General features: G+C 68.1%; 85 protein-coding genes, 1 tRNA gene and 1 pseudogene. 31 read left to right on the forward strand and 56 right to left on the reverse strand.

Features of this window, described 5'->3' with window-relative positions:
• Positions 1–614: NnrS family protein (locus tag SM757_RS16985; protein WP_322466400.1), on the forward strand; the 614-nt coding region annotated here is incomplete at its 5' end.
• A gap of 514 nt (positions 615–1128) precedes the next feature.
• Here the strand turns inward: SM757_RS16985 and SM757_RS16990 are convergent.
• The 6 genes and pseudogenes from SM757_RS16990 to nosZ form a co-directional block, all read right to left on the reverse strand.
• Positions 1129–1596 carry a nitrous oxide reductase accessory protein NosL gene (locus SM757_RS16990; RefSeq protein WP_157119028.1) on the reverse strand — a complete coding sequence of 156 codons (468 nt, stop codon included), beginning with the start codon at positions 1594–1596 and terminating at the stop codon, positions 1129–1131.
• Positions 1597–1649: 53 nt separating this feature from the next.
• Positions 1650–2465, reverse strand: a complete 816-nt coding sequence (locus tag SM757_RS16995) for an ABC transporter permease (protein ID WP_066337665.1) — start codon at positions 2463–2465, stop codon at positions 1650–1652.
• A 16-nt stretch (positions 2466–2481) separates the two neighbouring features.
• Positions 2482–3471, reverse strand: a complete 990-nt coding sequence (locus tag SM757_RS17000) for an ABC transporter ATP-binding protein (RefSeq protein WP_084267584.1) — start codon at positions 3469–3471, stop codon at positions 2482–2484.
• Entirely contained in the window at positions 3443–4714 is a 1272-nt protein-coding gene (locus tag SM757_RS17005; protein WP_322466452.1) for a nitrous oxide reductase family maturation protein NosD, read from the reverse strand. Before SM757_RS17005 ends, SM757_RS17000 begins: the two co-directional genes overlap by 29 nt.
• 5 nt (positions 4715–4719) lie before the next feature.
• A pseudogene (locus tag SM757_RS17010) lies at positions 4720–7352 on the reverse strand (4Fe-4S binding protein).
• A 67-nt stretch (positions 7353–7419) separates the two neighbouring features.
• Positions 7420–9354, reverse strand: a complete 1935-nt coding sequence (gene nosZ / locus SM757_RS17015; RefSeq protein ID WP_322466453.1) for a TAT-dependent nitrous-oxide reductase — start codon at positions 9352–9354, stop codon at positions 7420–7422.
• A 279-nt stretch (positions 9355–9633) separates the two neighbouring features.
• On the opposite strand from nosZ, the gene SM757_RS17020 reads away from it, so the two are divergent.
• A complete protein-coding gene (locus tag SM757_RS17020; protein ID WP_322466401.1) occupies positions 9634–10023 on the forward strand; it encodes a c-type cytochrome in 390 nt (129 codons plus the stop codon).
• Positions 10024–10084: 61 nt separating this feature from the next.
• Positions 10085–11128, forward strand: coding sequence for an FAD:protein FMN transferase (locus SM757_RS17025; RefSeq protein WP_322466402.1), 1044 nt, complete (start codon positions 10085–10087; stop codon positions 11126–11128).
• A 42-nt stretch (positions 11129–11170) separates the two neighbouring features.
• Here SM757_RS17025 and SM757_RS17030 read toward each other — a convergent pair whose 3' ends face one another.
• The 7 genes from SM757_RS17030 to SM757_RS17060 all read right to left on the reverse strand — a co-directional run bounded on the left by SM757_RS17030 (position 11171) and on the right by SM757_RS17060 (position 18188).
• On the reverse strand, positions 11171–11902 hold the full coding sequence (locus tag SM757_RS17030) for an ABC transporter ATP-binding protein (protein ID WP_322466403.1): 732 nt from the start codon (positions 11900–11902) through the stop codon (positions 11171–11173).
• The gene (locus SM757_RS17035) at positions 11902–12678 is read right to left on the reverse strand and encodes an ABC transporter ATP-binding protein (RefSeq protein ID WP_322466404.1); all 777 of its coding nucleotides are present in this window, start codon (positions 12676–12678) and stop codon (positions 11902–11904) included. Before SM757_RS17035 ends, SM757_RS17030 begins: the two co-directional genes overlap by 1 nt.
• Positions 12678–13697, reverse strand: coding sequence for a branched-chain amino acid ABC transporter permease (locus tag SM757_RS17040; RefSeq protein WP_322466405.1), 1020 nt, complete (start codon positions 13695–13697; stop codon positions 12678–12680). The genes SM757_RS17035 and SM757_RS17040 overlap by 1 nt, the downstream gene beginning before the upstream one ends.
• 13 nt (positions 13698–13710) lie before the next feature.
• Entirely contained in the window at positions 13711–14592 is an 882-nt protein-coding gene (locus SM757_RS17045) for a branched-chain amino acid ABC transporter permease (protein WP_322466406.1), read from the reverse strand.
• A gap of 87 nt (positions 14593–14679) precedes the next feature.
• Positions 14680–15846 (reverse strand): ABC transporter substrate-binding protein, encoded by a 1167-nt coding sequence (locus tag SM757_RS17050; RefSeq protein ID WP_066337688.1) that lies wholly within the window; start codon positions 15844–15846, stop codon positions 14680–14682.
• Between the two features lie 158 nt (positions 15847–16004).
• Positions 16005–17561, reverse strand: coding sequence for a benzoate-CoA ligase family protein (locus SM757_RS17055; protein ID WP_322466454.1), 1557 nt, complete (start codon positions 17559–17561; stop codon positions 16005–16007).
• A gap of 135 nt (positions 17562–17696) precedes the next feature.
• Positions 17697–18188, reverse strand: coding sequence for a 4-hydroxylaminobenzoate lyase (locus tag SM757_RS17060; protein ID WP_322466407.1), 492 nt, complete (start codon positions 18186–18188; stop codon positions 17697–17699).
• Between the two features lie 141 nt (positions 18189–18329).
• Between SM757_RS17060 and SM757_RS17065 the strand changes: the two genes are divergently transcribed.
• From SM757_RS17065 to SM757_RS17100, 8 genes are all read left to right on the forward strand, one after another.
• Entirely contained in the window at positions 18330–19247 is a 918-nt protein-coding gene (locus SM757_RS17065; protein WP_066337692.1) for a helix-turn-helix transcriptional regulator, read from the forward strand.
• 167 nt (positions 19248–19414) lie between these two features.
• Positions 19415–21094 carry a 2,3-epoxybenzoyl-CoA dihydrolase gene (boxC, locus tag SM757_RS17070; RefSeq protein WP_322466408.1) on the forward strand — a complete coding sequence of 560 codons (1680 nt, stop codon included), beginning with the start codon at positions 19415–19417 and terminating at the stop codon, positions 21092–21094.
• Positions 21095–21140: 46 nt separating this feature from the next.
• Positions 21141–22580 (forward strand): benzoyl-CoA 2,3-epoxidase subunit BoxB, encoded by a 1440-nt coding sequence (boxB, locus tag SM757_RS17075; RefSeq protein ID WP_322466409.1) that lies wholly within the window; start codon positions 21141–21143, stop codon positions 22578–22580.
• Positions 22581–22667: 87 nt separating this feature from the next.
• Positions 22668–23912: a benzoyl-CoA 2,3-epoxidase subunit BoxA gene (gene boxA / locus SM757_RS17080; protein WP_322466410.1), complete on the forward strand. Its 1245-nt coding sequence runs from the start codon at positions 22668–22670 to the stop codon at positions 23910–23912.
• A gap of 12 nt (positions 23913–23924) precedes the next feature.
• Positions 23925–24704 (forward strand): enoyl-CoA hydratase-related protein, encoded by a 780-nt coding sequence (locus tag SM757_RS17085; RefSeq protein ID WP_322466411.1) that lies wholly within the window; start codon positions 23925–23927, stop codon positions 24702–24704.
• Positions 24701–26251, forward strand: a complete 1551-nt coding sequence (locus SM757_RS17090; protein WP_322466412.1) for a 3-hydroxyacyl-CoA dehydrogenase — start codon at positions 24701–24703, stop codon at positions 26249–26251. Before SM757_RS17085 ends, SM757_RS17090 begins: the two co-directional genes overlap by 4 nt.
• Positions 26248–26706: a MaoC family dehydratase gene (locus SM757_RS17095; protein ID WP_322466413.1), complete on the forward strand. Its 459-nt coding sequence runs from the start codon at positions 26248–26250 to the stop codon at positions 26704–26706. Before SM757_RS17090 ends, SM757_RS17095 begins: the two co-directional genes overlap by 4 nt.
• Positions 26707–26724: 18 nt before the next feature.
• A complete protein-coding gene (locus SM757_RS17100; protein WP_066337700.1) occupies positions 26725–27339 on the forward strand; it encodes a LysE family translocator in 615 nt (204 codons plus the stop codon).
• Between the two features lie 344 nt (positions 27340–27683).
• Here SM757_RS17100 and SM757_RS17105 read toward each other — a convergent pair whose 3' ends face one another.
• From SM757_RS17105 to SM757_RS17115, 3 genes are all read right to left on the reverse strand, one after another.
• A complete protein-coding gene (locus tag SM757_RS17105) occupies positions 27684–28421 on the reverse strand; it encodes an arginyltransferase (protein WP_066337744.1) in 738 nt (245 codons plus the stop codon).
• 11 nt (positions 28422–28432) lie between these two features.
• Positions 28433–29188 (reverse strand): leucyl/phenylalanyl-tRNA--protein transferase, encoded by a 756-nt coding sequence (gene aat / locus SM757_RS17110; protein ID WP_066337745.1) that lies wholly within the window; start codon positions 29186–29188, stop codon positions 28433–28435.
• 151 nt (positions 29189–29339) lie between these two features.
• Positions 29340–29582, reverse strand: coding sequence for a cold-shock protein (locus SM757_RS17115; RefSeq protein WP_084267588.1), 243 nt, complete (start codon positions 29580–29582; stop codon positions 29340–29342).
• A gap of 193 nt (positions 29583–29775) precedes the next feature.
• Between SM757_RS17115 and clpS the strand changes: the two genes are divergently transcribed.
• The gene (clpS, locus tag SM757_RS17120) at positions 29776–30126 is read left to right on the forward strand and encodes an ATP-dependent Clp protease adapter ClpS (RefSeq protein ID WP_066337703.1); all 351 of its coding nucleotides are present in this window, start codon (positions 29776–29778) and stop codon (positions 30124–30126) included.
• Entirely contained in the window at positions 30123–32429 is a 2307-nt protein-coding gene (gene clpA / locus SM757_RS17125; protein WP_322466414.1) for an ATP-dependent Clp protease ATP-binding subunit ClpA, read from the forward strand. Before clpS ends, clpA begins: the two co-directional genes overlap by 4 nt.
• A gap of 28 nt (positions 32430–32457) precedes the next feature.
• Here clpA and SM757_RS17130 read toward each other — a convergent pair whose 3' ends face one another.
• From SM757_RS17130 to SM757_RS17145, 4 genes are read right to left on the reverse strand one after another with little or no spacing between them, the layout of a single operon-like run.
• On the reverse strand, positions 32458–33276 hold the full coding sequence (locus SM757_RS17130) for a M90 family metallopeptidase (RefSeq protein ID WP_322466415.1): 819 nt from the start codon (positions 33274–33276) through the stop codon (positions 32458–32460).
• Complete coding sequence (locus SM757_RS17135) at positions 33242–34042, reverse strand: UDP-2,3-diacylglucosamine diphosphatase (protein WP_322466455.1); 801 nt, start codon at positions 34040–34042, stop codon at positions 33242–33244. The genes SM757_RS17130 and SM757_RS17135 overlap by 35 nt, the downstream gene beginning before the upstream one ends.
• Positions 34039–34539 carry a peptidylprolyl isomerase gene (locus tag SM757_RS17140; protein WP_066337710.1) on the reverse strand — a complete coding sequence of 167 codons (501 nt, stop codon included), beginning with the start codon at positions 34537–34539 and terminating at the stop codon, positions 34039–34041. Before SM757_RS17140 ends, SM757_RS17135 begins: the two co-directional genes overlap by 4 nt.
• Before the next feature lie 2 nt (positions 34540–34541).
• Positions 34542–35111, reverse strand: coding sequence for a peptidylprolyl isomerase (locus tag SM757_RS17145; protein ID WP_322466416.1), 570 nt, complete (start codon positions 35109–35111; stop codon positions 34542–34544).
• 128 nt (positions 35112–35239) lie between these two features.
• On the opposite strand from SM757_RS17145, the gene cysS reads away from it, so the two are divergent.
• The 6 genes from cysS to SM757_RS17175 all read left to right on the forward strand — a co-directional run bounded on the left by cysS (position 35240) and on the right by SM757_RS17175 (position 41054).
• Positions 35240–36619 (forward strand): cysteine--tRNA ligase, encoded by a 1380-nt coding sequence (gene cysS / locus SM757_RS17150; RefSeq protein WP_322466417.1) that lies wholly within the window; start codon positions 35240–35242, stop codon positions 36617–36619.
• Positions 36620–37270 carry a DNA-3-methyladenine glycosylase family protein gene (locus tag SM757_RS17155; RefSeq protein WP_066337716.1) on the forward strand — a complete coding sequence of 217 codons (651 nt, stop codon included), beginning with the start codon at positions 36620–36622 and terminating at the stop codon, positions 37268–37270.
• A 24-nt stretch (positions 37271–37294) separates the two neighbouring features.
• Positions 37295–38266, forward strand: coding sequence for an acetyl-CoA carboxylase carboxyltransferase subunit alpha (locus SM757_RS17160; RefSeq protein ID WP_066337718.1), 972 nt, complete (start codon positions 37295–37297; stop codon positions 38264–38266).
• Complete coding sequence (tilS, locus tag SM757_RS17165) at positions 38235–39566, forward strand: tRNA lysidine(34) synthetase TilS (protein ID WP_238455811.1); 1332 nt, start codon at positions 38235–38237, stop codon at positions 39564–39566. Before SM757_RS17160 ends, tilS begins: the two co-directional genes overlap by 32 nt.
• Positions 39567–39626: 60 nt before the next feature.
• A complete protein-coding gene (locus SM757_RS17170) occupies positions 39627–40901 on the forward strand; it encodes an aspartate kinase (RefSeq protein WP_066337722.1) in 1275 nt (424 codons plus the stop codon).
• 60 nt (positions 40902–40961) lie between these two features.
• Positions 40962–41054 (forward strand) — tRNA-Ser (locus SM757_RS17175).
• A gap of 124 nt (positions 41055–41178) precedes the next feature.
• Here SM757_RS17175 and SM757_RS17180 read toward each other — a convergent pair.
• From SM757_RS17180 to mltG, 7 genes are all read right to left on the reverse strand, one after another.
• On the reverse strand, positions 41179–42198 hold the full coding sequence (locus SM757_RS17180; protein ID WP_322466418.1) for a DUF72 domain-containing protein: 1020 nt from the start codon (positions 42196–42198) through the stop codon (positions 41179–41181).
• Between the two features lie 172 nt (positions 42199–42370).
• Positions 42371–43024 (reverse strand): ankyrin repeat domain-containing protein, encoded by a 654-nt coding sequence (locus tag SM757_RS17185; RefSeq protein ID WP_322466419.1) that lies wholly within the window; start codon positions 43022–43024, stop codon positions 42371–42373.
• The gene (locus SM757_RS17190) at positions 43021–43806 is read right to left on the reverse strand and encodes a TatD family hydrolase (RefSeq protein ID WP_322466420.1); all 786 of its coding nucleotides are present in this window, start codon (positions 43804–43806) and stop codon (positions 43021–43023) included. The genes SM757_RS17185 and SM757_RS17190 overlap by 4 nt, the downstream gene beginning before the upstream one ends.
• A gap of 49 nt (positions 43807–43855) precedes the next feature.
• Positions 43856–44227: a PilZ domain-containing protein gene (locus SM757_RS17195; RefSeq protein ID WP_066337748.1), complete on the reverse strand. Its 372-nt coding sequence runs from the start codon at positions 44225–44227 to the stop codon at positions 43856–43858.
• Entirely contained in the window at positions 44227–45249 is a 1023-nt protein-coding gene (gene holB / locus SM757_RS17200) for a DNA polymerase III subunit delta' (protein ID WP_322466421.1), read from the reverse strand. The genes SM757_RS17195 and holB overlap by 1 nt, the downstream gene beginning before the upstream one ends.
• Positions 45246–45863: a dTMP kinase gene (tmk, locus tag SM757_RS17205; RefSeq protein ID WP_066337727.1), complete on the reverse strand. Its 618-nt coding sequence runs from the start codon at positions 45861–45863 to the stop codon at positions 45246–45248. The genes holB and tmk overlap by 4 nt, the downstream gene beginning before the upstream one ends.
• A gap of 10 nt (positions 45864–45873) precedes the next feature.
• Positions 45874–46887: an endolytic transglycosylase MltG gene (gene mltG, locus SM757_RS17210; RefSeq protein ID WP_322466422.1), complete on the reverse strand. Its 1014-nt coding sequence runs from the start codon at positions 46885–46887 to the stop codon at positions 45874–45876.
• A 48-nt stretch (positions 46888–46935) separates the two neighbouring features.
• Between mltG and ygfZ the strand changes: the two genes are divergently transcribed.
• The 4 genes from ygfZ to SM757_RS17230 all read left to right on the forward strand — a co-directional run bounded on the left by ygfZ (position 46936) and on the right by SM757_RS17230 (position 50079).
• Positions 46936–47868: a CAF17-like 4Fe-4S cluster assembly/insertion protein YgfZ gene (gene ygfZ, locus SM757_RS17215; protein ID WP_322466423.1), complete on the forward strand. Its 933-nt coding sequence runs from the start codon at positions 46936–46938 to the stop codon at positions 47866–47868.
• On the forward strand, positions 47858–48187 hold the full coding sequence (locus SM757_RS17220) for a DUF4936 family protein (RefSeq protein ID WP_322466424.1): 330 nt from the start codon (positions 47858–47860) through the stop codon (positions 48185–48187). Before ygfZ ends, SM757_RS17220 begins: the two co-directional genes overlap by 11 nt.
• On the forward strand, positions 48175–48948 hold the full coding sequence (locus SM757_RS17225; RefSeq protein WP_322466425.1) for an NRDE family protein: 774 nt from the start codon (positions 48175–48177) through the stop codon (positions 48946–48948). Before SM757_RS17220 ends, SM757_RS17225 begins: the two co-directional genes overlap by 13 nt.
• 114 nt (positions 48949–49062) lie before the next feature.
• The gene (locus tag SM757_RS17230; protein ID WP_322466426.1) at positions 49063–50079 is read left to right on the forward strand and encodes a TRAP transporter substrate-binding protein; all 1017 of its coding nucleotides are present in this window, start codon (positions 49063–49065) and stop codon (positions 50077–50079) included.
• Positions 50080–50107: 28 nt separating this feature from the next.
• Here the strand turns inward: SM757_RS17230 and SM757_RS17235 are convergent, their stop codons facing one another.
• The 8 genes from SM757_RS17235 to SM757_RS17270 form a co-directional block, all read right to left on the reverse strand.
• Complete coding sequence (locus SM757_RS17235; RefSeq protein ID WP_322466427.1) at positions 50108–50914, reverse strand: sugar phosphate isomerase/epimerase family protein; 807 nt, start codon at positions 50912–50914, stop codon at positions 50108–50110.
• Between the two features lie 47 nt (positions 50915–50961).
• A complete protein-coding gene (locus SM757_RS17240; RefSeq protein WP_322466428.1) occupies positions 50962–52242 on the reverse strand; it encodes a TRAP transporter large permease subunit in 1281 nt (426 codons plus the stop codon).
• 14 nt (positions 52243–52256) lie between these two features.
• Positions 52257–52808, reverse strand: coding sequence for a TRAP transporter small permease (locus SM757_RS17245; RefSeq protein ID WP_322466429.1), 552 nt, complete (start codon positions 52806–52808; stop codon positions 52257–52259).
• Between the two features lie 113 nt (positions 52809–52921).
• Positions 52922–53536 (reverse strand): NIPSNAP family protein, encoded by a 615-nt coding sequence (locus SM757_RS17250; protein ID WP_322466430.1) that lies wholly within the window; start codon positions 53534–53536, stop codon positions 52922–52924.
• Positions 53537–53612: 76 nt separating this feature from the next.
• On the reverse strand, positions 53613–55382 hold the full coding sequence (locus SM757_RS17255) for an FAD-dependent oxidoreductase (protein WP_322466456.1): 1770 nt from the start codon (positions 55380–55382) through the stop codon (positions 53613–53615).
• A 47-nt stretch (positions 55383–55429) separates the two neighbouring features.
• On the reverse strand, positions 55430–56242 hold the full coding sequence (locus tag SM757_RS17260; protein ID WP_322466431.1) for a shikimate dehydrogenase family protein: 813 nt from the start codon (positions 56240–56242) through the stop codon (positions 55430–55432).
• Between the two features lie 30 nt (positions 56243–56272).
• Entirely contained in the window at positions 56273–58039 is a 1767-nt protein-coding gene (locus SM757_RS17265) for an FAD-dependent oxidoreductase (protein WP_322466432.1), read from the reverse strand.
• Between the two features lie 10 nt (positions 58040–58049).
• Positions 58050–59066: a TRAP transporter substrate-binding protein gene (locus SM757_RS17270; protein WP_066335396.1), complete on the reverse strand. Its 1017-nt coding sequence runs from the start codon at positions 59064–59066 to the stop codon at positions 58050–58052.
• 219 nt (positions 59067–59285) lie between these two features.
• On the opposite strand from SM757_RS17270, the gene SM757_RS17275 reads away from it, so the two are divergent.
• Positions 59286–59936, forward strand: a complete 651-nt coding sequence (locus SM757_RS17275) for a TetR/AcrR family transcriptional regulator (RefSeq protein WP_066335393.1) — start codon at positions 59286–59288, stop codon at positions 59934–59936.
• A 6-nt stretch (positions 59937–59942) separates the two neighbouring features.
• Here SM757_RS17275 and SM757_RS17280 read toward each other — a convergent pair whose 3' ends face one another.
• The 9 genes from SM757_RS17280 to SM757_RS17320 all read right to left on the reverse strand — a co-directional run bounded on the left by SM757_RS17280 (position 59943) and on the right by SM757_RS17320 (position 68709).
• Complete coding sequence (locus tag SM757_RS17280; RefSeq protein WP_322466433.1) at positions 59943–60338, reverse strand: GNAT family N-acetyltransferase; 396 nt, start codon at positions 60336–60338, stop codon at positions 59943–59945.
• Between the two features lie 134 nt (positions 60339–60472).
• Positions 60473–61384, reverse strand: coding sequence for an alpha/beta hydrolase (locus SM757_RS17285; protein WP_322466457.1), 912 nt, complete (start codon positions 61382–61384; stop codon positions 60473–60475).
• A 215-nt stretch (positions 61385–61599) separates the two neighbouring features.
• Positions 61600–62916 (reverse strand): isocitrate lyase, encoded by a 1317-nt coding sequence (gene aceA / locus SM757_RS17290; RefSeq protein WP_066335389.1) that lies wholly within the window; start codon positions 62914–62916, stop codon positions 61600–61602.
• Positions 62917–63212: 296 nt separating this feature from the next.
• Entirely contained in the window at positions 63213–64208 is a 996-nt protein-coding gene (locus tag SM757_RS17295; RefSeq protein WP_322466434.1) for a vWA domain-containing protein, read from the reverse strand.
• Positions 64205–64807, reverse strand: a complete 603-nt coding sequence (locus tag SM757_RS17300) for a hypothetical protein (protein WP_322466435.1) — start codon at positions 64805–64807, stop codon at positions 64205–64207. The genes SM757_RS17295 and SM757_RS17300 overlap by 4 nt, the downstream gene beginning before the upstream one ends.
• The gene (locus SM757_RS17305) at positions 64780–65811 is read right to left on the reverse strand and encodes a vWA domain-containing protein (RefSeq protein WP_322466436.1); all 1032 of its coding nucleotides are present in this window, start codon (positions 65809–65811) and stop codon (positions 64780–64782) included. The genes SM757_RS17300 and SM757_RS17305 overlap by 28 nt, the downstream gene beginning before the upstream one ends.
• On the reverse strand, positions 65808–66755 hold the full coding sequence (locus SM757_RS17310) for a hypothetical protein (RefSeq protein WP_322466437.1): 948 nt from the start codon (positions 66753–66755) through the stop codon (positions 65808–65810). The genes SM757_RS17305 and SM757_RS17310 overlap by 4 nt, the downstream gene beginning before the upstream one ends.
• A 43-nt stretch (positions 66756–66798) precedes the next feature.
• Positions 66799–67656: a DUF58 domain-containing protein gene (locus tag SM757_RS17315; RefSeq protein ID WP_322466438.1), complete on the reverse strand. Its 858-nt coding sequence runs from the start codon at positions 67654–67656 to the stop codon at positions 66799–66801.
• Between the two features lie 21 nt (positions 67657–67677).
• Positions 67678–68709: an AAA family ATPase gene (locus tag SM757_RS17320; RefSeq protein WP_322466439.1), complete on the reverse strand. Its 1032-nt coding sequence runs from the start codon at positions 68707–68709 to the stop codon at positions 67678–67680.
• Between the two features lie 300 nt (positions 68710–69009).
• Here SM757_RS17320 and SM757_RS17325 point away from each other — a divergent pair, with 300 nt between their 5' ends.
• The 6 genes from SM757_RS17325 to SM757_RS17350 all read left to right on the forward strand — a co-directional run bounded on the left by SM757_RS17325 (position 69010) and on the right by SM757_RS17350 (position 76968).
• Positions 69010–70338: an aspartate aminotransferase family protein gene (locus SM757_RS17325; RefSeq protein WP_322466440.1), complete on the forward strand. Its 1329-nt coding sequence runs from the start codon at positions 69010–69012 to the stop codon at positions 70336–70338.
• A gap of 73 nt (positions 70339–70411) precedes the next feature.
• Complete coding sequence (locus SM757_RS17330; RefSeq protein ID WP_322466441.1) at positions 70412–71182, forward strand: gamma-glutamyl-gamma-aminobutyrate hydrolase family protein; 771 nt, start codon at positions 70412–70414, stop codon at positions 71180–71182.
• A gap of 4 nt (positions 71183–71186) precedes the next feature.
• On the forward strand, positions 71187–72554 hold the full coding sequence (locus tag SM757_RS17335; RefSeq protein ID WP_066335367.1) for a glutamine synthetase family protein: 1368 nt from the start codon (positions 71187–71189) through the stop codon (positions 72552–72554).
• Between the two features lie 22 nt (positions 72555–72576).
• Complete coding sequence (locus SM757_RS17340; protein ID WP_322466442.1) at positions 72577–74088, forward strand: aspartate aminotransferase family protein; 1512 nt, start codon at positions 72577–72579, stop codon at positions 74086–74088.
• A 19-nt stretch (positions 74089–74107) separates the two neighbouring features.
• Positions 74108–75625, forward strand: a complete 1518-nt coding sequence (locus SM757_RS17345; protein WP_322466443.1) for an aldehyde dehydrogenase — start codon at positions 74108–74110, stop codon at positions 75623–75625.
• The gene (locus SM757_RS17350) at positions 75622–76968 is read left to right on the forward strand and encodes a glutamine synthetase family protein (RefSeq protein ID WP_322466444.1); all 1347 of its coding nucleotides are present in this window, start codon (positions 75622–75624) and stop codon (positions 76966–76968) included. Before SM757_RS17345 ends, SM757_RS17350 begins: the two co-directional genes overlap by 4 nt.
• Position 76969: 1 nt before the next feature.
• On the opposite strand, the gene SM757_RS17355 is transcribed toward SM757_RS17350, so the two are convergent.
• From SM757_RS17355 to SM757_RS17370, 4 genes are all read right to left on the reverse strand, one after another.
• Complete coding sequence (locus SM757_RS17355; RefSeq protein ID WP_322466445.1) at positions 76970–77185, reverse strand: hypothetical protein; 216 nt, start codon at positions 77183–77185, stop codon at positions 76970–76972.
• Positions 77186–77516: 331 nt separating this feature from the next.
• Positions 77517–78515, reverse strand: a complete 999-nt coding sequence (locus SM757_RS17360; protein ID WP_322466446.1) for an FAD:protein FMN transferase — start codon at positions 78513–78515, stop codon at positions 77517–77519.
• 5 nt (positions 78516–78520) lie between these two features.
• Positions 78521–80728 (reverse strand): 4Fe-4S binding protein, encoded by a 2208-nt coding sequence (locus SM757_RS17365; protein ID WP_322466447.1) that lies wholly within the window; start codon positions 80726–80728, stop codon positions 78521–78523.
• Positions 80728–81141: a carboxymuconolactone decarboxylase family protein gene (locus tag SM757_RS17370; protein ID WP_322466448.1), complete on the reverse strand. Its 414-nt coding sequence runs from the start codon at positions 81139–81141 to the stop codon at positions 80728–80730. The genes SM757_RS17365 and SM757_RS17370 overlap by 1 nt, the downstream gene beginning before the upstream one ends.
• Positions 81142–81682: 541 nt before the next feature.
• On the opposite strand from SM757_RS17370, the gene SM757_RS17375 reads away from it, so the two are divergent.
• The gene (locus SM757_RS17375; RefSeq protein ID WP_322466449.1) at positions 81683–82660 is read left to right on the forward strand and encodes a DMT family transporter; all 978 of its coding nucleotides are present in this window, start codon (positions 81683–81685) and stop codon (positions 82658–82660) included.
• A gap of 41 nt (positions 82661–82701) precedes the next feature.
• On the opposite strand, the gene SM757_RS17380 is transcribed toward SM757_RS17375, so the two are convergent.
• The 8 genes from SM757_RS17380 to infB all read right to left on the reverse strand — a co-directional run.
• Positions 82702–83286: a hypothetical protein gene (locus SM757_RS17380; protein ID WP_322466450.1), complete on the reverse strand. Its 585-nt coding sequence runs from the start codon at positions 83284–83286 to the stop codon at positions 82702–82704.
• 162 nt (positions 83287–83448) lie between these two features.
• A complete protein-coding gene (locus SM757_RS17385) occupies positions 83449–84711 on the reverse strand; it encodes a phospholipase D-like domain-containing protein (protein ID WP_066335353.1) in 1263 nt (420 codons plus the stop codon).
• Between the two features lie 278 nt (positions 84712–84989).
• Positions 84990–85946, reverse strand: coding sequence for a tRNA dihydrouridine(20/20a) synthase DusA (gene dusA, locus SM757_RS17390; protein ID WP_322466458.1), 957 nt, complete (start codon positions 85944–85946; stop codon positions 84990–84992).
• Between the two features lie 240 nt (positions 85947–86186).
• Positions 86187–87104, reverse strand: a complete 918-nt coding sequence (locus SM757_RS17395; RefSeq protein ID WP_066335347.1) for a DMT family transporter — start codon at positions 87102–87104, stop codon at positions 86187–86189.
• 199 nt (positions 87105–87303) lie between these two features.
• Positions 87304–89133, reverse strand: coding sequence for a translational GTPase TypA (gene typA, locus SM757_RS17400; protein ID WP_066335346.1), 1830 nt, complete (start codon positions 89131–89133; stop codon positions 87304–87306).
• Positions 89134–89146: 13 nt separating this feature from the next.
• The gene (truB, locus tag SM757_RS17405) at positions 89147–90133 is read right to left on the reverse strand and encodes a tRNA pseudouridine(55) synthase TruB (RefSeq protein WP_066335345.1); all 987 of its coding nucleotides are present in this window, start codon (positions 90131–90133) and stop codon (positions 89147–89149) included.
• A gap of 4 nt (positions 90134–90137) precedes the next feature.
• Positions 90138–90503 (reverse strand): 30S ribosome-binding factor RbfA, encoded by a 366-nt coding sequence (rbfA, locus tag SM757_RS17410; RefSeq protein ID WP_066335341.1) that lies wholly within the window; start codon positions 90501–90503, stop codon positions 90138–90140.
• A gap of 71 nt (positions 90504–90574) precedes the next feature.
• A partial coding sequence (gene infB, locus SM757_RS17415; RefSeq protein ID WP_322466451.1) for a translation initiation factor IF-2 occupies positions 90575–92866 on the reverse strand: 2292 nt, incomplete at its 5' end.

The following is a 92866-nucleotide window of genomic DNA, read 5'->3' on the forward strand; positions in this document are numbered from 1 at the left end:
TGCCGTTCATGGGCGACGCCGCGCCGCGGCTGGATGCGCGCTGGCCCGCCTGGCTGCTGTGGTCGCTGGCGGGCGTGATGGCGCTGCAGGGCGTGCTGCGGGCGGTGGCGCTGCTGCTTGGGCCGCTGCCGGGCGTGCTGGACGCCGCGGCCTCGGTGGCGCTGGGCGGGGCCGGCGTGCTGCTGCTGGGGTTGTGGACGCGCTGGCGCCGCCTGCCGGCGGTGCGCCAGCGCTTGCCGGCCATGCTGCTGCGCGGGGTGTTCTGGCTGGCGGTGGCGCTGCTGCTGTCGGCCCTGGGCGCGGCGGACGCGGCGCTGCATGCCTACACGCTGGGCTTCCTGGGCACGCTGCTGCTGGCCATGGCTTCACGCGTGGCCTGCGCGCAGATCGGGCGCGCGGTGGTGGCCGACGAGGTGCTGTGGGCGCTGTTCCACCTGCTGCAGGCCGCCGTGCTGGCGCGCGTGGCCTGGGGGCTGTGGCCCGCGGGGGCGGCCTGGCTGCTGCCGGTGGCCGCGGGGGCCTGGGCCCTCGTGAGCCTGGTCTGGCTGCTGCGCTATGGGTGGTGGCTGGGGAGGGCGGCGCGTGAAACAGGCCGCCCAGGCGCCGGGTTGTAGGAGGCCCGCTGGCGGGCCGAACCGGCATCTGAACCAGATGGGCTGCCGAGAGAGGCCCACGGCGCGGCGAGGCCGTTCGGCCCGCCAGCGGGCCTCCTACAAGGCCGGCGCATGGGGGTGGCTGCAAAGGGCCGTGATTGAAAGGCCGGTGCGCGAGGCCTGAGCGGAAGCGTGAAAGCAGCCGTCAGCCGTCAGTTGCTCAATCTCCGCCTACTACTTCGTCATCCCCGCGAAGGCGGGGACCCAGGCGGTCCCACGCTTCAACGCAAGCAGAGAAGCAGGAAGCGCGGAGCCGAAAACGGTGCCATGCGCAACCACGTCGCTTGCGATCAGCTTGGGGACCGCCTGGGTTCCCGCCTTCGCGGGAATGACGAAATGGAGTGCGACGCCCCTTTGCTGACGGGATGCAAGTTCTTTCCAGTTTTCCCCGGACAGCAGTGCGCATTCGCGGGCATGACGAAGCGAGGCGCAAGGCGGGTGTTAGACGGTCTAACACCGTGTTTGCGGGGGGCAACTACATCTGCCGGTCGTGCTTCGCACCGCCGCACAGGTCCGCCATGTCGGGCGTCACTTCGGCGAACGCGTGCACCTTGCCGCCGAACTCGGCGGCGAATTTCCCCGCGTCGGCCTGGGCCGCGAAGCTGGCGAAGGTCGGCCCCATGGAGCCGTGGCGCTTGCTGCCGATCACGTAAAAGCCCTTGCGCGCGTCGAACCAGTGGCCGCGCGGCTCCTGCCAGTCGGCGCGGGCCATGTCCTGCGTGAACACGGCGCGCACCGCGCGCACCTGTTCCGGGCGCAACAGCGCGGAGAACATTTCGACGGTGTCGCAGAAGAAGACGGGCGCCGCGGCGTCGGCGTAGAACACCTGCGCCTTGGGGCCGGGGTAGTCGGACAGCAGCATGCCGTCGAAGTCGCAGGTGGTGCCGGGCACGATGTCCTGCGCCACCAGCGCGGGGGCGGAGTCGGCGCGGCTGCAGCCCATCAGGACCAGGGGCAGGCCGCAGGCGGCCAGGAGCAGGCTTCGGCGGGGGTACTTCACGGACGGAATCTCCAGGTAGCGATGGACAGCGGCGCGGCGATCCAGCCCAGCATCACCAGCGCCATCAGCCAGGGCTTGGCCAGCGCGGGCGGGACGATGCTGGAGAGGCCGTAGAGCGTGCGCACGTCGTCCAGGGAAAACACGTTGAGGATGCGGAACACGTCCGCCGGGTTGAGCAGCAGCGCCCAGGCGAACCAGTCGCCGCCGGCCTGCCCGCCGGTGAGCACCAGCAGGCCCAGCAGCACCAGGTCGAACACCAGGACGAAGAAGAACCACAGCGCGATGGCCAGGCCCGACGCGCGGGTGCGGTCGGCGGCGACCACGGAGAGCATCACGGCCAGGCTCAGGAAGGCCAGGCCCAGCAGCACCGAGCTGCCCATGAAGCCCAGGTACGGCCCAAGCGCCGCGCGCCCGGCCTGCGCGCCCAGCAGCAGCGCCGCCGCGCCGAAGCCGGCGATGGTGGACAGGCTCAGCGCCGCGGCCAGCCCCAGGTACTTGCCCAGCAGCAGCTCCAGCCGCGTGATGGGCAGCGCCAGCAGCAGGTCCAGCGAGCCGCGCTCGCGCTCGCCCACGATGGCGTCGAAGCCCAGCAGCAGCGCGATCAGCGGGATCAGGTAGATCACCAGGCTCACCAGGCTGGCGATGGTGAACTCGATGTTGCGCAGGCCGACGGCGCCTTGCTGCGCGCCGCCGAAGTAGGCGATGACCAGCGCGAAGGCCGTGAACACCAGCGCGATGGCCAGCACCCAGCGGTTGCGCAGCCGGTCGCGCAGCTCCTTGTGCGCGATGGTCAGGACTTGTGCGAATTCCATGGCGGCGCTCCTCGCTTCAGTGCGCCAGGCCGAAGAACACGTCTTCCAGCGAGGGCTCGTGCAACTGCAGGTCCAGCACCGCGCCGCGCAGGCCGGCCAGCGCCGCCAGCACGGCCATCTTGGCCTCGCGCGCGCAGCGGGCCGTGGCTTGCAAGCCCTGCCAGGACAGGCCCTCCAGCGGCAGCGCGCACAGCGCCTGGCGCACCGCCTCGCGGCCGGACTCGGCCACGCGCAGCTCCAGCCGCAGCGGCAGCGCCAGGCCCTCGCGCAGGCTTTGCACGCTGCCCTGCGCCGTGATGCGGCCGCTGGTGAGGATGGCCAGGCGGTCCACCCGGTCCTGCAGCTCGGCCAGGATGTGGGAGGTGATGACCAGGGTCACGCCCTCGTCGCTGAGCTCGCGCAGCGTGGCGTGGAAGGCGCGTATGGCCTCCGGGTCCAGCCCCGTGGTGGGCTCGTCCAGGAACAGCACCTGGGGCTTGCCCAAGAGCGCCTGCGCGAAGCCCAGGCGCTGGCGCATGCCCTTGCTGTAGCCGCGCACCGCGCGCTGCCCGGCGTGTCCCAGGCCCACGCGGGCCAGCGCGGCGCTGCACTCGCTCTGGGCCACGCCCTTGAGGCGGGCCATGAAGCGCAGCGTCTCCAGGCCGCTCAGGTTGTCGTAGAGCACCACGTTTTCCGGCAGGTAGCCGATGCCGCGGCGCACGGCGCGAAAGCCGCGCCCGCTCACCGGCGCGCCCTGCACCAGGATCTCGCCGGCCGTGGGCGCGAGCAGGCCCAGCATCATCTTGAAGAGGGTGCTCTTGCCCGCGCCGTTGTGGCCTATGAGGCCCAGCACCTCGCCGCGGCGCACGTCCAGATCGACGCCGTCCACGGCGCGCACGGCGCCGTACTGCTTGACCACGCCGCGCAGGGTGATGGCGCTGTCGCCGGCCAGCGACGGGCGTGATGCCGCAACCGGGGCCGCGCCGGCCAAGCCGGCCTCAGGGTTCGAGAGGGGACTGCTTGCCATTCCATTCATTCCAGTTCGGGTGCGCGGGGTGCATGCGGGGCTTGGGGTCCACCACGCCGGGCACGCGCAGCAGCGGGAACTGCTGGCCCACCAGGCGCAGCGCCTGCACCGCAGGGCTGGCCAGCAGCAGCCGCGCCGCGGGGTGGCGCCACACCAGGCGGTCCACCAGGTCGTTGGCCTCGTAGCGCACGTCGCCCAGGCCGTCGCCGTCGCGGTCCCAGCCCAGGTAGTTGCTCCAGTGGTTGCCGCTTTGCGCGCCCCAGATCTCGTCCTTGGCGCCGACGTAGCGCACCTGCTCGCGGTTGCCCACGAAATCGTTGCCCTCGACGCGGTTGCGGGTGGAACCGGCCGAGAGGTGCACGCCCACCTGGTTGTCCACCACGAGGTTGCCCTTGAGCTGGGCGTACTCCACGTCGTAGATGAAGAAGCCGCGGGCGTTGCCGGCCACGACGTTGTTCTCGATCACCGAGTCCTGCAGCGTGCGCAGCATGATCCCGTGGTCGGTGTTGCCCCAGGCGCGGTTGTTGCGGACGATCTGGTCGCGCACCTCCATGAGCGCCAGGCCGCCGCGGTTGCGGTAGCTGTCGTTGTCCTCCCACAGGTTGTGGTAGGAGTTCATGTAGTGCGTGCCGTAGCGGCTGTGGTGCAGCCGGTTGGCGCGGAAGACGGCGTGGTGAGAGACGTCCACGTACAGCGCGTCGCGCACGAAGCTGATGTGGTTGCCCACGATCTGCGCGCCGGTCGTGTTGTAGAGCTGCACGCCGTTGCCGCGCTGCGAGGAGGCGTAGTCGCGCTTGCCGACGATGAGGTTGTGCTCCACGCGCACGCCGTCGGCCTTCTCGATCCACAGGCCGAAGAGGTTGTAGACGAGGTCGCAGCGCAGCACGGCCGCGCGGTGCGAGCCCGGCGCGACGTAGATGCCCGCGTTCTGTTTCAGCAGGCTGTCCCCGGAGTCGCGCACGATCAAGCCTTCGAGGGTGACGTCCGGGGCGGCGATGCGGATGGTGTCGCCCTGCTGGCCGCCGCTGACCGTGGGGCGCTGCAGACCGCGCAACGTCAGCGGCTTGCTGATCAACAGCTGGCCGGCGTAGAAGCCGCGCTCGATCTCGACGACGTCGCCGGCGGCGGCGCGGTCCAGCACGGGCTGTATGGATTGGCCGGGATGCACGGTCCAGGTGGCGGCGTGCAGGGCCAGCGGCAGCAGCAGCGCCGGCAGGGCCAGCAGGGCGCGCAGGCGGCGCATCGCGTTCATGCCGGCGTCACCAGCACGCCCGCGGCCTTGAGCGCCAGGAACAGCGCCGCGCCCATGAGCAGGTTCTTGAAGCCGACGTAGCAGAGCATGTCCATCACGCCGGCACGGCGAAAGCGCCGGCCCCACCACGGGCCGTCCTTGACGTAGCGCTTGGCGTTGAGGCGGATGAGCACCTCGTACACGCTCCAGCCGAACCACCAGGCGATGAGCGCGCCCGCGCGCAGCTCGCCCAGGGCGCCCAGCACCCAGGCCAGGCTGGCCGCCAGGGCCAGCGCGATGCCGGCCGCGCGCAGCGCCAGGTTGGGCGCGGCCACGCCGCGGCGCCAGGGCCACAGGTGGTCCCAGGCTTCGGCGGCCCAGCGGGCGCCGGCGCCGGTGCCCGTGGCGAGGAAGGGCGGCTCCACCGGGTCGGTGGGCATGCGGGGATCGACCATGGCGTTCAGCTCCTGGCGGCCGGGCCCTGGGCCGGCGCTGCGGACACGACGGGCACGATGGGGATGAAGTGGCCGTCGCGGCCTACGGGCGTCAGCGGCAGGCCCTCGCGCTCGCGGCGCTTTCTCTCCTTGGCCAGCGGCGGGCAGGCGTGGGTGTCGGTGTAGAGCACCATGCAGTCCAGGCAGTGCAGGCACTCGCGGTGGTCGATGCGGCCGTCGGCGTCTATGGCCTGCGCGCCGCAGCCCACGGCGCAGGCCTTGCAACTGCTGCACGCCTGCTTGCGGCGCAGGCCGAACCAGCGGAACGTGGACGGCATGGCCAGCGCCGCGCCCAGCGGGCACAGGTACTTGCAGAAGGGCCGCTCCACGAAGAGGGACAGCCCCAGCAGGCTGGCCGCGAACAGCGTGTACGGCCAGGCGCGCTGGCCCCACCCGACGAGGAAGGTGGTCTTGAACGGCTCCACCTCGGCCAGCTTCTCGGCCAGGCCCATGGAGAACATGGACACGGCCAGCAGGCCGAAGAACACGCCGTACTTGACCCACTTGAGCTTGTCGTGCAGCGCGCGGGGCAGCTGGCGCTGGAAGCGCTTCAAGCCCAGGGCGCCGCCGAGCTTGTACAGCGCCTCCGACAGCGAGCCGAAGGGGCACAGCCAGCCGCAGAACAGGCCGCGGCCCCAGACGAAGACCGTGACGATGATGAAGATCCAGAACAGGAAGATGAACGGATCGCTCAGGAACAGCGCCCAGGTCCAGTGGAACAGCAGCGCGTGGAACCAGGTCAGCACCTGCGTCACCGAGGGCTGCGCCATGGCGCCGAAGCCCACGAAGCCGATGCTCAGGCCCCAGGCCGAGTACTTGAAGGCGTTGACCGGCCACTTGTTCTTGCGCGTGGCGCGGCGGGTGAGCTGGTCGCGCAGCGCATAGGCCGTGGCCACGGCCACCAGCAGCGCGGCGAAGAGGGCGATGTCCCGTGCGCGCGACTTCCACACCTTGACCCAGGGCGCGGCGGGCTCGTCCACCTGCGGGCGGCCGCCCTGCAGCACGCCGTCCGGCAGCCAGTAGGGCGTCTCGAAGTTGGCGAAGCTGCGCGTGCCGGTAGCGCGGTCCACGCGGTTGCCCAGGAAATTGAGCTTCCAGGGGTAGGCGGCCGAGAAGGCCGGCGAGCGGACGATGAAAATGGCCGACTCGCCGTAGGCCGGCGCGCCGGCGGCGGCCAGGCCGTACAGGGGCATGTAGTCCAGGTCGCGGAAGGTGAAGGTGTCCATGCCCTGGCGCACCTGCACGCGGTCGTAGAGGCCGCCGCGCACGAAGCCGGAGCCCTTGAACGATTCGGCGCCGCCGGTGCGGATCACGAACAGCGCCTGCTCGCCCGGCTTGAGCTGCTCCATCACCCGCTGCCAGCCCGCGGGGCCCAGCAGCGAACGGCCGGCCTCGGGCGGGTTGAGCAGGCCGAACCAGAGGTCTATGAAGGGCGCGCCGCTCTTGCCGTCCAGGCCCACCTGCTGCGGCGAGACCACCAGGCGCTGCACCAGGCCCTCGCGCGCCAGCGCCGCCCAGTCCAGGCGGCGGCCCGCGTCGGTGAAGGTGGCCTGCGGGCGCACCACGGGCGCGAGGATGCCGGTCTGGCGCGCCACCGCGGCCCCCGAGGCCAGCATGACCTGGTTCTGCGCGATCACGGTGACGGTGGCGCCGGAGATGGCGTCCAGGCCGATGACGCCCTCGTCGGGGCGCGAGCGGCCGATTTCTATGTTGTCGCCGACGAACTTGCCCAGGTACTGGTCGTTGAATTTCGTCAGCGCCGACTCCGGGATGCCCAGCAGCAGGATGGGCTCGGAGTGCTTGAGCACCTTCACGCCGGTGAAGCGGCCCTTGACGTCCATGCCGATCAGCGTGACCACCGGCTTGCCGGAGTAGGCCGGGGTGTCTGTGATGTCGGTGGACAGCATCACGTAGCCCAGCAGCTTCTTGTGCCCCTGGGCGGCCGCGTAGGCCTCGACGTAGGGCGGCTGGCCCTTGCGCTCGGAAAAGGACGTGGCGCCGGGGAACACCTCGGCGCAGGGCGCGAAGTCGCACAGGCGCGGGCCGTGGATGCCGGCGGGCAGCTCGGCCTCGTAGGCGGTGGCCCACAGCGGCGGTGCGTTGAGCAGCGCCGCGGCCAGCGCCACGAGGCGCAGCAGGAGTGACAGGAGCTTCATGGGCGGGGGCAAGGGCCCGCCCCCGGCGGCCTGGGAGACGGGCCGCCGGGGTGCGGGCGGGCGGCCGTCAGGCCTCGACGATCATGCGCGTGCGCATCTCCAGGTGCAGGGCGTGGCAGAAGTGGGTGCAGTAGCACCAGTACACGCCCGGCTTGCCGGCGGTGAAGGTCACCGACTTGGTTTCCTGCGGATTGACGATGAAGTTGACGTTGTGGTTCGGGATGGCGAAGCCGTGCGTCAGGTCTTCCACCTTGTCGAGGTTGGTCAGGAAGAGCGTGACCTCGTCGCCGGACTTCACCTTGAACTCGCGCATGCTGAAGGCCGGGGCCTGCGACACCATGCGCACGGTGACCTTCTTGCCCTTGCGCGTGAGGCCGCCGTCGGCCGCGCTCTTGACGGCCTGCGGGTGGTCGTCGAGGTTGTAGATCTGCTTGGGCTTGATGATGTCGCGGCGGAAGATGATGAAGTCGTGCGGTTCGCCGCGCACCGGGTGGTCGGCCAGCAGCACCATCTTCTCGCCGGAGATGTCGATGAACTGCTCGTTCTCCGGGTGCAGCGGGCCCACGGGCAGGAAGCGGTCCTTGGAGAACTTGCAGCCCACGGCGAGGTACTTGCCGTCGGCGCTCTTGGTCTCGGAGTGCGTGGCGTTGAGGTGGCCGGGCTGGTATTGCACGTCCACGCGGTCCACCACGTACTTGGCGTTCTTGTCGCCGTTGTGGAACTTGATGGCGGCGTCCACGTTCCACTTCACGACCTGGCTGTCCAGGAACAGCGTGGTGTAGGCGTTGCCGCGGCCGTCGAAGGCGGTGTGCAGCGGCCCCAGGCCCAGCTCGACTTCGGCGACGATGGCCTGGTCGATCTTCTCCAGCTTGCCGTCGAACCAGTCCAGCACCTTGGCCAGCTCGATGACGGTGCCCGTGGGCGAGAGCTTGCCGGCGCAGATGAAGTACTTGCCGTCGGGGCTGGCGTTGACGCCGTGAGGGTTCTTGGGAACGCTCACGTAGGCGGTGAGGGCGGTCTTGGGGTCCGCGTTGGCGTCGCGGGTGCCGTCCACCACGGGCACCTTGGAGTCGCCGATGGTCTTGAACTTGCCGGCCTTCACCGCGGCCTCGATGCGCGCGACGTTGAAGAAGAGGCAGGCGTCGCGCTCGGCGGACATCATGTCCTCGTACTTGACGCCGTTCTCGGTGTTGTACTGGTTGGTGGCGGCGAGCTTGCCGTCGTAGGAGGTGGCCACCAGGTCGCAGTTGCCGTCGATGAGCACCTGCCAGCGCAGCTGCATGCTCTCGGCGTCCACGCAGCTGAAGATGGCGCGGTACTTCTCGGGCTTGTCGATGTCGGCGGCGGTCAGCGGGATGTGGAACTCGCTGCCGCAGAACACGCGCGTGGTGTAGTTGACGGCCTCATCGACCGGGTCGCGCTTGTCGGGGAAGATGCCGTGGAAGCCCTGGGCGTTGGGCAGCTCGGTGATCTTGTCGCAGGTGAAGGTGTCCAGCCGCACGCGGGCGATGCGGGCGTTGATCTTGTCGTTGATCCAGGCGTAGCGGCCGTCGTAGTCGCCGTCCTTGTACGAGGCGTGGGTGTGGTGGGTGTCGGCCACCGTGTACTTCAGGCTGCCGTCGGCCTTGCGGCCCATGATGTCCTTGGACTCGTTGGTGATGCCCCAGCCCACCAGCGCGTCCGGGACGAACACGGGAATGCGCGTGATCTCGCGCCCCGAGGGCAGGCCCAGCACCCGCATGTCGCCGGTGTGGCCGCCGCTCCAGAGGCCGTAGTAGGAGTCCAGCTCGCCGGGCTTGAGGTGAATGCTGCCCGCGCCCTCGCCGGGGTTGGGCTGCGCGTGCGGCGCGCTGGCCTGGGCCGTGGCGGCGGGCGCGGAGGCCGGCTTGTCGGAACAGGCGGCCATGCCCACGCCGGCCAGGCCGGCGGCAGCGGCGGTGTTCAGGAAGCGGCGGCGGGCCAGGCCGGTTTCGGCGCCCGCCGGTTTCTTTTTCAAGCCCATGTCCATGGAAATTTCCTTAAACCAGTTCAAGTTTCTTGCGGCGTGGATTAAATATTGCCTTCACGCCGACGTTTCTCCATTCAGGCAGGGCGGATGATTCAGAGTGAGGCTGATTTTCGATTTGCGCTAGATCAAGGCCGAGTGAAAGCGTGTGCTTTTCGATGAAGGCCTGATTCTAGAATTTGCCCGTCGAAATCAAGCTTTACGGGATTTTCCATGAAACATATGGGATTGGGTCTGGCCGTGTGCCCGTCGAAATCAAGCTTTACGGGATTTTCCATGAAACATATGGGATTGGGTCTGGCCGTGTGCGCACTGGCGATATTGGCAGCCTGCGGCCAGAAGGAGAGCGCCCCGGCGCCCACGCCCGTGGCCGCCGCCCCGGCACCGGTGGCCGCGCCTGCACCGGCGGAGAACCCGCTGGGCAAGAAGGTGTTCGGCAGCACCTGCGCCATGTGCCACAGCGCCGGCGTGGCCGGCGCGCCCAAGCCGGGTGACAAGGACGACTGGGGCCCGCGCATCGCCCAGGGCGTGGACACGCTCTACAAGCACGCGCTGGAGGGGTTCAACGGCGCCAAGGGCCAGATGCCGGCGCGCGGCGGCAACACGGCGCTCAAGGACGACGAGGTCAAGGCCGCCGTGGACTACATGGTCGCGGCTTCGCGCTGAGCGCTTGCGATTCGGCGGACGCCCTATGAATCAAAGGTTTGCACGCGCTACCGCGGTCCGTGTGCCCGCTCCCGGCCTGGCCGACCCGCAGCGCCGCCGGCTGGCGCTGGGCGCTGCCGCGCTGGCGCTGGGCGGCTGCGTGGCGGCCTGGCCACGGCGCGCGGCGGCCTTGGCCCGGCATGAGGACGTCCGCCTGCGCGAGTCGCGCGAGCTCATGGGCACGCGCGTGGACATCGCCGCCGCCTCGCCGGACGCAGCCCAGCTGCGCCCGGCCCTGGACGCCGCCTTCGCGCGCATGGCCGCGCTCGCGGCCGAGATGAGCCACTACGAGGCCACCAGCCGCGTGGGCGCCATCGCACTGTCGGCCGGTCTTCAACCGGTGCCTATTTCCAAAGAACTATTGACAGTTTTGGAAATGGGGCAATTGGTGGCGAGAAATAGCGGCGGCGCCTTCGACATGACGGTTGGCACGCTGGGTTTGTGGCATTTTGATGCCGGCCATCCACAAATGCCGGCGCCGTCCCACATATACAGCCATCTGGCGTCGGTGGGATATAGTCACTTGGTAGTAGACCGCCACAGGCAAATGGCCTATTTGCCAAAGCGCGGCATGCGGCTGGATTTGGGTGGTATTGCCAAGCTGTATATCCTGCGCGAAGGCTTGAATATGTTGCGCGGGCAGGGGCTGCAATCCGCGCTCATCAACGGCGGGGGCGACGTGCTGGCCATGAGCGCGCCCGCGGCGCCGCCGTGGCGCGTGGGCGTGCGCGACCCGCGCCAGCCGCAACGGCTGCTGGGGGCTTTGGAGGTGAGGGACGGCTTCGTCGCCTCCTCAGGCGACTACGAGCGCTGCTTCGTGCGCGACGGGCGGCGCTACCACCATGTCATCGATCCCAAGACCGGTTACCCGGCGCAGGGGCCCCACGGCGTGACGCTGGTCTCACACGACCTGGAAGCCGTCAACGGCCTGGGCGCCGCAGCCATGGTGCTTGGGCGCGATGCACTGCCGCTGATCCGGCGTGCCGGCGTGGAGGCTTTGATCGCCCACCGGGACGGCGAGCTGTGGACGACGGCGGGGATGCGGGGGCGGTTGCAGGCGGTGTGAATCACCGCCGGTTGCTGCACCCTCTCAAGCAACGTACAAGTTTCAAACGCCAAGGTATCGGTGCAGCGCCGCCTCGTCCTTGGCCAGCGCGGCAGAGGGGCCTTCCAGCACGACGCGCCCCTTTTCCAGCACCACGCAGCGGTCGGTGTGGGTCAGCACCTTGCGGAAGTCGCGGTCCACGACCAGCGAGGCGATGCCGCTGGCGCGGATCAGGCCGATGACGCGCCAGATCTCGGCCACCACCAGCGGCGCCAGGCCCTCGGTGGCCTCGTCCAGGATCATCAGCTCGGGGTTGGTCATGAGCGCCCGCCCAATGGCCATCATCTGCTGCTCGCCGCCGGAGAGCTGGCCGCCGCCGTGGTCCAGCCGCTCGGCCAAGCGCGGAAAGGTTTTCAGGACACGCTCCAGCGTCCAGTCCCGCTGCCCGCGCGTGCCGGGGCGGGCGGCCATCACCAGGTTCTCGCGCACGCTGAGGTTGGGAAACACGCCGCGGCCCTCCGGCACGTAGCCGATGCCCAAACGCGCGATGCGCTCCGTGGGCTGCCCCGTCATGTCGCGCCCGGCCACGCGCACCCGCCCGCCGCTGGCACGCACCTGGCCCAGCAGGGTGCGAATGAACGTCGTCTTGCCCATGCCGTTGCGGCCCAGCAGACCGACGGCCTCGCCGCGCGCGATGCGCAGCGCCACGCCCTGCAGCACGTGGCTCTGGCCGTAGTGGGCGTGCAAGTCACTGGCTTCCAGCAGGACGTCTTGGGAGGGCTGTGCGGCGCTCATCAGTGGCTCTCTCCGAGGTAGGCGATCTGCACTTCGCGGTTGGAGCGCACCGCCGCCGGCGTGTCGCTGGCGATGACGCGGCCGTTGACCATCACGGTGATGCGGTCGGCCACGCGGAAGACGGCGTCCATGTCGTGCTCCACCAGCAGGATGGCGTGCTCGCTTTTCAGCTCTCCCAGCAGCGCCAGCATGCGCTCGGTTTCCTCCGCACCCATGCCGGCCAGCGGCTCGTCCAGCAGCAGCACCTTCGGAGCCGTCGCCAGGCACATGGCGATTTCCAGCTGGCGCTTTTGTCCGTGCGAGAGCGCCCCGGCGATGCGCCCGGCCTGCGCGGTGAGGCCCGCCTTGCGCAGCGCCTCCTCGGCCGCCGCCTGGCTGGAGGCGCAGCGCTGCGCGGGCGTCCACCAGTCCCAGGCCCGCTGCCAGCGCGATTGCGCGGCGAGGCGACAGTTCTCGCGCACGGTGAAGTTCACGAAGATGGTGTTGCGCTGGTAGGAGCGGCCCAGGCCGGCGCGGGCGCGCCTGGGCTGGCTCCAGCCGGTGGCGTCCTGGCCCATGAGCAGCACGCGGCCCGCGCTGGGCGGGATCTCGCCGGAGAGCAGGTTGATCAGCGTGGACTTGCCCGCGCCGTTGGTGCCGATGACGGCATGCAGGCTGCCGCGCTCCAGCGTGAGCGAGACGCCGTCCACGGCTTTTAAACCGCCGAAGCGGCGCGAGACCTCCTTGGCCACGAGCAGCGCGTCCGTGGCTGCGCCCGGGTTCATGACGGCGGCCATCACTGGGCCTCCTTGCGGTTGAACAGGCCCACGAGCCCGTGCGGCAGCAGCGCGACGAAGGCGATGATGGTCAGGCCCAGCGAGAGCTGCCAGTGCTTGGCGAAGGCGCCGAAGATCGCTTCGGACTGGTAAAGCTCCTGCAGCAGCGTGAAGGCGAGCGCCCCGAGCAGCGCGCCGCGCAGATGGCCCAGGCCGCCCAGGATGATCATCAGCAGCACCGCGCCGCTGTGGTGCCAGGACAGGATTTCCGGGTTCACGAAGCCGTCCTTGAGCGCGTACAGAAAGCCGGCCAGCCCGGCCAGCGAGGCCGACAGCACGAAGGCCGCCAGCTTGTACGGATAGGTGGCGAAGCCCGCCGCGCGCATGCGCTGCTCGTTGGCCTTGATCCCGGCCAGCGCCCGCCCAAAGCGGCTGCGCAGCAGCAGCGCCAGCAGCGCGAACGTGGCGGCCAGGCAGCCCAGGACGAAGTAGTAGTAGGTGTGACCCGTGTCCAGGTCCAGGAGCTGGAAATCGCCCAACTTCACTTCAGGCTTGAAGTAGAGATAAATGCCGTCGCTGCCGCCGCCCAACGGCGTGTCGTGGGCGACGAAGTAGGCCATCTGCGCAAAGGCCAGCGTGATCATGATGAAGTACACGCCCTTGGTGCGCAGCGACAGCGCGCCCACCGCCAGCGCGTACAGCCCCGCCGCGCCCATGGACGCCGGCAGCAGCCACCACAGCGAGGCGCCGCCGGCCTGCGGCGTCAGCAGCGCCGCCACGTAGGCGCCTATGCCGAAGAAGCCGGCATGGCCGAAGCACACGAGGCCGGTCTGCCCAACCAGCAGCTCCAGGCTGAGGGCGAACAGGGCCAGGATCATGATCTTCATCGTCAGCTCGACGTAGAAGCCGGAGAGCCCCAGCGGCAGCAGCGCCAGCACGGCAAAGCCCAGCAGCACGGGCACGGCCTTGAGCGAGCGCCGCGGGGCCGGCGCCGCCGCTTGGGCCGAAGCGGGCAGGGCGGACAAGGTGGTGGTATTCATGATCGTCTCCAACTCAACCGGCCTTGAACAGCCCCTCGGGCTTCCACAGCAGCATCAGCGCCATCAGCACGTACACCGCCAGCCCGGCGGCGGACGGGAACAGCACCTTGCCGAAGGTGTCCACGAAGCCCACCAGCAGCGCCGCCACCAGCGCGCCCTTGATGGAGCCTATGCCGCCGATGACCACCACCACGAAGCACACGATGAGCACGCCCGCGCCCATGTTGGGATACACGCTGGAGACGGGCGCCGCGATCATCCCGGCCAGGGCGGCCAGCGCCACGCCCAGCGCGAACACGATGCGGTAGAGCAGCCGGATGTTCACGCCCATGGCGCGCGCCATCTCGCGGTTGCTGGCCCCCGCGCGAATGCGCATGCCCAGCCGCGTGCGCGTGATCAGCGCCCACATGCCCACGGCCACGGCGATGCACACGGCGGAGATGAAGAGGCGGTAGACGGGATAGGTCATGACGTCGCCCAGGGGGATGGACCCGGAAAGCCAGTCCGGCGGCTGCACGCCGTACACGTCGTTGCCCACCACGATGGAGCGCAGCTCCTCGAACACGAGGATCAGCCCGTAGGTCATGAGCACCTGCTGCAGGTGCTCGCGCTCGTAGAGGTAGCTGAAGAACACCCACTCCAGCACGTAGCCCAGCAGCACGGACAGCACCATGCCCACCAGCAGCGTGGTGAAGAAGCCGCCGCCCAGCGTCTGGTTGACCCAGGGCGCCAGCGCGTAGGCCATGTAGGCGCCGATCATGTAGAAGCTGCCGTGGGCCAGGTTGATCACGCCCATGATCCCGAAGATCAGCGTGAGCCCCGAGGCCACGAGAAACAGCAGCAGCCCGTACTGCACGGCGTTGAGGCACTGGATGAGGAAGGTCGCGAGGTCCATGCGGCGCCCCTTCAAGGCCCGCGGCGCGGGCCGCGGGCGGGTACTTCAAGAACAAGGGCCCTTGCCGGGCCCTGGTCGCTCAGGCGATCACAGCTTGCAGCCGCGCCCCGGGTCGGCCAGCGCCTTCACGGCGATGCCTATGCTCTTGTTCTCCTTGCCCTCGACCTTGCGCAGGTAGAAATCCTGCACCGGGTTGTTGTTCTTGGCGATGGTGAAGGGGCCGCGCGGGCTGTCTATCTTGGCCGCCTTGAGCGCGGCGCCGAACTCGGCCTTCTTGCTCACGTCGCCCTTCACCGCGTTCAGGCCCACGCCCAGCATCTGCGCGGCGTCATACCCCTGCACGGCATACACGTCAGGCTGCAGCTTGAATGCCTTGGCATAGGCCAATCTGAAAGCGTTGTCGCGCGGGGTGTTGAGCCCGTCGGCGTAGTGCAGCGTGGTCAGCAGCCCCTGGGCGGCGTCGCCCTGGGCTTCCAGCGTGCCGTCGGTGAGGAAGCCGGCGCCATAGAGCGGGATGGTCTTGTTGAGCCCCGCGGCAGCGTAGTCCTTGACGAACTTCACCGCGCCGCCGCCGGCAAAGAAGGTGTAGACGGCGTCGGGCTTGGCCGCGGCGATCTCGGTGAGCAGCGCCTGGAACTCGACGTTGGGGAAGGGCAGGTTCAATTGCTTGACGACTTGGCCGCCGCCCTTTTCGAACGCCTCCTTGAAGCCGGCCACCGACTCGTCGCCCGCGGCGTACTTCCAGGTGATGGTGATGGCCTTCTTGTGCCCGCGCTTGGCCGCCACGTCGCCCATGGCGTAGGCCGGCTGCCAGTTGGAAAACGAGCTGCGGAAGATGTTGGGGGCGCACATGGGGCCGGTGACGGCATCGGCCCCGGCGTTGGGAACGATGAGCAGCGTGTTGCTCTCGCGTGCCGCCTTGGCCATGGCCATGGCGACGCCGGAGTGCACGGTGCCGATGATCACGTCCACCTGGTCGCGCTTGATGAGCTTGTTGACGTTGTCGGTGGCCTTGGAGGGGTCGGACTCGTCGTCCACCTTGAGGAACTCGATCTCCCGCCCGGCGAGCTTGCCGCCTTGCTCCTGCACGTAGAGCCGAAAGCCGTTCTCGATGGCGCTGCCCAGCGCCGCGTAGGTGCCGGTGTAGGGCAGCATGAAGCCGACTTTCAGCTTGGCGCCCGCCTGGGCCCAGGCTGGCGGCGCCGCCAGCAGGGCGGCCGCGGCCAGGGCGCCCAGGGTGTGGGTGAAGGTCATGGCGTCGTCTCCTTGAGGTGTGTGTCGTGATGAAGCTGCCGGGGGGGCGGGGGACGCCGCCGGGGCTTCGATGGTCCAAAGCGCGGCGGGCAGCGTCCAGCGGGGGAACTCCGCATGCAGCCGGCCGCCCAACGCGCCGCTCATGCCGGCCGTCCCGCCTACTGGGCCGCCTCGCGCTCGCGCAGCCTGAAGCGCTGGATCTTGCCGGTAGCGGTCTTGGGCAACTCGGTGAGGAACACGACCTGGCGCGGGTACTTGTGGGGCGCCAGTTGTTCCTTGACGAAGCCTTTCAGGGTCTCGGCCAGGGCGTCGCCCGCATCGCGCGGGTCCTTGAGGACGACGAAAGCCTTGGCGCGGGTGAGGCCGTGGTCGTCCGGCACGCCGATGACGGCGGCTTCCAGCACGGCGGGGTGCTGCATGAGCGTGGACTCCACTTCGAAGGGGGACACGTACTGGCCGCTGACCTTGAGCATGTCGTCGCTGCGGCCGGCGTAGACGTAGTAGCCCTCGGCGTCGCGGATGTACTTGTCGCCGCTGCGCGTCCAGGTGCCCTGGAAGGTGTCGCGGCTCTTGTCGCGGTTGCTCCAGTACATCAGCGCCGCGCTTGGGCCGCGGATGTAGAGGTCGCCCACCTGGTCGGCGCCCGCGATGACGGCGCCGGCCTCGTCGCGCAGCTCCACCTCGTAGCCCTCCACCGGCGTGCCGCTGGTGCCGTAGCGCACGTCGCCGGGCCGGTTGGAGAGGTAGATGTGCAGCATCTCGGTGGAGCCGATGCCGTCGATGATGTCGGCGCCAAAGCGCGCCTTGAATTTTTCACCGATCTCGCGCGGCAGCGCCTCGCCTGCGGACGAGCACAGCCTCAGCGCCACCTGGGCGCGCGTTGGGCAGTTGGGCGAGGCCAGCATGCCGGCGTAGCCCGTGGGCGCGCCGAAGAAGACGGTCGGGCGCTGCGCCACCCAGCGCTTGAACACCGCGTCCGGTGTGGGCCGCTCGGCCATCAGCACCGTGGTGGCGCCCACCGACAGCGGAAAGCTCAGCGCGTTGCCCAGGCCGTAGGCGAAGAAGAGCTTGGCGGCGCTGAAGCACACGTCGTCCTCCCGCAGCCCAAGCACCGGGCGCGCGTAGAGCTCGGCCGTCCAGTACAGGTTGCCGTGGGTGTGCACCGTGCCCTTTGGGCGGCCGGTGGAGCCGGAGGAGTACAGCCAGAAGCCGATGTCGTCGGCCAGCGTGTCGGCGCACTTGGGCGCGGGCACCTGCCCGGTGAGCCAGGCGTCGAAGTCCAGCGCGCCCGCGGGCAGGGTGCTGCCGCGCGACACCACCAGGTGCTGCAGCTCGTGCGGGCCGCGCTCCAGGGCCGCCTGCAGCGTGGGCAGCAGCGCGCCGGAGACCAGTGCGGCCTGCGCGCGGCTGTGGCCCAGCATGTAGGCGTAGTCGTCGGCCGTGAGCAGCGTGTTCACCGCCACGGGCACCACGCCGGCGTACAGGCAGCCCAGGAAGGCCACGGGCCAGTGCAGCCCGTCGTGCATGAGCAGCAGCACGCGCTCCTCGCGGCGCAGGCCCAGGCCGGCCAGGCCCGCGGCGACGAGGCGCACCTGCTCGGCCAGCTCGCCATAGCTCAAGCGCGCCTGGTCTTCCACGTAGGCGGCCTTGGCTGCCCGGCCTTCGTTGCGCACGATGAGGTGCTGCGCAAAATTAAAACGCGCGGGCGGGGGCATGGGGTGGGCCATGGTGTCTCCTCGGTGTCTTGGGCTTCAGGCCGTCCGTCGGCCGGCGCCTCTGGTGGGCGCGTCGTGCTGCGGCCGGTGGTGTGGCGGCGCGTGTGGCGTGGTGGGTTGCCGCCAGTCGCCGCCTCAGGCGGCGGCGCGGCTGAACTCGATGGTGCCTTGCGGCAGCAGGTACAGCACCAGCGCGCGCCCGCCGCTCACGGTGGGCCGGTGTGCGCTGCCGGGCGGGTAAACCTTCCAGCCGGCGCCCTGGCCGTCGAAGCGGGCGCTGCCGCCCGCGGTGCCGTCGCCCTGAATGGGCATAACCAGGTCGATTTCGCCCTGGGGATGCACGTGGTGAGGGCCGGCCAGGTTGTCCATGTCCACCACGTCCACGGAAAAGCCGTGCGTCGCCGGCCCGTGCTTGATGACACGGCCCCAGCGGATGCCGTCGTTCTCGCGGCTGCACATCCAGCCCGCGGCGATGGCCTGGCGGCAGGCCTCGAAAATCGCCTCGTACACCGGGCTGCCGGCCGGGTGCTCGGCGTTGAGCCGCGTGGCCAAGGCCTCGTCCACGGCCTGGCCCTGCAGCGAGGCCGTCAGCGAGGCGACCAAGTCCTGGAAGCGTTCGGGTGTCATGGTCAGCTTGTCGTCCGCGAGGGTTTGTTCCGTCTCCGGGCGAACCCCGGTTGTTGAACTAAAGTGCATGGCTGAAAGTTAGCGACACCCTTGCTGCAGGTCAAGCAATATAGTGCATCAGCCGGGTAAACACCGACCGCCATGGACACCTCCACTGCCCACCCCCACAAAGACCTGAACACCGAGCGCGCGGAGGTCCAGCGCGAGCCTTTCCTGGTGGCGCTGGGCGAGCGCGTGCGCTCGCTGCGCGCCCGCAAGGGTTTGACGAGGCGGGCGCTGGCGCTGGCCAGCGACGTGTCCGAGCGCCACCTTGCCAACCTGGAGCTGGGCGTGGGCAATGCCTCGGTGCTGGTGCTGCGCCAGGTGGCGCGCGCGCTGGATTGCGAGCTGGTCGATCTGCTCAGCGACGAGGGCGCCAACGCGCCGGAGCGGCTGCTCATCCGCGAGCTGCTGCGCGGGCGCAGCGACGACGAACTGCGCCGCGCCCGCCTGGCGCTGACCGAGCTGTACGGCCAGGCCGGCCCTGCGGATGCGCGCACGGCGCGCATCGCGCTGGTGGGCCTGCGCGGCGCGGGCAAATCCACGCTGGGGCAGATGCTGGCCGACGACCTCAACGTGCCCTTCGTCGAGCTCAACCGCGAGATCGAGCGCGTGGCCGGCTGCGGCTTGGGGGAAATCCACAACCTGCTGGGTCCGACCGCCTACCGCCGCTACGAGCGCCGCGCGCTGGAGGAGGCCATTCAGCTCTACCCGGATGCCGTCATCGCCACGCCGGGCGGGCTGGTGTCCGACCCCGCCACGCTCAACCTGCTGCTGTCGCACTGCTACACGGTCTGGCTGCGCGCCACGCCGCAGGAGCACATGAGCCGCGTCATCGAGCAGGGCGACCTGCGGCCTATGGCCGGCAACCAGGAAGCCATGGACGACCTGCGCCGCATCCTCGACGGCCGCGCCGCCTTCTACGGCAAGGCCGACCTGAGCTTCGACACCAGCGGCAAGGCCTTGGGCGAGGCCTACGGCGGCCTGCGCCAAGCGCTGCGGCAGCAAGCCGGCCGCTGAAGCGCGGCCAGGGCGGCGCGGCATGGGGCCAGTGCTCAGTGTTTTCCCGGTGATATGCACTAAAATGCTTGCCCTGAGTTGACTTGGATCAGTGCTGCACTATCATGCTTTGCATCCGCTCTGCATGATGTTGCACATCCGAACCGCCGGGTGGCCAAGGAGACAAGATGAACGCTGCTGTTGCCGACACGGCTCAAGTCGACCGGGTTGACTACCAGATCGAACCCTCGCAATACCGGCACTGGTCTTTGCGCACCGAGGGCGCCATCGCGACGCTGACGCTGGACATCGACGAAAACGGCGGCCTGCGCCCGGGCTACAAGTTAAAGCTCAACAGCTACGACCTGGGGGTGGATATCGAGCTCAACGATGCGCTCAACCGCATCCGTTTCGAGCATCCCGAGGTGCGCAGCGTCATCGTCACCAGCGCCAAGGACCGCATCTTCTGCTCCGGCGCCAACATCTTCATGCTGGGCGTCTCCAGCCACGCGTGGAAGGTGAACTTCTGCAAGTTCACCAACGAGACGCGCAACGGCATGGAGGATTCCAGCGCCCACTCCGGCCTGAAGTTCATCGCCGCCGTGAACGGCGCCTGCGCCGGCGGGGGCTACGAGCTGGCGCTGGCCTGCGACGAGATCATCCTGGTGGACGACCGCTCCTCCGCCGTGAGCCTGCCGGAAGTGCCGCTGCTGGGCGTGCTGCCCGGCACCGGGGGCCTCACCCGCGTCACCGACAAGCGCAAGGTGCGCCACGACCTGGCCGACATCTTCTGCACCACCACCGAGGGCGTGCGCGGCCAGAAGGCCAAGGACTGGCGCCTGGTGGACCATGTGGCCAAGCCGGCCCAGTTCGCGCAGAAGGTGCATGAGCGGGCCCAGGCGCTGGCCGAGCAGAGCGACCGGCCGGCCGGCGCCCAGGGCGTGCCACTGCGGCCGCTGCAGCGGCTGATCGAGGCTGACGCGCTGCGCTACGGCTTCGTCACGGTGGAGATCGACCGTGCCAAGCGCGCCGCCACGTTCACCGTCAAGGCGCCTGGTGCCGACCAGCCGCGCGACGTGGCCGGCATAGAGGCCGCGGGCGTCGATTGGTGGCCGCTGCAGATGGCGCGTGAGCTGGACGACGCCATCCTCTCCATGCGCACCAATGAGCCGGACATCGGCACCTGGCTGCTCAAGACCGAGGGCGACGCGCAGGCGGTGCTGGCGGCCGACGCCACGCTGCGCGAGCACCAGCAGCACTGGCTGGTGCGCGAAACCACGGGCCTGCTGCGCCGCGTGTTCTCGCGGCTGGACGTGTCTTCCCGCACGCTGTTCGCGCTGGTCGAGCCGGGCTCCTGCTTCGCCGGGCTGCTGCTGGAGCTGGCGCTGGCCGGCGACCGCAGCTACATGCTGGCGCTGCCGGACGACGAGGCGGCGGCGCCGCGCATCGTTGCCACCGAATCCAATTTCGGCCTGTTCCCCATGGCCACGGGCCAGTCCCGCCTGGGCCGGCGTTTTTATGACGAGGCGCCCGCGCTGGACGCCGTGCGGGCCCGCTTGAGCCAGCCGCTGGACGCCGATGCCGCCTTTGCCCTGGGCCTGGTGACCTCCAACCCCGACGACATCGATTGGGCCGACGAGGTGCGCCTGGCCATCGAGGAGCGCGCGGCCATGTCGCCGGACGCGCTCACGGGCCTGGAAGCCAACCTGCGCTTCAACGGCCCGGAGACCATGTTCACCCGCATCTTCGGCCGGCTCACCGCCTGGCAGAACTGGATCTTCCAGCGGCCCAACGCCGTGGGCGACAAGGGCGCGCTCAAGGTCTACGGCAAGGGCGAAAAGGCCCAGTTCGACCTGAACCGCGTTTGATCCCGCCCTGACGACGCCACCACAACGAGCTCCAGGAGACACCGCCATGTCCGCCATCAACTACAGTGAGAAGATTCCCAACAACGTCAACCTGTCGGAAGACAAGACGCTGCAGCGCGCGCTCGAACACTGGCAGCCCAACTACCTGCAGTGGTGGAGCGACCTGGGCCCGGACGGCTCGCAGAACTTCGACGTCTACCTGCGCACCGCCGTGAGCGTGGACCCGCAGGGCTGGGCCCAGTTCGGCCACGTGAAGATGCCCGACTACCGCTGGGGCATCTTCCTGAACCCGAAGGAGGAGGGGCGGCAGGTCAACTTCGGCGAGCACAAGGGCGAGGCCGCGTGGCAGGACGTGCCCGGCGAGCACCGCGCCAACCTGCGCCGCATCATCGTGACGCAGGGCGACACGGAGCCGGCCTCCGTGGAGCAGCAGCGCCACCTGGGCCTGACCGCCCCGTCGCAGTACGACCTGCGCAACCTCTTCCAGGTCAACGTGGAGGAGGGCCGCCACCTGTGGGCCATGGTCTACCTGCTACACAAGTACTTCGGCCGCGACGGCCGCGAGGAAGCCGACGCCATGCTGGAGCGCCACTCCGGCGACGCGGACAACCCGCGCATCCTGGGCGCGTTCAACGAGAAGACGCCCGACTGGCTGTCCTTCTACATGTTCACGTACTTCACGGACCGGGACGGGAAGTTCCAGCTCTGCGCCCTGGCCGAAAGCGGCTTCGACCCGCTGGCGCGCACCACCAAGTTCATGCTGACCGAGGAGGCGCACCACATGTTCGTGGGCGAGTCCGGCGTGTCGCGCGTGATCGCGCGCACCTGCGAGGTCATGAACCAGCTCAAGACCGATGATCCCGCAAGGATCCGCGCCGCCGGCGTCATCGACCTGCCCACCATCCAGCGCTACCTGAACTTCCACTTCAGCGTGACGATAGACCTCTTCGGCGCCGACGAGTCCAGCAACGCGGCCATCTTCTACAACTCCGGCCTGAAGGGCCGTTTCGAGGAGACCAAGCGCGAGGACGACCACCGCCTGCACGGCCGCACCTACAAGGTGTTGGGCGTGGAAAAGGCCGGCAGCGGCGGCCAGCTGGTGGAGCGCGAGGTGCCCCTGCTCAACGCGCTCAACGAGGTGCTGCGCGACGACTACATCAAGGACTCCATAGGCGGCGTGAACCGCTGGAACAAGGTCATCGAGAAGGCCGGCATCCCGTTTCGCTTGGTGGCGCCGCACAAGGCGTTCAACCGCAGGATAGGCACGCTGGCCGGCGCCAACGTCACGCCGCAGGGGCAGGTGGTGAGTGCCGAGGAATGGGCCGCGCGCCACGACGACTGGCTGCCCAGCGCCGAGGACCGCGCCTTCGTCGCCTCGCTCATGGGCCGCGTGGTGGATGCGGGCAAGTTCGCCAACTGGATCGCGCCGCCGGTCATGGGCATCAACCGCCAGCCCATCGATTTCGATTACGTGCGCTTCAACTGACGCTGAAACGCCCGCCCGCGAGGGAAGCTTCAAGGCCCCTGGCCGCCCGTCGCCCAGGGGCCTTGCTTTCCGTGCCGAGGAGACAACATGAACGCCGCCTTGCCCGCCGTGTCGCCTGCCGTGCTCAAGCAGCACCTGATAGACCCCGAGATCTGCATCCGCTGCAACACCTGCGAGGAAACCTGCCCGGTGGATGCCATCACCCACGACGGCACCAACTACGTCGTGGACGCGGGCAAGTGCAACCTCTGCATGGCCTGCGTGCCGCCTTGCCCGACCGGGGCAATAGACAACTGGCGCACCGTGCTGCGGCAGGAGGCCTATTCCATCGAGGAGCAGTTCACCTGGGACGAGCTGCCCGCGGAAAAGGCGCTGGGCCTGAACCTGGAAACGGCGGCCGAGTCGGCCGGCCCGCAGGTGCTGGCGCAGGAGAGCCTGCTGGCGGACGCAGTCAACGGCTCGCAGGTGCCGCCGTGGTCGGCCTCGCACCCCTACGTCAACCTCTATGGGCACAAGAACCCGGTGACGGCCACCGTGGCCGGCAACTACCGGGTGACGGAGGCGGGCACCGACAGCGACACGCACCACATCGTCCTGGACTTCGGCAACCTGCCGTTTCCGGTGCTGGAAGGGCAGTCGCTGGGCATCCTGCCGCCGGGCGTGGACGAGAGCGGGCGGGCGCACCATGCGCGCCAGTACTCCATCGCCAGCCCGCGCGACGGCGAGCGCCCCGGCTACAACAACGTCTCGCTCACCGTGAAGCGCGTGACCGTGGACCACCAGGGCCGTCCGGTGCGCGGCGTGGCGTCCAACTACCTGTGCGACCTCAGGAAGGGTGACCCGGTGCAGGTCATAGGCCCCTTCGGCGCCAGCTTCCTCATGCCCAACCACGCGGGCAGCCATCTGGTGATGATCTGCACCGGCACGGGCAGCGCCCCCATGCGCGCCATGACCGAGCGCCGCCGTCGCCGCCGCGGCCAGGGCGAGAGCGGCAAGCTCCTGCTGTTCTTCGGCGCGCGCACGCAGCAGGAGTTGCCGTACTTCGGCCCGCTCATGAACCTGCCCAAGGATTTCATGGACATCAACTTTGCCTTCTCGCGCACGCCTGGGCAGCCGCGACGCTACGTACAGGATGCAATGCGCGAGCGCGCGGCCGATTTGGCCGTGTTGTTGAAAGACTCCAATACCTGCTTCTACGTCTGCGGCCTCAAGGGCATGGAGGCCGGCGTGCTGGAAGTGCTGCGCGACGTGGCTGTCCAATACGACCTCGACTGGCCGGCCCTGCACCAGCAACTCAAGCGGGAGGGCCGCTTGCACCTGGAGACTTACTGAGGAGAGCTGCCCATGAGCATCGTGGTCGAACGTGGCGCCGTGGCCCGCGTGCGCATGAACCGGCCGGAGGTGTTCAACGCCTTCGACGAGGCCATGATCGCCGCGCTGCACGAGGCCTTCACATCGCTGTCCGGGGACGCGTCGGTGCGCGTGATCGTGCTGGAAGGAGCTGGTAAGGCTTTCAGCGCGGGGGCGGATTTGCAGTGGATGCAGCGGGCGAGCACGGCCTCGCAGGAGTGGAACCTGCAGGACGCGCGCCGCTTTGCAGACATGCTGGCCGCGATCCACCATGGCCCCAAGCCGACCATTGCCCGCGTGCAGGGCGTCGCGTTGGGCGGAGGCGTTGGGTTGGCGGCGGCGTGCGACATCGCGATCGCCACCGAGGATGCGAAGTTCTCGGTGAGCGAGGCGAGGTTCGGCATCCTGCCCGCCGTCATTGGTCCTTACGTCGTCAACGCCGTGGGCAAGCGCCAGGCGCTGCGGCTGGCGCTGACCACCAGCCGCATCGCGGCGCAGGAGGCGCTGGACATCGGCCTGGTGCACAAGGTCGTGCCGCTGGACGCCCTGGACTCGGCCGTGGACGCCGTGGCGGCGGACCTGCTGGTGGGCGGGCCGCAGGCACAACAGGAAATCAAGCAACTGTTTGCGCAGTTGCAGGTCGGCCCCATCACCGAGGAAGTGCGGCTGCTGACGGCGGAGACGATTTCGCGCGTGCGTTCCACGCCGGAAGCGCGCGAGGGCTTTGAAGCCTTCCTGGCCAAGCGGCCGGCGTCGTGGGTGCCCAAGGCATGACGTTCAAGCCGCTGCAAGGCGCGCCGCTGCTGGTGGTGGGCGCGGGGATCATGGGCACCGGCATTGCGCAGGTGGCGGCGCAGGCGGGACATGCGGTGATGCTGTTCGACCTGCGCGAAGGCGCCGCGGCCCAGGCCAAGGCCCAGCTCGCCAGGAGCCTGGACGCGCTGGCGGCCAAGGGCAAGCTCTCGGCGCAGGACGTGGCCGGGACGCTGGAGCGCATCGAGCCCATTCCAAGCCTGGACGCGGCCGCTTCCGTGCGCTTGGTGGTCGAGGCCGTGGTGGAAAAGCTGGACGTGAAGCGCTCGCTGTTGCGTCAGCTGGAAGGCATCGTGGGCGGGGACTGCGTGCTGGCGACCAACACCTCGTCTATCTCCGTGACGGCCATCGCCAACGGACTGCAGCAGCCCGGGCGGCTGGTGGGCATGCACTTCTTCAACCCCGTGCCGCTGATGAGATTGGTGGAAGTGGTGTCGGGGCTGCGGACCGATGCGGCGGTGGCGCAGGCCGTGCACAGCCTGGCCGGCTCCTGGGGCAAGGTGGCGGTGCATGCGCGCTCCACACCGGGATTCATCGTCAACCGCATCGCCCGGCCTTACTACGCCGAGACGCTGGCGCTGCTGCAGGAGCGCTCGGCCGAACCGGCGCTGCTGGACGCCTGCCTGCGCGCGGCGGGTTTTCGCATGGGGCCGTGCGAGCTGATGGACCTCATCGGCCACGACACCAACTTCGCGGTGACGCAATCGGTGTTTGAAGCCAACTTCTTCGACAAGCGTTTTGCGCCGTCGCTGGTGCAGCGCGAGCTGGTCGATGGCGGGCTGCTTGGGCGCAAGTCGGGGCGCGGTTTCTACGACCACGCGCCTGGCGCCGTGAAGCCGTCGGTGCCGGCCTTCGAGCCGATGGAGCTGCCGGCGGAGACCCTCCTGAGCGTGCACGGCCAAGGCGCGGTGGCGCGGCGGCTGAGCGACACCCTCGCGGCGGCGGGGCGCGGCTTCGAGCCGGTGCCGGACAGCGACTGGGTGGGCCTGGAAATCGACGGCGCGCAATTGCGCTTGACCGACGGGCGTGCCGCCTCGCAGGTGGGCGCGGGCGAGGTGGCGGAAGTGGTGGTGTTCGACTTGCCGCTGTCGCGCGACGGCGGTGCGGCGCTGTCGTGGGCGCCGGCTGTGCAGGCCGGTGCTGCCTGGGTTGAAGCGGCGCCGCGTTGGCTGCGGGCGCTGGGCTTCAATGCGCAGCGCATGGCCGATGCGCCGGGGTTGGTGGTGGCGCGCACCGTCGCCATGTTGATCAACGAAGCGGCGGACGCCGTGCACCAGGGCGTGTGCGACGAAGCCGGTGCCGACGCTGCGATGAAGCTGGGCGTGAACTATCCGCAAGGTCCCTTCGAATGGCTGCACCGGTGGGGGGCGGCACCGGTGGCCGCGCTACTGGATGCGCTGGACGCGCACTACCGCGGCGAGCGTTACCGCGTCAGCCCGGGGTTGCGGATGCGGGCCTGGCAGCGCGGGATGGTGGAGAGCCAGGACTGCAAGGGGGATGTCGTTTGAAGTTCGCTGATTTCCATGCCGGGCAGCGCATCAGCGCCGGGCCGGCCGCGCTCACTGAACGCGAGATCGTCGAGTTCGCCTCGGCTTGGGACCCGCAGTGGTTCCATACCGATCCGGCCGCCGCGGACCGCGGGCCGTTCAAAGGCCTGATTGCCAGTGGCTGGCAGACCTGCGGGCTGGCCATGCGGCTGGCTTGCGAGGCGGTGCTGCAGGGTTCGGAAAGCTACGCGTCCCCGGGCATCGCCTACATCAAGTGGCCCAACCCGGTGCGACCTGGCGAGCCCATGCGCCTGGAGGCCACGGTACTGGAAGTGCGGCGCTCACAGAGCAAGCCGCATTTGGGCCTGTTGCGCTGGCGCTGGGAGTTGCTGCATGAGGACGGGCGTCAGGCGCTGGAATTGGAAGCCACCAGTCTGTTCGATCTGTCGTCCACGGCCACCGCGGGCCAGTCGTAGCTCTATAGACTGCACCGAATGAGTGCAGATGAATTCCTGGCCTTGCTGACGCTGGCCACGGCCATGAGCTTTACGCCGGGTCCGAACACCACCTTGTCCACGGCGCTGGCCGTCAATTTCGGCTTGAAGCGGGCGCTGGTATTCGTTGCCGCGGTGCCCGTGGGCTGGACCTTGCTGATGCTGGGTTGTGGTCTGGGCGTGGGCGCTTTGCTGGTGGCGATGCCTGCCGCGCGTGCAGCGGTCAAGTTGGCTGGAATTGCCTACCTGCTGTGGCTGGCGTGGAAGCTGTCGCAGTCCGCGACTTTGAGTCAGGCTGATGAGCGACGTCTGAATGTCGGCTTTTGGCAGGGAGTAGGGCTGCAGTTCCTCAACATCAAGGCGTGGATGCTGGCCCTGGCGCTGGCCGGCGGCTGGGTGAGCAGCGCAGGCGGCCAGCCGGCGAACAACCCGGGGCAGCGTTTGCTCATCGTGTGCGCCGTCATGGTCGTGTTTGCCTGGAGCAGCAACTTCAGCTACGCGCTGGTGGGCTCCGTGTTGCGCCGCTGGCTGGCGCGGGGTAGACGACTGCTGTGGTTCAACCGCGCCATGGCGCTGGTTCTGGTGCTGACGGCGGGGTGGATGGTCAGAGCGTGAGCATCGGTCCACAGAGGTGCGGGCCGAGGCTTGCTCGCAGAAGGTGGTAGGGCAGGCGTTATTCGCAGCTCGCTCTTGGTGGCATTCATGACCCCTAGCAAGCAACATACGAGAAATATACGTTGCTTGACTAATTACTGAGCCGCGGAGAGTAGAAATTGAGATGCCATAGAGCGGCATTCACATTGGAAAACTAAATATTACTGCGCTACATACAAGTAAATAATTCCAAAAAAACCTCCAAGCATAATTCTATTTATTGCCACAAGCTATCCAAGAAAGGGCCAAGCCAATCGTTGGCCCAACTTGGATACTGCTGGCAAAAAAATCCTGATTTTGTCAAATCAATCCTTACAAACAGTCCAGTGCCCATCTACCAATAACTCATGCGGGCGGAAGTGGGCCTTGTAAGCCATTTTGTTACTGCTGCTGATCCAATAGCCCAAATACAGATACGGAAGTTGGAGCAACCGCGTTTGCTCGATTTGCCACAGGATGTTGTAGGTGCCGTAGCTGGCGGCGTCATCCGGATCGTAGAAGGTGTAGACAGCGGACAGGCCGTCACTGAGCACGTCCAGGATGGAGACCATCTTCAGCGCTCCCAGACCGGATTCGCTGGGCGCCCGGAACTCCACGAGGCGAGAGTTGACGCGGCTTTGAAGAAGGAATTGGGTGTATTGGTCCACGCTGTCGTGGTCCATGCCACCGCCGCTGTGCCGCCCGGATTGGTAGCGCAGATAGAGCTGGTAGTGCTCAGGCAGGAAGCACAGTCTCAAAACCCTGGCCACCAGTCCTTGGTGCGACTTCCAGGCCCGGCGCTGGCTGCGGGAGGGTTTGAAATGTTCCACGGGCACACGCAGCGGAACGCAGGCACGACAGCCATCGCAGTAGGGACGGTAGGTAAACAGACCGCTGCGTCGAAACCCTCTTGCCACCAGCTCGGAGTAAGCGTCCGCATGGATGAGATGGCTGGGCGTGGCCACTTGCGAGCGGGCCATCCGCCCCGAGAGGTAGCTGCAGGGGTAGGGCGCAGTGGCATAGAACTGCAGCGATGCCAGAGGAAGTTCTTTGGGAGCGGTCACGCGCAAGGTCCTCAAAGCTTGGGACGCAGGCCCAGCTGCATCCACATCGAATCATCATAGGTCCAGCTTTGCACCGGTTCGGCATCCACGGTGCTCGCCAAGTGGCGAAGAAAGTCGGCGCGTGAGACTTCTCTGGCACCCAGCGAGGCGAGATGCGATGTGTTCTGTTGGCAATCGATAAGCCCGATACCGTGTGCTCGGCAAAAGCAGACCAGGGCAGCCAAGGCGATCTTGGAGGCGTCGGTACGCCGCGAGAACATGGACTCACCGAAAAACATGCGGCCCAAGCTCACGCCGTAGAGCCCGCCGACCAGTTCGCCGTCCATCCAGGTCTCGAAGCTGTGAACTGCACCGGCCGCGTGCCAGTTGCAATAGGCACGCTGCATGTCGGCCACGATCCAAGTGCCATCCTGGTCCTCACGTGGGACGTTGGAGCAGGCATGGATGACACGAGGGAAAACGCGATCCACGTGCACCTCGCAGCCCGGCGTGGTGATGAAGCGCTGCAGCGTTTTGCGCAGCGAGCGGTGAAGCTTGAATTCGGCCGTCGGTAACACCATGCGCGGGTCAGGCGACCACCACAACACAGGTTGTCCATCGGAATACCAGGGAAAGGTTCCCTGCCGGTACGCCTCCGTCAAACGCTGTGGAGTAAGTCGGCCACCTGCAGCCAACAATCCAGGAGCTTGCGTTTCGGGACCAAGCGCCTCTGCGGGATGCGGCAGAGGGGAGTGATCGTCATCCAGCCAGGGTAGTGCCCATTTCATGCACGCAATGATGTGGGCTGCCAAGGCCAAATGAAAAGTTCCTGCTTTCTCCGCGCAGTTCCAGCAAGCACGCTTGGGCTCGACTGCGGAAGAAAACAGGAACTTTGTCCTGCTGTTCACGCCGGTGTCGTGGCGCGAACGTTCAGTGCTTTTATCTGACGTTCTGCTCGCCAGCAGTAGAGCCGGAAGCATCGATGGCGCGAATGTTTTGCGCCAGCTCGCCCTTAGGACCTTTGACGATCTCGAAGCTGACACGGCTGCCTTGCTTCAGCGTTCGGAATCCTTCCATCTGAATGGCTGAGAAGTGAGCAAACACATCTGCTCCTCCATCTGCGGGTTGAATGAAGCCGAAGCCCTTGGCGTCGTTGAACCATTTGACAGTACCGATAGCCATCTCTGCGCCCCTCCAGGTCTTTTTGCTGCAGTGCAACAGATTCTCTTGGTCTGTTCCGGGGCATGTCAATGAGCAGTGTCAGCTTTTTCGTACAAATAGATACATACCATGACCTCGGAGGTCTTGCGGCCTCCGCGTGCAGCGCAATATCCGCAGCACATGCCACCGCAAATCAAGCCGATAGAATGGCCCCATGCCCTCGGAACCCCCCAAGCCCCCTTCGCGAGCGCCGTTCACGCCGGGACGAGACGATGGTGCTGTCGTTGCAGAGCGCAAGACAGCACGCATACGGCCACCGCGCATGTACCAGGTTGTCTTGCTCAATGACGACTACACGCCGATGGAGTTTGTGGTGATGGTGTTGCAGGAGTACTTCAAGCGAGACTTGGAGACGGCAACGCACATCATGTTGAAGATTCATCACGAAGGTCGAGGCGTCTGCGGTGTCTACACCAAGGACGTAGCGGCTACCAAGGTTGAACTCGTACTGGCAGCGGCACGCCGCTCGGGACATCCGCTGCAGTGCATTATGGAGGCCGCATGATCGCGCAAGAGTTGGAAGTCAGCCTGCACATGGCGTTCGTTGAAGCGCGCCAGCAGCGGCATGAATTCATCACCGTCGAGCACCTTCTCATGGCGCTGCTCGACAATCCATCCGCAGCAGAGGTTCTTCGCGCTTGCGCGGCGAACATCGATGATCTCCGCAAGAGCCTTTCAGGCTTTATCAAGGAGAACACGCCGACGGTGGGCGGTACCGACGAGGTGGACACGCAACCCACGCTGGGTTTTCAGCGCGTGATCCAGCGCGCCATCATGCACGTGCAAAGCACTGGCAGTGGCAAGAAGGAAGTCACTGGGGCCAACGTGCTCGTGGCGATCTTTGGCGAAAAGGATTCTCACGCGGTTTACTACCTGCACCAGCAAGGTGTGACGCGGTTGGACGTCGTTAATTTCATTGCGCACGGCATCAAGAAATCCGACCCGCCCGAGCCGACGAAGTCCAACGACAGCAGCAGTAGCAACGAAGGTGAGAAGGAGGAAGGCGGCGAAGGCAAGGGCTCTCCGCTTGACCAGTTCACCCAGAACCTCAACACGCTGGCAACGGCCGGAAAAATCGACCCGCTTATCGGCCGTGAAGGCGAAGTCGAGCGTGTGATTCAGGTTTTGTGCCGCCGCCGGAAAAATAACCCGCTGCTCGTGGGTGAGGCAGGCGTCGGTAAAACCGCCATTGCTGAAGGTTTGGCTTGGCGTATTACTCAAGGCGATGTGCCGGAAGTTCTTTCTGGATCGACCGTCTACGCTCTAGATATGGGTGCTTTGCTGGCCGGCACTAAATACCGCGGAGACTTTGAGCAACGTCTGAAGGGTGTCCTTAAGCAGCTCAAGGACCAGCCGCACGCCATTTTGTTCATCGATGAGATTCACACGCTCATCGGTGCCGGGGCAGCATCCGGTGGAACGCTGGATGCGAGCAATCTCCTCAAGCCAGCTCTGAGTTCGGGCGCCATGAAATGCATTGGTGCCACGACGTTTAGCGAATACCGTGGGATTTTTGAAAAAGACGCGGCGCTGTCTCGGCGATTCCAGAAGGTGGACGTGGTTGAGCCGTCGGTCGAACAGACTGTTGAAATTCTCAAGGGTCTGAAATCCCGTTTTGAAGAACACCACAGCGTCAAATACGCCATTGGTGCCTTGCAGGCGGCAGCTGAGTTGTCCGCAAAATACATCAATGACCGTCACCTACCTGACAAGGCTATAGACGTTATTGATGAAGCCGGTGCTGCTCAACGCATCCTGCCTAAGAGCAAGCAAAAGAAGACGATCACTCGCGCCGAGGTCGAGGAGATCGTTTCCAAGATTGCGCGCATTCCGCCGGCATCTGTTTCCAGCGACGATCGCTCAAAGCTTAAGACGCTTGACCGCGATTTGAAGAGCGTGGTGTTTGGTCAAGACCCCGCCATTGATGCACTGGCGGCGGCGATCAAAATGGCGCGCTCCGGTTTGGGTAAGCCTGACAAGCCCATTGGTTCCTTCTTGTTCAGCGGTCCGACGGGCGTTGGTAAAACGGAAGTGGCCAAGCAGCTGGCATTTATCCTTGGCATTGAGCTGATCCGCTTCGATATGTCCGAGTACATGGAGCGCCACGCGGTGAGCCGTCTCATTGGTGCGCCTCCAGGTTACGTTGGTTTTGATCAGGGCGGTTTGCTGACCGAGGCTGTCACCAAGAAACCGCATGCGGTGCTGCTGCTCGATGAGATCGAAAAAGCGCACCCTGACGTTTTCAACGTGCTGCTGCAAGTCATGGATCACGGCACGCTGACGGACAACAACGGACGCAAGGCTGATTTCCGCAACATCATCATCATCATGACGACCAACGCGGGCGCCGAGACGATGAACAAGTCCACTATTGGATTCACGACGCGGCGCGAGAGTGGTGACGAAATGGGCGATATCAAGCGCCTGTTCACACCGGAATTCCGCAACCGTCTGGATTCCATCGTGAGCTTCCGTGCGTTGGACGAAGAAATCATCCTGCGCGTGGTGGATAAATTCCTGCTGCAGTTGGAAAGCCAGTTGTCCGAGAAGAAAGTGGAGGTCACGTTCACGGACGCGTTGCGCAAGCAACTTGCCAAAAAGGGCTTCGATCCGCTCATGGGCGCCCGTCCCATGCAGCGCCTGATCCAAGACACCATACGCCGCGCGCTGGCCGACGAGTTGTTGTTCGGTCGACTGGTCGACGGCGGCCGTCTGACGGTGGATCTCGACGACAAGGAAGAAGTCCTGCTGCAGATCGAGCCGCGCAAGAGCGACCGTCCGCGCGCAGAGCCGGCCACCACGTCCTGATGGCGTGGTGGCCACGGGTCCAGTAGATTTATTCCGCTGGATCCTGTAAATAGTACGAAGCCAACAGTCGGTACATATCCGGCTGTTGGCTTTTTAGTTTTTCCGGTGTGACGAAAAACGCCTCGGTCGCGACAGCAAAGAATTCTTCAGGGCCTTCGCAGCCATACGGATCAATAGCTGTATCCAGCCCTTGATCGACCCAACGGCAAAACTGTTCGAATTCCAGCTCAAAAACATCATGCCATGCGCGTTGGGCATTGGAATCTGGCAGCAAAGGCATTCCATCCGCCAAGCCGTCGCGCATGTCTAATACATGCGCGAATTCGTGAATGACGACGTTATAAGCAGGGCCGTCGCACGCTTGTCCCGCACTGCTGTAAATATCGTTCCAGCTCAGCATGATGGGGCCGCCATTTACAGCCTCGCCCGCGAGTATTTCGTCGTAGGCGTGCACCACGCCGACGTCGTCAGGCCGTTCTCGTGACGCCACCACGGAATCTGCATGCATCACGATGCCCACGAAATTGTCGTAATGACTCAGGCCAAGTTTGAGTATGGGCAGGCAGGCCTGCGCAGCCACGGCCACGACGATATCGTTGCGCAATTCAAACCCGTTCACACCGTGAAATTCCTTGATGTCCAGAAACAAGCTGGACATACGGCGCAGGTTATTCAGCTCAACGTCATCAAGCCGCTGAAGGAATTGAAAACGTCGTAGTGTCAAATCCCAGACTGCATCCGGAATCTGCCGCCGCTGCAGGGCGTGTTCCTCACGACGTTGCCGAAGAGCCTGACGCAGCTTGGTAAACATCTCATGCAGGCAAATCGAGTCGAACGAAACCTTCACGTTGAAGGCTGAGAACTTGTGCCCGCAGTGGCCCCGAACCGTCTAGCTCCCAATCCGTCAGCACATACCGCCAAATACCGGGAGCCATTTCCTCGCTGCCGGGCCGGTGAGTATGGCCATGCACCAGTGCACTGCACTGGACATGGGTCAACCATTCAAGCGCGGTTTGAGTATCAACGTCTGCCCAACTCTCCGGCATGCGCTGGTGCTCTCGGCTGGCATCACGCATGGCTGCGGCAATGGCACACCGTTGTTGCAGGGGTTTGGCGAGAAAATTCGATTGCCATTCTGGGTTTCGTACCAGAGAACGGAATCTCAGATATTCAACATCGCCGAGGCAAAGCAAATCGCCATGCGACAGCATGATGCGCTGTCCAAATGCGGAGATGACCGTCGGATCATTCAGAAAATGAATGCCGCAAAAATCAGATTGGTTTGATCCAAACAGAAAATCACGGTTGCCGGCCATGAAACCCAACCACCGCGTCTGAGCTGCTTCTCGCAAGATGCTTAGGGCGTCGGCTGCAAAACCTGGCTGAGCGGCCACGTCGTCACCAATCCAGGCCTCGAAAAGATCGCCCAGAATGAACAAGGCTTGCGCTGGAGTTTGTCTGACAAAATCAGCCCAAACCTGAAAGGTCCGGGGTCGCGTCGAATCCAGGTGCAAATCACTGATGAAATCGATGCGATCCCATTCAGCGGGTGCTGCCAGAAACTGAAAGGGCGGCAGCGTCCCGCTTGCCGCCCCTGATGGCGAAGTAATCAGGCGACCTCGACCACGCTCTGGATCACGACGTCTTCCTTGGGCACGTCGCCATGGCCGCCACGGTTACCGGTGGCCACGCCTTCAATGGCATCCACCACTTCCGTACCCGATACGACCTTGCCAAACACGGCATAGCCCCAGCCGTCCTGAGAGCGGTCCTTGTCCAGAAAGCTGTTGCTCTTGGTGTTGATGAAAAACTGCGCCGTGGCCGAGTGCGGCGCCATGGTGCGGGCCATGGCGAGGGTGTACTTCTCGTTGCGCAGGCCGTTGGCGCTCTCGTTGTTGATGGGCGCGCCGGTGGGCTTTTGCTTCATGCCAGGTTCAAAACCGCCGCCCTGAATCATGAAACCCTTGATGACGCGGTGGAACACGGTGCCGTCGTAGTGGCCGGCACGCACGTAATTCAGAAAGTTTTCCACGCTCGCGGGTGCCTTGGCGTCGTCCAGCTCGATGCGGATCACGCCGGCACTGGTGGTCATTTCAACGGTCTTGGTCATAGTCACTTCTCTACGGTTGCTTTGTTGATCAGCACCGGCTGCAGCGGTACGTCTTGGTGCGGGCCTTTGTTGCCGGTGGGCACTTGACGAATCTTGTCCACGACATCCATGCCCGCCACCACCTTGCCGAAGACAGCGTAGCCGTTGCCGTCACGGGCATTGGGCTGGTCCAGGAAGGTGTTGTCCACGACATTGATGAAGAACTGCGCCGTGGCCGAGTCGGCCACCATGGTACGCGCCATGGCGACGCTGCCTCGTACATTGGACAAGCCGTTGCGGCTTTCCAGCGGGATGGGCGCGCGGGTGGCCTTTTCCTTCAGGTCCGGCTGCATGCCGCCGCCCTGGACCATGAAATCCTTGATGACGCGGTGGAACACGGTGCCGTCGTAGTGGCCCGTGCGCACGTACTGCAGGAAGTTGTCCACCGTCTTGGGCGCCTTCTCCGGCGCCAGCTCGATGACGACGTCGCCCATCGAGGTCTGCAACTTGACCTTTTGAGCCCAGGCGGCTGGGGTGGCTGCGCATAGGGCAGAGGCCAGGGTGAAGGCGGCGAGAGCGGCGAGTCGCGTCATGGGTGAGGGCGTCCTTGGCTATACTGCCCCGATTCTACTGAAGCCCCCGGCGCCCCTTTCCCGGCCGGCGCCTGCTGGGCGGGCCGTGCCTGGAACGTTCTCCGGCGCCTGCTGTCGCCCTCCCGTCGATGACCCTTCGCATCTTCAATACGCTCACCCGCCAGGTCGAGCCGTTCACGCCCATTGAGCCTTCACGCGTGCGCATGTACGTGTGCGGCATGACGATTTACGACCTTTGCCACGTTGGGCATGCACGCATGATGATGGCGTTCGACGTCGTGAGCCGCTGGCTGCGCGCCAGCGGGTATGACGTGGTCTACGTTCGCAACATCACCGACATTGACGACAAGATCATCCGCCGCGCGCTGGAACGCGGCGTCTCCATCCGGCAGTTGACGGACGAGATGATTGTGGCCATGCACGAGGACGTGGGCGCCATTGGCATTGAGCCGCCGACACATGAGCCCCGCGCCACCGAGTACGTGCCGCAGATGCTCAGCATGATTCAGCGCCTGGAGGACAAGGGGCTGGCCTACCGCGCCGCTGGTGGCGACGTCAACTTCGCCGTGCGCAAGTTCCCCGGCTACGGAAAGCTCTCCGGCAAATCGCTGGACGAGCTGCGTGCCGGCGAGCGCGTGGCGGTACTCGAAGGCAAGGAGGATCCGCTGGACTTCGTGCTGTGGAAAGCCGCCAAGGCCGAGGAGCCGGCAGACGCCAAGTACGCCAGTGACTTCGGCCCTGGACGTCCGGGTTGGCACATCGAGTGCTCTGCCATGAGCTGCGCGCTGTTGGGCGAGCACTTTGACATCCACGGCGGCGGCATGGACCTGCAGTTCCCTCACCACGAGAACGAAATCGCGCAAAGCGAAGGCGCCACGGGGCAGACTTTCGTCAACGTGTGGATGCACAACGGCTTCCTCAACGTCGACAACGAGAAGATGTCCAAGTCGCTGGGCAACTTCTTCACCATCCGCGACGTCCTCAAGAGCTTCGACGGCGAGACGGTGCGCTTCTTCATGCTGCGCACCCACTACCGCAGCCCGTTCAACTTCAGCGACGCCAACCTGGAAGACGCCCGCGGCGCACTGCGCCGCCTCTATACGGCGCTCTCCAGCTTGGAGGACGTACCGGCGCTTGCTGCCATCGACTGGAACCAGCCGCAGGCTGCGGCCTTCCGGGCCGCGATGGACGAAGACTTCAACACGCCCGGCGCCGTGGCCGTGCTGTTCGAGCTGGCCGGCGAGGTCAACCGCAGCCGCAGCGTGGAAGCCGCCGCGCTGCTCAAGGCGCTGGGCGCCATCCTGGGCCTGCTGCAGCAATCGCCGCGCACCTTCCTGCAAGGCGGCAGCAGCCTGGACGATGCCGAAATCCAGCGCTTGATTGAGCAGCGCGCCGCTGCCAAAAAGGCACGTGACTTCGCCGCGGCCGACGCCATCCGCCGCGAGTTGGCCGAGCGCGGCATCGTGCTGCAGGACTCGCCGCAGGGCACGACCTGGGTGAAGGCCTGAATGGTGCGTCCGGCCGCCGCGGTCACGCCTGCCTATTGGGACGAGGCGTGCAAACACCTCGCCAAACGCGACCGGGTGATGCGCAAGCTCATTCCGCAGTTCGGCGAAGCCCGGCTGCAGTGCCGGGGCGATGCTTTCACCACGCTGGCGCGCTCCATCGTCGGCCAGCAAATCTCGGTACGCGCCGCGCAAGCGGTGTGGGAGCGCTTTGCGGCGCTGGCCGGCGGGCGTTCGAATAAACTTCAGCCCGCTGCCGTGCTGGCCCTGGAAGTGCCTGCCATGCGCGAAGCGGGTTTGTCAGCGCGCAAGGTGGAATACCTTCGCGACCTGGCCACGCACTTTTCCGACGGTACGGTTCACGTACGTCAATGGCAGCAGATGGACGATGAGGCCATCATCGAGGAACTCGTCGCCGTGCGCGGCATCGGCCGCTGGACGGCGGAGATGTTCCTGATCTTTCACCTCATGCGCCCAAACGTGCTGCCGCTGGACGACGTTGGGCTGTTGCGCGGCATCAGCCTCAACTATTTCAGCGGCGAGCCGGTCTCACGAGCCGAGGCCCGTGAAGTCGGCGATGCTTGGTCTCCGTACCGGTCGGTGGCCACGTGGTACCTGTGGCGCAGCCTGGATCCGGTTCCCGTCGAGTACTGAGAGTCGGCCAGGGTAGGAATTCTTATGAGCAAAAAACACTTCCTCGAATTCGAACAGTCCGTTGCCGAGCTGGAAGGCAAGATCGAGGAGCTGCGCTACGTGCAGACCGAGTCGGCCGTGGACATTTCCGAGGAAATCGAGCGGCTGCAGAAGAAGAGCCTGCAGCTCACCAAGGACATCTACGCCAACCTCACGCCGTGGCAGGTCACGCAGATCGCCCGCCACCCGCAGCGCCCGTACACGCTGGACTACATCGGCGAGACCTTCACCGACTTTCAGGAGCTGCACGGCGATCGGCACTATGCGGATGACCAGTCCATCGTCGGTGGCCTGGCGCGCTTCAACGGCCAGGCCTGCATGGTGCTGGGCCACCAGAAGGGCCGCGACACCAAGGAGCGCGCCGCGCGCAACTTCGGCATGAGCCGCCCCGAGGGTTACCGCAAGGCCCTGCGGCTGATGAAGCTGGCCGAGAAGTTCGGCCTGCCAGTGTTCACCTTCGTGGACACGCCGGGTGCGTACCCCGGCATCGGCGCCGAGGAGCGTGGCCAGTCGGAAGCCATAGGCCGCAACATCTACGAGATGGCGCAACTGGAAGTGCCCATCATCACCACCATCATCGGCGAGGGTGGCTCCGGTGGTGCGCTGGCCATCAGCGTCGCGGACCAGGTGCTGATGCTGCAGTTCTCCGTCTACTCCGTGATTTCGCCGGAAGGATGCGCTTCCATTCTGTGGAAGACGGCCGAGCGCGCCTCCGACGCCGCCGAAGCGCTGGGCATCACCGCGCACCGGCTCAAGGCCCTGGGCCTGATCGACAAGATCGTGAGCGAGCCCGTGGGTGGCGCACACCGCGACACGCGCCACATGGCCGCCACGCTCAAGCGCGCGCTCAACGATGCGCTGCGCCAAGTGGTGGACCTCAAGCCGCGCGAACTGCTGCAGCGCCGCTATGAGCGGCTGCAGTCCTATGGCCGCTTCACCGACACCACCGAACGCTGACAGTCCCTGCGTCGCCGTCGCCACCAGCGGCGGCCGCGACTCCACCGCGCTGCTCCACGCCACTGCCCACGCCGCACAGGTGCAGGGCCTGCGCGTCGTGGCGCTGCACGTGCACCATGGCCTGCAAACCGTAGCGGACGCCTGGGTTGAGAACCTGCAGGCCCAGTGCCGGGAATGGGCTTCGCAAGGCCTGCCGGTGGAGTTGCGCTGGTGCCGGCTAGAAGGCCGTCCCGCACGGGGTGAAAGCGTGGAAGCCTGGGCACGCAACGGCCGCTACGCGGCCTTGGCCCGCATGGCCGGCGAGGCCGGCGCTCACATCGTCCTGCTGGCGCACCATCGCCGCGACCAGGCCGAGACTTTCGTGTTGCAGGCCCTGCGCGGCGGCGGCGCCGCCGGGCTGGCGTCCATGCCGCGCGAGGCGTGGCGTGATGGCATTTGCTGGGTGCGCCCGTGGCTGCAGTTGTCCCGCGAGGCCATCGAGGCCTACGTGGATGCGCACGGCCTGGTGTTCGTTGAAGACCCCAGCAACGAAGACCACGGTTTTGCGCGCAACCGCTTGCGCCACCAGGTGATGCCGGCACTCAGCGCAGCCTTCCCTGAAGCCGAGCAATCGCTGGCTGCGGCGGCGCGCCAGGCGCAGCAGGCGCGCGAATGCTTGGCCGCGCTGGCGGACATTGACCTGCAGCGGGCGGTCCAGGACGACAAGTTGCGCATTGGCGATGTCACGGCCTTGCCGCCGGCCCGCCAGGTGAACCTGCTGCGGCACTGGCTGTGGCAGCGCTGCGGGCGCGGCGCGAGCGAAACCCTGTTGCAGCGCCTGGTGCGGGAACTGCCCGGCGAGCCGCCGGCGTCCTGGCCCGCGGGCGAACATGTGCTGCACCGCTACCGCGGGCTGCTGAGATGTGAAGCGGCCGGGCAGGGGACGGAGATGGCGGCGGATGCTTCGCCTTGTGCCGTTTCGCTGCCGGAGCCGGGCCGGTACCGGCTCGAAGGGTGGCCCGGCTGGCTGGAAGTCACGCCGGTATCCGGGCGTGGTGTGAGTCCACGGCAACTGCAGAACTGCCTGGCGCAGCCCCGGCAGGGCGGCGAGCAATTTCAATTGAAGCCTCGCGGCATTCCCCGCAGCCTGAAGAAGCAATACCAGGCCGAAGGCGTGCCGGCGTGGCGGCGCAGCGGGCCCTTGCTGTGGTTGGGCAGCGACTTGTTGTTTGTCCCGGGTTTGGGCATCGATGCGCGGCAATGGGCGCCCAACGGGGAAGTGCAGTGGGCACTGGAATGGGTGGCTGACGGGGCCGGCTAGAATCACGGGTTCGCGGGCCGATGGTGCCTCGCGGCAAACACCGGGCCTGTTTCAAACACCATGGCATTGATCGTTCACAAGTACGGCGGTACGTCGATGGGCTCCACGGAGCGCATCCGCAACGTCGCCAAGCGCGTCGCCAAATGGGCGCGTGCCGGCCACCAGATGGTGGTCGTCCCCTCCGCAATGAGCGGCGAAACCAACCGCCTGCTTGGGCTGGCCAAGGAGCTTTCGCCCAAACAGACTTCCTCGGCGCTGCTGCGCGAGCTCGACATGATTGCCGCCACGGGCGAGCAGGTGTCGGTTGGTCTGCTGGCCATCGCGCTGCAGGCCGAAGGCATGGAGGCCATCAGCTACACCGGTTGGCAAGTGCCGGTGCAGACCGATTCGGCCTACACCAAGGCGCGCATCCAGAGCATCGACGACGCCCGCGTGCGCGCCGACCTCGAAGCCGGCCGCGTGGTGATCATCACCGGTTTCCAGGGCATCGACTCCGACGGCCACATCACGACGCTGGGCCGTGGCGGCTCGGACACCTCGGCGGTGGCCGTGGCGGCGGCGATGAAGGCCCACGAGTGCCTGATCTACACGGACGTCGACGGCGTCTACACCACCGACCCGCGCATCGTGGCCGAGGCCCGGCGCCTGTCCACCATCAGCTTCGAAGAGATGCTGGAGATGGCCAGCCTGGGCTCCAAGGTGCTGCAGATCCGCTCGGTGGAGTTCGCGGGCAAGTACCGCGTACCGCTGCGCGTGCTCTCCAGCTTCACGCCCTGGGATATTGATATCGAAGAGGAAGCCAGCTCCGGCACCCTGATCACCTTCGAGGAAGACGAAAAGATGGAACAAGCCGTTGTCTCCGGCATCGCGTTCAACCGCGATGAGGCCAAGATCACCGTCATGGGCGTGCCCGACAAGCCCGGCATCGCTTACCAGATCCTGGGCGCCGTGGCCGAGGCCAACATCGACGTCGACGTGATCATCCAGAACGTGTCGCACGACGGGAAGACCGACTTCTCCTTCACCGTGCACCGCAACGACTACCAGCGCACCATCGACCTGCTGCAAAACCAGGTCGCGCCGTCCACCGGTGCCACGCAAGTCCTGGGCGACACCAAGATCTGCAAGGTGAGCATTGTCGGCATCGGCATGCGCAGCCACGCCGGCGTGGCCAGCAAGATGTTCCGCGCCCTGAGCGACGAGGGCATCAACATCCAGATGATCACCACCAGCGAGATCAAGACCAGCGTCGTGATCGACGAGAAGTACATGGAGTTGGCCGTGCGCGCGCTGCACCGCGCCTTCGAGCTGGATCAGGAACCGGTTGCGGCCTGATAAAAATGCGCAGGGGGCTTGCGAAAGCTGAAAAGACCCTGCTAGAATCTGAGCTTCGCTGGAGTCGTGACCGAGTGGCCGAAGGTGCTCCCCTGCTAAGGGAGTATGCGGGCAAAACCTGCATCGAGGGTTCGAATCCCTCCGACTCCGCCAAAACAGCATGAGACCGAAGGTTCCGTAAGGGCCTTCGGTCTTTTTGCTTTTGGCCGAGGTTTTCTAAGTCCGCAGCCTACTGGGACTGCGGTTCTATGGGGACTGGGTTCTATGTGCCGGTTTCTCAGGCTGGCAGCGCGGCCAGTGCGCGCGCCAGCTCCAGCACGGAGCAGGGCGCACAGCCCTCAGCCTTGTTGTTCACGGTCACGTAGACGCTGTGGCCGGCGGACAAGGTGCCGGCCATCACTTTCACCAGCCCTTGGCGAGTGGGCAAATCCGGTGCGACGAGCTTGTCGAAGGGCGCCCAACGATCCTTGGCGCCGGCATAGCTTTGGCCGAGCTGCAGGTTCCAACGGCAGACCAAGTCGCCAGGCCATGTGGCGCGCAGCATGGGCAGTTGCCGGTCTATGACGGGCATGCGGTCGTGCAGGCCCACGCAGTAGCGCACGCCAAAGGCTTTCAGGTGAGCCGCCAGCCAGGGCTGCAGCAGTTCGGGGTCGCGCAACTCCAGCGCCAGGCGGCTGTCCGCGGGCAGCTCCGGCAGCAAGGCCTGCCACAAGCGCTCCAGTTGCTGCTCCAGCCGCAACGGGTCGTGCAACCAAGCCGGCGGCAAAGGAGAGAGCTGGAACACGAGCACGCCCAGCTTGTCGCCCAGGCCTTGGACGGCCGGACGCAGGCATTGCTCCAGCGCCAGGCCCGGATCCAGGAAATTGGGATTGCTGCGCTCGGCACGGCCGCCGCCGTCGCGCTGCACGGCATCGCTGACCAGCGCCGCCGCCTTGACCACGAAGCGGAAGTGAGCCGGCACCTGCGCGCCCAGCGCCGCGTAGCCGGCGGCGTTCAGCGGCCGGTAGAAGGCGCGGTCCAGGCTCACCGTGCGCAGCAATGGATGCGCGGCGTAGGCCGGCAGACCTTCGCGCGACAGCCGTGCTTCCGGATACGCCTGCGCCCACACCAGGCCGGCCCAGCCGGTGAAATTCCAAGAAGAAGTCCCCAGGTGCAGCCGTCCTTGCCAGCGCTCGTTGAGCGCGTGCGCCAACTCCAGCCATTCGGACGAGGGCAGGGCCGGCTGCACCGCGGTTTTCTCAACTGCGGGCACGTCATCGAACAACAGTGATTGCAGCGATGCCTCTGATTGCTTCATGTGCCAAGCGTAGCGGGCCAGAGTGTTGCCAAAGCCGTGGGGCAGGAAAGAGACCCGGAGCGCATTGAAGCGTGGAAAGCAGGCGGGCTTCATCTCGCAGCGCATATGTTATTTAACATAATACGCATTGCCGTGGTTTATGTGTGGAGCCGCAGGGCCCCTGCACCGGCTGTCAACGGCGCATCGCGGCGCTCAACTCGTCGGCCAGGCCGTCCCGTCCCGCCGACTTGGCGAAATCCGCAGCACTCATGCCGCGCTTGTTGAGCAGCTTGGCATCCGCGCCGCGGCGCAGCAGCAGCCGCGCGGCATCGATGGCGCCGTAGCCCGCGGCCATCATCAGCGGCGTGCTGCCGTTCGGACTCAGCGCGTCCACGGGCGCTGCGGCCTTGATCATCACTTCCACCGGCTCCACCTCCGGACTGGAGGCGGCGTAGTGAATCGGCGCCCAACCCTCGCGGTGCACCTGTGCGCCGCGCTGGATGAGGCGCTGCATCCATTCCACATGGCCGCGCAGCGCGGCCATCATCAGCGGCGTCTCGTTGGCGGCGTTGACGGCTTCCAGGTCCAACTGCGGATGTGCCCACAGCGCCGCGGCGGCCTTGAGCGAGTCTTCCTTGAATGCCAAGGTCAGCGCCGGCTGGCCGCGCTCGTCGCGGGAGTTCGGATCGAAGCCGCGCTTGAGCAGCGCCGTGACGGTGAGCCCGTCGTCGCGCTCGACCGCCTTGAAGAAATCCTCGTAGCTGCCGGCCCAAGCCAGGCGGCCACTCGAAAGGCACGCCGCCGCAATACCGGCCATCGCCCGGCGCCGGATCAACCCCGGCTTCATGCGGCTGCCGCGACCTTGAACAGCCGCTCGAAATTGGCACTGGTGGCGCGGCCGATGTCCTCGGCGCTGCAGCCCTTGAGCTCGGCCAGTTGCGCCGCGACGTGCGGCACGTAGGCCGGCTGGTTGACCTTGCCGCGGTACGGCACGGGCGCCAGGTACGGGCTGTCGGTTTCGATCAGCAGCCGGTCCATGGGCACGAATCTGGCGACCTCGCGCAAATCCGCCGCATTGCGGAACGTGAGGATGCCGGAAAAGGAAATGTGAAAGCCCAGGTCCAGGGCGGCGCGGGCCACGGCCTCGGTTTCCGTGAAGCAGTGGAAAACGCCGCCGGCCTGCTCGCCGCCCTCCTCGCGCAGGATGGCCAGCGTGTCCTCGCTGGAGCTGCGCGTGTGGATGATCAGCGGTTTACCCGTGGCGCGCGCCGCCCGGATGTGCACGCGAAAGCGCTCGCGCTGCCACTCCATGTCGGCCATGGAGCGGCCATTGAGCCGGTAGTAGTCCAGCCCGGTTTCGCCTATGCCCACCACGCGCGGGCGTGCGGCCAGCTCGCAGAGGTAGCCCTCGGTGGGCTCCATCACGTCCTCGTTGTCGGGGTGCACGCCGACGCTGGCCCAGAAGTTGTCGTGTGCGAGCGCCAGGCCGTGCACGGCCTCGAACTCTTCCAGCGTGGTGCAGATGCACAGCGCGCGGTCCACGTCCGCGGCGGCCATGGCGGCGCGAATCTCGTCCAGCCGCGCATGCAGCTCGGGAAAACTCAGGTGGCAGTGGGAATCGACGTACATCGCAATCAAACCAATCAAGCGCCGCGGCCGGGTCGGCCGCGAGCGGACATCAGAACACCTGCGTGGAGCGCGCCCCAGCCGAATCGGCCAGCAGGCTTTCAATGAGCGCCTTGACCGCACGCGACTCCTCGCTGCCGTTGAAAGCCACGCCCACGCCCTGCGGACGGCCACCGGGCGCATGCGCCGGCGTGATCCACGCCACCTTGCCGGCCACGGTGCGGCGTTCGGTCTCGCCGGGCAGCGTCAGCAGCAGCTCGAAGGCGTCACCCAGCCGGTGCTCATGCGCCGTGGCAATGAACAGGCCGCCTTCGGTGAACAGCGGGATGTAGGTGGTGCTCAAAGCCTGCCGGTCGCTGAAGACCAGTTGCACCAGCGTGGGCTGCGCCGGAGCCGGCGCGTCGGGGGTCGAGGTGGCGTTCATCAGCGGCCCAGTGTAGTGACGCGCGGGCGGGCACCCGCCGCCGGCCGGGCCGCGGGCCACAGCGCCGCGGCCTGTGCCACCAGCGATTCGGCCAGCAGCGACGCGTTCCACGGGTGCTCGTCGTGGCGCGAGAGCTGCGTGAGCTCGCGCGACCATTGGGCCAGCGCCGGCAAAGCGGCGCCGGACGGCAGGGCGTCGGCCGGGAAGTAGCGCGGCGCGCCGCCGGCGGCCACCGCCATGAGGTCGTGGCAGAGCTTGAGCAGCGTCTCCAGCAGCCGGGGCAGCGGCCATTGCGCCACCGCCGTGACGTCGCCCAAGCGCAGCCGCTGCGGCAGTGCGGCCCAGGCGGCGGCATCCACGCCCTCGCCCGCCAGCGCCTGCGCCTCCAGCGGCCGCCCGCCCGCGGCGTCCAGCAGCACGGCCGGCTGCGCGACGCCGCGCTCCTGCAGCCAGGCCAGCGCCGCCTCGCGCGGCGGCATGGGCAGCGCCAGGCGCTGGCAGCGGCTGCGGATGGTGGGCAGCAGCAGCTCGGGGTCGGTGGCCGTCAGCAGCAGCCGCACCTGGGGCGCGGGCTCCTCCAGCGTCTTGAGCAGCGCATTGGCGCTGGCCTCCTGCATGGCCGTGGCCGGATGGATGAGCAGCACCTTGGCCACGCCGCGCGAGACGCTCTGGTGCGACCAGTCGATGGCCTGGCGCACCTCCTCGATGCGGATCCACTTGCTGGGCTTCGCGTCCTTCTTGCGCGACTCCTCCTCCGGCCAGCCCAGCGGCTCGCGCAGCGCTTCCGGCATCAGCAGCTTGAAGTCCGGATGGCCGTGCGTGTCCATCAGATGGCACGACGGGCAGCGGCCGCAGGGGCGGTGGGCGCCCTCGCCGCCCGCCTCGCACAGCAGCGCCTTGGCCAGCTCGAAGCCGAACTCGTACTGGCCCACGCCCGCCGGCCCGTGGAACAGCAGCGCGTGCGCGCGCTGGCGCAGCGCCTGTTGCAGCGGCGCCTCCAGCCAGGGCAGCGGCGCGCTCACCAGCCGCGCTCCTCAAGCGATTGGGCGATCTGCGCCCACACGGCCTCGCGCGGCTGCAGCGCATCTATGCGAATGAAGCGGCCCGGCGCCGCAGCGGCGCGGGCCGCGTAGCCCTCGCGCACGCGGGTGAAGAAGGTTTCGTCTTCGCTTTCGAAGCGGTCGGCCGCGCGGGCCGCCGCACGGCGCTGCGCCGCCACGGCGGGAGGCAGGTCGAACCACAGCGTCACGTCAGGCTGCCGGCCTTGCTGCACCCAGCTTTCCAACTGGACGAGCACCTGGCCGTCAAAGCCGCGGCCGCCGCCCTGGTAGGCGAAGGTGGCGTCGGTGAAACGGTCGCACAGCACGGTGGTGCCGCGGGCCAGGGCCGGCTCGATGACCTGGCGCAGGTGGTCGCGCCGCGCGGCGAAGACCAGCAGGCTTTCGGTGAGTGCGTCCATGGGCTGGTGCAGCAGCAGCTCGCGCAGCCGCTCGGCCAGCGCCGTGCCGCCGGGCTCGCGCGTGAGCAGCACCTCGCGGCCGCGTGCGCGCAGCCACTGCGCCAGGGCCTCGATGTGCGAGCTCTTGCCCGCACCGTCTATGCCTTCGAAGGTGATGAAACCGTGGTTCACAAGCAATGGTGTTTTGTCAGGGCGCGCTCGCGCCACGCGGCGCGCGCTGGTACTGGTTGACGGCCCGATTGTGGTCCGCGAGGTTGTCGCTGAAGACGCTGCTGCCGTCGCCGCGGGAGACGAAGAACAGCGCCTTGGTCGGCGCCGGCTTCACCGAGGCGCGCAGCGACTCCAGCCCCGGCATGGCGATCGGCGTGGGCGGCAGCCCGCTGCGGGTGTAGGTGTTGAAGGGCGTGTCCTCCTGCAGGTCGCGCTTGCGCAGGTTGCCGTCGAAGCGCTCGCCCAAGCCGTAGATGACGGTCGGGTCGGTCTGCAGCGGCATGCCCACGCGCAGCCGGTTGAGGAAGACGGCCGCCACCTTGGGCCGGTCGGCGGCCTGGCCGGTTTCCTTTTCCACGATGGAGGCCAGGATGAGCAAGTCGTCCCGGCTGCGCAGCGGCGAGTCGGACGGGCGCTCGGCCCAGGCCTGCTCCAGGCGGCGCTGCATGGCGGCGTGCGCACGCTTGAGCACGGTGAGGTCGCTCACGCCGCGGCTGTAGGCGTAGGTGTCGGGAAAGAAGCGCCCTTCCGGCGCCACGCCCGGCGCGCCCAACGCGGCCATGAGCTGCGCATCGCTGAGCGTGGCCGTGGCGGGTTTGAGCGATTGGGCGCGGGCCAGCTCGGCCCGCAACTGCCTGAAGGTCCAGCCCTCGATGAAGCGCACGCTTTCCAGCACCTCGTCGCCGCGCACCATCTTGTCGAGCAACTGGCGCGGCGTGGTGCCGCGGTCTATTTCGTAGCTGCCCGCGCGTATCTGGCGGGCCAGGCCCGACCAGCGGAACCAGTGGTAGAGGAAGTCGGGGGAGGTCTCGACGCCGGCCTGCACCCAGTCCTGCGCCACCTTGCGCGGCGAGGTGCCGGGCTCGATGGACAACTCCACCGAGTTGCCCGCCAGTGTCAGCGGCCGCTGCAGCCACCACCACGCGGCACCGCCGGCGCCCAACGCGGCCAGGGCCGCCAGCCCTGCGAGCACCAGCAAGATCCGCTTCATCACCACACCAACACCGCCCGGGCCAAAGCCGCTGATCATAATGGCCGCATGACCGACACCCTCATTCAGGCAGGTACCTTCGACGGTGCCGCGCCTTTGACGCACCTGGGCCTGGTGCGAGCCAGCGGCGAGGATGCCGCGTCCTTCCTGCACGGCCAGCTCACGCAAGACGTCAACGCGCTGGACGCCCACTCTGCCCGCTTGGGCGGCTACTGCACCGCCAAGGGCCGGCTGCTGGCCAGCTTCATTTTCTGGCGCCCAACGGCCGGCGAGATCCTGCTGGCCTGCAGCGCCGACGTGCTGGCCGCCACCGTCAAGCGCCTGTCCATGTTCGTCCTGCGTGCCAAGTGCAAGCTGGCCGAAGCCTCCGATCTGCGCCTCTACGGCCTGGCCGGCCCAAGCGCCGCCGCCTGGTTGGGCGACGCCGCGCCGCAACAGTCCTGGCAGCGCGCCCGCGTGCAGGACGCCGACGTGATCCGCCTGCCGGACGTGGACGGCGTGCCGCGCTGGCTGCTGGCATCTGCCCAAGCCCCGGAGCTGCCGGCGCTGTCCGAGGACGCCTGGCGCTGGCTGGAAGTGCGCAGCGCCCTGCCTCGCGTGGTGGCAGCCACGTCCGAGCAGTTCGTCCCGCAGATGATCAACCTGGAGCTGGTCGGCGGCGTGAGCTTCAAGAAGGGCTGCTACCCCGGCCAGGAAGTCGTGGCCCGCAGCCAGTACCGCGGGACGACCAAGCGCCGCGCCTTCCTGTTCGATGCCGCGGCCGACGCCGCCCCGGGCCAGGAGGTGTTCACGGCCGGCGACGACCCGGGCCAGCCCTCCGGCCTGGTGATGGATTCGGCCACGCTGCAAGGCCAGACCGCCGTGCTGGTGGAGCTCAAGATCGCCGCGCTGCAGGCGCCCTCGCTGCACCTGCGCGCGCCCGATGGTCCGGCCCTGCGGCCCGCGCCGCTGCCTTACGAGCTGCCCCTGGATGCCGAATGAAGTCACCGGCGCCCCCGACGGGCGCCGGCTGTACGTGTATTACCGCGTGGCCCTGGCCGACTTGGCCGCCTGTGGGCAAGCCGTGCGGACGTTTCAAACCGAGCTGCAGCGCGCGCACCCTGATCTGGTTTGCGAGCTGCTGCAGCGGCCGCAAAGTGAAGACGTCGCCGGCCAGCGCACGCTGATGGAAACCTACGCCCGCCCAAGCGGTGTGGACGAGGCGCTGCAGGCGCACATCGCCCACGCCGCCGCGACGGCGCTGGCGCTGCTGGTGACCAGCACGCGCCATGTGGAGGTGTTCGAGCCATGTGCCTGGTAGCGCTGGCCTGGGACGCGCATCCGCGCTTCGACCTCGTCCTGGCCGCCAACCGCGACGAGTTCCTGGATCGCCCCGCCGCCGCACTGCACCGTTGGGCCGACGGCACGCTCGCCGGCCGCGACCTGCGCGCCGGCGGCACCTGGTTCGGCCTCAACGACGCCGGCCGTCTGGCGCTGCTCACCAACGTGCGCCGCCCAAGCGACATGCGTGCGGACGCACCCTCGCGCGGCGAGATCGTCACGCAGTGGCTGCACGGCGGCAGCGACGGCGCTGCCTTCTGCGAAGCGCTGCGCGAGGCCGGCCACAACCCGTTCAACCTGCTGGCAGCCGATTTCATCCGCGGCGAGTTCTTCTGGACCGGCACCGACCACCCTGCCCCGCACGCGCTGCGGCCGGGGCTGCACGCCCTCTCCAACGCCGCGCTGGACACGCCCTGGCCCAAGACCGTGCAGCTCAAGCGCGAGCTGGCGCTGGCGCTGGAGCGGCATGGCGACACCGAGGCGCTGATAGTCGTGCTGCTGGCGGCGCTGGGCGATCGCACCCGCGCGCCGGACGCCGCGCTGCCCGCCACGGGCGTGCCGCTGGAAGTGGAGCGCTACCTGTCGTCCGTGTTCATCGACATGCCGCACTACGGCACGCGCTGCTCCACGGTGCTCCTGCGCGAGCGTGCGACGCGGCGGCTCACGCTGGTGGAGCGCACGCACGGGCCGCAAGCGTCCGAAGTGCGTGTCGAGCTGCCGTGCTGGCCCGTGGCGCCCTGAAGGCAGGAGAGCCACAAGGGCCGCAAGCCGCACCAGCTTGATGCACCGCGAGGGGCCGCCGCCGGGCGAACCCTAGAATTTCAGGTTGCTCGACAAAACCGCTCAGGAGACCTCGTGACCCCTTCCGGCATCACGCGCCGCACGGCGCTCGCCACCACCGCCTTGCTGTTGGGCGGCGCCGCCCAAGCCCAGGTGGAGGACCGCACCATCCGCATCGGCACCACGGTGCCGGCGGATCACCCCATCAGCTTGGGTGCCAAGAAATTCACCGAGATCGTTGCCGCCAAGAGCGCGGGCAAGCTCAAGGTCAAGGACTATCCCGCGCTGGCGCTGGGCCCGGAGCTGCAGCAGCAGTCGGCGCTGATCGGGGGCGTGCAGGAGATGTTCGTGCCCAGCTCCGCGACGCTGGCGGGCATCGTCCGCGAGTTCACGCTGCTGGACCTGCCCTACCTGATACGCAACCCCGCGCAGGCTGATGCCCTCATGGACGGCCCCTTTGGCCAGGCCCTGCTGGCCAAGCTGCCGGAAAAGGGTTTGGTCGGCCTGGCGATGTGGGAAAACGGCCTGCGCCACATCACCAACAGCCGCCACCCCATCCAGAAGCTGGAGGACGTGCAGGGCCTGAAGATCCGGGTGCAGCAGAACCCCATCTTCATAGACATGTTCAAGGCGCTCAAGGCCAACCCGGTGCCCATGTCCTTCGGCGAGGTCTACGGCGCGCTGGAAACCAAGGCGCTGGACGCGCAGGAGAACCCGCTGCTCGTGGCGCGCTCGGCCAAGCTCTACGAGGTGCAGAAGTACGCCAGCCTGACCGGCCACGCCTACGGCGTGATCATCGTCCTGGTCAGCAAGAAGCTGTGGGACAAGCTCTCGGCCGACGAGCGCAAGCTGCTGCAGGCCTCGGCGCTGGAGGCGCGCGACTACCAGCGGCAGGTCAGCCGCGAGCAGGCGCGCAAGGCCATGGAAGAGCTCAAGGCCGCCGGCATGGTGATCAACGAGGTGGCGCCGGCCGAGCTCGACCGCATGCGCCAGGCCGTGCAGCCCGTGGCCGACCGTGCGCTGCAGACGTTTGATCCGGCCCTGGTGCGGCTGCTGCGCTCGGAGCTGGAGCGCGTGTCGCACATAGGCTGAAGAACGGCGCGCCCTCGCGCCGCACCCGTCAGCCCAGCAGGCGCAGCGTGGCGTCGCGCGCCTGCCGCGCCCAGCCCAGGGCGCCGGCCTGCGGCGCGCGGACGTGGTGCGGAATCTCCACGCTCAGCGGCAGCTCCGGCGGCAGCACGGACAACAGCGCCGGGAGGTCGATGCCACCCTCGCCGGGCAGCAGCCGCTCGCAGCGGGCGGTGTGAATCAGGCCCTCCACCGTGCTGGGCACTTGCGCCGGCGCGTCGCACACCTGCGCGTAGTGCAGCAGCTCGCGGGGCAAGGCCGCGACTTGCGGCAGCGGGCTGTCCGAGCGCGCCCAATGCAGCGCATCGACCAGGATGCCCGCATGGGCCGGCCGCCCGGCGTCCACCACCAGCCGCAGCGCGCTGGCCACGTCGGGCACCGCGGTCCAGGGCATGAACTCGATGCTCGGGTGCAGGCCGAAGGGCCGTGCCAGCTCGCACAGCGCGGCGAAGGATTGGGCCAGGCGCGCCGGCTCGGGGTCGTCGCCGCCTACCAGGATGGTGTGCGCGCCCAGCTCCGCCCCCACCTCGCAAAAGCGCTGGTAGGCCCGTACGTCGAAGTCCGCACCCAGGCGCACGATTTCCAGGTCGAACAGGCGCACGCCGGTGTCGTCCAGACGCCTGCGCGTTTCTCGTAGCAGCGCGGGATCGTCCATCAGCGGGTAGGCCAGGCCGCCGGGCGAGGAAGGCAGCAGCCGTATGCCGGCGTGCGTGTAGCCGGCGGCGGCCGCGGTTTCCACCACCTGCGGCGGCGGAAGCTCCAGCACGGTGAGATGGGCCAGGGACAGGGGACGGTTCATGCGAATCACTCCGTTCATGACTTCAAGGGAGCTTGGGAGCGTGGAAATCAGTTCGCCAGCCAGCGCGCCGGGACGAGGACGAGCGAGGGAAACAGCACCATCAGGAACATGACGATGAACTGCGCGGCCATGAAGGGCAGCACGCCGCGGGTGACCTCGTCCATCTTCATGCGGCCCACGCCGGCCACGACGTTGAGCACCGTGCCCACGGGCGGCGTGATCAGGCCGATGGCGTTGTTGATGATGAACAGCACACCGAAGTAGACGGGGTCGATCCCGGCCTGCTTGACCACCGGCATCAGCACGGGCGTGAGGATCAGGATGGTGGGCGTCATGTCCATGGCCGTGCCCACGGCCATCACCAGCAGCATGATGGCGATGAGCAGCAGCGTCTGGTTGCCCATGAAGGGCTCCAGAAGTTGAATCATCTGGCTGGGGATGTCGGCGACCGTAATGAGCCAGGCGCTGACCATGGCCGCGGCCACCAGGAACATGATCACGGCCGTGGTCTTGGCGGCGCTCACGAACACCTCGTAAAGCTGCCTGACGCTCATCTCGCGGTAGATGAGCATGGACACCAGCAGCGCGTAGACGGCGGCCACCACGGCGGCCTCGGTGGGCGTGAACACGCCCATCTTCAGGCCCACGATCACGATCACCGGCAGCCCAAGCGCCCACAGCGATTCGCGCAGTGCCGCAAGCTGCTCCTTGAAGCTGGCCTTGGGCGGGGGCTGGATGTTCTCGCGCTTGGCCACGAAGTACCAGGCGATGGCGATGGACGCACCCATCAGGATGCCCGGGACGATGCCGGCCAGGAACAGCTTGGAAATCGACACGTTGGCCGCCACGCCGAAGATCACGAAGCCGATGGACGGCGGAATGACGGGCGCGATGATGCCGGCCGAGGCGATGAGGCCACCGCTCTTGGCCTTGTCATGGCCCGCGCGGACCATCATGGGCAGCAGCAGCGCCGCCAGCGCCGCCGTGTCGGCCACCGCCGAGCCCGACAGCGCCGCCAGCATGCACGCCGCCAGGATGGCCACGAAGCCCAGGCCGCCGCGCTTGTGGCCCACGAGGGTGAGCGCGAGCTTGACGATGCGGCTGGAGAGGCCGCCCACGTTCATGATCTCGCCGGCCAGCATGAAGAAGGGCACGGCCAGCAGCGGGAAGGAATCGGCGCCGTTGATCACGTTCTGCGCCAGGATCTGCGCGTCGAACATGTCCAAGTGCCACATCAGCGCGACACCCGACACCAGCAGCGAGTACGCGATGGGAATGCCCAGCGCCATGGCGCCCAGCAGCGAGCCCAGGAAGATGAAGACGGTCATGGTGGTCCTCCCCTTCAGACCTTGGCCGGCTGGCCCAAGTGCAGGTCCTGCACCTGCGCCAGGTCTTCGGATTCCTGCACCGCGATGAGCTCCTCGTCGGCCATGCGGCCGCTGAGCAGCCGCCACAGGCCGTGCAGCAGCAACAGCCCGCCCAACAGCGCGAAGACGGCGCCGCTGGCATAGAACACCGCCATGGACGTGCCGGTCACGGGCGCAACCACGTCCAGGTTGATGCCCACCTGCGTGACGGCCCCGCTCCACAGCAGCCAGGTGACGTAGAGCATGGCCAGGTGCGACAGCAACAGGCAGCCCTTGCGGCCCAAGGGCCCCAGGCGCGACACGAGCATGTCCGAGCCCAGGTGGCCGCGCTCATGGATGGCGACCACGGCGCCCAGGAAGGTCAGCCACACGAAAAGCCAGCGCGAGAGCTCCTCGCTCACGGTGATGCCGGAGTCGAAGGCGTAGCGCAGCACCACGTTGCCGAACACCAGCAACACCATCAGCGCCAGGCCCAGGGCCAGCAGCGCTTCGAGCAGCCGGCAGCCGCCGGCAATCAGTCGGTTCACGGGAATGTCTCCTTTGGGGGCTTGGGTCGCCGCCTTGCACCGCGGCGCGGGTGGCGCCGTCTGGCCGGCGCCGGCGGTCTGTCCAGGGGCGGCGCGCGGGCCGCCCGGGGGAATCACTTCAAGGGCGAGATGGCCGTGGGCAGGAAGATCTGCGACTGCATCTGGGAGGTCAGCCACTGCGGCCCGCCCTTGGGCGGCCACACGCCCTGCTGGACCGCGGCGGCGCGGGCGGCCGAGCGCTCGTTGAGGCTGGCCGCGGGCCAGAAGTGGGTGAAGCGCGGCGTGCCGTCCAGCGCGTACATGGCCAACAGGCAAGGCGAGATTTCGTTGCGCGCGGGCAGCGCGGCCTGCCAGGCGTCCAGCGTGGGCTGCAGGCCGCCGGTCTTGTACTGGTAGGTGCGCACCTCGTAGATGGGCCCGTAGCTGCCCGGCGCGGGCGGCTCCATCCAGGGAAAGCCGGCGTAGCCGTGCATCTCCAGCCCGGTGAGCAGCTCACCGCAGTTGAACGGGTTGGAGGACAGCAGCGCGCGGCGGCGCTCGGCCAGCATCTCGGCCTCGTCGGCGAAGGCGCGCAGGACCAGCACCTGGTTGAGCGCGCCGATGTCGGAATACCAGCAGCCCAGCAGCCGGCCGCGCGCTTGCGGCGCCTGCACCCAGGCCTGTATGCCCTCGGTGGCTTGGGCGGTGGTGAAGAGGCGGGTCGTGAGGGTGGCGAGTTCGTAGAACATGGACAGGAGGCTCCGGTTGGAAGCGGGGGAAAAGCGGGTAAGAGCGGAGAAAAGCGTTGACTGGAAGGGCCTGCGCTCAGGCCGTGGCCATGGCGGGCGCCGCGGCGGGCTGCATGGCGGGCAAGTGCGCCGCGTCATGCGCCGCGATGAAGCCGAAGGTCATGGCCGGCCCCAGCGTGATGCCGCCGCTGGGGTAGTGCCCGCCCATCACGCTGGCCATGTCGTTGCCCGCGGCCCACAGGCCGGCGATGGCTTGGCCGTTGGCGTCCAGCACGCGGGCCGAGGCGTCGGTGCGCAGGCCGGCGAAAGTGCCCAGGCTGCCGGGGACGATGCGCACGGCATAGAACGGCCCCTGCTCCAGCGGCGCCACGCAGGGGTTGCCGGGCTGCTCGGCTTCGCCCTGCACGCGGTTGTAGGGCGTGCCGCCGCGGCCGAAGGCCGTGTCGCGCCCCTGCCGCGCCTCGGCGTTGAACTGCCCGACGGTGGCCTGCAAGGCGTCGGCCGCGATGCCGCAGGCCTGGGCAAGCTCGCGCAGGTCGCGCCCGCGGCGCAGGTAGCCGCTGCGCAAGTGCGTGCCCAGCGGCACGGGCGCGGGGCGCACGCGGCCCAGGCCGTAGCGGCGTATGAAGCGGTGGTCGCACAGCAGCCAGGCCTGCGGCACCTCGCCGGCCGGCGTGGCGCGCACCAGGGCACTGGTGAAGTCGTGGTAGCTGTCGGCCTCGTTGGTGAAGCGGCGGCCGTCGGCGCGCACGGCGATCAGCCCCGGCTTGGCGCGCTCCACCAGGTGCGGGAAGTGCTTCACACCGCCATCGCGCCCGGGCACCAGCGACACCGGCGCCCACGCGATGGGCGCGGCCAGCGAGCCGTCCACCACGCCGCCCGCGCCCTCACCCAGGCGCAGGCCGTCGCCGGTGTTGCACGGCGGCGCGGCCGACCAGTGCGCGGCCGCCAGCGTCGCATCGCCCAACAGCGCCGCGCGCCGCGCCGCGTCGTGCGGGAAGCCGCCGCAGGCCAGCACCACGCCGCGGCGCGACTGCACCCGCACCTCGCCCTGCGCCGTGCGCAGCACCGCGCCGGTGACGCGGCCGTCCTCGGTCAGCAGCCGCTGCACCGGGCTGGACACGCGCAACTGCACGCCGCGGTCCAGCGCCGATTTCAGCAAGCCGCCCACCAGCGCGTTGCCCGCCACCAGCCGCATGCCGCGGCGGTGCAGCAGCAGGTCTTTCACATGCGCGCCCACCCGGCGGGCGACGTAGCCGAAGGCGCTCCACGAGCGCATGGCGTTGAAGAAGTGCTTGAGCTCGCTGGCGGCGATGCCCATGCCCAGGAAGCTGATGAGCTCCAGCGGCGGGCGCAGGTAGGCCAGCGCCGGCCCAAGCGCGCGGGCGTCCAAGGGCGCCGCGCACACCGACCTTCCCCCGGTGGCGGCTCCTGCGCTCGTTCCATGAAAGTCGGGCACCCCATTGCCGTCGACGAAATCCAGCGCCGTGCTGCCGCGGAAGAACTCCACCATGCGCGGCCCGTGCTGCAGGAAGGCGTCGATGCGCGCCTCGTCGTACTGCGCGCCCAACTCGTGGCGCAGGTACTCGCGTGGCCCCTGCAGCGTTTCCCGGATGCCGGCCGCCACCGCCAGCGGGTTGCGCGGAATCCACATCCAGCCGCCGGACCAGGCCGTGGTGCCGCCCAACACCGGCTCCTTGTCCACCACCAGCACCTGCAGCCCCAGCGCGGCGGCGGTCACGGCGGTGGCAAGGCCGCCCGCGCCGGAGCCCACCACCAGCAGGTCGCAGCGGGTGGGCACGTCGCCGGCGCTGACGCTGCCGCGCGCCGTGGCGGCCAGCGGCATGGCGGGCACGTGGCGGCTGTCCAGCGATGACTTCACGGCCATGGCGCTCAGCCCTTGAGCGGCCCGTCGGCCAGCAGGAACTCCACCATCAGCGCGCACACGCCGGCAAACATGTCGGCGCCGACCTGCGTGCCGCAGCCCAGGCCGCGCGCGGCCTCGATCAGCGGCGTGACGGCCGGCTTGGTGATGACGTCGCCCACGAAGGTGGAGCGCTCCAGGCCGGACACATCGAAGGGAACGGGGTCCGTGGGCGACATGCCCACGGGCGTGGCGTTGATCACCAGGTCGAAGCCCCGCGGGTCGGCGCTGCCGGCCACGACGCGACCCGCGTGGCGCTGCGACAGCCGCGCCATCAGCGACTCGCGCCGCGCCGCGTCCGGCTCGTGGAGGGCCAGCGACTGCACCCCTGCCTCCAGCAAGGCCAGCGCGATGGCCGAGCCCGCCCCGCCGGCACCGGCCAGCAGGGCGCGGCGGCCCCGCGGCTCGCAGCCGTTGCGGCGCAGCGCGTGCACGTAGCCTTCGCCGTCGAAATGGTCGCCGTGCCAGGAACCGTCGGTATTGCGGCGCAGGATGTTGACGCCGCCCAGGAAGTGCGCGCGCTCGGTGGCCGTGGCGCAGAAGCGGTAGGCGTCCAGCTTGTGCGGGACGGTGACGATGACGCCGTCCAGGTTGCGCATGCACGCGGCGCCTTGCATGAAGGCGTCCAGGTCGGCCGTGGCCACGTGCACCGGCATGACGATGGCGTTGCGGCCCTGCGCCTGCAGCGTCTGCGTGACGCCGGCGGGCGATTTCACTTGGGCGATGGGGTCGCCGATGATGGCGACGACGCGCGTGGCGCCGTCGAGCTGGAAGTTGCTCATTGCGGTGAAGCCTCGTGGAGGGGTTGAAGGTCAGGCGGCTGCGGCGGTGGCCGGAGCGCGGGCGGGCCCGGCGCTTGAAGCGTGCGCACCGCCGCGGGCGCGGCCGGATGCGTGGCGCCCGGCCAGGTAGCCGAACACCAGGCCCGGGCCCAGCGTGATGCCGGGCGCCGCGTAGACGCCGCCGAAGGCCGAGTGCATGTCGTTGCCCACGGCATACAGGCCGGCGATGGGCTGCTGCCGCGCATCGAGCACGCGGGCCTGCGCGTCGGTGGCCCAGCCGGTGGCCGCGCCTATGTCGCCGGGATAGAGCTTCACGGCGTAGAACGGCGCCTCGCGCAGCGCTCCGATGTTGGGATTGGGCAGGCCCAGCGAGGCGTCGCCCATGTTGCGCGAGTAGTCGGTGCTGCCGCGCTTGAAGTCCTCGTCCACGCCGGTGTCTGCGTAGCGGTTGATGCGCTGCACGCTGTTCTGCAGCGCGTCGGCGGGCAGGCCCAGCCTGGCGGCGAGCTCGGCCAAGGTGGCGCCCTGCGTGAGGTAGCCGTCGTCCAGGTAGGGCTGCAAGCCCTGTCCGCCGGGCCGCACCATGCCCATGCCGTACTTCTTCAGCGCGCGGGCGTCGGCAATCAGGTAGGCCGGCACCGCGCCGGCACGCTGCATGGCGATGCCGAAGAGGTGGTAGCTGGTGCTCTCGTCCAGGAAGCGCCGGCCCTGGGCATCGACGGTGATCATCCCGGGCTTGGCGCGGTCCATCAGGAAATGCGGGAACACCGCCTGCGTGCCGTCGGCGCGCTTGCGCAGCGACACCGGGGCCCAGAACGCCGGGCTGAGCGCGCCCTCGCCGTAGCGGGCGCCCAGCGCGCTCACCAGCGCGTGGGCCTGGCCGGTGTGGCCGGGCGCGCCGGGGCACCAGGCGTCCTGCGTGCTCAGCAGTTGTGCCCGCAACGCCGGGTGGCGGTTGAAGCCGCCGCTGGCCAGCACCACGCCGCCGCGCACGGCCACGCGGCGGCGCTGGCCGCCCTGCTCCAGCGTGAGCGCGGCGATGGCGCCGTCCTCGCGGTGGAAAGCCGCCACCTGCGCCTGCATCGCCAGCTTGACGCCGGGTTGCTGCATCAACGAGTACAGCAGCCGAGCGCACAGCGCGTTGCCCATGAGCAGCCGCGTGCCGCGCGAGTGCGCCAGGCGGTCCCGCGCGTGGCGCGACAGGATGCGCAGGCTGTAGCGCAGCGACTTCAGCGACTTCCTCATCGCCAGCAGGTGCGGGATGTCGTTGCGGTCCACCATCATCCCGCCCAGCACGGTGAATTCCTGGATGGGTGCGCGCAACAGCTTGAAGTACGGCCCAAGCAGCCGCCCGTCGAAGGGCAGCGGCTCCAGCGCTCGGCCGCGCAGCGTGGAGCCCGGCAGTTGCGAGATGTAGTCCGGGTGCGTCGGGTAGGGCCTGAAGCGCACGTGCGAGTGCTGCTCGACGTGGGCCACGGCCTCGGGGCCGGCTTGCAGCAAGGCCTGACGCAGCGCACGCGGGGCGCGCTCGCCCACGGCGGCGTCCAGGTAGGTCTCGGCATCGCGCAGCGTGTCGGACGGGTTGACGGCCGCGCTGTGATGCGTGCCGGGCACCCAGGTCGTCCCGCCGGACAGCGCGCTCGTCCCGCCCACGTGCGCCGTGCGCTCCACCAGCAGCACGCGCGCCCCGTCCAGCGCCGCGCACAAGGCGGCCGACATGCCCGCGGCGCCCGCGCCCACCACCACCACGTCGAACGCTTCGCCCTCGGCCGGCGCCTGTGAGAGTTGGTACAGCATGGCCGGCTCCTTACTTCGCCGCGGCGCGGACTTTGTCCACCTCGGCCACCATCTCCTTGACCAGGTCCTCGCCCACGCTCTTGGCGTACTTGGCGAACACCGGGCGCGCCTTCTCGCGCATGCGGGCGACCTCGGCCGGCGCCACCTCGTTGACGGCCACGTGCTTCTTGAGCTCCTCCAGCGCCGCCGCGTTCTTCTGCCGCGACACCTTGCGCTCGTACAGCCCCGCCTCCACGGCCGCCTCCTGCAGCACCTTGCGCTCGTCGCCGCTGAGCTGGTCCCAGACCTTCTTGCTGAAGATCAGGAGCTGCGGGTTGTACATGTGGTTCGTGACCGAGTAGTACTTCTGCACCTCGTAGAACTTCTGCACGAGCATGGTGATGGGCGGGTTGGTCGCGCCGTCCATGGCCTTTTGCTCCAGCGCCGGGTACAGCTCCGGGAAAGGCAGCGGCGCGGCGTTGGCGCCCAGGGTGTTGAGCAGGTCCAGGTAGATGGGCGTCTGGATGACGCGCATCTTCAGGCCCTGCAAATCCTCCAGCTTCGTGATGGGCCGCTTGCTGTTGTGCATGTTGCGAAAGCCCAGCTCCCAGTACGCCAGGCCCACCAGCCCCTTGGGCGGCATGAGGTCCAGCAGCTTGCGGCCCACGGGGCCGTCCACCACCGCGTCGGCTTCCTGGTAGGTGGAGAACAGGAACGGCAGGTCGTAGATCGCCATTTCCTTGACGATGCCCTGCAGCAGGCTGGCGTTGGTGAGCGTGAATTCGATGGTGCCGCCCTGCACCGAGCTGAGCACCGGCACGTCGCCGCCCAAGGTGCCGCCGCCGAAGACCTTGACCTTCATGCGGCCCTCGCTCTTCCTGCCCACCAGCTCGGCGAATTTTTCTGCGCCGTCGTACTGCGCCGTGCCCTTGTCCACCACCAGGGCCAGCTTGAAGCTGCGTTCCTTGATATCGGCGGCCTGCGCCGCACCGGCCACGAGCAGCGAAGTCGCCGCCACGGCGGCCATGGTGTGGACCCACTTGAGCATGTCTGTCTCCTTCAGCGTCTTGATAAACCCGGAATTCCCGGCTCGGTGAAATCATAGTTCACCAAAACGGGAATAAAAAGACAGATGCGACCTCAGAAGCTCAGAGTTTTCCCGTAGAAGCGGCGCATCAACGCCTTAGATGGACAATTTAATTCTCTTTTTAGTGAATCAAGGAGGCCACTGCGCTGCCCTCACAATGCCGGGCAACCGAGTTCGCCCATGCCAGCAGCCAAGACCGCCACTGAACCCCGCACCCGCGATGCCGAGCGCTCGCGCCAAGCCATCCTCGACGCCGCGAGCGCCGCCTTCGCCGAGACCGGGCTGGGCGGCACGCGGCTGGAGCACGTGGCCGAGCGCGCGGGCGTGGACAAGAAGCTCATCTACTACTACTTCGAGAGCAAGGAAAAGCTGTTCCTGGCCGCGCTCGAAGAGGTCTACGCGGGCATACGCCGCGCCGAGGCACAGCTCAACCTGACGGCGCTGGACCCCGTCACGGCCATACGCCGGCTCATCGAGTTCACGTGGGAGTACCACCGCGCCCACCCGGAGTTCCTGGCGCTGATCAACAGCGAGAACCTGCACCGCGCGCGCCACCTGGCGCAGTCGCAGCGCATCCTGGAGCTGCACTCGCCGCTGATCGCCACGCTGGCCCAGGTGCTGGAGCGCGGCCGCGAGGACGGCGTGTTCCGCGGCGGCGTGGATCCGCACCAGCTCTACATCACCATCGCGGGCCTGAGCTACTACTACCAGTCCAACCGCTACACGCTGTCAGTCATCTTCGGCCGCGCAACCGACACGCCCAAGGCCATGCAGGAGCGGCTGTCGCACACGTGCGAGGTCGTGCTGGGCTATCTGCTGCGCGGCGGCTGACGCCGGCTACGCGCCCAGCGCGGGCGCCAGGGGCAGTGCCATTTCCTGGTGCGGAATGCCCGCCTCCATGAAGGCCTCGCCCCGCGGCTGGAACCCGGCCGCCAGATAAAAGCTCGCGGCCGACTGCTGCGCGTGCAGCACCACCTCGCGCGCGCCCTGGGCACGCGCCGCCTTCAGCAGGGCGTCCAGCAGCGCCTGGCCCACGCCCCGGCCGCGCTGCGAGGCCAGCACGGCCAGGCGGCCCAGCTTGAGCACACCGTCCGGCTGGGGCAACAGCCGGCCCGTGCCCAGCGCCTGCCCCGCGCCGTCGCGTGCCAGCACGTGGATGCAGCCGGCGTCGGCCGGGTCGCGTTCCAGGTTGGCCGGAATGCCCTGCTCCGCCACGAACACGGCGTGGCGCACAGTTTGGGCTGCCTCCCCCAGCGCTTGCCAGCTTCCGGTGAGTACCGTGATCTCGGTTTTTGGGAAATGTTGGTTTGGGAGAATCTTGTACGTTGCACAAAGCATGGCAATGAACTCCTGACCGGCCACGGCCCTCACGTGCGCCAGGCCTGGCGCAGCGCTTCGGCCACAACCTGCTGGGCCTGTGTAGCCTGTGGGATGGCACGGCCCATCTTGATGAAGTCGTGCGTGAGGCCGCGGTACAGCTCCAGCTCCACGGGCACGCCGGTGGCACGCATCTGGTCGGCATAGGCCACGCCCTCGTCCACCAGCGGATCGCACTCGGCCAGGATCACGCAGGCCGGTGCCACGCCGTCGGCGTCCGCCTCCAGCGGCGCGAAGCGCCAGTCGCGGCGGTGGTGGAAGTCGATGTAATGGTCGAAGAACCAGGTGATGGCTGCCGCGTCCAGCACGAAGCCGTTGGCAAAGAGCTTGTGGCTAGCCGTGTCGGCGTGGGCCGTGGTGCCGGGCGTGATCAAGACTTGCAGCGCCAGCGGCAAGCCCACGTCGCGCGCGTGCAGCGCGCACGCGGCCGTGAGCGTGCCCCCTGCACTGTCGCCGCCCACGGCCAGGCGGCTGCCGTCCAGGCCCAGCACAGCGTCGGCTTGGGTGGCCAGCCAGTGCATGGCGGCCCAGGCGTCGTCCACGGCGGTGGGAAAGCGGTGCTCGGGGGCGAGCCGGTAGTCCAGCGCCACCACTGCCCCGCCACTGCGCAGCGCCAGCTGGCGGCACAGGCTGTCGTGCGTTTCCAGGTTGCCGATGACGAAGCCGCCGCCGTGCAGGTACAGCAGCACCGGCAGCCGCTCATGCGACACCGCGTACAGCCGCGCCGGCAGCGCCGTGCCGTCGGCCGCGGGAATGGAGAAATCCTCGACCCGCGCCAGCGGCGCGCGCGGGGGCTCCAGCACCTCGGCGCGCAGCGTGTAGGCCGCGCGCGCCTCGGCCGGGGTCAAGGTGTGCAGCGGCGGGGTCTTCACGCGCGACATGCGCGAGAGCAGACCGGCCATCTGCGGCGTGAGAAGTGAATGGCTCAAGCGACGGGCCCTGAATGCGACGGGCGGCGAGTATGCCCGCGCACGCTTTCACGACCCCCAAAAGAAAAAGCCCACCGGCCTGATAGGACCGGTGGGCATCATGCGGCGGTTGTTGTCCGCCGCATGGACTCACTGTGCCGCCAGCCTGGTAAGGCCGGCAGCCCGCACCCCCATGCGGGATCAGTGGATCAATGGAACTGTTCTTCCTCGGTGGAGCCCGTCAGCGCCTTGACGCTGGAGGAGCCGCCCTGGATGACCGTGGTCACGTCGTCGAAGTAGCCGGCGCCGACTTCCTGCTGGTGCGACACGAAGGTGTAGCCCTGCTCGCGAGCCTGGAACTCGGGCTCTTGCACCATGTTGACGTAGTGCTTCATGCCTTCGCCGCGGGCATAGGCGTGGGCGAACTGGAAGGTGTTGTACCAGTTGATGTGGATACCAGCCAGCGTGATGAACTGGTACTTGTAGCCCAGCGCGGACAGCTCTTCCTGGAAGGCGGCGATCTGCTTGTCGTCCAGGTTCTTCCTCCAGTTGAAGGAAGGCGAGCAGTTGTAGCTCAGCAGCTTGCCCGGGCAGGCGGCGTGCACGGCTTGGGCAAATTCGCGGGCGAAGCCGATGTCAGGCACGCCGGTTTCGCACCACACCAGGTCGGCGTAGGGAGCGTAGGCCACGCCACGGCTGATGGCCTGCTCCAGGCCGTTCTTCACGCGGTAGAAGCCTTCTTGCGTGCGCTCGCCGGTGACGAAGGGCTTGTCGTTGTCGTCGCAATCGCTGGTCAGCAGGTTGGCGGCTTCGGCATCGGTGCGGGCCAGCACGATGGTGGGCACGCCCATGACGTCAGCGGCGAAACGAGCGGCGATCAGCTTCTCGACGGCTTCGCGGGTCGGGACCAGCACCTTGCCGCCCATGTGGCCGCACTTCTTCACGGCGGCCAGCTGGTCTTCGAAGTGCACGCCGGCGGCGCCCGCGGAGATCATGTTCTTCATCAGCTCGAAGGCGTTGAGCACGCCACCGAAACCGGCTTCGGCATCCGCCACGATGGGCAGGAAGTAGTCCACGAAACCTTCGTCGCCGGGGTTGATGCCACGCGACCACTGGATTTCGTCAGCACGCTTGAACGTGTTGTTGATGCGGCGAACCATGGTGGGCACCGAGTCGTACGCGTACAGCGACTGGTCGGGGTACATGGTTTCGGAGGTGTTGCCGTCGGCGGCGACTTGCCAGCCCGACAGGTACACGGCTTCCAGGCCAGCCTTGGCCTGCTGCATGGCCTGGCCGGCCGTGATGGCGCCGAAGGCGTTCACGTAGCCCTTCTTGGCGCCGCCGTTGACCTTCTCCCACAGCTTCTCGGCACCCTGCTGAGCCAGCGTGTACTCGGGCTGCAGGCTGCCGCGCAGACGCACCACGTCAGCGGCGCTGTAGCCACGCTTCACGAGCTTCCAACGGGGGTTCTCGGCCCAATCCTTTTCCAGGGCGGCGATCTGCTGTTCGCGGGTCAGTTTGGTCATCGGTTACTCCTTCAGGGGGGTCAGTCAAAAGTGGCGAATCGATGGCTAAAGCCTAAAGGCGGAAATCCTCTGACAGAAGACTTATGTCTTATATAAGACAGAAAATTTTCTCCTTTCAAATCAACTACTTGTCTTTTTCATATCGCAATGCGGAATGAAATTTTCCGTAATGAGAAAAAATGCTGCAGCGCGAAAAGCTAAATTTTCATAATGCGGAATTGGATTTTTCAAAGTGCGAAGGAACGCCATTCGCAATGCCGGTTAACCCTCGCCTTCCTGCGAAACAGGGAGCGTGCTCAACCAGCCGCCCGCGCGCGGCGTCCGTGCCGCAGCGCCAGCAGGGCCAAGGCCAGCAGCGCGAGCACGGGGCGCAGGGATTCGGCATGGCGCTGCGGCTGCGCCAGCGCCGGGTCGCGCAGCAGCGGCAGCATCTGACCGGCGGACTGCAGCCGCGCGTAGCGCAGCCCCGTTTCCTGGGCCAGGCGGCGCAGGTAGGGCTCGCGCAGGGAAGACAGGTGTTCCCGCCCCGGCGTGGCGCCCAAGTCCGGCGGCGGCGCCGCACCGCCGGCCTCTTCCACCATCTGCTCGCCCTGCACGCTGCCGCCGCGGCCACGGCTGTACGGATCGACCTGCGCCACCTCCTGTGCGCCCCAGGTGCCCAGCGGCCGCCCTTCCGGGTCGCTGCGCGGGATGGGTGCTAGCTGCAAGCCGCCCACGCCGATCAACCAGCCCGCGTCCTGGCCCGGCTCGACATCCATGGGCGGGCGGTAGCGCGGGTTGAGCGGCGGCGCCTCGTGCCCGTCGGTCACGAAGACGAGCGCCGGGCGCTGCGGCAGCGCCCGCACCAGGCGCAAGGCGCCGTTGAAACCCTTGGAGACTTCGCTGTTGCCGCTCCAGGCCATGCGGCCGTCCACGCGCGCCAGCGTGCCGCGCAGCTCCTGCAGGTGCTCGCACACCTCCAGCGGCGTGAGCAGCAGCACGCTGCGGTGCTCGGTGAAGACTCCCAGGCCCACGCGCGAGCCGCACGGCAACGCCCCGAGCGCCTCGTGCAGCGCCGCCTTGGCCAGCGCCAGGCGCGAGACGGTGCGGCCGTCGAGCTGCACGTCCGCCACGTCCATGCTCTGCGTGATGTCCAGCACCACCACCGCCTCCACCCGCGGCCGGGTCAGCGGCACGTGCACGTCCACCACTGCCAGCCCAAGCAGCAGCGCCGCCAAGGGCAAGGCGCGGCGCCCTCGCGCGGGCCACAGGCCGCGCAGCCTGTTGGCGAGGTTGGCCGGCGCGGGCTTCACGGCAAGCCCTGCGACACGCCACGCATGGTGGTGGCGGCCCGCTCGGCGTCGCGCGGCGCGGCGGCGGGCGCGGTTTCACCCTCGTCGGGGTCGGGCTGCAGGCGCTGCGCGCGCTCCAGGTTGTAGCGGGCGGCCCAATGTTGGGGATCGCGGCGCAGCAACTCGCGCAGGTTCTCCTTGGCCAGCTCGACCAGGGCGATGGCCTGTCCCGGCTGCGGGCCGCCGCGCAGCCGCTCGGCCTCGCGCAGCAAGGCGCTGGCGGCGTTGAAGCGCGCGGCCTGGCCCAGGGGCGTGTTCTCGGACTGCAAGGCGCGCCAGCCGTCCAGTGCGGCGTCGCCGTTGCCGCTGGCGGCCAGCTCGGCGGCGATGGCAAAGCGCACTTCCGGCGGCAGCGTTTCAGGCGAGCGCGCCGCCTGCTCGCCGGCCTGCACCTGGGCGCGGCCTTGCCGGATGGCCTCGTTCCACCGCTGCGCCCGCCACAGCGCCGCGGCGTCCCAGGCCAGCGCCGCGAGCACGGCTGCCAGCAGCGCCCACAGCAGGCGCCAGCGCACCTTGGGACGGCCCAGGCCGCTCAAGCCCAGCGAACGCGCTGCACGCATTGCGCCCCCCACAACAAAAGCACGGCGCCCAGCGCCACGCCCAGGAACCACGAGTCCAGCGGCCTGGGCGGCAACCGCTCTTCGAAACCGTTGGGCAGGTCGGCCAGGCGGCCCACGTCCTCCACCGCGCGCAGCAGCGCCGCCGGGTTGCCCACCTCGTAGGCGTGGTACTGCGGGCCCAGCGTGCCGAAGAAGCGGTGCAGGAACACCTCCGGCACGTTGTTGGCCGCCTCCGGGTCGCTGCCGGGCGGCGGCTCCAGCCCCGGGCTGCCGGCCGAGCGCAGGTAGAGCCAGTGCAGCGAGACGCGGTCGCGCCGCATGCGCTGCGTGATGCGCTCGCGCACGGCGGGCTCCAGGTGGTCGCCGCCGTCGGACACCAGCATCACGATGCGCGCGCCGGCAAAGGGGCGCTGCTCGAAGTAGTCCAGCGCCGCCAGCACGGCCTGGCCGATGTCGGTTTCACCCAGCCCGCGGCCCACGCCCCCGGCGGCGATGGCCGCCTGCACGGCCGCGGTGTGCGTGGTGAAACCCAGCACCGGCAGCGGCATGGTGCTGAAGGCCACCAGGCCGAAGCGGTCGTTGGCGCGCTGCGCCACGAAGTCCGACAGCACCTCCCGCGCCACGCGGCTCTTGGCCCGCCCGCGCCCGCCCTCGCCCGTGAGCCCCCCGCTGCGCGCCGACTCGCCCCCGCCGTTGCGCGTGCCGCCGAAGCCCTGGTCCATGCTCCCGCTGCGGTCCAGCAGCAGCACGATCTCCGCCCCCCGGCCCACGCGCTGCACCACGCGCTCCGGCTGGCGCGGGCCGGCCAGGGCGACCACCAGCGCGGCGATGGCGACGGAGGCCAGCAGCCGCAGCAGCAGCGCGACGGCTTCTCCCAGCCGGTCCGGCGGCAGCAGCGCCAGCGCACCGTGCAGCACGGGCATGTCGGCCGCGCGGCGCCAGGGCAGCAGCGCCAGCGGCAGAAGCAGCAGCCACCAGGGCTGATCGAGGCTGAAGGCCCTCATGCCGCCTCCCGCTCCAGCGCCCTCGCCCGCCGGCACAAGGTTTTCAACAGGGCGGCATCGGCTTGCACGGCCGCGTCGGCCGCGAAGAAGGCCTGGCGGGACAGCGCAAAGAAGCGCTCCAGATCAGGCCGCAGCGGTGCAAACGCGGGGCGGCGGGCCAGAAAGCCGTCCAGCCCCTGCACGAACAGCACTTCCCCATGGCTGCGGTTGAGCGCCAGGTGCAGCGCGGCGAGCGCCCGCCGCCATTCGTCCGGGCCGGCGTCGGCCGGCAGGCGGCGCAGCGCCCGCCAGGCGTCATCGAACGGCCGCTGGGGGCGCCGCCCCGGCCAGCCGAAGCGGCGCACCAGCAGCGCGCCCAGGAGCAGCACGGCGAGAAGAGCCTCGGCCATCACGCGGCCGCGCGTGGCCTCGGCGGCGATCAGCAGCGGCGGCACGTCCGGCTGCAGAGGTCCAAAACCGTTGCGATCCGGGGGCGGCTGCGGCACCAGCGGCGAGACCATCACGGGCACGGCGTCCAGCCTCACCTCTTGCGACCTCCCTCCTTCCTGGCTTGCCTTGAAGCGCAGCACCACGGGCGGCAGGTCCATGAGCTGGGGCGACGGCGGGGAACGCAGCACCTGATAGGTCAGGACAAGCTTGTATGTGTCGTGACGGGTCCACCAAGGCGGCGGCTGCCAGCGAGCCTCGCGCAGTTCCACGGACGCGCCGGGCCGCGTGGTGGGCAGCGAGGCGTCGTCCAGCCGCAGGCCGGGCGGCACGCTGAGCTCGGCATGGCGCTCGATCAGGTCGCCGCCCTGGTAGCCGTAGGTGCGCGGCGGGGATTCGTGGAGTTGGACGACTTGGGCGGCGGCTGGAGCGGCAACGGTGGACAGCACCAGCGTGAGCGCGAGGGCCGGAACGCCGCCCGGGACGCTATTGACGCAGGCCGCAAGCCGACCTGCCACGCCAACCATTTCGTCATTCCTGCGAAGGCGGGAACCCACGCCCTCACCCCTGCAGGAAATGCCGCGTGACCGCATCCGCATCGAATTCCCCTTCGATGAACAGCGGCCGCAGCCGCTCCCGGGCAAACATCTCACTGAGCGCCTCGCGCCGCTGCAGCGCCGCCTCTTCCCAGCGCCGGCGCAACGCTGGGCGCCACCACAGCAGGCGACGGGCACCGGTTTCGGCATCCACCAGCGGCAGCAGCCCGCTGCCGGCCTGCGGCACGAACTCGCGCTCGTCCCAGATCACCACCGGCACCACCCAGTGCGCGGCCAGGGCGGTGAACCAGCCGCGCAACTCCGGCAGCGGCACGTGAAAGTCCGAGGCCAGGAACACCAGCGCGCGGGCCCGGCCCAGGCTCGCGGCCACCTGCGCCAGCGCCCGGCTGCCGTACCCAACGGGCTGCAAGGCGCGCAGGGCGGCGGCCAGGGCCGGCGCGCGGCCGGCCTGGCGCGCGGGCGGCCAAATCAAATCGTCGCTGATGCGGTCGTCGCAGGCGGCGCAGCCCAGCGAGTCGCCCGCGCGCCAGGTGGACCAGGCCAGGCTGGCGGCGAAGTCGGCCAGCACGTCCAGCTTGCGCCGCGGCGCGCCAAAGGCCATGGAGCCGGAAACGTCGGCGACGAGCCACACCGTCTGCGCCCGCGGCAGGCTGTGTTGCCGCACCTGCCAGCGATGGAAGGGGTCGCGCAGCGAGGCCCGCAGATCCAGCCGCCGCGCATCCGGCGCGCGCAGCCAGTCCACATGGCCGCGGAATTCCATGCCCCCGTCCCCGCCCACGCTGCGGTGCGCCCCCGGCCGCAGCCCCTCGGCCGGCGCGGGCAGGCGGTAGAAAAACTCGGCCGGGGCTTCGTCCAGGGCCATCTCGACTCCCCAAGGGCCTTCTCAGGGCGCGGGCACCGATTGCAGGATGGCCGCCGTGAGCGCCGGCACCAGCGCCGCGCGGCGCAGCTCGTACACCGGCTGCAGCACCAGCCGGTGCGCCAGCACCTCGTGGAACACCGCCTGTATGTCTTCTGGGACAAGGTGGTCGCGCCCGTCCAGCCAGGCCGCCACGCGCGCGGCGCGCAGCAGCATGCTCATGCCACGCGGGCTGGCGCCGGCCAGCACCAGTTGCGAGGCGTCCAGCCCCAGCCCGGCGGGCAGCGCCACGCCGCTTTCCGACGGCTTTTCGCTCGCGCTCCACAGCGCCAGCGCGTAGCGGCGCAGCGCGGGCGATGCGTGTATGTGGCTTTGGATGGCGGCAGCCAGCGCGCCCAACTCCCGGTGCTGCACCAGGCCCGTGGGCAGCGTGTCCACCAGGGCGTCCGTGTCGTGGAAGCGCGGGTCGAAGACAAGCGCCTCGCGCTCGGCGGCGTCCGTGGGCGTCTCCAGCGTCACTTCCAGCAAGAAGCGGTCGCGCGCGGCCACGGCCAGCTCGAACGTCTCCTCGCGCTCGACGCGGTTGCGGTCGGCGAAGACCAGCAGGTGCGGCACATGGAACTCGCGGTTGAAGGCCGAGACGCTGCGCTCGGCCATGGCGCGCAGCAGCAGCGAGTGCACCTGCGGGCGGGCTCGGTTGATCTCGTTGAAGAAGAACACCGCCAGCTCCTCGCCGCGGGCGATGAGCGGCCCCGGGTCCACGGCCGGGCGCCCGTCGGCGGCGATGTGGGTGTGGTAGACGAGGTCGGCCGGCATCAGGTCCACCGTACCCTCCACCCGCGCGAAGGCGCCGCCCACCACGCGGGCGAAGGCGCGCAGCAGCGTGGTCTTGCCCACGCCCACGTCGCCCTGCAGCAGCACGTGGCCGCGCGCGAAGACGGCGACGTTGACCAGCCGGATCGCCCGCGCCTGCCCAACCACCACGCGCGCCACTTCGCGCTCCATCGCCAGCGCCAGCTCCCGCTGCGCCGCCAGCCAGCCCGTGTCTACTGCCATGGAACACTCCTGCCCGTTCCGACGGACGCCCTGGTGCCGCAAGGATGCCCGCGCAACCGCCCGTGGCCGGCCTGCGAAGGCGCAAGGCGCGCTTTGCCGCGGCCCCGCAGCACGGGAGTGTCCGACACGCACGCAGCGCGCACGCAGCGTCTCAGGGGAAACCATGGGTGGGACGGCCCACCCAGCCGTGCGCAGCCCCAGCCGCGGCAGGCCCGCGAACGCCGGATCGAGCGCCACCCCCTTGCCCAGGGCTAGACTGCAAGCGTCGCGGCTGCAACGGCCGTGCTGGTTGAGAAGCTCATGACGTCTGACCGCAGTACCGATACGCCCTCACTCGACGCCCACTGGATGCCCTTCACGGCCAACCGGCAGTTCAAGCAGGCCCCGCGCCTGCTGGCCCGCGCCGAAGGCATGCACTACTGGACGCAGGAAGGACGGCAGGTGCTGGACGGCGTGGCCGGGCTGTGGTGCGTGAACGCCGGGCATGCGCGGCCGCGCATCGTCCAGGCCATCGCGCAGCAGGCCTCGGTGCTGGACTACGCCCCACCCTTCCAGATGGGCCACCCCCAGGCCTTCGAGCTGGCCGAGGAGCTGGTCAAGCTGACCCCGCCGGGGCTGGACAAGGTGTTCTTCACCAACTCCGGCTCCGAGTCCGTGGAGACGGCGCTGAAGATGGCGCTGGCCTACCACCACGTGCGCGGCGAAGGCAGCCGCACCCGGCTCATAGGCCGCGAGCGCGGCTACCACGGGGTGAACTTCGGCGGCATCTCGGTGGGCGGCATCGTCGGCAACCGGAAACTCTTCGGCACGCTGCTTTCCGGCGTGGACCACATCCGCCACACGCACGACCCGGCGCGCAACGCCTTCAGCTTCGGCCAGCCCGCCCACGGCGCCGAGCTGGCCGACGACCTGGAGCGGCTGTGCGCGCTGCACGATGCCAGCACCATCGCCGCCGTCATCGTCGAGCCCGTGGCCGGCTCCACCGGCGTGCTGCTGCCCCCGCAGGGCTACCTGCAGCGGCTGCGCGCGATCTGCGACCGCCACGGCATCCTGCTGATCTTCGACGAGGTCATCACCGGCTTCGGCCGCACGGGTCAACCCTTCGCCGCCCAGACCTTTGGCGTGACGCCCGACCTCATGACCGTGGCCAAGGGCCTGACCAACGGCTGCGTGCCCATGGGCGCCGTCTTCGCCAAGAGCGCGATACACGACGCCTTCATGCGCGGCCCCGAGCAGGCCATCGAGTTCCCGCACGGCTACACCTACTCCGCCCACCCGCTGGCCTGCGCGGCGGCGCTGGCCACGCTGCAGACCTACGCGGAGGAAAACCTTCTCACCCGCGCCTCGGCGCTGCACGAGCACTTCGGCCGCGCGCTGCACGCCCTCCGGGGCCTGCCGCACGTGGTGGACGTGCGCAACATCGGCCTGGTCGGCGGCGTGGAGCTGGCCCCCCTGCCGGACGCGCCGGGCAAGCGCGCCTTCGACGTGTTCCTGGACTGCTGGGAGCAAGGCGTGCTCATCCGCACCACAGGCGACACCGTGGCGCTCTCGCCACCGCTCATCATCGAGAAGGCCCACATCGACCGCATCGTGGACACGCTGGCCGGTGCGCTGCGCCGCGCGGCGTGAGCCGCAACCCGGACGGCAGCGCCAGCCCATCCCGGACACCCGACACACCAACAGCCCCACCACCCGACAGCCCATGAAGACCACGCCCCCCGTCGTCCTCGTCCCGGCCTGCAACCGCGTGCTAGGCCAGCATGGGTTCCACGTGGCCGGCGCCAAGTACGTGGAGGCCGTGCGCCTGGCCGGCGCGCTGCCGCTGGTGGTGCCGGATGCGTCCGAAGCCGAACTGGACGCGCTGCTGGACCTGGCCGACGGAGTGCTGCTCACGGGCTCGCCCTCCAACGTCCATCCCAGCCATTTCGGCGAAGAGGTTCGCGACCCCGCGCTGCCGCTGGACCCCACGCGCGACGCCTGGACGCTGCCCTTCATCCCGCGCCTGCTGGAGCGCCGGCTGCCGCTGCTGGCCATCTGCCGCGGCGCGCAGGAGCTCAACGTCGCGTTGGGCGGCAGCCTGCACCAGGCCGTGCACACGCTGCCCGGCCACCTGGACCACCGCGGCCAGGGCGAGACGGCTGAATCCCTGTACGCGCCCGCCCACGAGGTGCACGTGCAGCCCGGCGGGCTGCTGGCGGACGTGGTGCGCGAGGGCACTTTCCGCGTCAACTCGGTGCACGGCCAGGCCGTCCACCGGCTGGCCCAGGGCTTGCGAGTGGAAGCACTCGCACCGGACGGGCTGGTCGAAGCCTTTTCATGGCCCGGCGCGGCGTTCGCGCTGGGCGTGCAGTGGCATCCGGAATGGCGGGCGCGGGACAACCCCGTGTCCCTGCAACTGCTTCGCGCCTTCGGGGCGGCCTGCGCAAGGCAGGCGACGCACCGCAACCAGTTCAAGCAACGACAGGAGGAGTGAGCCTATGGTGGAAAGAAAAGAGTTCACATACAGCGACCTGGAACAGTGGCTGGACCAGCACCGCGTCACCGAGATCGAGTGCCTGGTGCCGGACCTCACCGGCGTGGCGAGAGGAAAAATCCTCCCGCGCGAGAAGTTCACCGAGGACCGCGGGATGCGGCTCCCGGAAGTCGTGGTGGCCATGGGGGTGACGGGCGAGTTCCCCGAGGAAGGCCCCTACTACGACGTCATCACCCCCACCGACCGCGACATGCACCTGCGCCCCGACCCGGCCACGGTGCGCATCGTCCCCTGGGCCACCGACCCCACCGCGCAGGTCATCCACGACTGCTTCGACCGCGATGGCCGCATGATCCCCTTCGCCCCGCGCTCCGTGCTGCGCCGCGTGTGCGAGCTGTTCCAGTACGAAGGCATGGAGCCCGTGGTGGCGCCGGAGCTGGAGTTCTACCTGGTGGCGCGCAACACCGACCCCGACATGCCGCTCAAGCCGCCCATAGGCCGCAGCGGCCGCGCCGAGACCTCGCGCCAGGCCTACAGCATCGACGCCGTCAACGAGTTCGACCCGCTGTTCGAGGACGTCTACGACTACTGCGAAAAGATGGAGCTCAGCGTGGACACGCTGATCCACGAAATCGGCGCGGGCCAGATGGAAATCAACTTCTTCCACGGCCACCCCATGGCGCTGGCCGACGAGGTGTTCTTCTTCAAACGCACGGTGCGCGAGGCCGCCATGCGGCACGACATGTTCGCCACCTTCATGGCCAAACCCATTGCCGGCGAGCCCGGCAGCGCCATGCACATCCACCAGAGCATGCTGCGCAAGGACACGGGGCAGAACCTCTTCAGCAACCCCGACGGCAGCGCCAGCCGCGAGTTCTACTGGTACATCGGCGGGCTGCAGAAATACGTGCCCGCGGCCATGGCGCTGTTCGCGCCCTACGTCAACAGCTACCGACGCCTGGCGCGCTTCACGGCCGCGCCCATCAACATCCAGTGGGGCACGGACAACCGCACCGTGGGCATACGCTCGCCCGTGGCCCCGCCGGCCGCGCGCCGCGTGGAAAACCGCGTCGTGGGGGCCGATGCCAACCCGTATGTGGCGCTGGCGGCCACGCTGGCCTGCGGCTACCTGGGCATCAAGAACCGCATCGAGCCCACGCCGGAGTGCAAGGGCGACGCCTACCTGGGCGACTACGCCCTGCCGCGCAGCTTGGGCGAGGCGCTGGAGAAGCTGCGGGCCGAGACCGCGCTGGCCGAGGTGCTGGGCGAGAGCTTCATCACCGTCTACACCGAGGTGAAGGAAACCGAGTTCGCCGAGTTCATGAAGGTGATCTCGCCCTGGGAGCGCGAGCACCTGCTGCTGCACGTCTGATCAGAAACGACTGGAGGAGTCCATGAGCAACACCGTGACCGACATCGCCAGCGCCGCCACCCTGCTCGACACCACGGCCGCCTCGGCGCTCGCGGCCGCGGGCGCTCCCCTGGGCGGCAGCCCGGGCGAGGACGGCGGCGCCAGCGGCGCATTCCGCGGCCGCAGCACGCGCGAGTGGCAGGCGGCGGACGCCGCGCACTTCCTGCACCCCTTCACCGACTTCAAGGCGCTGGCCGCGCGCGGCGCGCGCATCGTCACCCGCGGCGAGGGCATCTACCTCTGGGACAGCGAGGGGCACCGCATCCTGGACGCCATGTCGGGCCTGTGGTGCGTGAACGTCGGCTACGGGCAGCAGCCGCTGATAGACGCCGCCACGCGCCAGATGCAGGAGCTGCCCTTCTACAACGCCTTTTTCCAGACCAGCACGCCGCCGGCGATCGAGCTGGCCGAGTTGCTGGCCAAACTGGCGCCGCCGCAGTTCAAGCACGTGTTCTTCGCCAGCTCCGGCTCGGAGAGCAACGACACCGTGGTGCGCATGGTGCGCCGCTATTGGGCGCTGATGGGCCAGCCGCAGCGGCAGGTGATCATCAGCCGCTGGAACGGCTACCACGGCTCCACCATGGCCGGCGCCTCCTTGGGCGGCATGCCGGGCATGCACGAGCAAGGCGGGCTGCCCATTCCCGGCATCGTCCACATCGGCCAGCCGCACTGGTGGGAGCACGGCCGCGCGCTGGGCCTCTCGCGCGAGGAGTTCGGCCTCAAGGCCGCGCAGTGGCTGGAGGACAAGATCCTGGAAGTGGGCCCGGAGAACGTGGCCGCCTTCATCGGCGAGCCCGTGCAGGGCGCGGGCGGCGTGGTCGTCCCGCCGGACACCTACTGGCCGGAGATCCAGCGCATTTGCGACCGCTACGGCATCCTGCTGGTCAGCGACGAGGTGATCTGCGGCTTCGGCCGCACCGGCCACTGGTTCGGCTGCGAGCGCTTCGGCACCCGGCCGGACCTCATCACCTTCGCCAAGGGCGTGACCAGCGGCTACGTCCCCTTGGGCGGCGTGCTGGTGGGCGAGCGCGTGGCGCAGGCGCTGATCGAAAAGGGCGGCGAATTCACCCACGGCTACACCTACAGCGGCCACCCCGTGGCCTGCGCCGTGGGCGTGGCCAATTTGCAGCTCGTGCGCCGGCTGAAGCTGGTGGAGCGGGTGCGCGACGACACCGGCCCCTACATGGCCGAGCTGTACCAGCGCATTGCCGCGCACCCGCTGGTGGGCGAGGTGCAGAGCTGCGGCCTCATGGGGGCGATCACGCTGGTGCGGGACAAGGCGACCAACGCGCCCTTCCCGGCCGAGGTGGACATCGCCATGGTGTGCCGCGGTCATTGCTTCGGCAACGGGCTGATCATGCGCGCCGTGGGCGACCGCATGATCGTCGCGCCACCGCTGGTCATCACCCGCGCGCAGCTCGACGAGATGGCCGCGCTCATCCAGCGTTGCCTGGATTTGACCTTGGCCGACGCCACGCGCAACGGCTGGCTGTAAGCCCCAGGGAGCGCACGACATGAACCGACCCACCATCGACTGGCACGCCCGCGCCGCCGAGGTCCGGCCCGATGGCCGCTGTTTCATCGACGGCCAGCGCCGCGACGCCGCCTCCGGCGAGACCACTGTCAAGCGCTCGCCCGTGGACGGCCGCCTGCTGGGCGCTGTCGCCCGCGGCCAGGCGGCCGATGTGGACGCCGCCGTGCGCAGCGCCCGCGCCGCCTTCGACGACCGCCGCTGGGCCAGGCAGCCGCCGGCCGCGCGCAAGAAGGTGCTGCTGCGCTTCGCGGAGCTGGTGCTGGCCGCCCGCGAGGAGCTGGCCCTGCTGGAGACGCTGGACATGGGCAAGCCCATAGCCCACGCGCTCACGGTGGACGTGCCGGCCACGGCGCGCTGCATCGCCTGGTACGCCGAGGCGCTGGATAAACGCTATGACGAGATCGCGCCCACGGCGGAGACGGGCCTGGCGCTGATCACGCGCGAGCCCGTCGGCGTGGTCGGGGCCATCGTCCCGTGGAACTACCCCATGATCATGGCCGCCTGGAAGATCGCGCCGGCCCTGGCCATGGGCAACTCGCTGGTGCTCAAGCCCAGCGAGAAGTCGCCCTTCACCGCGCTGCGGCTGGCGGAGCTGGCGCTGCAGGCCGGGCTGCCGGCGGGCGTGTTCAACGTGGTCCCCGGCCACGGCGCGGAAGCCGGCGAGGCGCTGGCGCTGCACATGGACGTGGACGCCATCGGCTTCACCGGCTCCACCCGCACGGGGCGGCGCATGCTGGAGTACGCGGGACGCAGCAACCTCAAGCGCGTCTTCAACGAGCTGGGCGGCAAGTCGGCCTTCCTCGTCTTTCCCGACTGCGCCGACCTCGCCCGCGCCGCCGCCACCGCCGCGGGCAGCATGTATTTCAACCAGGGCGAGAGCTGCAATGCGCCCTCGCGCGTGCTGGTGCACGAGGCCATTGCGGACCAGTTCGCGGCGCTGCTGGCGGCCCAGGCCCCGCGCTACGCCCCGGGCGACCCGCTGGCGCCGGGCACGGCCATGGGCGCCATCGTGGACGAGCAGCAATTGCGCACCGTGCTGGGCTACATCCAGGCCGGGCAGGAGCAAGGCGCACGGCTGCTGGCCGGCGGCCGGCAGGTGCGGCTGGACAGCGGCGGCTACTACGTCGAGCCCACCCTCTTCGACGGCGTGCACAGCAGCATGCGCATCGCGCAGGAGGAAATCTTTGGGCCGGTGCAGGCCGTGCTGCGCTTCCGGGACGAGGCCGAGGCCGTGCGCCTGGCCAACGACACACCCTACGGCCTGCAGGCCAGCGTGTGGAGCGACCACCTGAGCCGCGCCCACCGCGTGGCGCGCGCGCTGCGCGCCGGCACCGTGCACGTCAACCAGTACGACGAGGACGACATCACCGTGCCCTTCGGCGGCTTCAAGCAAAGCGGCAACGGGCGGGACAAGTCGATGCACGCCTTCGACAAGTACACCGAGCTCAAGACCACCTGGGTGCGCATAGACCCGGCCAACGACGGAGGCAACGCATGAGAGACCTGCGCGAGCGGCTGAAGAAGCAGGGCATACACACCCTGCTGGTGCAGTTCACCGACCTGCATGGGGCGGCGCGCGGGAAGTTCGTGCCGCTGGCGCACCTGGACGACGTGCTCACCGACGGCGCCGGCTTTGCAGGCTCAGCCGTCTGGGGCGGCGCGCTGCCGCGCACGGGCCAGCGGGCGCGCTACCACGCGCGCGGGCAGGCGACGTCCATCCTGGCCCTGCCCTGGCTGCCAGGCGTGGCGCGCATCGTGGCCGACGGCTTCGTGGCCAACGAGCCCTTCGATGCCGACCCGCGCCAAGCGCTGCGCCGGGCGCTGGCGCCGCTGGCGGCGCAGGGCTGGCACTTGCGCGTGGGCCTGGAGCCGGAGTTCTTCCTGTTGCGCCGCGAAGGCGAGTTGCTCGTCCCGGCCGACGCCCACGAGCGGCTGGACAAGCCCAGCTACGACCTCAAGACGCTGCCGCGCCAGGCCGGCTACCTGCACGAGTTGCGCGAGGCGCTGGAGCGCTGCGGCGTGGACGTGCTGCAACTGGAGCATGCCGGGGGGCCCGGGCAGTACCAGATCGACTTCGGCCCGGTAGATGCGCTGGCCTGTGCCGACCAGTTCATGCTCTTCAAGCAGGCGGCGCACGCCATCGCGCAGCAGCACGGCATGCTGTTTTCGCTGATGCCCAAGCCGTTCGCGGAGCAGCCCGGCAGCGACATGCACGTGCATGTGTCGCTGTGGGAGGGCGAAGGCGTGGACGCGGTGAGCCTGTTCACGCCGCACCTGCCCGACGGCGCGGTGGACCGCGGGCGCCCGCTGTCGCTGATGGGGCGGCATTTCGTGGGCGGCGTGTTGGCGCACAGCGCGGCACTGTGCGCCCTGGCCGCGCCCACGGTGAACTCCTACAAGCGCCTGGGCCCAACGACCTATGGTGCCGGCGACGCGCCCAAGTTCATCGCGCACGGCCTGGACAACCGCACGGCGCTGGTGCGCACGCTGCACGGCCTTTTCGAATGGCGGCTGCCGGATGCGAGCGCCAATCCCTACCTGATGCTGGCCGGGCTGGTGGCCGCCGGGCTGGACGGGCTGGAACGCCGCCTGGACCCCGGCCCCGACGTGGACCTGGACCTGCTGGACGCCCCGCCGCAAGTGATTTCCGAACTCGCCCTGCGCGCCGTGCCGCACAGCCTGGCCCAGGCGCTGGATGCGCTGGAAGCCGACGAGATATTGGTCAAGGCGCTGTCACCCGCTCTGGTGCACGAGTTCGTGAGGCTCAAGCGTGAAGAGTGGGCGGAATACACGCGGCACGTGAGTGCGTGGGAGTTGGAGAGGTATGTGGATGCGTTTTAATTTAGAGGGCACTTCCTGAACAGAAGGTTTCAATCAGAAAACCCAAGCCCCAACTGGTAATAATCAAATCCACCGTCGAGACCACCCAAACAATCCGCCAAAAAACCCTTAGTTTTCCTGAATACACGGCATCCAATAAATCGTCCTGCATTTTACCGGCAAACTCGCCCACGGCCAGTTTCTGGAATGGCGGAAACGTCCACGCGCTCGTCGGCATGCAATACTTTTTCCGCCCCGGTGGACGCATCAATTTCCAGTACGACCACACGGTCCCGGCCCTTGTTGGAAAGCAGGAAAAAGCGGTTGCCCTTTTCACTGAAGCCGACAAATTCCCAAAGCCAAGCCACTCCAACACCTGCTTCGCCCCTTGCCCATATCTGTTTACTTTTCCGTGTTGTCGCTCAACTGCATTATTTTAAAATTGCGTTTCTTCCCGTTTTTCCTTATTCCAGCCCGCCAAGCTGTGAAGCTTTGCGGGCGGTGTGGCCGGGTGGGCCGGTATCCCTGCCGGGCCGGCCCACCGCGTCATGCGCGGTTTGCGGGGCGGGTCAGGCCGCCTGCAATTTGAGCCCTTCGGTGGCCTGCCACTTGCCGGACTTGTCCACCACCAGTACATCCACCTGCCATGCACGGGCCAGGCGCAGGGCCTCCTGACCGCCGGCGTTGAGCATGACCTTGGTCAGGGCATCCGCCAGGGCGCAACTCGGCGCCGCAACCGTGACGCTGGACAAGCCGGTCGGGGAGTAGCCGGTGCGCGGATCGAACACGTGGTGGTGCCGATGGTCGGCGCTGAAGAAGGTTTCGCTGTCTGACGAGGTCGCGACGCTGCGCCCGTCCATGGCCAGCCGGCCCAGGAGGGCTTGAGCCTCATGCGGGTCGGCAATGCCCAGCAGCCAGGGGCGATCCGGTTCAGGACGGCCCAGGGCCGACCATTCGCCCGTGTTGATCAGCGCATGCCGGATGCCGCGGCTCTCCAGCCCGGAACGCACCAGGCCCGCCGCAAAGCCCTGCGCGATACCGTTGAGCGTGACCGCCATGCCGGGCCCGCCCAGGCGGATCTCCTGGGGCGACACCTGCAGCCTGCGCCAGCCGACGGCAGCCCGCGCCTGCGCGACGGCCGTGGCCGACGGCAGCGTGCCCCGGCGCTGGGCCGCTTCGAACACGGTCCACAGGGGCTGCACCGTGACGTCGAAGGCTCCGCTGCTGCGCGCCGAGATGCCTTGAGCCAGTTGGAACACCTGGAGCAGGTCTGGGTCCGGATCGCGCAGCACGCCGTCGCGGTTGAGGCGGCTGACGGCGCTGTCCGGGTTGAACAGGCTCATCTGATCCTCGACATGGCGGACGACCCGCACGGCGGCGTCCAGCGCCTGATCGGCTTGGGCCGCTTTGGCGTGGGCCACCCGCAAGGACAACACCGTGCCGAAGCCGACCAAGCTGCGCTCACGCCATTGCAGCGGGGCGGTGGCCGGCATCGCCGCGCCGGCGGGGCCCAAGCCTCCCAGAGCACCCAGGCCCAGGCTGGATTGGAGAAATACACGACGCTTCATGGGATTCATCCTTGGACCGGTGCCACGGTTTCTTTTTCCACCGCCGCCGCGATGGGAATTTGGCGGGCGGCCTTCCTGTTCATGGCAATCAGCGGCACGCACAACTGTTCGCTCTGGAAAATGGCCACGCAATCCAGGCACTGGAAGCATTCGTTGTAGTTGATGCCTCCGGATTTCGGGATGGCCTTGTACGCGCAGTCATTGCGGCAGCGCTGGCAGGGCGTGCCGCATTCCGTGCGCCGCGCGATCCAGTCGAAGCGGCGCAGGCGCCCGAAAATCGCCATGCCCGCCCCCAGCGGGCAGAGATAACGGCAGTAACCCTTGTAGACGAACGCACTCAGCGCCAGCAGGCCGCCAGCCCAGGCCACGAAAGGCCAGTCACGGGCGAATACCAGCGTGATGCTCGTCTTGAAGGGCTCGACCTCGACCAGACGGTCGGTCCAGGGCACTGAAACGCAGGCCGTCACCACGATGGCGGCCAGCACGGCGTACTTGATTTTCTTGAGCTGCGCGTCGGCCCGCTCCGATATGCGCCATTGCGGCAGGCGCAGCGGCTTCACCACCTTGCTCACCAGCTCCTGCAGGGCGCCAAAGGGACAGAGCCAGCCGCAGAAAGTACCGCGCCCCCACACGAAGAACGTGATGGCGACGAAGGCCCACAGGCTGACCGTCATCGGGTCGTACAGGAAGAAGTCCAGGTTGCGCCCGGCCATCACGGCCTGCACCAGGGCGGTGATATTGACAATGGACAACTGCCCCTGCGCATACCAGCCGATGAAGGCCACGGTGAACAGCAGATAGCCGGTGCGGAAAAAGGCCAGCCGGCGCGAGTTCTGCGACAGCCACAGCTGGTTGCGCAGCGCCCAGGCCAGGACGCCCAGGCCAATGGCCAGCAGCGCCACTTCGCCGACGCGCGTGCGCCAACTCGTGCGCCAGGTCTTGTCGTTGCTGCTGGCCGCCTCGAAATATTTGGCGGGCAATTGGGCATCGAACCCCAAGGTCTTGGTGACCCGCTCCGGATAAATCTGGCCCTTGCTGCGCGTGACGTGCAGGTTGAAATTCAGCGCCTGGGCCGGATCGAGCCCGGCCGGCGCGATGACGCGGAAGGCCCGCCACTCGGCCGCGCGCAGCGATGGCGGCAGTTTCAGATCCACGTCCAGGTCCAGGTCGCGGATTTCCAGCGGCAGGTTCTGCTGCTGCAGCGTCAAGCGGTCGGGGACGGCACCGCGGACGAAATCCTCGCCCAGCATCGAATAACGGCCGCTGGCGACCAGCAGCAGGGCATGGTCCCCCTCCTCCAGCCGCGACTGCATGAATTTCCAGCCCGCCGGCGTCAGCAGGTTGCGGCCCACGGACGGCACGTTCAGGTAGGCGAAATACACGTCGACGAAGCTGTCGTCCCCGTGCCTGGTGCCTTGCTCGTCCAGGCCCTCGCCCACGGTGCCCTTGAAGGCCGCTTCCACATCGCGATTGCGGAAGGTCTTGCGTGTGATCAGGCCCGCCTTGACCATCTCGTCCCAGCCCATCGACTCGAAAACGTCAGGTCTGAGGTGCGCCACGAGGTCGGGGTCGCGGCCTTCGGCATAACCCATCTTGGCCCGCGCCACCTTCAGCGAGGCCGCCAGCAGGCTCTGGTTGAGGATGCGCACCGAGGCGGTGGCCTTGGCCACGCCGTCGATGTAGACGTTTGCGCTGCCGGCCTTGCCGCCGCTGTTGAGGTTGGAGCCGATCTTGATGTTCTGCTTCAGCGACAGGCCCTTGTACTGATCTACGAAGCGGTGCATGGGGCCTTCCCCCAAGCCGTCGAGAAATACCGGCTCGTGCTGCGACAGCACCCGCACGTCCATGAATTCGCCCTTGGTGGTGATCGCAACCAGGAGGTTGTAGGGCGTGCCGGAGAAACCCGGGATGGGCGCCAGATCGATGGATTCGAAAACGTAGGCGATGACCGGCGTGGAGGTGGCGTCCTGTTTCAGGATGGGCCAGACCGGCAGGTCGCGGTCCTTTTCGCCGACGATCAGTGGCGACGGAAAGGCTTTCTCCATCAGCTCGCGGTTCATCACGCCGGCATGGGCCGGCGTCGCACAGAGCAGCCCAGCCCAGCCCGCCAGAACGGCCACCAGGGCCATCCACCAAGAGCAGGCGGTGCGCATCAGGCCGGCACGTGCCGCCACGCGGCCTCGCCAGCTCGTGCCCAAGGAGAGCAACTGCATCACGCGCTCTCCTTGCACGGAGCTTCGACTTCCTTCAAGACCGAGCCGAAAGTGGCGAAAGCATTCAGCGCCGCGGGGAAACCGCTGTAGACGGCGGTCATCATGAGGACTTCGATCAATTCGTCGCGGGTGCAGCCGACCTTGATGGCGGCATGCAGGTGCAGCCGCAGTTGCGGCTGCGCATGCCCCAGCGCGGCAATGGCCGAGACGATGGCCGGTTCCCGCCGCCTGCTGTCCAGTGCCGGGCGGGAATAAACATCGCCGAAAGGAAATTGCACCAGCTGGCGCGCAAATTCAGAAGATATGTCGAGAAGGCTCTTATAGAAATCCTGCAAAATCCCTTGGTCGATCTCCTTGATTTTCTCCCAGCCCTTCTTGAAACGCTCGTCGCACAATGGCACTTCACACATCATGTTCAATTTTTATCCCTCTGTTTTATCGGCATAAAATACCGTCCACGCCAAACACGGACCCATTTGCAATCCGTCTTGGTGCGCTTTGCAAACCCCTCAGTCCATCCTTTATTGCCAACAGATACATTGAGCAACAAATACTACACGCTTTCGGCAAAAGCCCCCTTCAAAACAGCATTCCCAAAAACCCAGCCATTAAGGAACAGGGCTCAAGAACATCGCCAGTGAAAACCCGAATTAATGTGAAGCGTGAATCAGAAACAGTGCCAAGCTGAAGCATCAACGCTGTCGGGCCGCACAGAAGCCGACGCCGCCACGGCTTTTCCTTGTCTCACGCTGCTCCAGGAGCAACACCTTGACTGGAATTTGAGGCATGTCAAATAAAACTGACCCATGGCCAAGCAGGCCAGGAAAAATGGGTCCTGCAGGACTTTGCATTCCCGCTTTGACATTTATTTGAAGCCGGCCTTTGCGGCGTGACGTGGTCCACTGCTCTCTGGGGCACACTCCCTGCCCGCAGTTCCCCGCTACGCAGCACCCGATGTCCCCATCGCAGCCCACCCGCCAGCCGGCCCACCTTCCCCTCGTTTCCTGCCTCTTCCTCGCCGCCAGCATGACCCTGGTCGGCAGCTACGTCGGCCTGTCGAAACTGCTGGTGGCGGTGTTCCCGGTGTTCCTGCTGGCGTGGCTGCGCTTCGGCATCGCGGCGGTGGCCATGGCGGGGTGGATGCGCAAGCCGGCCGATGAGCCCACGCTCGGCCCCGCCGAGAAACGGCTGCTGTTCGCGCAAAGCCTGTTCGGCAACTTCCTGTTTTCCATCTGCATGCTCTTTGGCGTGCAGGCGACTTCGGCGCTGGCCGCGGGCGTGACCATGGCGGGCATCCCGGCGGCGGTGGCGCTTCTTTCCTGGGTGATGCTCAAGGAGCGCATCACGCCGCGCTCGGCTGCGGGCATCGCCTGCGCGGTGGGCGGCATCGCGCTGCTGGCCTTCGCGCGCAACGCGCCGGGCACGGCCTCGGCCCCGTGGTGGGGCTATGTGCTGCTGCTGGCGGCGGTGTTCTGCGAGGCGAGCTACGTGGTGATCGGCAAGCGGCTCACGGCCAGCCTGTCACCGCGGCGCATCAGCGCGCTCATCAACGCCTGGGGCCTGGCGCTGGTGACGCCGCTGGGCCTGTGGCAGGCGCTGTCCTTCGATTTCACCCAGGTGTCGGCCGGCTCGTGGGGGCTGCTGGTGTTCTATGCACTGGCGGCCAGCATGGTCAGCGTCTGGCTGTGGATGCAGGGCCTCAAACGCGTGCCGGCGCAGCAGGCCGGGGTGTTCACGGTGATGCTGCCGCTCTCAGCCGCCGCCATCGGCGTGCTGCTCCTGGGCGAACACATGACGGCCGCGCACGCGCTGGCCTGCGCGCTGGCCCTGGCCGGGCTGCTGCTGGCAACCTGGCCGTCGCGCGTGCTGCCGGGCACCGCCTCCAACAGTGCGAAGCACCCCCCAGCGCCAGCGGCCGACAAAGTGGGGTAAGCGGCGCGGGCGTTGCGGACGCCGCAGCAGCCTCACCTGGGTTACAGCGCCGCCGCCTGCCGGGCCACCGTACCGACGCCGGTGCGCATGGCTTCTTTGGCCAGTTCCGGGTTGGAAAGCAGCAGCTCACGGCTTGGGAAATTGAAGCGTGCATCGCTCTGGGAATGCGTCGTTCTCGGCATGGGCTTGGTGGAATAGGAAAAAGCGTCCGAGAAATAGGTTTCGCCACAATCGCTTGAAAGCATCTTGACCTTGGCATACGAAACCGGCTGGACGGCATCGGACACGGCATAGCCGGACGAAATACTGCTGACCATTACCGCATCGTATTTTCCGGCAATGCTGGCACAATCAGTTTCCTGCGCATCCTTTTTCATGGGCAACTCCGGCACCAGCATCGCCTGATATCCCTTGGATTGCAGAGACAACAGCAAGCTCTCGTTCCAATGCTGAGCAATGGCAGGCCGGGTGGGCTTGATGGCCGTCGTGAATTCGTTGGTTGCCGTTTCATACCGGGACGATTCAATGCCGGCCAACACCGCACCGCCAAGAGCACCAAAGGCATGAAGCAAGGCGCCACCCGGCAACTGACCGGGATTCAAAGGGTATTTTTCAGGCTCGGGCACGGTAATCAATGCGACCGTCTTGATTTTCTGCTTGGATTCGGCCGACAGCGGGGTTTTATTGGGAGCTGTCGCACTCCCTTATTCAGCCCAGGGAAAATACCCGAGCGGTATCAGGCAGGTGGACGACGCACGGGCGGCGGGCGCCGCCAGCGCACACCGCCGCTACAACTGCGTCCGCAGCAGCGCGGCCGCGTGCTCGATGAGCTTTTCCTGCAGCGGGCGCCCACGCCATGCCTCCAGCGTCACCGGGCGGCTGCGCGCCCAATCGGCCTCGAACACGTCCACCAGCCGCTGAGCAAAAGCGGTGTCCAGCACGTTGAGGTTGGCCTCGTCGTTGAGGCGGAAGCTGCGGTTGTCGAAGTTGGTGGACCCCACCGACACCAGCAGCGAGTCCACCACCAGCACCTTGCAATGGAACATGGTGGGCTGGTACTCCGCCATTTCCACGCCTGCCTCCAGCAGCGGGCCCCAGCGTGCACGCGAGGCGCGGCGCACGGTGTCGGCGTCTATCAGTGGCCCCGGCGTGATGATGCGCACCTTCACGCCGCGCCGGGCAGCGTCGGCCAGGGCCTGCACGGCCAGGTCGTCCGGGACGAAGTAGCTGCTGGAGAGGTGGATGGTGTGCCTCGCCGCCGTGATGGCCATGAGGTACATGAGGTGCATGCTCTCGCTGCCGCCCGTGGGCGAGCTGCTGAACATCTGCGCGGGCTGGCCGTCCGCAGGCCCAAGCGCCGGGAAGTAGCGCTCGCCGTGCAGCACGCGGCCCGTGGCCTTGATCCAGTTGTCGGTGAAGACGGCCTGCATCTGCGCCACCACCGGGCCTTCCACGCGGAAGTGCGTGTCGCGCCAGTGCTTCTCGTCCTGCGCGTGGCCGTCCCACTCGTCGGCGATGCCCACGCCGCCGGTGAAGCCCACGCGCCCGTCCACCACCAGCAGCTTGCGGTGCGTGCGCTGGTTCAGCCGCGCTAGGTGCGACCAGTGGGGCTTGTGGTAGCGCTCGACCTCCACGCCGGCGTCGTGCATCTGCTTCAGGTAGCGCTCCTCCATCTTCATGGTGCCCACCCAGTCCAGCAGCACGTGCACCTTGACGCCCGCGCGCGAGCGCTCAGCCAGCGCCTCGGCGAAGCGGTCGCCGATGTCGCCGGACCAGTAGATGAAGGTCTCGAAGGTGATGCTCTCGCGCGCGCCCTGGATGGCGCCCAGCATGGCCGGGAAGATCTGCTCGCCGTTGAGCAGCGCCTGCACCCGGTTGCCTTCCAGCATGGGCGGGCCCAGCAACACGCTCATGGAGCGGCGGAACTGGGGGTCACCGGTGTCGTAGAGGCGTTCGAGCTGTTCCTGGATGCGCTTTTCGCCGGACATGAGGTTCATGGCGACGAAGGCCACCAGCAGCGTTGCCAGAACGCTAAGGAGGATGGTCCACATGGTGCGGCGCCTCATGTGCGCCGGCAGCGGCGTGGACGGGCCGCTTCGGTTTTTTTCATGTTGCCTTCTCCATCGCCCACCCCGCGGCGGGCTGCCGCGGCGGCGTGGCTGCGGGTTCACGGCGCGTCCACGCGCGCCGGTCCGACTGAGACGGACCCAGGCAGGCGCCGGGCCCGCCCAGGCCCCTGGATGGATGGGGAAGGCGTCCCCTGGCGCACGAAACCGGCCGCAAACGTGCGTGCGGCGCGGGTCCAGCGCTGGCTCAGAGCGGGTTCGGCTTAGGCGAGCGCGGCCGACGGCTGTGCGGCGGGCCGCTGCGCTTGGCGCCAGACCTCGTGCGGCGGCTGGCCCTTGAGGCGGTGGTCGCTCCACACCTGGCGCCAGCGGCGCGCGCCGGGCATGCCGTTCCACAGGCCCAGCATGTGGCGGGCGACGTGGGCCCAGGCCACGCCCTTGGGCGCCTGGTGGGCCATGTACTCGACCATGAGCGCCTCGATGGCGGCCCGGTCGTGCGGCGTGGCGGGGGCGTCGCCGAAGAAGCGCGCGTCCCAGTCGGCCATGCACCAGGGCTCGTGGTAGGCCTGGCGGCCCACCATCACGCCGTCCACGTGGCGCAGGTGCTCGGCGATCTGCTCGTCGCTGCCCACGCCGCCGTTGAGGGCGATGGTGAGCGTCGGGAAGTCGCGCTTGAGCCGGTAGACGAACTCGTAGCGCAGCGGCGGGATGTCGCGGTTTTCCTTGGGGCTCAGGCCCTGGAGCCAGGCGTTGCGGGCGTGGACGATGAAGACCTCGCAGCCCGCCTCGGCCACGGTGCCCACGAAGTCGCGCACGAAGTCGTAGGACTCGATGCGGTCGATGCCGATGCGGTGCTTGACGGTGACGGGGATGTCCACCACGTCGCGCATGGCCTTGACGCCATCGGCCACGAGCGGGGCTTCGTTCATCAGGCAGGCGCCGAAGGCGCCGCGCTGCACGCGCTCGCTGGGACAGCCGCAGTTGAGGTTGACCTCGTCGTAGCCCCAGTCCTGGGCGAGCTTGGCGCAGGCGGCGAGGTCGGCCGGCTCGCTGCCGCCGAGCTGCAGCGCGAGCGGGTGCTCCTCGGGGTTGAAGTCCAGGTGGCGCGGGCGGTCGCCGTGCAGCAGCGCGCCGGTGGTCACCATCTCGGTGTAGAGCCGGGTGTGGCGCGTGATGAGGCGGTGGAAGTAGCGGCAGTGGCGGTCAGTCCAGTCCAGCATGGGGGCAACGGACAGGCGCCAGGGGTTCACTACGGCGGGAGCGGCAGTGGCGGCGGTAGCGGCGGAAATGGGGGTGGAGGCTGCGGAGTTCACGGGCCGGATTGTCCCCGGGCCGGGCTGCCCGCCGCCGGGCGGCGGCTATTTCTTCAATAAACCCTTGTCCACGGCTTCACGCAGCAGGGCATGAAGCGGGTCTGCCAGGCAGGGCCGCAGTGGCTTTGAAGGCTTGGCGTTTCCGGTTCAGGCCCGTGCCCGCGCGCCTTCCACCGCCCCGCCCTGCCGCATCCCCAGCGCCGCATCCAAGGCCAGCGCTCCCAGCACCACCGTCCCGCCAGCCAGCACCGAGGGCGCCGGCGTCTCGCCCGCGCCCAACCAGGCCCACAGCACGCCGAACAGCACTTCCAGCAGGCCCAGCAGCGACATTTCCGGCGCGTGCAGCACGCGCGAAACGGCCACGCACAGCAGGCAGGGCACGGCCAGTTGCAGCGCGCCCAACATCGCCAGCCAGCCCAGGTCGGCGGCCGTGGCCTGGAACGGCGCGGCCAGCGGCAGCGTGGTGGCGGCGGAGATCAGCGCGCCGATGAGCACGGCGGGCAGCATGTCGCCGCCGCCGGCCTGGTCGGCGCCGTGGCGGCGGCTGTACTGCAGCGCCGTCCAGTTGGTGGCCGCGGCCACGGGCACGGCCAGCGCCACGGCGATACCGGCCAGCGCCCGCGCGTCGCTGTGCAGCAGCTCATTGCCGTACATCCAGGCGATGCCCGCGCCGGCCAGAAAGATGGCGAGCCACGTGCGCGTGGCAAGCCGGTGGTGCAGCACGAAGCGCGACAGCAGCGCCGTGAACAGCGGGCCCAGCGCCATGGTCACCAGCACATTGGCCACCGTCGTGAGCGTGAGCGCCACCATGAAGGCGGTGAACATCACGCTCCAGCACAGGCCGGAGAGCCACAGCGCGCGCCCACCCCCTCGCAGCGTGGCCCACACGGCGCGCGGGCCGCGCAGCACGGCCAGCAGCACGCCCAGCGCCACGGCGTTGAAGGCGCTGCGCCAGAAGGTGACCTCGAAGCTGGCCGCGCTGTCCAGGTGCCGCGTCACCACGCCCGCAATGCTCCACAGCAGGGTGACCAGCAGCATGGTGGCGATGCCTTGGCGGTGGGTCATGGCGCGGACGGATCCTGAGAAATGAAAAACGTGGTCTTAGAGTGAGCCCAATGGAAGGCGCACCGTCGCAGCAGATGAGGCGCCCAAAGAAAGAGGGCCGCTGGAAGCGGCCCAGGCGTCATTCAAGCTGGAACCCCCGCTTGGCGGGGGGCTGGGGGGTACCTAAGGACAGGACCCCCGGTGCTTGAGCGCGCAGCGATCAAGCACCTTCCCGCTGCGCACGCTTGCGGTCGTGTTCCTTCAGGTGGCGCTTGCGCAGGCGGATCGACTTCGGGGTGATTTCCACCAGCTCGTCGTCCTCGATGAACTCCACGCCGTACTCCAGCGTGCAGTCGATCGGGGGCGTGATCTTGATGGCGTCTTCCTTGCCGCTCACGCGGAAGTTGGTCAGCTGCTTGGTGCGCGTGGCGTTGACCACCAAGTCGTTGTCGCGGTTGTGCACGCCCACGATCATGCCCTCATACACCGGGTCGCCGGCCTTGACGAACATGCGGCCACGGTCGTCGAGCTTGCCCAGGGCGTAGGTGAAGATTTCACCGTCGTCCATGGAGATCAGCACGCCGTTCTTGCGGCCGCCCACGTCACCCTTGAAGGGCTCGTAGCCGTCGAAGAGGCTGCTGATCAGGCCGGAACCGCGCGTGAGGTTCAGGAACTCGTTGGAGAAGCCGATCAGGCCCCGCGCCGGGATGCGGTACTCCAGGCGCACGCGGCCACGGCCGTCCGGCTCCATGTTCACCAGCTCGCCCTTGCGCTCGCCCAGCGCCTGCATCACGCCGCCCTGGTGGCCTTCCTCGATGTCGGCCGTCACCAGCTCGATGGGCTCCATCTTCACGCCGTCGATCTCGCGGAACACCACGCGCGGCTTGGAGACGGCCAGCTCGTAGCCCTCACGGCGCATGTTCTCCAGCAGGATGGTCAGGTGCAGCTCGCCCCGGCCGGCGACTTCGAAGATGCCGTCCTCGTCCGTTTCCTTCACGCGCAGCGCGACGTTGCTCTGCAGTTCCTTTTGCAGGCGGTCCCAGATCTGGCGGCTGGTGACGTACTTGCCTTCGCGGCCCGCCAGCGGCGAGTTGTTGACACAGAAGTTCATGGTCAGCGTCGGCTCGTCGATCTTGAGCATGGGCAGCGGCGCCGGGTTGGCCGGGTCGGTGACCGTCACGCCGATGCCGATGTCCTCGATGCCGTTGATCAGCACGATGTCGCCCGGGCCGGCCTCAGTTACCTGGATCCGGTCCAGGCCCTGGAAGGTCAGCACCTGGTTGACGCGGCCCTTGATGGACTTGCCGTCCGGGCCTTCCATCACCAGCACGTCCATGGCCGGCTTGATCTTGCCGGCGTTGACGCGGCCCACACCGATGCGGCCCACGAAGCTGTTGTAGTCCAGCGCCGAGATCTGCAGCTGCAGCGGGGCGTCGGGGTCGCCCTGGTGCGCAGGCACGTGCTTGAGGATGGTGTTGAACAGGGCCGACATGTCGGGGCCCCACTGCTCGCCCGGCGTGCCCTCTTCCAGCGACGTCCAGCCGTTGATGCCGGAGGCGTAGACCACGGGGAAGTCAAGCTGCTCGTCGGTGGCGCCAAGCTTGTCGAACAGGTCGAAGGCGGCGTTGATCACCTTGTCGCAATTGGCACCGGGCTTGTCGACTTTGTTGACCACCACGATGGGCTTGAGGCCCAGGGCCAGCGCCTTCTTGGTCACGAAGCGCGTCTGGGGCATGGGGCCCTCTTGCGCGTCGATCAGCAGCACCACGCCGTCCACCATGGACAGGGCGCGCTCCACCTCGCCGCCGAAGTCGGCGTGGCCCGGGGTGTCCACGATGTTGATGTGCGTGCCTTCCCAGCTCACGGCGCAGTTCTTGGCCAGGATGGTGATGCCGCGCTCGCGTTCGATCGCGTTGCTGTCCATCACGGTGTCCACGACCTTTTCGTGCTCGGCAAAGGTGCCGGACTGGCGCAGGAGCTGGTCGACCATCGTGGTCTTGCCATGGTCGACGTGCGCGATGATGGCGATGTTGCGAATCTGGGTGCTCATAAAGAACGCTCTTTCAGGGATTCAGTGCGGCCTCTTGGGCCTGCGGCGCCGCGGCGCCTGGGGAAACATTCAGCAGGGACTGGACTTCAGGCGGACTGAGCAGCCGCTGTGCGATCAGCTCACCACCACGCACCAGCCCGGTGCCCAAGAAGGCCTGCGGCTCGGGGCCGTAGACGCGAACGGCCGGCGCGTCGGCATGGCTGACACGGCGGCGCAACCCGGAGAGGAAGCGCCCGGCCTCCTCCGCCGGCAAGCGAATTGCGGGCCAGTCCACCACCAGCGCGTCCGGCGGCTGCAGCAGCGCCAGGCGGGCACGCTCGTCCAGTGCCTGCAGCGCCTCCAGCGTGATGGAGCGCGACACCGTCAGCGCGCCGCTGCCGGTGCGGCGCAGCGCCGAGAGGTGCGCACCACAGCCGAGCAGCTCGCCCAGGTCTTGCGCCAGCGTGCGGATGTAGGTGCCCTTGCTGCAGCGCACGTCCAGAACCAGGGCGTCAGCCTGCCGGCTCAGGATGTCAATGGCGTGAATCGTGACCTGCCGCGGCGCGCGCTCGACCTCGATGCCGGCGCGCGCGTACTCGTACAGCGCCTTGCCGTCCTTCTTGAGCGCGGAGTGCATGGGCGGCACCTGCTCGATGGGGCCGGTCAGGCGCGCGAGGGCGGCGTCCAGCAGCGCCTGGTCCACCGCCACGGGGCGCTCGCTGACGATCTCGCCCTCGGCGTCGCCGGTGCTCGTCACCTGGCCCAGCTTGAGCGTGGCGGTGTAGCGCTTGTCGGCCTCCAGGCTGACCTGCGAAAACTTGGTCGCCGCGCCGAAGCACAGCGGCAAGAGGCCGGTGGCCAGCGGGTCCAGCGTGCCGGTGTGGCCGGCCTTCTCGGCCCGCAGCAGCCACTTGACCTTCTGCAGCGCGTCGTTGCTGGACCAGCCCAGCGGCTTGTCCAGCAACAACACGCCGTGCAGGGCACGGCGAGGTTGGCGGGGGGTGCGCGGAGCGCCGCTCATCGGGTCAATCCTCTTTGGCCCGCGTGGCGTTGGCCTGCGCGATGAGCGCGCCCAACTCGGCCGCGCGCTCGGTGGTGCGGTCGAACTGGAAATGCAGCGTGGGCACGGTGTGAATCTGCAGCCGCTTGAAGAGCGAATTGCGCAGGAAGCCGGCGGCCTCGTTCAGCGCGGCCTGCGTCTCCTGCGGGTCGCCCACCAGCAAGGAAAAGAACACCTTGGCGTGCGCGTAGTCGGGCGTGACCTCGACGGCATTGATGGTGACCATGCCTACGCGAGGGTCCTTCAGCTCGCGCACGAGCACGGCCACGTCGCGCTGGATCTGGTCGGCGATGCGAAAACTGCGGTTGGGGATGCTTCTCTTGTGTCGCATGGGGCACTCCTGAAGTGCGAACCCCGCCCATCGAGGGCGGGGCTGCGTTCAGGAAGGGACGGACAGCCGGTTTACAGCGTGCGCGCCACTTCCTTGATCTCGAACACTTCGATCTGATCGCCTTCGGCGATGTCGTTGTAGTTCTTGAGCTTGATGCCGCACTCGAAGCCTTCCTTGACCTCGCGCACGTCGTCCTTCATGCGGCGCACAGACTCGATCTCGCCCGTGTAGATGACCACGTTCTCGCGCAGCAGGCGGAAGCGCGCGTTGCGGCGCACCAGGCCGGAGGTGACCATGCAGCCCGCCACCGTGCCGATCTTGGAGGCGACGAACACGGTGCGGATCTCCGCCGTGCCCAGGGCCTCTTCCTTCTGCTCCGGCGCCAGCATCCCGGACATCGCGGCACGGATCTCGTCCACGGCGTCATAGATGATGTTGTAGTAGCGCAGGTCCACGCCGTTGTTCTCGGAGAGCTTGCGCGCACCGGCGTCGGCACGGACGTTGAAGCCCACGATCACCGCCTTGGAGGCGATGGCCAGGTTGACGTCGCTTTCGCTGATGCCGCCCACCGCCGCGTGGACGATCTGCACCTTGACCTCGTCGGTCGAGAGCTTGAGCAGCGAAGAAGCCAGCGCTTCCTGAGAACCTTGAACGTCGGCCTTGATGATCAGCGGCAGCGTCTGCACGTCGCCGGCGCCCATCTGCTCGAACATGTTCTCCAGCTTGGCGGCCTGCTGCTTGGCCAGCTTGACATCGCGGTACTTGCCCTGGCGGAAGGTGGCGATTTCACGGGCGCGGCGCTCGTCGGCCAGCACCATGAACTCGTCACCGGCCTGGGGCACCTCGGTCAGGCCCTGGATCTCGACCGGGATGGACGGACCGGCGGCCTCGGTGGCCTTGCCGTCCTCGTCCAGCATGGCGCGCACGCGGCCATAGCTGGAGCCGGCCAGCACCACGTCGCCCTTCTTGAGGGTGCCGCTTTGCACCAGCACGGTGGCCACGGGGCCGCGGCCCTTGTCCAGGCGGGCTTCGATCACCAGACCCTTGGCCAGCGTGTCCTCGGCAGCCTTGAGCTCCAGCACTTCGGCCTGCAGCAGCACCTGCTCCAGCAGGTCGTCGATGCCCTGGCCGGTGCGGGCCGAGACGGAGACGAAGGGCGAATCACCGCCGAACTCTTCCGGCACGACCTGCTCGGCCACCAGCTCGCTGCGCACGCGCTCCAGGTTGGAGTCGGGCTTGTCGATCTTGTTGATCGCCACCACCAGCGGCACGCCTGCGGCCTTGGCGTGGTGGATGGCTTCCTTGGTCTGGGGCATCACGCCGTCGTCAGCCGCCACCACCAGGATGACGATGTCGGTGGCCTTGGCGCCGCGGGCACGCATGGCCGTGAAGGCTTCGTGGCCCGGGGTGTCCAGGAAGGTGATGACGCCACGCGGCGTTTCGACGTGGTAGGCGCCGATGTGCTGCGTGATGCCGCCGGCTTCGCCCGCGGCCACGCGGGAGCGGCGGATGTAGTCCAGCAGCGAGGTCTTGCCGTGGTCCACGTGGCCCATGACGGTGACCACGGGGGCGCGGGGCTTTTGCTCGGCGGTGCTGGTGGCGGCGTCTTCTTCCAGGAAGGCTTCCGGATCGTCCAGCTTCGCGGCAAAGGCCTTGTGGCCCATTTCCTCGACCAGGATCATCGCGGTCTCCTGGTCCAGCTGCTGGTTGATGGTGACCATCTGGCCCAGCTTCATGAGCTGCTTGATGACCTCGGAGGCCTTGACGCTCATCTTGTGAGCGAGGTCGGCCACGCTGATGGTCTCAGGCACGTGCACTTCCTGCACTTGCGGCTCGTTGGGCGCCACGAAGTTGGAACCGCCGCGCTCGTCGCGATCACCGCCACGGCGTCCACCACGGGGCGAGCGCCAGCCGGGGCGAGCGCCACCGGCCGAGGCACCCGCCTCGGTACGGCCCTTGACGGCGCCGCGCTTCTTGGCGGCGTCGTCGGCCCAGCTGGAGGACAGCTTCTCGGACTTGACCGACTTCTTGTCGCCGGGCTTGGCCGCACCCGCAGCGGCCGTGGCCTGCGTGGTCGCCGGCGCACCGGGCTTGGCCGCGGGCTTGTGGATGGTGCCCTTGATGGGCGCGGGCGCCGGCTTGGGCTCCTCCTTCTTGGCCACGAGCACCTTCTTGGGTGCATTCATCATGGCGCGGATGGCGGCGGCCTCAGCCTCGGCGGCCTTGCGGCGGCGCTCCAGGTCGGCCAGGCGCTGCTTCTCGGCATCGGCCACTTCGGCAGCCTTCACCACGCGCAGCGCGGGCTTGGGCGGCTCGGCGGGCGCCGGGGCAGCAGCGGCCGGCGCAGGCGCGGCGGCCACGGG

This window comes from Azohydromonas lata (assembly GCF_034427735.1).
In the GTDB taxonomy this organism is placed as follows: Bacteria; Pseudomonadota; Gammaproteobacteria; order Burkholderiales; family Burkholderiaceae_C; genus Azohydromonas; species Azohydromonas lata.

Bases quoted from the DNA above. Each gene is read 5' to 3' on its own strand.
- SM757_RS16990 (WP_157119028.1), bottom strand. From the start codon at position 1,596: ATGGGCTGCAGCCGCGCCGACTCCGCCCCCGCGCTGGTGGCGCAGGAC.
- SM757_RS16995 (WP_066337665.1), bottom strand. From the start codon at position 2,465: ATGGAATTCGCACAAGTCCTGACCATCGCGCACAAGGAGCTGCGCGAC.
- SM757_RS17000 (WP_084267584.1), bottom strand. From the start codon at position 3,471: ATGGCAAGCAGTCCCCTCTCGAACCCTGAGGCCGGCTTGGCCGGCGCG.
- SM757_RS17005 (WP_322466452.1), bottom strand. From the start codon at position 4,714: ATGCGCCGCCTGCGCGCCCTGCTGGCCCTGCCGGCGCTGCTGCTGCCG.
- nosZ (WP_322466453.1), bottom strand. From the start codon at position 9,354: ATGGGCTTGAAAAAGAAACCGGCGGGCGCCGAAACCGGCCTGGCCCGC.
- SM757_RS17020 (WP_322466401.1), top strand. From the start codon at position 9,634: ATGAAACATATGGGATTGGGTCTGGCCGTGTGCGCACTGGCGATATTG.
- SM757_RS17030 (WP_322466403.1), bottom strand. From the start codon at position 11,902: ATGAGCGCCGCACAGCCCTCCCAAGACGTCCTGCTGGAAGCCAGTGAC.
- SM757_RS17035 (WP_322466404.1), bottom strand. From the start codon at position 12,678: ATGGCCGCCGTCATGAACCCGGGCGCAGCCACGGACGCGCTGCTCGTG.
- SM757_RS17040 (WP_322466405.1), bottom strand. From the start codon at position 13,697: ATGAATACCACCACCTTGTCCGCCCTGCCCGCTTCGGCCCAAGCGGCG.
- SM757_RS17045 (WP_322466406.1), bottom strand. From the start codon at position 14,592: ATGGACCTCGCGACCTTCCTCATCCAGTGCCTCAACGCCGTGCAGTAC.
- SM757_RS17050 (WP_066337688.1), bottom strand. From the start codon at position 15,846: ATGACCTTCACCCACACCCTGGGCGCCCTGGCCGCGGCCGCCCTGCTG.
- SM757_RS17055 (WP_322466454.1), bottom strand. From the start codon at position 17,561: ATGCCCCCGCCCGCGCGTTTTAATTTTGCGCAGCACCTCATCGTGCGC.
- SM757_RS17060 (WP_322466407.1), bottom strand. From the start codon at position 18,188: ATGACACCCGAACGCTTCCAGGACTTGGTCGCCTCGCTGACGGCCTCG.
- SM757_RS17065 (WP_066337692.1), top strand. From the start codon at position 18,330: ATGGACACCTCCACTGCCCACCCCCACAAAGACCTGAACACCGAGCGC.
- boxC (WP_322466408.1), top strand. From the start codon at position 19,415: ATGAACGCTGCTGTTGCCGACACGGCTCAAGTCGACCGGGTTGACTAC.
- boxB (WP_322466409.1), top strand. From the start codon at position 21,141: ATGTCCGCCATCAACTACAGTGAGAAGATTCCCAACAACGTCAACCTG.
- boxA (WP_322466410.1), top strand. From the start codon at position 22,668: ATGAACGCCGCCTTGCCCGCCGTGTCGCCTGCCGTGCTCAAGCAGCAC.
- SM757_RS17085 (WP_322466411.1), top strand. From the start codon at position 23,925: ATGAGCATCGTGGTCGAACGTGGCGCCGTGGCCCGCGTGCGCATGAAC.
- SM757_RS17090 (WP_322466412.1), top strand. From the start codon at position 24,701: ATGACGTTCAAGCCGCTGCAAGGCGCGCCGCTGCTGGTGGTGGGCGCG.
- SM757_RS17100 (WP_066337700.1), top strand. From the start codon at position 26,725: ATGAGTGCAGATGAATTCCTGGCCTTGCTGACGCTGGCCACGGCCATG.
- aat (WP_066337745.1), bottom strand. From the start codon at position 29,188: ATGAAATGGGCACTACCCTGGCTGGATGACGATCACTCCCCTCTGCCG.
- SM757_RS17115 (WP_084267588.1), bottom strand. From the start codon at position 29,582: ATGGCTATCGGTACTGTCAAATGGTTCAACGACGCCAAGGGCTTCGGC.
- clpS (WP_066337703.1), top strand. From the start codon at position 29,776: ATGCCCTCGGAACCCCCCAAGCCCCCTTCGCGAGCGCCGTTCACGCCG.
- clpA (WP_322466414.1), top strand. From the start codon at position 30,123: ATGATCGCGCAAGAGTTGGAAGTCAGCCTGCACATGGCGTTCGTTGAA.
- SM757_RS17140 (WP_066337710.1), bottom strand. From the start codon at position 34,539: ATGACCAAGACCGTTGAAATGACCACCAGTGCCGGCGTGATCCGCATC.
- SM757_RS17145 (WP_322466416.1), bottom strand. From the start codon at position 35,111: ATGACGCGACTCGCCGCTCTCGCCGCCTTCACCCTGGCCTCTGCCCTA.
- cysS (WP_322466417.1), top strand. From the start codon at position 35,240: ATGACCCTTCGCATCTTCAATACGCTCACCCGCCAGGTCGAGCCGTTC.
- SM757_RS17155 (WP_066337716.1), top strand. From the start codon at position 36,620: ATGGTGCGTCCGGCCGCCGCGGTCACGCCTGCCTATTGGGACGAGGCG.
- SM757_RS17160 (WP_066337718.1), top strand. From the start codon at position 37,295: ATGAGCAAAAAACACTTCCTCGAATTCGAACAGTCCGTTGCCGAGCTG.
- tilS (WP_238455811.1), top strand. From the start codon at position 38,235: ATGGCCGCTTCACCGACACCACCGAACGCTGACAGTCCCTGCGTCGCC.
- SM757_RS17170 (WP_066337722.1), top strand. From the start codon at position 39,627: ATGGCATTGATCGTTCACAAGTACGGCGGTACGTCGATGGGCTCCACG.
- SM757_RS17180 (WP_322466418.1), bottom strand. From the start codon at position 42,198: ATGAAGCAATCAGAGGCATCGCTGCAATCACTGTTGTTCGATGACGTG.
- SM757_RS17185 (WP_322466419.1), bottom strand. From the start codon at position 43,024: ATGAAGCCGGGGTTGATCCGGCGCCGGGCGATGGCCGGTATTGCGGCG.
- SM757_RS17190 (WP_322466420.1), bottom strand. From the start codon at position 43,806: ATGTACGTCGATTCCCACTGCCACCTGAGTTTTCCCGAGCTGCATGCG.
- SM757_RS17195 (WP_066337748.1), bottom strand. From the start codon at position 44,227: ATGAACGCCACCTCGACCCCCGACGCGCCGGCTCCGGCGCAGCCCACG.
- mltG (WP_322466422.1), bottom strand. From the start codon at position 46,887: ATGAAGCGGATCTTGCTGGTGCTCGCAGGGCTGGCGGCCCTGGCCGCG.
- ygfZ (WP_322466423.1), top strand. From the start codon at position 46,936: ATGACCGACACCCTCATTCAGGCAGGTACCTTCGACGGTGCCGCGCCT.
- SM757_RS17220 (WP_322466424.1), top strand. From the start codon at position 47,858: ATGCCGAATGAAGTCACCGGCGCCCCCGACGGGCGCCGGCTGTACGTG.
- SM757_RS17225 (WP_322466425.1), top strand. From the start codon at position 48,175: ATGTGCCTGGTAGCGCTGGCCTGGGACGCGCATCCGCGCTTCGACCTC.
- SM757_RS17235 (WP_322466427.1), bottom strand. From the start codon at position 50,914: ATGAACCGTCCCCTGTCCCTGGCCCATCTCACCGTGCTGGAGCTTCCG.
- SM757_RS17240 (WP_322466428.1), bottom strand. From the start codon at position 52,242: ATGACCGTCTTCATCTTCCTGGGCTCGCTGCTGGGCGCCATGGCGCTG.
- SM757_RS17250 (WP_322466430.1), bottom strand. From the start codon at position 53,536: ATGTTCTACGAACTCGCCACCCTCACGACCCGCCTCTTCACCACCGCC.
- SM757_RS17255 (WP_322466456.1), bottom strand. From the start codon at position 55,382: ATGCCGCTGGCCGCCACGGCGCGCGGCAGCGTCAGCGCCGGCGACGTG.
- SM757_RS17260 (WP_322466431.1), bottom strand. From the start codon at position 56,242: ATGAGCAACTTCCAGCTCGACGGCGCCACGCGCGTCGTCGCCATCATC.
- SM757_RS17265 (WP_322466432.1), bottom strand. From the start codon at position 58,039: ATGCTGTACCAACTCTCACAGGCGCCGGCCGAGGGCGAAGCGTTCGAC.
- SM757_RS17270 (WP_066335396.1), bottom strand. From the start codon at position 59,066: ATGCTCAAGTGGGTCCACACCATGGCCGCCGTGGCGGCGACTTCGCTG.
- SM757_RS17275 (WP_066335393.1), top strand. From the start codon at position 59,286: ATGCCAGCAGCCAAGACCGCCACTGAACCCCGCACCCGCGATGCCGAG.
- SM757_RS17285 (WP_322466457.1), bottom strand. From the start codon at position 61,384: ATGGCCGGTCTGCTCTCGCGCATGTCGCGCGTGAAGACCCCGCCGCTG.
- aceA (WP_066335389.1), bottom strand. From the start codon at position 62,916: ATGACCAAACTGACCCGCGAACAGCAGATCGCCGCCCTGGAAAAGGAT.
- SM757_RS17300 (WP_322466435.1), bottom strand. From the start codon at position 64,807: ATGCGTGCAGCGCGTTCGCTGGGCTTGAGCGGCCTGGGCCGTCCCAAG.
- SM757_RS17305 (WP_322466436.1), bottom strand. From the start codon at position 65,811: ATGAGGGCCTTCAGCCTCGATCAGCCCTGGTGGCTGCTGCTTCTGCCG.
- SM757_RS17315 (WP_322466438.1), bottom strand. From the start codon at position 67,656: ATGGCCCTGGACGAAGCCCCGGCCGAGTTTTTCTACCGCCTGCCCGCG.
- SM757_RS17320 (WP_322466439.1), bottom strand. From the start codon at position 68,709: ATGGCAGTAGACACGGGCTGGCTGGCGGCGCAGCGGGAGCTGGCGCTG.
- SM757_RS17325 (WP_322466440.1), top strand. From the start codon at position 69,010: ATGACGTCTGACCGCAGTACCGATACGCCCTCACTCGACGCCCACTGG.
- SM757_RS17330 (WP_322466441.1), top strand. From the start codon at position 70,412: ATGAAGACCACGCCCCCCGTCGTCCTCGTCCCGGCCTGCAACCGCGTG.
- SM757_RS17335 (WP_066335367.1), top strand. From the start codon at position 71,187: ATGGTGGAAAGAAAAGAGTTCACATACAGCGACCTGGAACAGTGGCTG.
- SM757_RS17340 (WP_322466442.1), top strand. From the start codon at position 72,577: ATGAGCAACACCGTGACCGACATCGCCAGCGCCGCCACCCTGCTCGAC.
- SM757_RS17345 (WP_322466443.1), top strand. From the start codon at position 74,108: ATGAACCGACCCACCATCGACTGGCACGCCCGCGCCGCCGAGGTCCGG.
- SM757_RS17350 (WP_322466444.1), top strand. From the start codon at position 75,622: ATGAGAGACCTGCGCGAGCGGCTGAAGAAGCAGGGCATACACACCCTG.
- SM757_RS17355 (WP_322466445.1), bottom strand. From the start codon at position 77,185: ATGCCGACGAGCGCGTGGACGTTTCCGCCATTCCAGAAACTGGCCGTG.
- SM757_RS17360 (WP_322466446.1), bottom strand. From the start codon at position 78,515: ATGAAGCGTCGTGTATTTCTCCAATCCAGCCTGGGCCTGGGTGCTCTG.
- SM757_RS17365 (WP_322466447.1), bottom strand. From the start codon at position 80,728: ATGCAGTTGCTCTCCTTGGGCACGAGCTGGCGAGGCCGCGTGGCGGCA.
- SM757_RS17370 (WP_322466448.1), bottom strand. From the start codon at position 81,141: ATGATGTGTGAAGTGCCATTGTGCGACGAGCGTTTCAAGAAGGGCTGG.
- SM757_RS17375 (WP_322466449.1), top strand. From the start codon at position 81,683: ATGTCCCCATCGCAGCCCACCCGCCAGCCGGCCCACCTTCCCCTCGTT.
- SM757_RS17385 (WP_066335353.1), bottom strand. From the start codon at position 84,711: ATGTGGACCATCCTCCTTAGCGTTCTGGCAACGCTGCTGGTGGCCTTC.
- dusA (WP_322466458.1), bottom strand. From the start codon at position 85,946: ATGCTGGACTGGACTGACCGCCACTGCCGCTACTTCCACCGCCTCATC.
- SM757_RS17395 (WP_066335347.1), bottom strand. From the start codon at position 87,104: ATGACCCACCGCCAAGGCATCGCCACCATGCTGCTGGTCACCCTGCTG.
- typA (WP_066335346.1), bottom strand. From the start codon at position 89,133: ATGAGCACCCAGATTCGCAACATCGCCATCATCGCGCACGTCGACCAT.
- truB (WP_066335345.1), bottom strand. From the start codon at position 90,133: ATGAGCGGCGCTCCGCGCACCCCCCGCCAACCTCGCCGTGCCCTGCAC.
- rbfA (WP_066335341.1), bottom strand. From the start codon at position 90,503: ATGCGACACAAGAGAAGCATCCCCAACCGCAGTTTTCGCATCGCCGAC.